General features: G+C 33.2%; 122 protein-coding genes, 1 tRNA gene, 1 other RNA gene and 1 other annotated feature (1 of these 125 running past the window's edge). Of the genes, 17 read left to right on the top strand and 107 right to left on the bottom strand.

Going from position 1 to position 115,343, the window contains the following annotated elements:
• From nifS to rfbD, 3 genes are all read right to left on the bottom strand, one after another.
• A protein-coding gene (gene nifS / locus F8154_RS03300; protein ID WP_151860163.1) for a cysteine desulfurase NifS crosses the window boundary here: on the bottom strand, positions 1-1,029 show its 5' portion. It extends 150 nt beyond the left edge of the window; only the first 1,029 of its 1,179 coding nucleotides appear in the window; its start codon is at positions 1,027-1,029; its stop codon lies beyond the left edge, outside the window.
• Positions 1,030-1,054: 25 nt separating this feature from the next.
• Entirely contained in the window at positions 1,055-1,504 is a 450-nt protein-coding gene (locus tag F8154_RS03295) for an RrF2 family transcriptional regulator (protein WP_151860162.1), read from the bottom strand.
• A 204-nt stretch (positions 1,505-1,708) separates the two neighbouring features.
• Positions 1,709-2,542 (bottom strand): dTDP-4-dehydrorhamnose reductase, encoded by an 834-nt coding sequence (gene rfbD, locus F8154_RS03290; RefSeq protein WP_151860161.1) that lies wholly within the window; start codon positions 2,540-2,542, stop codon positions 1,709-1,711.
• 248 nt (positions 2,543-2,790) lie between these two features.
• On the opposite strand from rfbD, the gene F8154_RS03285 reads away from it, so the two are divergent.
• Entirely contained in the window at positions 2,791-3,618 is an 828-nt protein-coding gene (locus tag F8154_RS03285) for a CAP domain-containing protein (protein WP_243141149.1), read from the top strand.
• Positions 3,619-3,779: 161 nt separating this feature from the next.
• Here the strand turns inward: F8154_RS03285 and F8154_RS03280 are convergent, their stop codons facing one another.
• From F8154_RS03280 to F8154_RS03250, 7 genes are all read right to left on the bottom strand, one after another.
• Positions 3,780-4,406 (bottom strand): hypothetical protein, encoded by a 627-nt coding sequence (locus tag F8154_RS03280; RefSeq protein WP_151860160.1) that lies wholly within the window; start codon positions 4,404-4,406, stop codon positions 3,780-3,782.
• A 209-nt stretch (positions 4,407-4,615) separates the two neighbouring features.
• Positions 4,616-4,900, bottom strand: a complete 285-nt coding sequence (locus F8154_RS03275) for a DUF3343 domain-containing protein (protein WP_192930138.1) — start codon at positions 4,898-4,900, stop codon at positions 4,616-4,618.
• A gap of 68 nt (positions 4,901-4,968) precedes the next feature.
• Positions 4,969-6,291, bottom strand: coding sequence for a replication-associated recombination protein A (locus tag F8154_RS03270; RefSeq protein WP_151860158.1), 1,323 nt, complete (start codon positions 6,289-6,291; stop codon positions 4,969-4,971).
• 170 nt (positions 6,292-6,461) lie between these two features.
• Positions 6,462-7,103 carry a hypothetical protein gene (locus F8154_RS03265; RefSeq protein ID WP_151860157.1) on the bottom strand — a complete coding sequence of 214 codons (642 nt, stop codon included), beginning with the start codon at positions 7,101-7,103 and terminating at the stop codon, positions 6,462-6,464.
• 159 nt (positions 7,104-7,262) lie between these two features.
• Positions 7,263-7,598: a hypothetical protein gene (locus tag F8154_RS03260; RefSeq protein WP_151860156.1), complete on the bottom strand. Its 336-nt coding sequence runs from the start codon at positions 7,596-7,598 to the stop codon at positions 7,263-7,265.
• 59 nt (positions 7,599-7,657) lie between these two features.
• A complete protein-coding gene (locus F8154_RS03255) occupies positions 7,658-7,954 on the bottom strand; it encodes a hypothetical protein (RefSeq protein WP_151860155.1) in 297 nt (98 codons plus the stop codon).
• 27 nt (positions 7,955-7,981) lie between these two features.
• Entirely contained in the window at positions 7,982-8,251 is a 270-nt protein-coding gene (locus F8154_RS03250; RefSeq protein ID WP_151860154.1) for a hypothetical protein, read from the bottom strand.
• A 218-nt stretch (positions 8,252-8,469) separates the two neighbouring features.
• Between F8154_RS03250 and F8154_RS03245 the strand changes: the two genes are divergently transcribed.
• The 7 genes from F8154_RS03245 (at position 8,470) to F8154_RS03215 (ending at position 15,732) form a co-directional block, all read left to right on the top strand.
• Positions 8,470-9,228: a CAP domain-containing protein gene (locus tag F8154_RS03245; protein WP_151860153.1), complete on the top strand. Its 759-nt coding sequence runs from the start codon at positions 8,470-8,472 to the stop codon at positions 9,226-9,228.
• A 125-nt stretch (positions 9,229-9,353) separates the two neighbouring features.
• Positions 9,354-10,625 (top strand): hypothetical protein, encoded by a 1,272-nt coding sequence (locus F8154_RS03240; RefSeq protein ID WP_151860152.1) that lies wholly within the window; start codon positions 9,354-9,356, stop codon positions 10,623-10,625.
• A 130-nt stretch (positions 10,626-10,755) separates the two neighbouring features.
• Entirely contained in the window at positions 10,756-11,157 is a 402-nt protein-coding gene (locus F8154_RS03235; protein ID WP_151860151.1) for a hypothetical protein, read from the top strand.
• A gap of 15 nt (positions 11,158-11,172) precedes the next feature.
• Positions 11,173-11,868 carry a YheC/YheD family protein gene (locus tag F8154_RS03230; protein WP_151860150.1) on the top strand — a complete coding sequence of 232 codons (696 nt, stop codon included), beginning with the start codon at positions 11,173-11,175 and terminating at the stop codon, positions 11,866-11,868.
• 106 nt (positions 11,869-11,974) lie between these two features.
• Entirely contained in the window at positions 11,975-13,096 is a 1,122-nt protein-coding gene (locus F8154_RS03225) for a YheC/YheD family endospore coat-associated protein (RefSeq protein ID WP_151860149.1), read from the top strand.
• Positions 13,097-13,238: 142 nt separating this feature from the next.
• Positions 13,239-14,390, top strand: a complete 1,152-nt coding sequence (locus F8154_RS03220) for a DegT/DnrJ/EryC1/StrS family aminotransferase (RefSeq protein WP_151860148.1) — start codon at positions 13,239-13,241, stop codon at positions 14,388-14,390.
• 34 nt (positions 14,391-14,424) lie between these two features.
• Positions 14,425-15,732 (top strand): nucleotide sugar dehydrogenase, encoded by a 1,308-nt coding sequence (locus F8154_RS03215; RefSeq protein ID WP_151860147.1) that lies wholly within the window; start codon positions 14,425-14,427, stop codon positions 15,730-15,732.
• A 39-nt stretch (positions 15,733-15,771) separates the two neighbouring features.
• On the opposite strand, the gene F8154_RS03210 is transcribed toward F8154_RS03215, so the two are convergent.
• The 7 genes from F8154_RS03210 to F8154_RS03180 form a co-directional block, all read right to left on the bottom strand.
• Positions 15,772-16,188, bottom strand: coding sequence for a hypothetical protein (locus tag F8154_RS03210; RefSeq protein ID WP_151860146.1), 417 nt, complete (start codon positions 16,186-16,188; stop codon positions 15,772-15,774).
• A gap of 16 nt (positions 16,189-16,204) precedes the next feature.
• Positions 16,205-17,191: a glycosyltransferase family 4 protein gene (locus tag F8154_RS03205; protein ID WP_151860145.1), complete on the bottom strand. Its 987-nt coding sequence runs from the start codon at positions 17,189-17,191 to the stop codon at positions 16,205-16,207.
• Between the two features lie 124 nt (positions 17,192-17,315).
• Positions 17,316-18,134: an NAD-dependent epimerase/dehydratase family protein gene (locus F8154_RS03200; RefSeq protein WP_207706815.1), complete on the bottom strand. Its 819-nt coding sequence runs from the start codon at positions 18,132-18,134 to the stop codon at positions 17,316-17,318.
• Between the two features lie 13 nt (positions 18,135-18,147).
• The gene (locus F8154_RS03195; RefSeq protein WP_456298070.1) at positions 18,148-19,137 is read right to left on the bottom strand and encodes a CgeB family protein; all 990 of its coding nucleotides are present in this window, start codon (positions 19,135-19,137) and stop codon (positions 18,148-18,150) included.
• Positions 19,138-19,176: 39 nt separating this feature from the next.
• Complete coding sequence (locus tag F8154_RS03190) at positions 19,177-20,190, bottom strand: Gfo/Idh/MocA family protein (protein ID WP_151860143.1); 1,014 nt, start codon at positions 20,188-20,190, stop codon at positions 19,177-19,179.
• Entirely contained in the window at positions 20,190-20,684 is a 495-nt protein-coding gene (locus F8154_RS03185) for an acyltransferase (protein WP_330577826.1), read from the bottom strand. Before F8154_RS03185 ends, F8154_RS03190 begins: the two co-directional genes overlap by 1 nt.
• A gap of 233 nt (positions 20,685-20,917) precedes the next feature.
• Positions 20,918-22,180: a YheC/YheD family endospore coat-associated protein gene (locus tag F8154_RS03180; RefSeq protein WP_151860142.1), complete on the bottom strand. Its 1,263-nt coding sequence runs from the start codon at positions 22,178-22,180 to the stop codon at positions 20,918-20,920.
• A gap of 178 nt (positions 22,181-22,358) precedes the next feature.
• Here F8154_RS03180 and F8154_RS03175 point away from each other — a divergent pair, with 178 nt between their 5' ends.
• The gene (locus F8154_RS03175; RefSeq protein ID WP_151860141.1) at positions 22,359-22,847 is read left to right on the top strand and encodes a metallophosphoesterase family protein; all 489 of its coding nucleotides are present in this window, start codon (positions 22,359-22,361) and stop codon (positions 22,845-22,847) included.
• Positions 22,848-22,974: 127 nt separating this feature from the next.
• Here F8154_RS03175 and ltaE read toward each other — a convergent pair whose 3' ends face one another.
• Together ltaE and F8154_RS03165 are read right to left on the bottom strand one after the other, a co-directional pair.
• Positions 22,975-24,006 carry a low-specificity L-threonine aldolase gene (ltaE, locus tag F8154_RS03170; protein WP_151860140.1) on the bottom strand — a complete coding sequence of 344 codons (1,032 nt, stop codon included), beginning with the start codon at positions 24,004-24,006 and terminating at the stop codon, positions 22,975-22,977.
• A 112-nt stretch (positions 24,007-24,118) separates the two neighbouring features.
• Complete coding sequence (locus F8154_RS03165) at positions 24,119-25,024, bottom strand: hypothetical protein (RefSeq protein WP_243141147.1); 906 nt, start codon at positions 25,022-25,024, stop codon at positions 24,119-24,121.
• Between the two features lie 132 nt (positions 25,025-25,156).
• On the opposite strand from F8154_RS03165, the gene F8154_RS03160 reads away from it, so the two are divergent.
• Together F8154_RS03160 and F8154_RS03155 are read left to right on the top strand one after the other, a co-directional pair.
• On the top strand, positions 25,157-26,197 hold the full coding sequence (locus tag F8154_RS03160; protein WP_151860139.1) for a hypothetical protein: 1,041 nt from the start codon (positions 25,157-25,159) through the stop codon (positions 26,195-26,197).
• Entirely contained in the window at positions 26,175-26,576 is a 402-nt protein-coding gene (locus tag F8154_RS03155; RefSeq protein ID WP_151860138.1) for a hypothetical protein, read from the top strand. Before F8154_RS03160 ends, F8154_RS03155 begins: the two co-directional genes overlap by 23 nt.
• Positions 26,577-26,655: 79 nt before the next feature.
• On the opposite strand, the gene orr is transcribed toward F8154_RS03155, so the two are convergent.
• The 22 genes from orr to F8154_RS03055 all read right to left on the bottom strand — a co-directional run bounded on the left by orr (position 26,656) and on the right by F8154_RS03055 (position 46,163).
• The gene (gene orr / locus F8154_RS03150; RefSeq protein WP_151860137.1) at positions 26,656-27,729 is read right to left on the bottom strand and encodes an ornithine racemase Orr; all 1,074 of its coding nucleotides are present in this window, start codon (positions 27,727-27,729) and stop codon (positions 26,656-26,658) included.
• Positions 27,730-27,733: 4 nt separating this feature from the next.
• A complete protein-coding gene (locus tag F8154_RS03145; RefSeq protein WP_151860136.1) occupies positions 27,734-29,098 on the bottom strand; it encodes a GlmL-related ornithine degradation protein in 1,365 nt (454 codons plus the stop codon).
• Positions 29,088-31,304: a D-ornithine 4,5-aminomutase subunit OraE gene (gene oraE / locus F8154_RS03140; RefSeq protein WP_151860135.1), complete on the bottom strand. Its 2,217-nt coding sequence runs from the start codon at positions 31,302-31,304 to the stop codon at positions 29,088-29,090. Before oraE ends, F8154_RS03145 begins: the two co-directional genes overlap by 11 nt.
• On the bottom strand, positions 31,304-31,681 hold the full coding sequence (locus F8154_RS03135; RefSeq protein WP_151860134.1) for an ornithine aminomutase subunit alpha: 378 nt from the start codon (positions 31,679-31,681) through the stop codon (positions 31,304-31,306). The genes oraE and F8154_RS03135 overlap by 1 nt, the downstream gene beginning before the upstream one ends.
• Positions 31,682-31,731: 50 nt before the next feature.
• Entirely contained in the window at positions 31,732-33,150 is a 1,419-nt protein-coding gene (gene ortB, locus F8154_RS03130) for a 2-amino-4-oxopentanoate thiolase subunit OrtB (RefSeq protein WP_151860133.1), read from the bottom strand.
• Positions 33,143-33,451 carry a 2-amino-4-oxopentanoate thiolase subunit OrtA gene (ortA, locus tag F8154_RS03125; protein ID WP_151860132.1) on the bottom strand — a complete coding sequence of 103 codons (309 nt, stop codon included), beginning with the start codon at positions 33,449-33,451 and terminating at the stop codon, positions 33,143-33,145. Before ortA ends, ortB begins: the two co-directional genes overlap by 8 nt.
• Positions 33,452-33,460: 9 nt before the next feature.
• Complete coding sequence (ord, locus tag F8154_RS03120) at positions 33,461-34,507, bottom strand: 2,4-diaminopentanoate dehydrogenase (RefSeq protein WP_151860131.1); 1,047 nt, start codon at positions 34,505-34,507, stop codon at positions 33,461-33,463.
• 334 nt (positions 34,508-34,841) lie between these two features.
• Positions 34,842-36,245 (bottom strand): sigma-54 interaction domain-containing protein, encoded by a 1,404-nt coding sequence (locus F8154_RS03115; RefSeq protein WP_151860130.1) that lies wholly within the window; start codon positions 36,243-36,245, stop codon positions 34,842-34,844.
• Between the two features lie 40 nt (positions 36,246-36,285).
• The gene (locus F8154_RS03110; protein ID WP_151860129.1) at positions 36,286-36,912 is read right to left on the bottom strand and encodes a histidine phosphatase family protein; all 627 of its coding nucleotides are present in this window, start codon (positions 36,910-36,912) and stop codon (positions 36,286-36,288) included.
• Between the two features lie 257 nt (positions 36,913-37,169).
• Positions 37,170-37,721, bottom strand: a complete 552-nt coding sequence (locus F8154_RS03105; RefSeq protein WP_151860128.1) for a GNAT family N-acetyltransferase — start codon at positions 37,719-37,721, stop codon at positions 37,170-37,172.
• 147 nt (positions 37,722-37,868) lie between these two features.
• Positions 37,869-38,633 (bottom strand): GNAT family N-acetyltransferase, encoded by a 765-nt coding sequence (locus F8154_RS03100; protein ID WP_151860127.1) that lies wholly within the window; start codon positions 38,631-38,633, stop codon positions 37,869-37,871.
• A 159-nt stretch (positions 38,634-38,792) separates the two neighbouring features.
• A complete protein-coding gene (locus F8154_RS03095) occupies positions 38,793-39,248 on the bottom strand; it encodes a VOC family protein (protein ID WP_151860126.1) in 456 nt (151 codons plus the stop codon).
• Positions 39,249-39,342: 94 nt separating this feature from the next.
• The gene (locus F8154_RS03090; protein WP_151860125.1) at positions 39,343-39,840 is read right to left on the bottom strand and encodes a hypothetical protein; all 498 of its coding nucleotides are present in this window, start codon (positions 39,838-39,840) and stop codon (positions 39,343-39,345) included.
• Between the two features lie 160 nt (positions 39,841-40,000).
• A complete protein-coding gene (locus F8154_RS03085) occupies positions 40,001-40,915 on the bottom strand; it encodes an alpha/beta hydrolase (protein ID WP_151860124.1) in 915 nt (304 codons plus the stop codon).
• A 70-nt stretch (positions 40,916-40,985) separates the two neighbouring features.
• Positions 40,986-41,138 carry a hypothetical protein gene (locus tag F8154_RS15005; protein WP_192930135.1) on the bottom strand — a complete coding sequence of 51 codons (153 nt, stop codon included), beginning with the start codon at positions 41,136-41,138 and terminating at the stop codon, positions 40,986-40,988.
• 119 nt (positions 41,139-41,257) lie between these two features.
• Positions 41,258-41,890, bottom strand: coding sequence for a hypothetical protein (locus F8154_RS03080; protein ID WP_243141146.1), 633 nt, complete (start codon positions 41,888-41,890; stop codon positions 41,258-41,260).
• A 312-nt stretch (positions 41,891-42,202) separates the two neighbouring features.
• Positions 42,203-42,553: a GNAT family N-acetyltransferase gene (locus F8154_RS03075; protein WP_330577824.1), complete on the bottom strand. Its 351-nt coding sequence runs from the start codon at positions 42,551-42,553 to the stop codon at positions 42,203-42,205.
• Entirely contained in the window at positions 42,550-42,726 is a 177-nt protein-coding gene (locus F8154_RS15590) for a hypothetical protein (RefSeq protein WP_330577823.1), read from the bottom strand. The genes F8154_RS03075 and F8154_RS15590 overlap by 4 nt, the downstream gene beginning before the upstream one ends.
• A 27-nt stretch (positions 42,727-42,753) precedes the next feature.
• Entirely contained in the window at positions 42,754-43,230 is a 477-nt protein-coding gene (locus F8154_RS03070) for a CPBP family intramembrane glutamic endopeptidase (RefSeq protein ID WP_192930134.1), read from the bottom strand.
• Positions 43,231-43,489: 259 nt separating this feature from the next.
• Entirely contained in the window at positions 43,490-44,056 is a 567-nt protein-coding gene (locus F8154_RS03065) for a GNAT family N-acetyltransferase (RefSeq protein ID WP_151860122.1), read from the bottom strand.
• 151 nt (positions 44,057-44,207) lie between these two features.
• Entirely contained in the window at positions 44,208-44,633 is a 426-nt protein-coding gene (locus F8154_RS03060) for a DinB family protein (protein WP_151860121.1), read from the bottom strand.
• A gap of 297 nt (positions 44,634-44,930) precedes the next feature.
• Positions 44,931-46,163 carry a serine hydroxymethyltransferase gene (locus tag F8154_RS03055; RefSeq protein ID WP_151860120.1) on the bottom strand — a complete coding sequence of 411 codons (1,233 nt, stop codon included), beginning with the start codon at positions 46,161-46,163 and terminating at the stop codon, positions 44,931-44,933.
• Positions 46,164-46,354: 191 nt separating this feature from the next.
• Here F8154_RS03055 and F8154_RS03050 point away from each other — a divergent pair, with 191 nt between their 5' ends.
• On the top strand, positions 46,355-47,149 hold the full coding sequence (locus tag F8154_RS03050) for a threonine/serine exporter family protein (protein ID WP_151860119.1): 795 nt from the start codon (positions 46,355-46,357) through the stop codon (positions 47,147-47,149).
• Complete coding sequence (locus F8154_RS03045; RefSeq protein ID WP_151860118.1) at positions 47,143-47,589, top strand: threonine/serine exporter family protein; 447 nt, start codon at positions 47,143-47,145, stop codon at positions 47,587-47,589. Before F8154_RS03050 ends, F8154_RS03045 begins: the two co-directional genes overlap by 7 nt.
• A 7-nt stretch (positions 47,590-47,596) precedes the next feature.
• Here F8154_RS03045 and F8154_RS03040 read toward each other — a convergent pair whose 3' ends face one another.
• From F8154_RS03040 to F8154_RS02910, 28 genes are all read right to left on the bottom strand, one after another.
• Positions 47,597-48,031 carry a SoxR reducing system RseC family protein gene (locus tag F8154_RS03040; protein WP_151860117.1) on the bottom strand — a complete coding sequence of 145 codons (435 nt, stop codon included), beginning with the start codon at positions 48,029-48,031 and terminating at the stop codon, positions 47,597-47,599.
• Positions 48,032-48,448: 417 nt separating this feature from the next.
• On the bottom strand, positions 48,449-49,213 hold the full coding sequence (locus F8154_RS03035; RefSeq protein WP_151860116.1) for a tRNA threonylcarbamoyladenosine dehydratase: 765 nt from the start codon (positions 49,211-49,213) through the stop codon (positions 48,449-48,451).
• Positions 49,214-49,543: 330 nt separating this feature from the next.
• Positions 49,544-49,723, bottom strand: a non-coding RNA gene (gene ssrS / locus F8154_RS03030) — 6S RNA.
• Between the two features lie 62 nt (positions 49,724-49,785).
• Positions 49,786-51,555 carry an aspartate--tRNA ligase gene (aspS, locus tag F8154_RS03025; RefSeq protein WP_151860115.1) on the bottom strand — a complete coding sequence of 590 codons (1,770 nt, stop codon included), beginning with the start codon at positions 51,553-51,555 and terminating at the stop codon, positions 49,786-49,788.
• A gap of 31 nt (positions 51,556-51,586) precedes the next feature.
• Positions 51,587-52,846 carry a histidine--tRNA ligase gene (hisS, locus tag F8154_RS03020; RefSeq protein WP_151860114.1) on the bottom strand — a complete coding sequence of 420 codons (1,260 nt, stop codon included), beginning with the start codon at positions 52,844-52,846 and terminating at the stop codon, positions 51,587-51,589.
• A 57-nt stretch (positions 52,847-52,903) separates the two neighbouring features.
• Positions 52,904-53,112, bottom strand: a binding site (T-box leader).
• A gap of 74 nt (positions 53,113-53,186) precedes the next feature.
• Complete coding sequence (gene hemZ, locus F8154_RS03015; protein WP_151860113.1) at positions 53,187-54,668, bottom strand: coproporphyrinogen dehydrogenase HemZ; 1,482 nt, start codon at positions 54,666-54,668, stop codon at positions 53,187-53,189.
• 13 nt (positions 54,669-54,681) lie between these two features.
• On the bottom strand, positions 54,682-54,864 hold the full coding sequence (locus F8154_RS03010) for a hypothetical protein (RefSeq protein ID WP_151860112.1): 183 nt from the start codon (positions 54,862-54,864) through the stop codon (positions 54,682-54,684).
• 58 nt (positions 54,865-54,922) lie between these two features.
• Positions 54,923-55,543 (bottom strand): MBL fold metallo-hydrolase, encoded by a 621-nt coding sequence (locus F8154_RS03005; RefSeq protein WP_151860111.1) that lies wholly within the window; start codon positions 55,541-55,543, stop codon positions 54,923-54,925.
• A gap of 11 nt (positions 55,544-55,554) precedes the next feature.
• On the bottom strand, positions 55,555-56,004 hold the full coding sequence (dtd, locus tag F8154_RS03000; protein ID WP_151860110.1) for a D-aminoacyl-tRNA deacylase: 450 nt from the start codon (positions 56,002-56,004) through the stop codon (positions 55,555-55,557).
• A 31-nt stretch (positions 56,005-56,035) separates the two neighbouring features.
• A complete protein-coding gene (locus F8154_RS02995) occupies positions 56,036-58,216 on the bottom strand; it encodes a RelA/SpoT family protein (RefSeq protein WP_151860109.1) in 2,181 nt (726 codons plus the stop codon).
• 79 nt (positions 58,217-58,295) lie between these two features.
• Complete coding sequence (locus F8154_RS02990) at positions 58,296-58,817, bottom strand: adenine phosphoribosyltransferase (protein ID WP_151860108.1); 522 nt, start codon at positions 58,815-58,817, stop codon at positions 58,296-58,298.
• A 2-nt stretch (positions 58,818-58,819) separates the two neighbouring features.
• The gene (gene recJ / locus F8154_RS02985) at positions 58,820-61,336 is read right to left on the bottom strand and encodes a single-stranded-DNA-specific exonuclease RecJ (protein WP_151860107.1); all 2,517 of its coding nucleotides are present in this window, start codon (positions 61,334-61,336) and stop codon (positions 58,820-58,822) included.
• Positions 61,337-61,417: 81 nt separating this feature from the next.
• Entirely contained in the window at positions 61,418-62,314 is an 897-nt protein-coding gene (secF, locus tag F8154_RS15000; RefSeq protein WP_192930133.1) for a protein translocase subunit SecF, read from the bottom strand.
• A gap of 11 nt (positions 62,315-62,325) precedes the next feature.
• On the bottom strand, positions 62,326-63,582 hold the full coding sequence (secD, locus tag F8154_RS14995) for a protein translocase subunit SecD (RefSeq protein ID WP_192930132.1): 1,257 nt from the start codon (positions 63,580-63,582) through the stop codon (positions 62,326-62,328).
• A 76-nt stretch (positions 63,583-63,658) separates the two neighbouring features.
• Positions 63,659-64,165, bottom strand: a complete 507-nt coding sequence (locus F8154_RS02975) for a gamma carbonic anhydrase family protein (RefSeq protein WP_151860106.1) — start codon at positions 64,163-64,165, stop codon at positions 63,659-63,661.
• 1 nt (position 64,166) lies between these two features.
• Complete coding sequence (gene scfB, locus F8154_RS02970; RefSeq protein WP_151860105.1) at positions 64,167-65,522, bottom strand: thioether cross-link-forming SCIFF peptide maturase; 1,356 nt, start codon at positions 65,520-65,522, stop codon at positions 64,167-64,169.
• A gap of 280 nt (positions 65,523-65,802) precedes the next feature.
• Positions 65,803-65,943: a six-cysteine ranthipeptide SCIFF gene (gene scfA / locus F8154_RS02965; protein WP_151860104.1), complete on the bottom strand. Its 141-nt coding sequence runs from the start codon at positions 65,941-65,943 to the stop codon at positions 65,803-65,805.
• A gap of 68 nt (positions 65,944-66,011) precedes the next feature.
• Positions 66,012-66,422, bottom strand: a complete 411-nt coding sequence (locus tag F8154_RS02960; RefSeq protein ID WP_243141145.1) for a TIGR04086 family membrane protein — start codon at positions 66,420-66,422, stop codon at positions 66,012-66,014.
• Between the two features lie 155 nt (positions 66,423-66,577).
• On the bottom strand, positions 66,578-66,853 hold the full coding sequence (yajC, locus tag F8154_RS02955) for a preprotein translocase subunit YajC (protein ID WP_151860102.1): 276 nt from the start codon (positions 66,851-66,853) through the stop codon (positions 66,578-66,580).
• A gap of 100 nt (positions 66,854-66,953) precedes the next feature.
• A complete protein-coding gene (gene tgt, locus F8154_RS02950; RefSeq protein WP_151860101.1) occupies positions 66,954-68,069 on the bottom strand; it encodes a tRNA guanosine(34) transglycosylase Tgt in 1,116 nt (371 codons plus the stop codon).
• Between the two features lie 272 nt (positions 68,070-68,341).
• Positions 68,342-69,376, bottom strand: a complete 1,035-nt coding sequence (queA, locus tag F8154_RS02945) for a tRNA preQ1(34) S-adenosylmethionine ribosyltransferase-isomerase QueA (RefSeq protein ID WP_151860100.1) — start codon at positions 69,374-69,376, stop codon at positions 68,342-68,344.
• Between the two features lie 5 nt (positions 69,377-69,381).
• Complete coding sequence (locus F8154_RS02940; protein WP_243141144.1) at positions 69,382-71,016, bottom strand: SpoIID/LytB domain-containing protein; 1,635 nt, start codon at positions 71,014-71,016, stop codon at positions 69,382-69,384.
• Between the two features lie 116 nt (positions 71,017-71,132).
• The gene (locus F8154_RS02935; protein WP_151860098.1) at positions 71,133-71,348 is read right to left on the bottom strand and encodes a DUF2905 family protein; all 216 of its coding nucleotides are present in this window, start codon (positions 71,346-71,348) and stop codon (positions 71,133-71,135) included.
• A gap of 16 nt (positions 71,349-71,364) precedes the next feature.
• A complete protein-coding gene (gene ruvB, locus F8154_RS02930) occupies positions 71,365-72,378 on the bottom strand; it encodes a Holliday junction branch migration DNA helicase RuvB (protein ID WP_151860097.1) in 1,014 nt (337 codons plus the stop codon).
• 16 nt (positions 72,379-72,394) lie between these two features.
• Positions 72,395-72,979 (bottom strand): Holliday junction branch migration protein RuvA, encoded by a 585-nt coding sequence (ruvA, locus tag F8154_RS02925; RefSeq protein WP_151860096.1) that lies wholly within the window; start codon positions 72,977-72,979, stop codon positions 72,395-72,397.
• 16 nt (positions 72,980-72,995) lie between these two features.
• Positions 72,996-73,490 (bottom strand): crossover junction endodeoxyribonuclease RuvC, encoded by a 495-nt coding sequence (gene ruvC, locus F8154_RS02920; RefSeq protein ID WP_151860095.1) that lies wholly within the window; start codon positions 73,488-73,490, stop codon positions 72,996-72,998.
• A gap of 163 nt (positions 73,491-73,653) precedes the next feature.
• Positions 73,654-74,298 carry a BofC C-terminal domain-containing protein gene (locus F8154_RS02915; RefSeq protein ID WP_151860094.1) on the bottom strand — a complete coding sequence of 215 codons (645 nt, stop codon included), beginning with the start codon at positions 74,296-74,298 and terminating at the stop codon, positions 73,654-73,656.
• A gap of 64 nt (positions 74,299-74,362) precedes the next feature.
• Positions 74,363-75,547, bottom strand: coding sequence for a hypothetical protein (locus F8154_RS02910; protein ID WP_151860093.1), 1,185 nt, complete (start codon positions 75,545-75,547; stop codon positions 74,363-74,365).
• A gap of 155 nt (positions 75,548-75,702) precedes the next feature.
• On the opposite strand from F8154_RS02910, the gene F8154_RS02905 reads away from it, so the two are divergent.
• On the top strand, positions 75,703-75,906 hold the full coding sequence (locus tag F8154_RS02905) for a DUF378 domain-containing protein (RefSeq protein WP_207706813.1): 204 nt from the start codon (positions 75,703-75,705) through the stop codon (positions 75,904-75,906).
• A gap of 71 nt (positions 75,907-75,977) precedes the next feature.
• Here the strand turns inward: F8154_RS02905 and F8154_RS02900 are convergent, their stop codons facing one another.
• Entirely contained in the window at positions 75,978-76,235 is a 258-nt protein-coding gene (locus F8154_RS02900) for a putative signal transducing protein (protein WP_151860092.1), read from the bottom strand.
• 165 nt (positions 76,236-76,400) lie between these two features.
• Between F8154_RS02900 and F8154_RS02895 the strand changes: the two genes are divergently transcribed.
• Positions 76,401-77,036 carry a nitroreductase family protein gene (locus tag F8154_RS02895; RefSeq protein ID WP_151860091.1) on the top strand — a complete coding sequence of 212 codons (636 nt, stop codon included), beginning with the start codon at positions 76,401-76,403 and terminating at the stop codon, positions 77,034-77,036.
• Positions 77,037-77,059: 23 nt separating this feature from the next.
• Here the strand turns inward: F8154_RS02895 and F8154_RS02890 are convergent, their stop codons facing one another.
• The 9 genes from F8154_RS02890 to selA all read right to left on the bottom strand — a co-directional run bounded on the left by F8154_RS02890 (position 77,060) and on the right by selA (position 85,778).
• Positions 77,060-77,476: a Fur family transcriptional regulator gene (locus F8154_RS02890; RefSeq protein WP_151860090.1), complete on the bottom strand. Its 417-nt coding sequence runs from the start codon at positions 77,474-77,476 to the stop codon at positions 77,060-77,062.
• A 278-nt stretch (positions 77,477-77,754) separates the two neighbouring features.
• Positions 77,755-77,851, bottom strand: a tRNA-Sec gene (locus F8154_RS02885).
• Positions 77,852-78,007: 156 nt separating this feature from the next.
• Positions 78,008-78,391, bottom strand: coding sequence for a retropepsin-like aspartic protease (locus F8154_RS02880; RefSeq protein ID WP_151860089.1), 384 nt, complete (start codon positions 78,389-78,391; stop codon positions 78,008-78,010).
• The gene (locus tag F8154_RS02875) at positions 78,384-78,644 is read right to left on the bottom strand and encodes a hypothetical protein (RefSeq protein WP_151860088.1); all 261 of its coding nucleotides are present in this window, start codon (positions 78,642-78,644) and stop codon (positions 78,384-78,386) included. The genes F8154_RS02880 and F8154_RS02875 overlap by 8 nt, the downstream gene beginning before the upstream one ends.
• A gap of 652 nt (positions 78,645-79,296) precedes the next feature.
• Positions 79,297-80,187: a GerMN domain-containing protein gene (locus F8154_RS02870; RefSeq protein WP_151860087.1), complete on the bottom strand. Its 891-nt coding sequence runs from the start codon at positions 80,185-80,187 to the stop codon at positions 79,297-79,299.
• A gap of 26 nt (positions 80,188-80,213) precedes the next feature.
• Positions 80,214-81,506: a sensor histidine kinase gene (locus F8154_RS02865; RefSeq protein ID WP_243141143.1), complete on the bottom strand. Its 1,293-nt coding sequence runs from the start codon at positions 81,504-81,506 to the stop codon at positions 80,214-80,216.
• Positions 81,507-81,630: 124 nt separating this feature from the next.
• Positions 81,631-82,317, bottom strand: a complete 687-nt coding sequence (locus F8154_RS02860) for a response regulator transcription factor (protein ID WP_151860085.1) — start codon at positions 82,315-82,317, stop codon at positions 81,631-81,633.
• Positions 82,318-82,433: 116 nt separating this feature from the next.
• Positions 82,434-84,329, bottom strand: a complete 1,896-nt coding sequence (gene selB / locus F8154_RS02855) for a selenocysteine-specific translation elongation factor (protein WP_151860084.1) — start codon at positions 84,327-84,329, stop codon at positions 82,434-82,436.
• A 36-nt stretch (positions 84,330-84,365) separates the two neighbouring features.
• Entirely contained in the window at positions 84,366-85,778 is a 1,413-nt protein-coding gene (selA, locus tag F8154_RS02850) for an L-seryl-tRNA(Sec) selenium transferase (RefSeq protein ID WP_151860083.1), read from the bottom strand.
• Positions 85,779-86,228: 450 nt separating this feature from the next.
• Between selA and F8154_RS02845 the strand changes: the two genes are divergently transcribed.
• On the top strand, positions 86,229-87,590 hold the full coding sequence (locus F8154_RS02845; RefSeq protein WP_151860082.1) for an alanine/glycine:cation symporter family protein: 1,362 nt from the start codon (positions 86,229-86,231) through the stop codon (positions 87,588-87,590).
• 96 nt (positions 87,591-87,686) lie between these two features.
• On the opposite strand, the gene selD is transcribed toward F8154_RS02845, so the two are convergent.
• Positions 87,687-88,700, bottom strand: a complete 1,014-nt coding sequence (gene selD / locus F8154_RS02840) for a selenide, water dikinase SelD (RefSeq protein ID WP_151860240.1) — start codon at positions 88,698-88,700, stop codon at positions 87,687-87,689.
• A 127-nt stretch (positions 88,701-88,827) separates the two neighbouring features.
• Positions 88,828-89,445, bottom strand: a complete 618-nt coding sequence (locus F8154_RS02835; protein WP_151860081.1) for a helix-hairpin-helix domain-containing protein — start codon at positions 89,443-89,445, stop codon at positions 88,828-88,830.
• Positions 89,446-89,591: 146 nt separating this feature from the next.
• Here F8154_RS02835 and F8154_RS02830 point away from each other — a divergent pair, with 146 nt between their 5' ends.
• Positions 89,592-90,923, top strand: a complete 1,332-nt coding sequence (locus tag F8154_RS02830) for a D-alanyl-D-alanine carboxypeptidase family protein (RefSeq protein ID WP_151860080.1) — start codon at positions 89,592-89,594, stop codon at positions 90,921-90,923.
• A gap of 40 nt (positions 90,924-90,963) precedes the next feature.
• Here F8154_RS02830 and sdaAA read toward each other — a convergent pair whose 3' ends face one another.
• The 26 genes from sdaAA to ylqF form a co-directional block, all read right to left on the bottom strand.
• The gene (gene sdaAA, locus F8154_RS02825; protein ID WP_151860079.1) at positions 90,964-91,839 is read right to left on the bottom strand and encodes an L-serine ammonia-lyase, iron-sulfur-dependent, subunit alpha; all 876 of its coding nucleotides are present in this window, start codon (positions 91,837-91,839) and stop codon (positions 90,964-90,966) included.
• 14 nt (positions 91,840-91,853) lie between these two features.
• Positions 91,854-92,522: an L-serine ammonia-lyase, iron-sulfur-dependent subunit beta gene (gene sdaAB, locus F8154_RS02820; protein ID WP_151860078.1), complete on the bottom strand. Its 669-nt coding sequence runs from the start codon at positions 92,520-92,522 to the stop codon at positions 91,854-91,856.
• A gap of 191 nt (positions 92,523-92,713) precedes the next feature.
• On the bottom strand, positions 92,714-93,094 hold the full coding sequence (locus tag F8154_RS02815) for a RidA family protein (RefSeq protein WP_151860077.1): 381 nt from the start codon (positions 93,092-93,094) through the stop codon (positions 92,714-92,716).
• Positions 93,095-93,107: 13 nt separating this feature from the next.
• Positions 93,108-93,755: a helix-turn-helix transcriptional regulator gene (locus F8154_RS02810; protein WP_151860076.1), complete on the bottom strand. Its 648-nt coding sequence runs from the start codon at positions 93,753-93,755 to the stop codon at positions 93,108-93,110.
• Positions 93,756-93,767: 12 nt separating this feature from the next.
• Entirely contained in the window at positions 93,768-96,227 is a 2,460-nt protein-coding gene (gene leuS / locus F8154_RS02805) for a leucine--tRNA ligase (protein WP_151860075.1), read from the bottom strand.
• 322 nt (positions 96,228-96,549) lie between these two features.
• Positions 96,550-96,918 carry a ribosome silencing factor gene (gene rsfS / locus F8154_RS02800; protein ID WP_151860074.1) on the bottom strand — a complete coding sequence of 123 codons (369 nt, stop codon included), beginning with the start codon at positions 96,916-96,918 and terminating at the stop codon, positions 96,550-96,552.
• Positions 96,919-96,933: 15 nt separating this feature from the next.
• On the bottom strand, positions 96,934-97,932 hold the full coding sequence (locus tag F8154_RS02795) for a calcium/sodium antiporter (protein WP_151860073.1): 999 nt from the start codon (positions 97,930-97,932) through the stop codon (positions 96,934-96,936).
• A 70-nt stretch (positions 97,933-98,002) separates the two neighbouring features.
• Entirely contained in the window at positions 98,003-99,184 is a 1,182-nt protein-coding gene (locus F8154_RS02790) for an LCP family protein (protein ID WP_192930131.1), read from the bottom strand.
• 13 nt (positions 99,185-99,197) lie between these two features.
• On the bottom strand, positions 99,198-99,797 hold the full coding sequence (gene yqeK, locus F8154_RS02785) for a bis(5'-nucleosyl)-tetraphosphatase (symmetrical) YqeK (RefSeq protein ID WP_151860239.1): 600 nt from the start codon (positions 99,795-99,797) through the stop codon (positions 99,198-99,200).
• Positions 99,790-100,431: a nicotinate-nucleotide adenylyltransferase gene (gene nadD / locus F8154_RS02780; protein ID WP_151860071.1), complete on the bottom strand. Its 642-nt coding sequence runs from the start codon at positions 100,429-100,431 to the stop codon at positions 99,790-99,792. The genes yqeK and nadD overlap by 8 nt, the downstream gene beginning before the upstream one ends.
• A gap of 220 nt (positions 100,432-100,651) precedes the next feature.
• On the bottom strand, positions 100,652-101,116 hold the full coding sequence (locus F8154_RS02775; protein ID WP_151860070.1) for a hypothetical protein: 465 nt from the start codon (positions 101,114-101,116) through the stop codon (positions 100,652-100,654).
• 121 nt (positions 101,117-101,237) lie between these two features.
• Positions 101,238-101,996 (bottom strand): PP2C family protein-serine/threonine phosphatase, encoded by a 759-nt coding sequence (locus F8154_RS02770; RefSeq protein WP_151860069.1) that lies wholly within the window; start codon positions 101,994-101,996, stop codon positions 101,238-101,240.
• A 12-nt stretch (positions 101,997-102,008) separates the two neighbouring features.
• A complete protein-coding gene (locus F8154_RS02765; protein ID WP_151860068.1) occupies positions 102,009-103,463 on the bottom strand; it encodes a DUF6382 domain-containing protein in 1,455 nt (484 codons plus the stop codon).
• A gap of 16 nt (positions 103,464-103,479) precedes the next feature.
• Positions 103,480-103,980, bottom strand: coding sequence for a prepilin peptidase (locus F8154_RS02760; protein WP_151860067.1), 501 nt, complete (start codon positions 103,978-103,980; stop codon positions 103,480-103,482).
• A 13-nt stretch (positions 103,981-103,993) separates the two neighbouring features.
• Complete coding sequence (locus F8154_RS02755) at positions 103,994-105,244, bottom strand: endonuclease toxin domain-containing protein (RefSeq protein ID WP_151860066.1); 1,251 nt, start codon at positions 105,242-105,244, stop codon at positions 103,994-103,996.
• Positions 105,245-105,255: 11 nt separating this feature from the next.
• Positions 105,256-107,463 (bottom strand): DUF5702 domain-containing protein, encoded by a 2,208-nt coding sequence (locus F8154_RS02750; RefSeq protein WP_151860065.1) that lies wholly within the window; start codon positions 107,461-107,463, stop codon positions 105,256-105,258.
• Positions 107,453-108,136 carry a TadE family protein gene (locus F8154_RS02745; protein ID WP_151860064.1) on the bottom strand — a complete coding sequence of 228 codons (684 nt, stop codon included), beginning with the start codon at positions 108,134-108,136 and terminating at the stop codon, positions 107,453-107,455. The genes F8154_RS02750 and F8154_RS02745 overlap by 11 nt, the downstream gene beginning before the upstream one ends.
• Positions 108,137-108,208: 72 nt before the next feature.
• Entirely contained in the window at positions 108,209-108,397 is a 189-nt protein-coding gene (locus F8154_RS02740) for a Flp1 family type IVb pilin (protein WP_151860063.1), read from the bottom strand.
• 27 nt (positions 108,398-108,424) lie between these two features.
• Complete coding sequence (locus F8154_RS02735) at positions 108,425-109,288, bottom strand: type II secretion system F family protein (protein ID WP_151860062.1); 864 nt, start codon at positions 109,286-109,288, stop codon at positions 108,425-108,427.
• Between the two features lie 4 nt (positions 109,289-109,292).
• Positions 109,293-110,147 (bottom strand): type II secretion system F family protein, encoded by an 855-nt coding sequence (locus F8154_RS02730; protein ID WP_243141142.1) that lies wholly within the window; start codon positions 110,145-110,147, stop codon positions 109,293-109,295.
• Complete coding sequence (locus F8154_RS02725) at positions 110,148-111,392, bottom strand: CpaF family protein (protein WP_151860061.1); 1,245 nt, start codon at positions 111,390-111,392, stop codon at positions 110,148-110,150.
• 18 nt (positions 111,393-111,410) lie between these two features.
• On the bottom strand, positions 111,411-112,496 hold the full coding sequence (locus F8154_RS02720) for an AAA family ATPase (protein WP_151860060.1): 1,086 nt from the start codon (positions 112,494-112,496) through the stop codon (positions 111,411-111,413).
• Between the two features lie 21 nt (positions 112,497-112,517).
• On the bottom strand, positions 112,518-113,045 hold the full coding sequence (locus tag F8154_RS02715) for an A24 family peptidase (RefSeq protein ID WP_151860059.1): 528 nt from the start codon (positions 113,043-113,045) through the stop codon (positions 112,518-112,520).
• Between the two features lie 324 nt (positions 113,046-113,369).
• Positions 113,370-113,720, bottom strand: a complete 351-nt coding sequence (locus F8154_RS02710) for a YraN family protein (protein WP_151860058.1) — start codon at positions 113,718-113,720, stop codon at positions 113,370-113,372.
• On the bottom strand, positions 113,721-114,338 hold the full coding sequence (locus tag F8154_RS02705; protein ID WP_243141141.1) for a ribonuclease HII: 618 nt from the start codon (positions 114,336-114,338) through the stop codon (positions 113,721-113,723). It lies immediately after the preceding gene.
• Between the two features lie 24 nt (positions 114,339-114,362).
• The gene (ylqF, locus tag F8154_RS02700; protein ID WP_151860057.1) at positions 114,363-115,220 is read right to left on the bottom strand and encodes a ribosome biogenesis GTPase YlqF; all 858 of its coding nucleotides are present in this window, start codon (positions 115,218-115,220) and stop codon (positions 114,363-114,365) included.
• Between the last annotated feature and the right edge of the window lie 123 nt (positions 115,221-115,343).

Genomic DNA, 115,343 nt, shown 5'->3' with positions numbered 1-115,343 from the left:
GGTTAAACCAATGGACATTAGAACATGAGAAGGATCTAAAGAGCCAGATGTGCAGGCCGAGCCACTGGAGCAGGCAATACCTACCATATCTAGGCTAAGCAAAAGGGATTCCCCTTCTATAAACTCTATGCTGAAATTTACATTTCCTGGTAGCCTTTTGGTTGGATGGCCATTTAAATGAATATATTCGATTTTCTCCTTTAAGCCTGCAATAAGTTTATCCCTTAATGAAGTTAAATGCTTAATATGCTCGTCAAAATTTTCATGGGCTAACTCAGCAGCCTTAGCGAATCCAACAATACCTGGTACATTCTCTGTACCAGCTCTACGCTTTTTTTCTTGAGCACCACCGTGAATTAGCTGATGAAGCTTAACACCCTTCTTAATATATAATGCACCAGTACCCTTTGGTCCATATATTTTATGGGCTGATATTGACATAAGATCGATACCTAGCTCCTTTACATCAATTTTAATATTGCCAAAGGCTTGAACAGCATCTGTATGGAAGTATACTTGCTTTGAATTGGCTATTTCTGCAATTTCTTTAATTGGCTGTATTGTACCTATTTCATTATTGGCAAACATAATGGAAATAAGTATTGTATCTGAACGAATGGCTTCTTTAAGCTCCTGTAGATTGACTAAGCCATACTCATCAACCTTTAAATAGGTCACCTCAAAACCTTCTTTTTCAAGGTATTCACAGGTATGAAGAACAGCATGATGCTCAATTTTTGAGGTTATAATATGCTTACCTTTATGTTTATTTCCATAAGCAATCCCTTTTATTGCCCAGTTATCGGACTCAGAGCCCCCTCCAGTAAAAAATATTTCATCAGATTTTGCATTTATAGATTTAGCAATAATATCTCTAGCATTATCTATAGCGTTTTTGCTCTCTCTACCGTAGGTATATATACTTGAAGGGTTACCAAAGCTAGCATTAAAATGAGGTAACATTGCATCTAATACCTCCTGCTTCAGTGGGGTTGTTGCTGAATAATCTAAATAAACCCTTTTCTTCATTTCCTTCACTCCTCACTTATAAAGATTATATGTAATACATATAATGGTCTTTGTCTTTTAATTTATGGTAATCATTAACCATATCCTGTAGGGATATGGAGTCAATAACTTCGCTTATGCTTATTCTAATTTTTTCCCACACTACCCGAGTCACACAACATTCTGCATTATCACAGAAGCTTGGATCTCCTTCTAAAACACATTCAGAAGGACCAAGGGGACCCTCTAGAGTTCTAATGATTTCTCCGACAGTAATCTTATCAGGTGATGAAGCCAGCATATATCCACCATGGGCTCCTCTGACGCTTTTTACTAGGCCAGCCTTCCTCAATGTTGCTATTAGCTGCTCAAGATAGTGATCTGATATTCGCTGTCGCTCTGCAATGTTTTTTAATGTAATAGGACCCTCTCCATAATTAATAGCTAAATCATACATTGCTTTAAGACCGTATCTACCTTTTGTTGAAAGCTTCATTTTTTCACTCCTTTAATCCCTAGTAGATTGATTGGGATTATTTTAAGTATATTATACCCTACTAATCTTGTCAACATTACAATTATTTTAATTATTATTTAACTTTTTTACTTTCTTAACATAATCATATTTGAGTAATATAAAAAGGCCAGCTATAATTCAACTGACCCATCTATTATATCAACTTACTATTCAATATACTAATTACTTATTATTATTTATACTTACTAAAAACTGGTTTAGTGCCTCCTTCCAATGTCTTAGCTTAATTGAAGAGTTGTTTTTTAGGGACGAGTTTTTAGGTCTTGGAGCTTTACGTCTTAATTCATCAGTTTTAATAGGAATAATTCTAGCATTTATATTTCTTAGCTTACATATCTCCTCTGCAAACTCATACCAGGTACAGCTACCATCGTTAGTTAAATGATAAATGCCAAACTCTCCTTCACTATCAATTAATGCTTTTATTGCATTTGCTAGGTCTAAAGTAAAGGTTGGACAGCCTATTTGATCATCAACAGCATTAATTATAGTATTATGATTTGTTAGATTTAGAATAGTTTGAACATAATTATTTCCTTTATAGCCATATAACCATGAGGTTCTAACTATATAGTAGCTATTTAGATTGTTTATAACCTCAAGTTCTCCTAAATATTTAGATTTTCCATATATGTTTACTGGATTTTGTTGGTCTTTTTCATCGTAGGGTCTACCCTTATTACCATCAAATACATAATCTGAGCTGATGTATATTAAATTGCTCTTTATATTATTCACAGCCTTTACTACATTTTCTGTACCTATTGTATTTACTTGAAAGGCTATTTCTTGTCTTTCCTCACACTTATCGACATTTGTAAATGCGGCTGCATGTATTACCCATTGTGGGTTAATATCCTTTATAAGCTTTACAGTTTCAGCTTTATTTGTAATATCTAAATTCTTTTTTCCTATACTAATTATATCTTTATCTTTAAACACTTTATTTAATTCATAGCCAAGTTGACCAGTACCACCTATAATACAAATCTTCACTTTACTTCCCCCCATTGCTTATATTAAAAATAATATCAATAGAAATAATTGGCTAATACTATAGCTACAAGTTCTTATTAAACTATTATATGCCTAAATTTTTAGAAATAGAAATCCTGAATCCACTTCTGCTATCCAACCTTTTCCCCTCTTTCCGTTATCTATATCCTAAGCCATATATTGTGGATTGATTGCTTTGTTACAAACCTGTAACATAGTATACAAGTTTAAAAAAGGAGGATGATTTTATGTTAAAGAATATATTTTCTAAGAAACTATTAATCATGGCCCTAGTTATCGCCCTGTTCCTAACAGCAACACTACCTGTCAGTGGAGCTTCAGATTATAAGGAGTGTAATCAAGTAAGATTTATAAGTGTAGGTAACCTAAGAACTGTATTTAGTTTTAATATGAGAGGATTAAATATTAATACTAGATTTAATAATGTAATTAATAGGTGGGGAAAATTTCAACCAGTAACTCCAATGCCCCAACCAGAACCAACACCTACACCAGCACCTGCTCCAACGCCAGAGCCAACACCGGCTCCAGCACCAGAGCCAACACCAGCTCCAGCACCAGAGCCAACACCAGCTCCAACACCAGAGCCAGCACCAGCTCCAACACCAGAGCCAGCACCTGCTCCAACACCAGAGCCAGCACCTGCTCCAACACCAGAGGAGCCAGTGGAAAATGAAAGACATTCATTAACTGCTAATGAAATCAAGATGATAGAATTAGTTAATTCTGAAAGAGAAAAGGCAGGAGTAACGCCACTGAAAATAGATGTAGATTTGTCTTATGTTGCTAGAGTTAAGTCTAAAGACATGCACGATAACAAATATTTCTCCCATCAATCACCAACCTATGGTTCTCCATTTGATATGATGCGTGACTTTGGAATACAGTTTAGAGGAGCAGGAGAGAATATTGCAATGCATAGTAGTGTAGAATCAGCTCACAATGCATTAATGAACTCTGATGGTCATAGAAAAAATATTCTTAACCCAAGCTTTACTCATATTGGAATAGGTATTCATAATGGATACTACACACAAATGTTTATAACAAAGTAAATAAGTTGCTATAAAAAAAACTGCCAGTCGGCAGTTTTTTTTATCTCAGCGGCGTTACTAACACTCCCGCTTCTTAAGCGGGAGATAAGTGCCGCCAAGCTTCGAAATAAGTGCAACTAGAGTTCAGGTGGAGTTAAAACTCCATCTGAACTAAGTTTTCTTTATAATCTAAAATCTTCTAGTTGGCTTGGAAAAAGCTCTGGAAATGGTGCTGTATCAAACAAAAAGCTTGTTTCATCTTCTATAAACTCTTCACATTCAGATGGTTCAGGACAAAATTGAAACACTGGTATTAATAATTGTACCCTACCTACTACCTTAACAACTATGAAAACACCAATAGCACATACTAGGCTATTTCCTTCTTTAGTTACATCTGTTAAAAGCTGAGATGCTGTTTCTAATTTAATTTCAAACTTAAATTCGTCCCTGGCCTTAGGCATAAATAATACTAAATCTTTATGTATTTCGGGTAATTCATTGCTTAACACTATTATTTCATTAGTTTCAGTATTTCTAACTTTTACTACAAAGGGTATAAGGACTCTAAAGCTGACACGTCTAAAATTTGGTCTATTAACAATGGGAGAAATAAATAGTGTTCCTAATACTAATTCTCCAGGCATAAATCTTATTTCTATGAATTCAAATAAACCCTCCTTAGGTAGTTCAATTACAGCCTTTTCAAAGCACTCCCTCAATTGGCAATGGGCATATATTTTATCTGCAATAATACATTCTGATTTAAAATCTGGAAAAGCTATTTGTTCAACATCTATATCTGACATCTACTTCCCTCCCTTTTAATGATTGTACTCAAAAATGTATCAAAACTCATACTAATACCATAATATGCTGCCGAAAGGGATATGGTGACAAAAATAAAAAAAAACAAGTTCTTTCAAGTTAAATCCTCTACATTAATACTATTTACACATGTAAATATCAATTATATGGAGGCTACTCTTTAAGAGCTTGTTAACAATATGCAAATATCTTAAATAGCTAGTTTTTTTAGTATTCTTTTACCCTTAAGCTTCTCAACTGAATAAACAGATAAAATTTTACACTTAATTTTTTGAGCTTCCTCTTGAACTAACTTATAATCCTCTAGATTCTTAAACTTTAAGGAGTAGCTACAACCAGATTTTATTTGGCATGGTGTAGATACTAATTCATATTCATGTATTCCATTGCGTTTAATATGTTGATATAAGTATATTGCATGATTTCTTGATTCGAAAACTGCAATATAATACAGGGTATTTTTAATATTAACCACGGTCATTCCTCCTATTGATTTCTTAGTATAATATATGAAATTAAAATCAATAGGTTACGTTAGAAACACTACTCATTTTCCTCTTTAATATACTCCATATGCCTTATTATTTTTTCCTCATAGCCATTAGCAGATGGAATATAGTATACTTTTCCCAGTAGCTTGTCGGGTTGATATTGCTGATTTATATAGTTATTTGGATAGCTATGGGGATACTTATATCCATCACCATGTCCAAAGGCTTTAGCTCCCCTATAGCTAGAATCTCTTAAATGGATAGGTACGGTTGTTTGTGTTTTTTCTACATCCTGTAGTGCCATGTTAATTCCTAAATAAGCAGCATTACTTTTAGGAGCAGTTGCTAAATATGTAGTAGCTTGAGCTAGGGGTATTCTACCTTCAGGCATACCAATAATTTTAAAGGCCTCGTGGGCGGATATGGCAACCTGTAAAGCATTTGGGTCAGCATTGCCAATGTCTTCAGAGGCAGAAATTATAAGTCTTCTTGCTATGAACTCTGGATCTTCTCCTCCATAAAGCATCTTGGCTAAATAGTGGAGAGCTGCGTCGGGATCACTACCACGAATACTTTTAATAAAGGCCGATATAACATCGTAATGCTGATCACCGTCCTTATCATATAGAACAGCCCTTTTCTGAATTGATTCCTGTGCAGTATTTAAGTCAATATATATCTTCATATCCTTATCTAAGGGAGTGCTTAGTACAGATATTTCTAAGGCGTTTAAAGCTCTTCTTGCATCACCACCTGAAATTGTAGCTATATGCTCTATTGCCTCATCAGTAATCTCTACATTCAAATCTCCTAATCCAAATTCTTTGTCTTTAAGTGCCCTCCTCAATAGTAGTATTATATCTAGTGATTTTAGAAGCTCTAGCTTTAAAACTGTGGTACGGGATATTAATGCACTATTCACTTGGAAATATGGGTTTTCAGTGGTTGCGCCTATCAATATTATTAACCCGTTTTCAACATGGGGTAATAGTGCATCCTGTTGGTTTTTAGAAAAGCGATGTATTTCATCTATAAATAAAATACTTTTCTTGTTATACATTCCTATGTTATTATTTGCTTTCTCAATAACCTCCCTAATTTCCTTAACACCAGAGGTTACTGCATTAAGCTGATAAAAGGCAGCCTCAACTTCCTTTGCTATAACCCTAGCAATAGTAGTTTTCCCTGTTCCAGGAGGCCCCCATAGAATTATTGAGGGTAAACGCTTTGCAGTTAAACACCTATGTAAACATCTTCCCTTTTCCAGCAAATGCTCTTGTCCAATTATTTCACTCATTTTTTTAGGTCTCATTTTATCTGCTAAGGGTCCTTGAGCTTCCAGCGCTTTATCCTTTACTATATCAAATAGATCCATTATATTTCACTCCTCAAAAAGACGTTATTAAAGCATTTTTATTATGTTTTTATTATAAGTTATTATAGTAATTTATTAAAGTACAAAAGAAGCAGTTACAATAATGAAAATCATACCTGTAAAAAAGAAAAAGAGCCATACACTAGATGACTCTTAACTAAAAAGCTATGCTAGAAGCACTGATCTGGTGGTAATGGAGGGCAAACACCCGGAATTGTTACACAGGGTGCGGGTACACAGAAACCATAGCTAGGTACTAATAGTTGAACCCTAAGAATAGCTTTTACTACTATACAAACCTGAATATCGCATGTTATAAAGAACTCTATTTCTTCTTCATTATCATCGATGTCAGTTACTACACAGTTGCAGGATAATATTGTACTTTCACTACAGTCGATTTCAACACCTTCAGGGGCACATAAGGTTACGGTTTTACTAAATGTAAATATTCTGTCGATTCTCCCTTCTTCACCATTAGTAGCTTCTGGATTAATTAATGTAATAGGAACATTTACAGAAAGCACTATTGTAAAGAAGCCATCACCAATTGGCCTACGACTAATCTCTGTACACGATATTTCTTCTCCTCTTGTTAAAGAACAACGAATTGGTCTACCTAGCTCAAGTCCTACTCCAAATTCCTCTGAATCTGTAAATATTTCCCTTGTTCTGTCATCAATTTGGAAACAGCTATCATATACCTTATCCACAACTATACATTCAACTCTATCTGGTGGTGGACAAACTGGTACACCTTCAACAACAGGACATTGGCCTGGTTGTACTTGACTTTTACTTACTTCAGACATATAATATCCTCCTTTTCATTTTATAGAAATTCAAGCTTATGTTTTTACTTCTACTTCATTGTATTAATTGCCTTAGCTATGTGTTACAACAAACATATTAATCTTTAGATTTTGTTAAAAACTAAATTTTTGTAGCCATACTGGCCCTTAGCACTTTTTTCAGAATCTATTAATATACCTATAGCCAAGCTGAGTAATCTTAAATACAATATGCTCAAGGCTAGTTTCATTTTGATTATAGCTGACAGTTAGCTTTTTAGGTTGAAATTCCCCAATACCATCAATACCCTTTAACTCTTTAAGGCCAGATGTTATAGCAAAATGATCCTCCTCAGTTAATAAATCTGTTATCATAATATTCATAGTAACAGTACTGTGGCTACTTTCTTTAATGTATTTATCTAGTAACTCCTTATACCTGGGTGGCACATATGACTTACTGTATTCATCTATTTTAGCTGACACCCTATTAATTCTTTTTTCATATAAGCTCATTTCATCACTCCTATTACTGATTATTCAGACAGCCTGTCTGATTATTTTCTTTTTACACATCAGCCACCCTTTACGTTATTATTATTTATGTTTAGCTTAGCTTTAGGAGCATCTATTCTATATCCAAGTATTCCTATTGTATAATATATGTTTTCAAAAATTAATCTTGATGGCCAATATGAAATACTTAGAATCTTGCTATTGTTATATGGAGCTATTTCTTTTATTCCTGTTACTTTTTTTAGCTCCTTTACAATAATATTATAGTCATTGTGTGATAACATATTTTTTATAGTAAGTCTTAGATTAATTGCTTGTTTTTTATCATACAATCTATTTACATTATAAATTGACATGTAGTGTTCCTCCAATTATTGTTAATTCTACTCTACTCTCTTAAAGGTAAGTCCTTTATGATTAAACTTGTATTCCATGTATGAGGGACTAATATAGTTTTCATTATAGGTTATAATTACCTTTTCTGTTTTTGGAATTATTTCTATCTTTATGGAATGTAGTCCAACAGAGTCAAAAATTTTTTGCTTAATCTCATCACCATCGGCACCGTTAATCTTATAGGCTATTTGCTTAGTTTCATTCATATGAATTTTTTCGTTTCTTGCATCAATATACATTTTAGTTTTTGGCTTCAAATTATTCCCTCCCAATAAAAAAACATTTATACTCCAGTATATTATTTCTAAATAAATAGGTTACAGTAGTTCTATAAAAAAACAGCTTTCTTTATGTAAACTTTGTTTCTCTTTATGTGTTGATATAACCATATTTAACCTTTTGCTTTGCTATATTATGTATAGTATAATAAATTTATGTAATTAAAAATTCCATTCATTCAGGGGAGGAAACTGACTTGAAAAAGACACTTAAGAAAACCATTAGTTTAGCCATCATTTCGACTATTGTTATTCAGTCTAGCTGTATGGTATATGCCTCGTGGGGACTCCAAAAATACTTAAATAACAGAGGTGAAGCTAATCCAGTAAATACCACTTCGCCTAAAGACACCACTCCACCTAATAGCTCTACTTATAATCCTTCTACCACAGTAAAAACGCCTTCAAATTCTAAGGGATTTTCATCAACTGCCGATTTAATTCGTAGCTTAAGGAGCAATTATGTAGAAAACAAACAGGGAGATCAATCTACTGATACACCTATAGACACAAAACCAATAGAAAAGGAAGCAGAGGAACCAGCTAATAATGAGAATAGCTCTTCTACTATAGAAAACTATAGCTCTTCAGTTGAATTAATGCTAGAGCTAGTAAATCAAGAAAGAGTGAAAAATGGATTAAATGAGTTAGAATTACACCAAGAGCTTACAAATGTAGCCCATAAAAAAAGTGTAGATATAGTAGAAAACAATTATTTTTCCCACACCTCACCTACATATGGATCCTTTTATCAAATGGTTTATGATGCAGGTATATCCTTTACTCAAGTTGGTGAAAACCTCGCTAAGGCTAGAGATGTGAAAAAGGCCCATGTCCTTCTAATGGCAAGCACAGGTCATAGGGCTAACATATTAAATCCTAACTTCACACACATTGGTCTTGGAATAGTGAAGGACAAGTATGGGGTTGTTGTAACTCAGCTTTTTATTAGATGATATATATTACAATAGATGATATAAAGAATTAATTATGATATTTTCTATAATTAATTCTTTTTTTTTACACATTTTTTTAACTGCTGCATAATATGGTATAAAAATCTTTTTAAGGTGGGGAAGTCATGGGCAGTTTAATATGGAACAATAGGACAATTATAGATTTCGATAATAGTATAAGAGATAGTATTATAGCTTCCTGTATTTCTATGTCAATTAATTACCAGTTGGTTTTTGAAAATATAATAATATCACCTGCTCTATACAACAAAACCATTATTCTAAAAACTCTAGTTCCTCAAGCAGATATTATTTCTTTAATGAAAACTATTAAAGCTTCCCTCGAAAAGGAAGGGGCTATTATAGTTATTGATGAAGGTTCTGCCGATAAAGCATCACTAGAGTACCTTGCTGCTGATATTATTATAGGGTTTAACTTCTGTGAGAAGCCAACAGATATAACAATATACCTACCATTTGATATTGAGGAAAGCAGTACATTTATTACCAGAAACATAATTAAGCAGTTTGCATTTTGGGAAAAGCAGCTTTCTTATAGGATTGCTGATAGTTGGAAAAAGCTGAAGGCCACAAAATATTGGTCATACTTATTTGGTAATACTACTCCTTCAATTATATTAGAGCTTTCTTCTAATATTTTAATAGAGGATTACTTAACCAACCTAGGTGAGATTTTAGTTAAAAGCATAATTGACGAACTTGGTATAAAACATTCTATAGAGGATAAGAAAAAAATCAATGATTTTATAAGCTCTTATAAGGAGAAGCTGTACACCAGTAATAACATAGAGCTAGAAGCCTTAATGAGTAAAATGATAGGCTATGAGGAAGAGCTTGAAAAACTAAAGCTATCATTAAATGAAGGTGATAAGCATAGCTCCCAACAATGTAACGAAGAGATAACAACTTCCTCAACCCTTGTAGAATCAGAAAATGATGCAGGTGAGAGAATTGAGATTGACAACAATAAAGCTGATGATGAAAGCAATAAAAGTTATTTAAAGGAAAATAAACCAAAACACAAAAAGCACAAAAAAAGAAAGGTTTATCTTCATATGAAACAAAATAATGAAGCAGGAAGTAAAAAAGCACCACAAGGACTACAATATCCCTTAAGGGTGCCAGGTAATGGTCCTTTCCATCAATTTCAGCCTCCATCAGCAAAGAGTAGTGTAGCTTTGCCTCCAAACCCTGTATCATATAGTAATAGCAAGTCTAAGAATACTAAATATTATAAAATGAAAGAACCTTTGGCTAAAGAACTACCTCCTATACCAAATGAACTTCAAAAATCAAATGACAGTAATATACCATCTAATATATGCGAAAAGACTAATAACAAAATAGATAATATCTACCAGCTAATGTACCCTTAATAGTTACCAATTTTTAATTTAGTAGTGTTACTAACCCTCACGCTTCTTAAGCGGAAAATAAGTGAGCCAAACTTTAGGTAAGTCCTTTATGGTCTTGCCTTTATTAATGTTAATTAGGAGGTGTTTTAATATGCAGATTAGCAATAAGGCTTTCTTTAAAAGACCTATTATTGGTTTATTAATTAAAGAAAACCATAAAAGTAGATTAATTAAAAAGCAAAAACCACTTCATAAGCATATACCTTTAATAAAGGCTAATGAAAGCTTTAATCTGTTAATGTATTTTTTTGCCATGACGGATATAACAATAGATAAGGGTTACGTATTAGGTATTTATTATGATGATGATTCAAAAACCTGGTTAGAAAAAGATTTCCCACTACCTGATATTATATACAAGCTTTTTCCCTCTAAAAAATCATACAAAACAGATGTGTTCTTAAAAGTGATTAAAAAGCTCGGTATAAAATCATTAAATTATATAAATAGCTTTGATAAATGGCAGTTATATAATGATTTGATTAAGTACTAGGATTTAAGAACCCATATTCCTTTTACTGTTTTATATGATAATCCCGATACTATTAAAAGGATACTTCATAAGCATAAAAAAATATACCTAAAGAAATGTCAAAGTGGAGGTGGTAGAGGTGTTGTAGCTGTTGAAAGGCTTGATTTTTCTTACCAATATAAATATTTTGCAAATAGGCTCTTCATTAATAGAGTCGATGATTTTGACACCCTAATATATAAGCTTTTAGCTTTTTTCAACAATGAGGCTTTTATTATTCAAAATTCTATTAACCTAATAGGTGTAAAGGATAGTGTTATTGATGTTAGAGGAGAGCTACAAAGAGATGGCAATGGTGAAATCATAATTAATGGTATGATGGCTCGTGTTAGTAATAAAAACTCTCCTATTACTACCCATGCATACTGCTATAGCATTGATTATGCTTTTGGTAGGCTTTTAGGATATAGTAATAATAAAATTATAGAAATTAAAGCTAATATAGCTGACCTACTTAAGAAGCTATACAGCTCTGTAGAATTAAGCTATGGAACAACAGGTGAACTAGCTATAGATATTGGGATAGATAATAGTGGTAAGCTTTGGTTTATTGAGTGTAACGCCTTTTCTGCTAAGGTATCCTTTGATAGGGTTTACGGTGCTGCTTATATTTATAAGTTTTATTATAACTTAATTAAGTATGCAATTTATCTGTATGAATCTAGTACATAGTATATAGAAAAATCTTATTGTAACAAAATGTAAAATTCTTTAACATAATATCATTGAAAAGTATACATCGTTGTTTGCTTCCAAAAACTAATTAGGAGGAGAAAAGTTGGCTAAGGAAAATGTATGCCTAAGCTTTAAATCTAGGCCAATTGTAGGTGTATTAGTTGGTAATAGTATTATTAAAAATCTAACAAGACAAAAGGAAACATCTGATATAGAGGAATTAAAGAAAGCCAATAGTACAATAGACTTAACACTGTATTTTTTTTCAATAAATGGGATAAATCTTGTAAATAAGAATATAAATGGTATTTTTTTTAATCAAGAAAAAGAAATCTGGCAAGAAAGAATTTTTCCATTTCCAGATATATTCTACAAAAGAACTAGCCCTCCTAAAGATGAAAAAACTTCAAGTATGTTCGAGGAGCAGCTAAAGAATAGTCACATTAAACCTTTAAACTATCTTAATAAATTTAATAAGTGGGAGGTTTATACTCATTTATCAAAGGAGGAGGCTTTTGCCGAATACCTACCAAAAACCATTATTTACAAATCTCCTGCTGATTTACAAAACATCCTTAAGCTCAAAAATAAGGTATATTTAAAGGCCTGTTCTAGCGGAAGAGGCAAGCTGGTAATGCGTGTTGTAAAGCTACCTAATAATAGGTATCAATGTAGTCACTATAAGAATAATCTCTCTATATATAATGCAGACAATTTTAAGCAATTAATTAGTATTGTATTAAAATTTTTTAAAAACAAGATGTTTATAGTTCAAGAGTCCATAGATTTAATTACTATAGACAATAGGATTGTAGACCTAAGAGCCGAGGTTCAAAAAAATGGAGATGGAGAAATCACCGTTGCTGCAATTCCAGTACGTATAGGTAGATTTAACGCTCTAATTACCACCCATTCGAAGTCCTTGACCTTTGAGGATTTTTTCAAAAATAAAATGAATTACTCAAGTGATTATACTATACTATTGAAAAATAGAATCGAAGCCTTTTTAAAATTGACATACCAGTATTTAGAAAAGTATTATGGGCCTAGTGGAGAGATTGGTATAGATATAGGTATAGATAAGGATGGTAAGCTTTGGTTTATTGAGTGTAATTCCCGATCATTAAAGGTGTCTTTTCATAAGGCATACGATGAAAAAACAGTTAATCAGTCCTATATTAATTTATTAGATTATGCACAGTATTTATACAATAAAAAGACGTAAAACAAGGTAAATTCCTTGTTTTTTTCTTTAATCGCTAATGTATTTCATATAGTTACAATATTCTTCATTGTTTCTATGGCTTCTTCATTCTGTATCAATTTTTTTACGCACTCATATAATGTTATGAGATTAGTAGAGAGGAATGAGGAATTTGAATAAAGATATAACAAACAAGTTTATCCCAAGCTTCGATCTCACTGGTCAAATTAGATTATTGCAAAATCAATTAACTGATTGCTATTGTAAGGTATTAAGTAATGGTTCATTTATTTTAGATAAAAATGTTAAAGAGTTTGAGTGCAGTATTAGTAAGCTATGCCAAGTTGACTATGGTATAGGTGTCGCCAGTGGCAGTGATGCTTTATATTTGTCTTTAATAGGCTGTGGTATAGCTCCAGGTGATGAGGTAATTACAACCCCCTTTACCTTTATTGCTACTGCTAACTCTATTACTAGAGCTGGAGCTAAGCCAGTTTTTGTTGATATAGACACTAAAACATGGAATATAAACCCTGAATTAATTGAAGAAAAAATCACGTCAAAAACTAAGGCTATAATGCCTGTTCATTTGTATGGATGTCCCTGTAAAATGGATTCAATTGTTTCTATAGCTAAAAAGTATAAGCTTAAAATTATTGAAGACTCGGCACAAGCTATCGGTAGTAAATATCAAGATAAAAGCATAGGTTCCTTCGGAGATACTGGTTGCTTTAGCTTTTACCCAACAAAAAACCTAGGGGCCTTTGGTGACGGTGGAATGATTGTTACTAATGACAGTAAAATAGCCGAAAAATTACTCCTACTAAGATCAAATGGTGCTAAAATTAAGTATTATCATGATATATTAGGCTTTAATAGTAGGTTAGACGAGCTTCAAGCTTCTATTCTAAATGTGAAATTGAAATATCTTAATCAGTGGACAGTTAAAAGAAGAAATATTGCCAAACTATACAATGAGTTGCTATACCCAAGAATAATTGATGGGAAGCTTCCAATTCAACTTCCCATAGAGCCAGAGAATGCATATCATGTTTATCATCAGTATACAATTCAAGCTATGGATAGAAATAAGCTAAAAAGCTATTTGGAGCAGGCTGGTATTGGGTCAACAATTTATTATCCAAAGCCAGTTCATTTACAAAGGGCTTATATTCAGCTTAATTATAAATTGTGTGATTTTCCAGTAACAGAAAGGGCTTGTAATGAAGTTCTTTCATTGCCCATGTTTCCTGAATTAACTGAGGATGAGGCTATTAGAGTTGCTAATAGTATTATAAGCTTTTATGCCCAATGAAACATTATATAGACAAAAAATGAGGTGAAGTAAAATGAAAGATTTATTAAAGAATAAAATCCTTAATAGGGATGCATCTATCGCTATTATTGGTTTAGGATATGTTGGATTACCTCTAGCCTATGAGGCTGCTAAGGCTGGATTTAATGTTATAGGTATAGACCATAATGAAGACCGTCTAAGGGAGATTCATAGTGGTAACTGTATTATAATTGATGCTATAAAAGAAGAATTTAAGGAATTAGTAAAAACCGATAGAATTAAGGCAACAAAGGACTATAGGCTTTTGAAGACTGCTGATATTATCATCATATGTGTTCCTACAGGCTTAACCAAAAATTTGACTCCTGATCTTGTAAATGTGGAGGATGTAACTAAGGAAATTGCTAAAAATATTAGGGTTGGTCAGCTAATTAGTATTGAATCCACCATATACCCTGGTACAACTGAAGAGGTAGTGCTTCCATTGCTGGAAGCCTCTGGTTTAAAAGTAGAAGAAGATTTTCTTCTATGTCATTCACCAGAAAGAATTGACCCTGGAAATCTAAACTACTCCACTAAAAATATTAGCAAGGTAATAGGTGGTATAGGTGCTGCTTCTCTTGAAGTAGGTAAAATATTCTACAGCCAGATTATTAACAATATAGTAGGTGTCTCATCTGTAAAGGCAGCGGAGCTGTCAAAGGTACACGAAAATACCTTTAGGGCCATCAATATTGCTTTGGTGAATGAATTAGCTGTTTTATGTGATAAAATGATGATAAATGTATGGGAGGTATTGGAGGCTGCTTTTACAAAGCCATTTGGAATTATGGAGTTTTACCCAGGTCCAGGAGTAGGAGGTCACTGTATACCTATTGACCCCCATTATTTAGAATTTAAAGCAAGAGAATACAATTTTATGACAAAGTTTATTTCCTTAGCAGGAGAGGTAAATAGAAAAATGCCTGAGTTTGTTAGAGAAAAGGTGCTTAGGGCCTTAAACAAAATTGGTATAACTCCTACAGCCTCTAAGGTATTGATTATTGGAATGGCCTATAAGAAGGATACTGGTGACTATAGAGAATCACCTGCCATAAGTATAGCTGAACTGCTATTGAAGGATGGTATAAAATTAAGCTACTATGATCCTTATATTAATAAAATAGAGATAGGCTCCCATAGTTTTAGCTCCATATCCCTAAACGATGAGGCTATTAAGGCTGCCGATGTAGTTTTAATTACTACAGATCATTCAATAATTGATTATTCGTGGCTTATAAAAACAGCTAATTTAATTATTGATACACGAAATGCTACTAAAGGATTAGAGGATAAAGAAAACAAGGTAATTTTATTGTAGCAAAAAAAGCAACTCTATACTTGAGTTGCTTTTTTCTAATTAAATTGTATCTATAACTAAATATGGTGGATTATTAATTAAATAGCTTAGATTATCATTTGTTATCCTAACATATATACCATAATTATTTTTATTACTTAGTCTCCATTTATCTTTAAACAATGTAGTGTCTATAATCAATTCATTTTCCTTTAATTGTTGCTGAAGGCCTATTAACACTTTAGATTTATTTGGATTAATACCATCTCTTATTTTTTTAGGGCTCCAATCTGAGGTTAATTCCTTAATATAGGTTTTCTTAGGTTTCTTTTTATTATGAAATGGTATGTGTAGTTGAATTGATAAAACCTTCATATCCTTAGGTATAACCGATAGATTAAATGAAATGTATAACCTATCTTTTCTTACAGCCAAGTTTTTTGGTATGAAGAACATCTTTTTTTCTAGTGAAGTCAACTATACTCCCCCCCCTTTAAGAAAGCTTAGAATATATATTTAATAGTCTCTCTACAACAACATTACTTGAGTGATATTTTTTTGCAAACTCTCTTCCCTTTACCCCTAACTCATGGCGTCTTTCAGGGCTTTCTATCAAATCTTTAATTGCCTGTTTAATATTATCAGGGTTACCATTAACCACAGGTAGCCCTGAAGGAAAACTATCCTTTAAATCCTCCCTTATATATACAATTACTGGCTTACCTAATGCCATTGATTCAACACTTAATAATCCATAGGAACCACAGCATACTTGATCCACAATAATATCTGCCTCTTTGTACATTTCAACCACATGGGCATTGCTCATCTTTTCTATACGTTTATAGTCAAATAAATGGGTGTGTCGCAGCTCTTCAATGGCCTTTTCTATATAGGCTGTACCTTTAAAATCTGGATTAGTTGGAGCATGAAGTATAAGGGGTTTTTTAGTTTCCCTACTGGGATAATGTGGTTTAAATTTACGGATATCTATTGCTATAGGCATAATATGAACCTTTTTATAATAATTTGCTACATGGGGCAGAACCTCGTAGTCTTGGACTATTGCCTCATCAATATACTTTGTAATTGATAAAAGCTTTTGATGTATATCATTATTTGGTGGGGAGTCTCCAGTGTAAACATAAGGATTATTAAGCATGGCTAAATCATGGAATCTAATCTCATTTCCCCAATGATGCATTATAATTTTCTTCTTTTTATTTTTTATAATTTCCAGGTCTTCAAAATTAGGCATTATAGTTGCACCATAGTGAAAATGAAATATATCAAAAAAGTTTACAATTTGCTTAAGCATTTTTCTTATTTCAAATGCATCAGTATTTATCAAATGCTCCTTGTAATCTAAATATGATTGAAAGGTATTATATCCAACTGCTATATGTCCTTTTCTCTTTAATGCACCACATAAAATCCCCATTTGTCCTGCTATTTCAATTATCCCATGAAACACCCTCATTTACTTTTTTCCTCCTTAAACCATTGTAAAGTCTTAAACAAACCATCCCTTAAAGAGTTTTTAATATTCCATTGTAAATCCTTGATAATTTTAGATGAATTAATATTTCTTCTTTCCACCACATCTATTGGTCTTTACTCTTATAAATAATTGGAGCATCATTACTTTTTGTAACATCCATAATCTCCTTTGCCAGCTGATTAATTGATGTCTCTATTCCAGTACCCACATTGTATACATTCCCTATTGCTTCTTTTCTTATGGCTGCTATAACAAATGCCGATATTGCATCTTCTATAAATGTAAAATCTCTTGTTTGTCGTCCATCACCATAAATAATTAGTGGTTCATTGTTATAAATTGCTTCAAAAAATTTTGCCACCACTCCACAGTATGGATTTAAGGTTGTTTGACCTGGTCCATAAACATTTGATAGCCTTAAAATAGAAACAGGCATTTTATACATGTGATTATAAACCTTACAATAATGCTCAGCTGAAAATTTACTTGCTGAGTAAGGAAGACAAATATTATAGTAATCTTCTCCTGTAGGATAGTAATCTGCAGCTCCATATATAGAAGTCGATGAAGCGTATACAAATCTCTTTAGATTAGTACAATATTTGCTGGCAGCCTTTAATAGCTGAAATCCTCCATATAGATTAGTTTCAAAGTCTAAATCAAAGTCTGATATAGACTTCATTATATTGGAACAGGCTAAATGGAAGACATACTCCACCTTCGGCATAACCCTCTCAAGTACTACACTGTTGGTTATGGTATCCTCTATAAAGGTAATTTTGGGTGATTTAGGTATTGCCTCCCTTTTTCCTGTAGATAAATCATCAATTATATAAATATTACTACTGATGGGGATAATTCTTTTTAATAGCTGTGAACCAATAAAGCCTGCACCACCAGTAACTAATACATTTCCTACCATTAAATATCCCCCTTTAGCTTAATGCCATTAGTTTTTTCTCTATTAGTAGCTCTGTGTCTGGCCAAATCCTTTTTAAATTACTGAGGTAGGTATAATCCTCTAAAACCCTTTTACGTCCATTACAGCCTATTTCATATCTAATGTCTGGCCGATTAATATAATAATTCACTAATTCTACTGTTTCTGTCGGTGAGCTAGATAAAACAATTTCAACCTTATCCTTAAACATACTACTAAGGGCTTTTGTTCTGCTGGCAATCATAAATCCCCCTGATCCTAAAATTTCAAATGTTCGTTGGGTAACCTGTTCTTCAGAATTTTGAACCCCAAGCACAATTTTGGATTTTCTGTAAACAGAGGCTGTTTCGCCATATAATAAGTGTCCCCTAAGCCATTTTTTTGGTATGGTATGACCAAAGGTCTCTTTAATAAGCTTTGAATCCTTTTTCCACCCATAGCCCCATATATTCGTATCAATCCCAGCCTTCACCAAAGGAAATAGTAAATCCTGAAAGCTCTGAAATCTATAGGTCTCTTTAAATAAATGTGTAGCACAAACTAATGATATATCAAATGTTTCAGCTTCATTCTTTTTTTTTGCAGGAAAAATACGGGGATTCAGCCCAAAATTAAAGTATAAAGCAGGAATACCTAAAGCCTCATATTTTTTTATACAATCTTTATGAATAGTCCAAACTAAATCCGGTTTAGAGTCTTTTACATAAGGAAGGGACCAACTAAAATGGTTTATAATATCCTCAGTTGCCCAATATAGGTGAAATAATTTATACTTTGAACATAGTTCATGTACCTTCCTTGAAAATCTATTAAAAAGAGGTCTGTTGTAGCCTACAGTAATTAAAATGTTGGGCTTAAATATTCTAATACCCGCTTCAACCTCTTCTGGTGACCATGAGGATTGAAGGGCTAGGCTGTGTCCCAATTGCGACAGGGAATCCCCTAGACTATTAATACAATAGGTTCTGTGGTCTAAAAAGAAAATTCTATAGGATTTTATCTCTCATCCCTCCCAATATTTATATTACAATAACACCAAACGCTGCTGCTGGCTTGATATATAAATGGCTTCAATTATTTCTAATGACCTTCTACCCTCTATACCATCTACAGCTTGTGTTTTACCCTGTTTTATTGTGTTTATAAGATTTTTGTAATAATCCATATGCCCAAAGCCATATACAGACTTTGGGTTTGTAGCTACTGAATTAACCTCGTCGTCCATTGGATGGTATTGGCTAAACCTCCAGTATAAAATTTCATTAGCTGCTATTCCACCAACACGTACCGTGCCCCTTTCCCCAATAATTAATATTGATCCTTCTAGGTTTTGGGGATAGGTTAGCATTGTAACATTTAACGAAGCAATAGCCCCCGACTTGAATTTTAAAATTGCTATACCAGTATCCTCTGCTTCAATTCTACGGGCTAAGGTTTCTGTTTTAGCATATACAGCTTCAACTGGTCCACCTAACCATTGAATAAGGTCAACATAATGGGAGGCCTGATTACAAAAGGCTCCTCCATCATATTTCCAGGTACCTCTCCAGTCTGCAAGGTCATAATATTCTTGAGGCCGTGTCCAAAATACATTGGCAACAAGCATGTATATCTTACCAAAACGCCCTTCCTCTATTGCTTTTTTTACCAATTGAATCGTAGGATTTAAGCGGTTTTGAAAGACCACATAAAGCTTTACATTATTTTCATTACAAGCATTTATTAGTTTATCTGCATCTGATAATTTTACCGCCATTGGCTTTTCTGTTAAAACATTTTTGTCATAGCCAGCAGCCATAATACCATGACTTGGATGTAAGCCCGATGGGGTACATATTGTAACTAATTCAACCTCCTTTAATTTAAGAAGCTCTTCATATTTAGTGGTCCAGAATGGAATTGAATATTTTAATGAAGCATTTTTAGCTTTTTCCTCATCTATATCACAGCAGCCAATTATTGATATGTCAGATAATTTGTTAATTGCTTCAAAATGTGTTTTAGAGATTCTACCACAACCAACTACGCCAATCTTCATTATAAGCACCTCTGAATCTCTGTAACGATATTATCTTTAGTTTTTTTGTAGCTTGAACCGCATACGCCACAGATTGCAAATTCATTATTAAAATCCAATTTTTCAGTACACTTACATACCCAACCAGCTTGCTTTGCTGGAACTCCATATACAAGTCCAAAATCTGGTGCATCCTTTGTAACTACAGAGCCAGCACCAATAAAGGAATAACGTCCAATATTACAGCCACAAACTATTGTTGCATTTGCTCCTATTGATGCACCAAAGCCTACTAAGGTCTTTCTATACTCTTCTTTTCTTTCAATAAAGCTTCTAGGATTCACCACATTGGTAAAAACCATTGAGGGACCTAAAAACACATTGTCCTCACAGATTACTCCCGTATAAACCGATACATTATTCTGTATTTTAACGTTATTTCCGATTATTGCTCCAGATGCAATATTTACATTTTGACCAATATTGCAATTTTTACCTATTACAGCATTCCTCATAATATGAGTAAAGTGCAAATTTTTGTACCCTCACCAATACTACAAGGCTCATCTATATATGAAGAATCATGAACATAATAGCTATCCATAAAATAACCCCTTCCTTTAAAACTTTTCATCTCTTTCATCCATATATTATGTTAAGTAAATACCATAGGTGATTCGGCTCCACAGTTTTCCTTTACTAAATATATGCCATAATCAAGAGGTAGCCCAAATATTTGCTTAAGTGCCTAGGGGCTAGCATTTCTATAGGCAATGCTACTGGGTCTACTGTTGGCTTCAATTAGCCATAGCTTACCCTTCTTGTCTAATGCAATATCAAGACCAACTTCACCTAATGCTCCAAAGGAGCTTTCCATTTTATTTACTATGGCTAAGCACATATTCGACAGAATACTCCAATTGAGGTCCTCATGAGGTAAAGCTTCTCCTACCTCAGAAAAAATATCTCTAGCACCTGCTGCAAAATTAGTTATAATGGCCCCTGGCTTTGCAATTCTATAATTAACTCCAGTTATAACCCACATGTTATTACCATTTTTTTGAACTAACACCCTCATATCAAAGGGTGAATCCTCTATTTCTGCTAACAAAATACCCTGCTGTAATATTAAATCATCACCAACTGCTGTTTTTAAAAAACGACTTATTTCTGTTAAGCTGTTAAACCTCCATATCTTAACCTCACTGCCACCAGTTTTACAAAGATAACAGTCCTCTCTCTTTTCCACCCTATACACCCTCTTGCCTCTTCTTCCTATATTGTGCTTTATATAGCAATATTTATATTTTTGTAAATACTCACCTAACTTACATGTACTGAATAAAGCTGTTTCAGGCAAATAAATACTGGTTTCATTACTAATGCATAAGGCTTTATAGGTTTCCCACTTCCCAAAGGTTAATGTAGAATTAATCCAAGCAATGTTTTTTACTTTTCCTCTACTTCTATATCCCTTTGGGCCTTTGGCTTTTGGCAGTGAACCTCTATCATGTATAATCTGGGGAACTGGAATAACCCTCTTCATCCTTTTATAATCTAAAGGGCTTAAACAGTATGCTTCTACCCTGTTATTGCTCCAGTCTACACTTTTTAGGCTAAAGCAGGAGAATAGTATTCCCTTCTCTAATGCAAATTTAGCTCTCTTTTTTATTGATTCACTAGCATGGATGCTTTTCCATGATTTATTAGATATTGTTAAACCAATACTAGGACCTAATACTATTCCTTTACTTGTGTTTTTAACTAATCTTAATGCCTCCCCTTGATAGTAAGGCATTTCCTTTAAAATATCCTTTGATACTAATAATGTGTTGTTTGATTGATTAGAGGGTTCCTGTATTATTTCAACCCTCCATTTTTCTGAAGCAACCTGAATTATAATTTTACTACTGGCTTTTAAGCCTAGTAGTTCTAGTTGAAAAATATTTAAATAAAGCTTTCTTTTTTGATTACTGCCCTTAAAGGCCTTTAATTTATATAATTTTGACATTAATCTAACTCTCCCACCCTATATACTGTTGTTATTTATCTACTATATTAAATGTAAAATGTAAATATTTTGTGTATATTAGATATAATATTAAACAAATACAACTATATTTTAGAATGTAATAGAATAAAGATAGTAAATAGAGTTAAGTTCTCATTACAATAGGAGGAGTAGCAATATGGAGATAGGTATTATTTCCGACACACATATGCCAAAAAGGGCAAAAAAAATACCTCATGAGGTTTTAACAGCCTTTAAGGATGTCGATTTAATTATACATGCTGGTGATTTATGTAATGAAGCTGTTATTAAGGAGCTGGAGGCTTTAGCTCCAGTAAATGCAGTATGTGGTAATATTGATGATATAAGCTTGCAGCAAAAGCTGCCAAAAAAACTAAATATTAATGCTAATGGTTTTCTAATAGGGGTTATACATGGTGATGGTGGAAAAAGAGGTAAAACCTTAGATAGGGCTGTGGAAGCCTTTAAGGAGGATAATGTAGATTGTATAATATTTGGTCATAGCCACATCCCCCATATAAGCTTAAGGGGAGAGGTGCTATTGTTTAATCCTGGTTCTGCAACCGATAAAAGACGTAATAGGTATTTCTCCTATGGACTATTGACTATAAAGGATAAAATAGAGGCTAGAATTGTATACTTTTAAAAAGCCACTTTTTCTAAAGTGGCTAAAGATTGTAGACAAACCCTGAATATTTTCAAAACTACGTAAACCCGCTCAGAACCAAACGGGAATGAGCTTAAGATAATTCAGAAGAAGATATATTAATAGTTTAAGCAATAATATCTCCTGTTATTTCTACTGCTTTTAAAATATCCTTTCTTTTTACTCCAATATGAGTAACAAATCTAATGGCTCTTTCATTTCTTGGGTTCACTAAAAGACCCTTCTCTTTCATTTTGCTAACTAATTGATTAATGTCATATCCAGTTTCGTAAAAGTCTATATTAACAATATTAGTATGGATTTTATCAAGCTCAACTGAAACTCCTTGTAGTTTATTCATTTCTATGGCAAGGAGCATTGCGTTACTATGATCTTCCTCAAGTCTATCTGTCATTTTATCCAGTGCAACAATACCAGCTGCCGCTATTATACCTGCTTGCCTCATACCACCGCCAAGCATTTTTCTATATTTTCTAGCTCGTCCTATGAACTCCTTTGTTCCAGCTAATATACTTCCTACTGGTGCGCTTAATCCCTTTGAAAGACAAAACATAACAGAGTCAACATAGCAGGTAATATCAGCTACATCTATATTTAAGTAGTTAGCTGCATTAAAAACCCTTGCTCCATCTAAGTGCAATGGTAAGCCCTTCGCTCTTGAAAGGTCATATATTTCTTTTATTTTACTTGGTGGGATTGCAATACCACCAGCCATGTTATGGGTGTTCTCTATACATATTAAACCTGTTTCTGGAAAATGGATATTCTCTTGTCTTATTGACGACTCTATATCATTGATAGTAGGTAATCCATTCACACCCCGTAGGGTTTTAGCTTGTACTGCTGCAACTCTTGCAATACCCCCAACCTCATATAAATAAATATGGCAATTTTCTTCTAAAATTACTTCTTGCCCTGGTGTAGTATGGGCCATAACTGCTATTAAATTACCCATTGTGCCTGTAGGCACTAATAAAGCTGCCTCTTTCCCCATTTTTGCAGCAGCCTTAGACTCAAGATCATTTACGGTTACATCGTCTCCATAAACATCATCCCCTAATTTTGCATCTAATATAGCACTCATCATTTCAGGCACTGGCAGTGTCACCGTATCACTTCTCATATCTATGTATTCCATTGTCATTCTCCTTCCCTTTTCCTATGCTTCTATTATAAATTATTTTCTAAAAAATTAAAATGATGACATTAATTAAGGACTGATATCCCTATCAGTCCTTAATCAAAATATTCTAACAGTCTTGATTTACAAAAGGCTCATTAACCTGTGGCGGGAACAATGGTGGGAACTCATCTCCGCAAATAGGTCTAACCCTTGGCACCTGCTCACAGAAACCTGTGCTTAATACGCATAATTGTACAGGTACCTTAATTTTCTTTTCGCATGTTAGGCATAATGCTACTATTAAATTAACAAATACTTCCCCTGTCACTGGGTTAAACTGTATATCCCTTTGAATACTTTGAGTTGCCAATCTAGCTAGGAATAAAGCATTACAGAATTCTGTAAACTGTGGTAAGAATGCCCCTTCAAAAACTGATGGCATACATAATTCAAAGAAATTTGTAAGAACCTGATTCACTGGTACTTTACCCTTAAGGGTAGCTACATGAATGTGCCCTGATCCATCAATAAACTCTACATCTATTTCTACTAGTACAGCACCTCTTATTGTTATTTCTTGGGAGCCAAAAATTGGTGTTCCTTCCCCTATTTCATCACATTCACTGGTATCAGTGAATATTAAGTATTGCAATATCCCTGCAGGACCTGGAACAGTAACTGGGCAACCTTTTTCATCAGTTACAAATTGAGCTCCCGATAATGTTGTTTTAGGGGTAATAGATAAGTTCTTTGGATCATTTATATTTGATGGATTAAAGAATTTTCTAGCTCTAATATCTAATACCCTCACAATTCTTGACTTGGGCCCACATTTAGAAGCTGGTAATGTGCCAAATGGGACTTTAGATGCAGGCTGAAGACCTTGCAGATTAAAAGTAACTGAATCATAAACCTTATCAACAAAGATACATTCTCCCACAACATCATGTAAATTTCCATCAAATTTACAGCCAGTGTTGGCTATACAGCATCTATCTTCTATTGATTGGGCTTCAATAATATTGTTTGACATCCTATCATCTCCTTCTTTTATTATCATCCTTACTGTAAAATATGTATCACCTTGAATATAGGTGCTACTATTGAGTAATTTTTATTTAATTTCTGCATATATTTTACTAAAAAATGAATTGGATGTGATGGCTTGGCTTTTATAGGAAATATGGAATTTTTATTATGCTCTTCAAATAATGATTTATTTAACATTTATATGGATGACAAAAACCAAATAAGGTGTTTATCCTCAACTAAGAATAAATGGACCGACTCCCATTTAATTACTCAAGATACATCCCATAGCTTTGCTGCTACAATTGACCCTAAAGATAATATTCATCTTTTTAATACAGAGGATAAAAATAGGATAAATTACTATATCTATAAAAAGAAGAAATGGTTACAAAAGGCTTCCTTAAGCTTAAGTTTGAAGGAAGAAAAACTTCTATATCCCTATTGTATTTATCATGATAGCTATACTTACCTATTTTTTTATCAAAAAGAATTACAAAAAAATATATGTAGATTAAAGGTAATAAAATTCGAAAAAAATAAAGCAGTTGAAGCTACAGTACTATCTGTTGACTTTCAAGGTTTTGTTAATCCATTTAAGGTTTTTTCAATAGACAAAAGTATTTATGTCTTGTTTACTTCATTAGTAGAGAATAAGGAGGAAATATTCTTAGTAAAGCTTAATGAAGCTACTAAGGAGTGGGAAAAACCGTTTAAAATTACAGATACTTCTGTTAACAAGCTATATTTAGATGGTGTAATAGATAATACCAACAGCCTACATATAACATGGTGTAACTATGATAAAGACCAGCTTTCTGTGAATTATACTAAGCTGGACTTAAAGGAAAACAAAATATTAATTGAACCTAAACAGCTATCAGAGAATAAGCTTAATTGCTCCTATCCCCACATTCTTTTTTATAATGATGTAGCATTTGTTATATGGTATCAATATAATCATTTAGTGAAATGTACAAGTCAAGATTATGGAGAAAATTGGTCATCTGTTAAGATAATTGAAAAAAGTAAGCTAGTAAATTTTAAAAGATATAAGTTTGTAACTAATAATAATATGAATAGAATAATTGGTGATAGCTTTTATGGAACCCTTTATCCTACAATTCAATTTTTAGGGCTTGGAGGTGATATTGATGATGAAATATCAACAAGTTAGCTATAATTTTGTTCCAAAGGCTGAAGATTTAAAAAATAATTCTACACTTGCTTCAGTAAAGGATGATAATGCACAACTATTACATAACTCAAAATTACTAAATGAATTAGAGGAGCTTAAGGAAAAGCTGGATTTTGCTAAGCAGCAATTGGAATTAAAAGAATCTGAGCTTTTTTCAGCAACTACTAGGCTAGATGAATTAGAGTATCAAATTCAGAAATACAATGAGTTTAAGAATGATATTGATCACATAGATTCATTAAACATTAAGATAGAGAACTTGGTAAAGGAAAGAGACAGCTTGTCAATCGAAATTAAGCAGCAGCAGGAGCATATTCATACCCTTTATATGATTATGCTTGTACTTGCCTTTATTTAAGGTAAGAAAACATAGGCTAGAAGCTAAAGTAAGTCTCCAGCAACTAGCCTTTTAATTTTGTTGATTTTTAGTAACTCAACTACTCAATACTATTAATATAGTTTTTATGAACATATTCACTTGTCATTAGTGCCAGCATTGAACCATAGGTAAGATTAAAGATCATTTCATCTCCAACCCTATAGTCTTTTTTGCAATGGGTTAAATCCATTAATAAATGATCACTGCTGCCTCCAAGTACCTCTGCTTCTTTATCACAGGGAATAATGGTGTGGGTTGATATATCCTGCTTACCTACTGCTAGTATGGCTCTTTTCATTAAGCCCTTATCCTCAAAGGTAGGCACATTTCCAAATGCATCTCTTCCTATTTCACCTATTGGAACTGAGGGCTTTGTTTTAATTTCAATTATTTCTGCTACTAGTTTAAAGGTGTCTTGATATGCTTCTGGAATATCTCTTCCATAAGTACTTTCAGTACCTAAAAGTATAGCCTCACCAAACCTTAGATGATTTACTTCGGGAGGTATTTCAGAATTATTAATTAAATAAAAGCTACTGGAGTTACCACCACTTATAATATCTAGGGGTTTTCCCATAGTTTCTTCAACCCTTTTTGCACTGTTTATTAACTCCCCTAGGTTTTCTTTTGTTGGAATTACTCCACCAAAGCAGGTTAAATTAGTGCCAATGCCTACAAGGTCAATGTTGTTAAGCTTTAAAAGGTATTTAATAACTGCATCAAGCTCTTTTTCATCAAAAATACCTTCCCTTAAATCACCTAAATCTAGCATTAGTATTATTTTATGGGTTTTGTTTTGCTCTTTAGCTGCTTCATTTAAAGCAACTATAGTTTCAAGCTCTGAATTTAAGCTAATATCTGCATATTTTACTACTTCTTTTACTTGACTAAGCATTGGCAGCCTTAATAGTATTTTTTCAAGCTTAATGTGCTGCATTTTCAATAGGTTTTCAAGTCTTGAATCAGCTAAATATTTTACGCCACCCTCTGCTATAGCTTCTGCAATTACTGGGTTTCCACAGAAGCCCTTAGTAACAGCAGCAACATCTATGGAAAACCTATTGGCTTTTTCTACTATTAAATTACTATTATATTTTAGCTTAGCTAAGTTAATATCAATTCGTGGATTCATCCTTTCACTCCTCATCTATTCTCAGACTTTCCCTTAACAGATAAAGTGCAGCCTCTGGGTGTGGCTTTGACAATACCCCTAAAGAAGCCATAATATAGTTGTTGTCTATTAATACAGTGGCCTCATTATTTGGATAAAGCATATTTATTAGGCTTTTTTCTTTAATACTACTTAAAATAGCCTTGCCCTTTGGTAGTCTTGTTAAGGCACCACCTGTTCCAATAATATACTTTACGCTGGATAAATCTTTACCTTCTGCAACCTTAGTTTTTCCCCCTGCCCCATATAAAAATCTAAGCTTCCCTGCGTGTCGTTCTAAAGCTGTTAACACTGCCTCCTGTGTTAAAGCCTCTACAAACTCAATTTGCTGAGGGGTTTTAGGAATAGGTGTATGCTCCTTTATAAGAAGGTCTATGTCTTTAGAAAGCTTTTTACCTAATAGATCTTTTCCAATCCTATCAACTATATTCTCCATATTTACATAAACCCCTAGATCTCCTTCAACAGTCCTTTTTGCAACGGGCTCTGGACTTATTAGAATCCTATTTATCTCCTCACTACCTTCAGTTACCGAATGTAGATCTGTAGTTGCACCACCTACATCAAAGGTTATTAGACCCCCAATTTCCTCCATCAAAAGCTTAGAAGCCTCCATTACTGCTCCAGGTGTAGGAATTATAGGTCCATTAACCATTTCTCTAACCTTTAACATACCTGGTGCGTGAATAATATGCTCTTCAAAAACATCTTGAATAACTTTTCTTGTGGGTTCAATATTTAGCTGATCAATTTTAGGATACACGTTTTCTACACAATATAGCTTAACTGCTTTTTCTGCAAATATTTCCTTTATTTCTTCTTGATTTTCAATATTACCTGCATATATAACTGGAGCATTTAAATCTAATTCTGCAATTCTTTCAGCATTGTATATTGCAGTATCCCTCTCACCGTAATCTACTCCACCTGCTATTAAAATAATATTAGGTTGAATTTCCTTAAGCCTTTTTATGTCAGTTCTTTTTATCCTTCCAGCTGTTATTTGATGGATTATGGCCCCTGCACCAAGGGCAGCCTCCTTAGCAGCCCTTACAGTCATATCATGAACTAATCCATGAACAGTCATTTTTAGGCCACCGGCTGCACTGCTGGTTGCAAGCATTTCATCATACTTTATACTTGTAACCCCAAGCCTTTTAGTTAAATCATCTACAGCTGCCTTTAAGCCTATATTTACATCACCTTCAGCTACAGATGTAGGAGCTTGACCCTGCCCTATAAACTTAGGGCAGGAGGTAAAAATATCTTGAAAACCATTAACAACAGTTGTTGTACTGCCTATTTCAGCCACCAGTACATTAATTTTCATTTTCTAGTTCCCTTCTTTTCTTAACTAAAAATGTAGCAACGTGTACGCCCTTAGCTGTTTTTCCAAACCCTGCATCTATACCCTGTTGCACTGCAATTTCAGGTGTTACTTGAGTACCTCCGCAAGCAATAATAAGCTTTTCTCTTACACCCTTTTCTATAGCATATTCATGAATCTTTTTCATGTTTTTATAGTGTACGTCATCATGACTTATTATAGTAGATGCAAGTATAGCGTCTGCCTTCAATTCTATAGCAGCATCTACTAGCTTTTCTATTGGACAAGAGGTTCCTAGATATTCTACTTCTATACCCCATTTTTCAATTCCACCATGCTTTATGTCTATTACTTCACGAAGTCCAACAGAATGCTCATCTTCACCAACGGTTGCAGCCACCACCTTTAGAGGTTTTCTTTCTATTTCCTCCCAAAGCTCTTCATCCCCCATAACTTCAGGCTCTTCAGGAATACTTAGGGTTGAAATATCAAGATCAAATTCTACCTTGCCTTTAATCTGAACTCTTGTTCCCTCAGATGGATGCAATACTTCAGAGTGTATTACTTCAGGGTCTACTAAATTCATTTTCTTAGCAAATTCTATAGCTGCAAATTCAGCAACTCTTCTGCTTGTTGGTAGGAATAATTCTAGTTGAACAGTTCCATCGGCCAGCCATTCTACTTCAGGCTTAATAAGGTTTGTATTTCTATACTTTTCTGATTCAGCCATACGATTTTGGACATTATCGTTTTCGTCTAACTCATCTATATAAATTATCTTCTCTGGTTTTTCTAGTGTTGAGCCATCAATTAGCTTTGAAGGGTTATCCGCAGCAGACTCATCATATTGAGCAACATTATTATATCCGTAGTGGGCAGTTACTGGTGCCATATAATCTTCATCTCTTTCAAACACCTTTCCTGCTCCGATTCCAGCATCTATTTTTCTTACAATACCATCGCCATTTCTTTCTGGATACATTCCAGAGTCAACAAAAAATCCTTTTTCTACTGCCTCAAAATAACCTCCAACCTCAAGAAGCTCCTCAAGATATAGAACAGCCCTTTCCTTTAGCTCTCTAACCTTATCTGGTAAATAGCCTTCTTTTTTTAGCTCAACCATTTCCAATAGTCCATCTAAACCAACTAGAGTTTGCTTTGCAGTATCACATGCTTCAATGTTATAGATATGCCACGGTACATTTCTTCCTTCATCTGGAGTAATTGTAGATTGTATGTCAGCACTTGTAAGCTTAGAGATCATCATATTCATAACATGGGTTACTGTAGCTTCTCTTGAGGAGGATGTAATATATTTAGTATTTTGTTGGGCCCTCATCTTGTACTCAGAGAAAAGCTCTCTTAATGCTACTGCATAGGGTAAATCATACTTAGTACAGGGTACTGGAGCAGCTGATGGTGGTACAGTAGAAAGACAAATATCTTCTTTTTTCATACCAACCTTATGGGAAAAAATAGAGTTAATTCCGTGCTGAACCATAAGCTCAGGCATAACCTTCCAGGCATCTCTAGCTGTAGCATTTGCATTATGGGCCCCGTCAATTTGTGCCATATTTGCCCATGCCATTACCTTTTTAGACTCAGCTGCATCAACAAAGGATCTGACCATGTTAATATTTCTATACAAAACATTATATTGTGGATCTTGATGGGCACCATTGACCCCTTCTTCTGCAAACATAGCCGCAATATCAGGTCCCGCAACCCCTGAAACATAGGAATGATAATTTATTGGTCTACCAACTTCTTCTTCAATAAAGTCCAATGCTTTTCTCTGGGCCCTCACCTGCTTTCTCGTAACAGGGATACCTCCAATACCTTGAGGAGAGCCTTCAATAAGTCCATCATAATGGGATTGTCCAGCAGTTCTAATAACCATTACATGATCTGCACCATGCCACGCAGCCATACGCATACGACGAATATCATCTTCGAATCTACCTGAAGCTATTTCTGTAGTAATTGTTTCTTGTGGCTGTGGGTCTAGGTTTTCAAAATATCTAACAGCAGCAGGAATACCTATTGAATTTTTTAATGGCTCAGAGCAATCAGAATAGGTATGTGGACCTTCTGTAAGGTTATCTACCTTCTTTCTCCATGTCCAGCCTCTTCTTTTAGGTCTATAGTTCTCTAAATCACTTAGTATTTCCCTAATATCCATTTTTTCATTTATATCTACCTTTTTCATTACTGATTCCCTCCTCTAAAGATTGCTACAGCATCTTCCCAATGCTTACCTTCAAGCATTTCTAAGCCAGCTTGTCTAAGGGGGATATTCTTTTCTTTAGATATTCTATATACAACATGACCTACACCTTTGCTAATTAAGCCTCTATCTATAGCTCCTTCAACTAAAGGCTTAGCCTCTAAGCTTGAGAAACCCATTCTTAAAAGAATAGAACGCTCAACAGAGGGTGTTGTATGGGTTCTAGCTAACTCTAACAAAGGTTCTACAGCCTTTTCCGCCAAGTCCCAAAACCTTTGCTTTAACTCCTCATCAGAAAGATTAGCTAGATGCTTTCTTCTTTCATTATAATCGTCATCTCTTTTAAAGCTGCCCTTCATAATGTACCTCCTCCTATAACATTATTTAAATCACTATTTAAGTGCTATAACTATAGTTTTTTACATTTAATTTCGTCTATAGTCTTTTGTACATACTCTACATTAGTTTTAGTTTCTATAGCTAGAAACTCTATGTCCTCTTTGCTTAGCTCTTCTGCCTTAGTGACTGATAAGCAATTTTTTATATAGGATTTCCTAATATTATTTAAGTCTAAATCCTTTGCTTTAATTAGCTTAGGATGCTTAGGTAATATAATATTTTTACCTGGAATCTCATCCTTCGGATCACCAAGCTTAACCTCTATGCCGTTTTCCTTAGCAAAGGATAACTGTGGCTGAATATGCTTACCTGCTCCCGTATACTCAGTTTCTTGAGAAACAATGATTTTATCCTCCTCAAGCTCCTGTGCTATGCTAAAGGCAGCTGCTAGGGAAGTGTTACCAGCAGGACCTCTTTCTAAGCCTTCCAGCTGTGCTAAAGCTTCTGTCATGTAGAATACTTCTCCTTGATTAACCAAAAGGTATCTATCCATATACCTTAATGGTCTTGCTGCTGAACGGGGAACATCTGAACGATCTGGCCATGTTGTGAAGGGTATTCCAAACCCTGTGTGACCAGTTGTAAAGGATTTTTTATTAAATTGTTCATCGCTTGCCATATGTAAGCCATGAAGATTAACACTAGCCCCCACAACTTGAGCCTCTTCTGCACCTGCCTTTATTAAACCTCTAGCTGTTCCCGTTAAGTTACCGCCTCCTGCATTTGTACAAACAACTACGTCTGGGTCTTTACCAACATATTCTCTGAACTGAGTGGCTAGCTCATAACCCAACGTTTCAACTCCAGCTATTCCGAATGGAGTATACAACGAAGCGTTAAAATATCCAGTATCCTCAAGAAGCTTAAGGAATGTATAGAATAATTCTGGGCCAACTGTTAATTGTACTACCTCTGCACCGTAGGCTTCACATTTTCTAGCCTTTTCAATGATTTCTGGCTGACCCTTTAAGGAGCTGTCATAGCATTCTTGAACAATAATACACTTTAAACCATGTATTGCTGCTTGACTGGCTACTGCAGCACCATAGTTACCACTAGTAGCAGCAATTACACCCCTATAACCTAATTTTTTTGCATGGTATACAGCATTTGCTGCCCTTCGCGCCTTAAAGCTACCAGAAGGGTTGGAGGCCTCATCCTTAATAAAAATTCTGGCACCTTTACCTTTAGGAGCAAGCTTTCTTGCTAATGCAGTAAGGTTCTTTAACTCCAATAGGGGAGTGTTTCCGACTCCTGCCTCCCCTTGAATTTTTTGCATTTCAACTAACGAATAGCCTGTTTCCCTCATCATTCTTTCATAATCAAAGGAAATTTTACCATGTTCAAATTTACTAAAGTCAATTCCGACAGCCTTTTTCATTATTTCACTTTTCCTTGACATTACTGCTTCATAACTATTTTTACTCATTTTTATCACCTTCCCACAGTAAGGTCTTTAACTGGAGCCCTATTTCCAACAGCTCTGGCACGAATTCTCCGAAATTGTGGCTATAATATGGGTTAATTTCCACTAGCCTTCCTTTAACTTTTCTTCCTGTAATAGTTTTAACTTCAACAATATCTCCAATTGATGCATCTTGAAGAATAAAGCCCTTTGTCCACATTTCTAGGGGTACTTTCTTGGTATCATCAGGTATGTTAGGAGATCTTTCTTCTGCTGTTAAAACAATATCGTGGATTCGTACCCATGTTCCCTTCTTAGCATTCATTGTACATCCCTACCTTTGTATTAAATCTCTCATATCTCCCATTATTGCCCTTGGTACTGGCAAATCTAACATGGTTTTTAAACCAGGAGAGGCATTTATAACATGAGGAATCATATTAACACACATAGCTATAGTACCAAGTCCACCTTCAACCTCTGGCTTGTTTGCCATGTTGATAGAGGGAGTACCCTTTATTACAATATAATCACCAGTTTCTGTACCTTCCATTTCAGGCTCAATTTGCTGTGGATGTATCATATCTAGTTTAACTTCACCGTCAACCCAGCCTTGTGCTGTCATGTTAACTCCGGCTACATTCCCTGCAGCAGCAAATCCATAGGGGGATTTTCTGTCAACAGTTGTAACAATCGGCTTCATTTGCTGTTGAAACTTATCGACCTTCCAGCCAATTGCATCAGCAATCATTCCTATTGATTCAGCAAACCCTACGTGTCCAGCTAAGGTGCCTTCCTCTACACCCTTATTAAATTCATCTACAGTTATACCTACACCTTGCTCCTCCATAACTGCAGGTCCAAATGGTGATAAGCTGTTTACCCTTTTAGCTTCTATGTGTTCTACATCTACCATACACCCTGTTAGACAAACAACTAATAAATCCATTATTAATCCAGGGTTAATGCCTGTACCAAGAATTGAAACGCCATTCTCCTTTGCAATTCTATCTAATTCTGCTGCTAAATCAGGATTTTGAGCTTGAGGATATGCCATTTCTTCAGCAGTAGAAATTACATTAACCTTTTTCTCTAATGCCAGTTTAAGTCGTGGAAATGCACTTTTAGTAAAGGAGTCAGTTGCACAAAGACATACATCACAGCTTCCCTCTGTTAATACCTCTTCAATATTAGGATTAATTATTACCTCTGGTCTATCTTCTCTTTCTATTCCTAGTACTTCATACATGCTTTTTCCTACTCTAGCCTTGTTTCTATCACATACCCCTACTATTTCTACACCCTTTTTCTTCAATAGCATTTTAGCCATACCACTTCCCATAGCACCAAAGCCCCAGATTGAAACCTTTACATTTTTCATCTAATATTCCTCCAATACTTATTGATATTATTTCTTTTATTACTATTGCAAGTATCTTGCCAAAATAATATATATTTTGAATTATTATTCAGAGTTTTCTTTATAATTAGTTTTTTAAAAATAAATAGTATTAATAAAAATAGCTAAGTTTCACTTACTTTCTAGCTTGGCGGCACTTATCTATTGCTTAAGAAGCGGGAGTGTTAGTAACGCCGCTGGGATAAGTATTATTTTTCAATAGATATGATATGAATATACGCCTAATGTATAATAGATAAGCAAAATACAAGCAAAAACGCAAATATATTTGCTTTAATATGCAAATATATTTGCGTTATATCTGGTATTTTTTTAATTTATGCTGAAGTGTTTGCCTTTTTATATTTAAGCTATTGGCTGCTTTACTTATATTACCATTGAACTTTTTAAGATTAGCCTCAATAAGCTTTCGTTCTACAGCTTGTAATACATCATTAAGTCCCATTGCTTCTATATTAGTAAAATCGTTAGTTAAACCTTCACAAACATTAATTTCGTCAAAAATGTAATGGGGAAAATGCTCCTCCTTTAAAATATGCTCATCGTGGATTATGTTCATGGCACCTTCAATTAAATTCTCTAGCTCCCTTACATTACCTGGCCATTTATATTTTAGAAAGTGTTTTTGCATAGCCTCTGTAAGCATCCAAACATCCTTATCTAGTTTATTGTTAAATTTATTTATAAAAAATTCTGTTAAAAGAACTATATCTTCCCTTCTATCTCTTAAGGGTGGAATAAATATATTAACAACATTAATTCTATAATATAAATCCTTGCGTAACTTGCCTTTTTCGATTATTTCCATTGGCTCTTCATTTGTAGTAGCAATAATACGAACATCTATAGGTATTTCCTTTAAGCCACCTATTCTTCTTACATAGCCCTCTTGCAATACTCTTAATAGCTTGGCTTGAAGCAGTAAGCCCATTGAGTTAATCTCGTCTAAAAGTATTGTACCGCCATTTGCCTGTTCAAACAGGCCTGGTCTATCAATCGCACCTGTAAAACTTCCCTTTGTAGTACCAAATAGAATGCCCTCCAACAAGCTCTCTGGCAGAGCAGCACAGTTCTGGGCCACAAAGGGCTTATGCTTTCTAGTGCTTTGATAATGTATACTTTGGGCAAAAAGCTCCTTACCTGTTCCTGTTTCACCGTATAACAAAACTGAGGATGATGTGTTTGCAGCTCTTCTAGCAATTTTTACAGCATCGAGAAAAACCTGACTTCTACCCTTCAAATCTTCAAAGGTGTATTTTTGAATTTCTTTCCCCTTAGTACTTTTATTTGGAATTAACTGCTGTTGAAGTCTTATTATTTCCTCTGATAAGATCTGTATTTTGGTAATATTTTTTGCTATTTCTAAAGCCCCAATTTTTTCATTCATATAATAAAGAGGTATTGTCGTATTAATAGTAGTAATTTTTTTTCCTTGATTATTTAGGTATGTTTGACTTTGATTATATATTGGTTTCTCTGTTTTTAAAACCTTTAATAAAGTGCTCGTCTCCTGATTGAGGCTGGTAAAAACCTCCAATAGGCTTTTATCCATTACATCCTTCCTATCCATACCCTCGAGGTCTGCCATTGCATCATTATATAGTATGGTTTTTCCATCATTATCAAGAACATGAACTCCTTCATCTATTGACTGCAAAATTTTTTGCAGTATAGCCATTATCATTTTTTTAGATTTCATGGCATTCACCTCCCGATGCAATGTAGTAGTAAACTAAGTATTAGCTACAGCTAACTATATTCTCCCAATGGGATATATCTCCCTGCAAAATGAACCTTCTCTCATTATTATTAATTTCAATTATATTTAAACAGGTTGAGTTCATGTAGGTTCCATTCCATAGGTCTTTAATATCTTTGTTTTCAAAATAAGTGATTAGGGTCCTTAATACTACTCCATGGGTAACCACAAGAACTTTTTTCCCCTTATATATTTTGATAATCTTTTCTATTTCTTGCGTAACTCTTTCATAAAGCTGCCCAAATGTTTCACCACCACAGGGCTTAAATAAATCTGGTCTATTCCAGAAGCAATGGTACTCATCTGGTGAATGCTCTTCTATCTCCTTAATAATTTGACCCTCCCAATCGCCTATATTCATTTCCTTTAATTGATCATTAGCTAATATTTCTATGTTTTTTCTGCCCTTTATTAACTCAGCTGTCCTATAGGCTCTACCGCTTGAGCTAGAGATAATAATATCAAGTTCAACATCATCTAATCGCTCTCCAAGCAAAATCGCCTGTTGTTCTCCTAATTCTGTTAGCTTTGAATCCTTTTGTCCTTGAAATCTTCCTTCAAGGTTCCATTCTGTTTGTCCGTGTCTTGTTAAGTATAATACAGTCATAAAATCCCCCTATTCTCACTAATTATAAGTACAAATATGTAATGCTATAAGTAGTTGATGCCATACAATTTAGATATTGGTTAAAAGTCACCCATTCTACCCAATTATTTCATGCTGATTTACTGCTTATAAAGAAAACTTAGTTCAGATGGAGTTTTAACTCCACCTGAACTTTAGTTGCACTTATTTCGAAGCTTGGCGGCACTTATCTCCCTCTTAAGAAGCGGGAGTGTTAGTAACGCCGCTGAGATAATTAGTTAATTCATGTTTATCGCTTTATTTATTTCAAAATCTAACTGGAGATCTCTAGGATCACTTTCATACAGCTCTTTGTTGATTTCTTCTGCTTCTTTACAGCCTAATGCAAAGTAAAAGGCAATAGTTTCTTCAGCTGAACCTGCACATATATAAAGCTTATCTATCTTCCATTTTTTTGCTTCCTCTACTGAAAGCATAAAGAGCTTCTTTCCTATTCCTTTACCTCTGGAATCAAGAGACACAAATAGCTGGTCTAATAGTACATGCTTATACCTGCATCCAAACGTGGTTGAATTTAATGTAATAAAACTTATTAATTTATTATCATTAAAGGCTCCTATTGCTATACCACCCTCCATAATAGTTTGCTTCAAATCATTGTAATGATGTTCATAACCATTTGGCCAGTCAGTATCATGATAGTCTATTTCTACTAATTGGCGCTTCCCATCCACCTCTCTCCAAGCTCTATTAATATACTGATAAGGATTCATTTCTTTAATTCTAACACATTCCTCTATGGTAAGATTACGATATATTATATTTTCCATACTTATCCCCCTCAATAGAACAAATTAAAGTGTCAAATTAACACCTTTTAGTGTAATAGATTAACTGATGTTTTTCCTTAAAACCAACTCTCTTATATAGATTAAGCGCTTGTTCATTTTCTGAATTAACACATAGTGTAATTTCACTTACTGTATTAAAAGAAATATCCATTTTAATGCCATAGTTAATAGTTTAACTCCGATACCTTTACCTCTCTTTGATTTATCTACAGCAAAAAATTCTATGCTTCCTTCTCCAAATCTCGGATTAACTTCAACATAGACATAACCTGTTAAACTTGCTTTTTCAATATCTACAAATACTTTTCTATAACTGTTAAGTCTTTCAATTATTTTGCTACCGCTATAATATGCATTTGAAAATGTGTTATCATGTAAGATCTCCATTTGTTTATGATAGTCAGCAGAAAGCTCAATTATAGGTATATTTTCTAACTTATGAGTAAAACTACGTTCAAAAAATAATATTGTCTGATCACTTTCTCTTTTAAACTGCAAACTGTTTACTAGCTCTATACAGTTTTTATTCTCTTTATTAATGAACATGCTCATTATTTCTATTTCATTTGGAATTAATTCTAGCATCTTGCTCCATAAATCTAATACAGTATCCCATTTTGATTTCTCAATAAATGGACCCCATATTTCAACATTGTTGCTTTCTATATCTGCATCGAATCCTAACGCTCCAATAATTTTATCATCATTAATGGCAATTATAAAACTTTCTGTGAAAGGTATATCTGTTATATCTTCAACTAGTGAATTTTCTATCTCTTTACTGTCAGTTCCACAAAAACCTATATGATTTTCCTCATTTCTATTCATTCTTGATATGAAGATTGAAAGCTCTTTAATATCTTCTTTTCTTGCAAGTCTAGTTTCTATCATAATAGGTGTTTCTCCTTTTTCCTATTCTAACCACATTCCCCTAGTCTAGCAGCCTTAATTACATATAAATAATCCCTTAATGTATCTCTATCAACCTTCATTTGCTCAAGATATGAGTCTGCTAGTGATTTCTTTAGTCGTAAAATAGCTTCTTAATTACTACTTTTCTTCATCCTTAACTATTAACATATTTGAGTCATCGAATTCCCAGCATTCACCATAAGCAACTTCCCAATAATAGCCGTCAAGGTCTGTAAAATACCCACTATAACCACCCCAGTCAGTTTTTTGGGGTTTTTTAACGATTTTAGCACCTGCCGACTCTGCCATACTCATTATTTCATCAACTTCTTTATTGGATTTTCCGTTGTATGCCAAGGTAAATCCAGGAAAACTAAACCCGTTACTAATACTAGGGGGATTTTCCTTATTTACATCTTTAGCTAGTTCTTCTAATGGAAATAGGGCAATTTTTGTGCCTTCATTTTTAAAAAAGATAATATCAGGATTTGCTTCTTCCCCTCTTATAGAAGTATCAAAGCCTAGTTTTTTATAAAATTCATAGGCTTTAACTATGTCCTTTGTTCCTAAGGTTACAATATTTAATCTGTTCACTTTATAGCACCTCTCTTTAATTATAATAAAAAAATATACCACTTTTAGTTCTTTCTTAATTCTCTTTTAACAATCTCCCCATTTGGTTTTTACATCACATTAAGTATATGTTCTTTATGCTTAACCCATCTGGGTGAATAATATCTTCCTTATATCCAGGTACTTCAATAGAGAACTCTGTTACATCAGTGACTTGTGATAAAATTCTTTTAAGACCATTTATAAAATATACTGGGTGAGTATAACCCTCATTAAAATATAAAAACGATTCACTTAACACAATTATAAGTGTATTTCCTTTAAAATAAGCATCTCTTACCTCTAAATCCTTAAGTATGTTTTTACCCACTGGGTTATTGCCATAACTAACATTGTTTTTAACTAAATCTGATATCCAATCGTTAAGGATGATTTCCAGTGAAGAGGATTCCACTTTTTTAGTATAAGTATTTTCTTCTCCAGAAATCACTTCTACATAACTAAACTCATATGTTCCTGCTTCAATAATTATTTCTTCATTATTTGTTGATGTACATCCACCTAAAAAAAATAATGTAATTGAGAAGAAGATTAAGAAAAAGTAATACTTCATCTTACCACTCCCAGTAATTCATTTTACTCTACTTGTTTTTTCTATATTCTTTAATCAGCTTAACTCCTCAGTACTCTTCTTTATTATATTTGATGCAGTATGCAGTGTAAAGCTTCCTAATAATATGATTACCTTTAGTTTTTATTTCTCATATTTATTACTAAATGTATTTTCTTAAGAAATCTTTAATTGCATTTTCCATTTGTGTTAAACCAGGCTCTTCAATTGGAAAATGTCCTGCATTCTCTAAAATAACTTTGCTTTTGGGGGCAGCAATTTTATCAAAAAAAAGTTCACTTATTCTTATTGGTGTCCACAAATCATTTCCAGGATGAACCATTAGAACAGGTACCTTATTGAAATCTTCTGGCTCAACAATTGGGGTACTGTTCATCATTGACAATAGAAAATTTAAACTAACACTGCTTCCAGCTCCATGCTTGTCCTTCAATAGCAACTCTAACATCTCGTTATTGTTAACAATCGCCTCCATGTTTGTTACCATTTTAATTGGAACTTTAATTGTTCTCATAAACTGTGGCAGCATACTTAGAAGCCTCAATCCATGTGCAGCTTGAAACTTGTTTTTAGCAGAGTACAGTCTTACTTCCTCTTCACGATTATCTAATACATTAGTAAAAATTAATCCTTTAAGACTATCATGGTTACAAGCAACATTATAGGCTAACATTCCTCCAGCACTTAACCCAAAAATAAATACATTTTTTCCCTTTGACAGCTGATTTTCAACTATTTTATTTCCAACCTTTATCCAATCATCATATGTTATACCTCTTCTGTATTTAGTAAATCCATAGCCAGGTAAGTCAGGACAAATAACATTGTATCCAGCCTCTACTAATGGTACTGCACAAAAAGACATAAGGCGTCCATTTCCTCCTACTCCATGAAAAACAACAATGGTAGTTTGAGAGTTGCTATCATATTCATCAATGTGTATTTCTATTCCCTCAGCTTCTATGTACCTTTCTTTAGGCTTAATAGCCTCACTTATTCTGTTTTTTTCTGGTAATAGGCATTGTAGCTCTTTCCATAAGTTATTATTACTATACATTATTTCATCCTCCTACATAATAAAAGCAGTTAATAATAAGGAAAACCATTTTTTACAATACTTACATATTTTAACACTCTTTATTATTGCATTTTGTAGAAAACCATAATTTCTTTCCCCCACATTTGCAAATATGCTCTGCTTCTTGTTGAGAAAGCCATTTTTCCACTCCAATTTCTTTAATTTTAAGGGTGTTTTTAAATGTTAAATGATGATGCTTCATACCAGAATTGATTCAGTAATCTCTACAACATTTCCTGCAAATAGCTCAAAAACAAAAGCATTTAACACCTTGTTTGTAATTTGCTATATTTTTAAATCATATAGTAATTAAATATAATCTTATGATTCGTCTGCCTCTCTAATTTTAAGCTTAAGTAACAGCACGGTGCTGTCTTCTTCTATCATTTGTTTTAAAGACTCTGAGTCTTGATAGTTGTATGCCACCCTTATTGAATCTTTCCCTTGTCTGTATACTGCCAAAACTATTTCTTCACCATACTCTATTCCAACAGTTTCACTTCCAATTGCATAGTCCCAGGTATAAATACCTGAGTTATCCAAAAAGTAGTTATCTACAGTATGTGGCAGTACGCTAACACCTGTGGAGTATAAAAACAATAAAGGTTCATTACTATTAGAGTTTATTATTCCAAATCCCATTTTTCCTTCTTCTACTTGATTTGGGCTTAAGCCATAAGAAAGCTGTGTAATAGGTAACGGTGTAACAGCTTTTCCGTTACTATAGCCTTCTACCCATATGTTGACCCAGCTTTTATCGGCTACATTTAGCTTAAAATTAAAGTCAAATAATACACCTAGGTTTAAGTCTTTAAATGTGTTTTCATACTCAGAGCCTACATTTGAAGAAATGTAAGCGATTGTTTTGTTATCTACATCTTTATAGCTACAACCTACATTAGCAACAAAGCAAACAATAATAATTACCAAGTATTTATGTAATTTTATTTTCAATATAATCCTCCTCAAACACAGAATTAGTAGTAATTAAGCCATAGAAATAAACAAAACTTCTACAGAGAGCAATGCTATATATAGCGCAGTTCTTTAACATTTAGTGTAATAATACCAAGTATAACTAATAAGACTGTAACACAAATACTTAAAACCCTTTGATATATCTTCTTAATATGCTTATGCATAACTTCTTTATCCTGCCATTTAACATTTCCAGGTCTACTACTTCCCTAACTCTGAACCATTTACTCCCTGAGCTACACTAATGATGAAAAATGAAGTATTATGCAATATTTATTGAAAATATAATTAATCTAAAGTTATCCAATATCTTTGTGTAATATTATTTCCTTCAGTCACTTCATTTTCTAGCATAGCACCATTTTTTAGTATAGTTTTTGCAGATGCAATGTTGTTTTTATTACAAGTAATTAAAACTCTCTTTATACCTAGTTTTTTGCATTGCAATAATCCTAAAGCTAACATTTCAGTTGCATACCCTTGATTCCTTTCTGTTTTCCTAACACTATATCCTATATGCCCACCAAAATTAATTAAATAATCATTTAATCGATGTCTTATATCCAGCATGCCAACTAAACGGCTATCGTCAGTAGAAATAGCTAAATAAGTAGTTGCAGGAACCAGCCCTTCTCTCACAGTTTCTTCTTTCGAGTTATCTTTGAATGCACTATACCATTCTTCAAAAGTTTAGCATTTCTTAACCCAGCAGTCCCATCCATACTATCTCCACTATTAATAAATTCTCTTTTATAATCCATAAGTTTTTCTTTATACTCAATAGTTGGTAATACTAACTTTAATCTGTTCATTATCTTCCTCCAATCACATAAATAGTACTATTTATTGTTGTTGCTAATTATGTAATAGATGGCTGCTCCACTATTTGCAATAATATGAAACATCACCGCATATAATATTGATTCAGTTATCTCTACAACAATTCCTGCAAATAGCCCAAACACAAAAGCAAACAATACCTTTTTTATAATTGTGTTATCATATTTAAATCTAAAATATTGAAAATGAGTTATGCCAAAGCATATAGCAGATAAAAACACCTGCAAGGAAACCCCCTTAATTATGGGTATAGGTACATAGATACCACTACTCCCAACTAGGTAAGTAGCCAATGACAGAATGATTCCTCTAAAAAGCAACTCCTCTCCAATGGGAAAAACAAAACAAAAATTTATCATTTCCTTTAAATTTTTTTGTGGCTTGTATCCAGATTCAATCATAAATGGAATTAATGCTAAAAGTATAAAAAGCATTTCTAATAGAGTTAATGTTCGTTTTGGTGGCCTTATATTCAAGGAACTCAGGTTAATAATAGTAATTACTAAGATAATACCAAGCCATATATACGTATTGTACTTCTTTAATTTGTTACTAAATCCCTTGTTATACCTTGAAATAAAATGAAACACCTTATAATTAAGTATAAGCATAAAAGTTAAATAAGTAATAGCTAATATTGCTAAACCCTGCAATCAAATCTCTCCTTCTTTGAAGCTTTAAATAATTGTAAAAACAGTAGAATAATACTACTATTATTAATTAAAAGGTACTCCTTCACTTAACTATTTTATACTCTCTTTTAAGCATAGACATAATTATTCCATCCTCTAATTTTCCTTTCATCAAATCCCTCTCTCTAAGTAGTCCCTCTTTTACAAAGTTCAGCTTCTCTAATACTCTTACAGAAGCATCATTACCTGGTGTTATAGCAGCTTCAATTCTATTAATGTTCATAACGTTAAACCCATAGTCGATTATAGCTGCAACTGCTTCAGTAGCATAACCTTTTCCCCACTCTATTTGCTTAATTTGATAACCAATTACACATCTTCTTGCTCCTTCATTGAAATCTCCAATGCAACACATTCCAACTAGTTCATCAGTCTCTTTTACTATAGTTCCCCACGTAATCTCCTCTTTATCTTTTAATTCTGCTTTATATCTGGTTATGAACTTGTTAGCTTCCTCTTTTGTCTTTACTGGATAAAAATATTCGTATTCAGCTACTTTTGGATCACTTAGTATATTAAATACTTGATTTACATCTGTGCTTTCAACTTCTCTTAGTAATAATCTCTCAGTTTCTAGTTTTGGAAATGGTATAAAACATTTATTTATCATTGCAATCTCCCCTTATAAATCAAATATGTACTATATATCTTCATAGTTATTTTATTATAAACAAAGCTTCAACTATATGCCTATTAAGCAATAATAAGCAAAAAAGGTATACTGTTTTAATAATCCTTTTATTAAAATATTAAATTGTAGATTAAACAGTATATCTCTCAGTCCAACTTTTAGGAAAGGTAAGTTTATTCCCATAGAAATATCTAATAAGCTGTCCATGGTGCTGAATCTCATGCTCTAGTAAAGCTAGCAATAAATCTGTCTGTTTTTCATTTAATTCAGCATTGTTCAAATAAGCTAAGCTATCATCAGCACTATTTTTAAGGCATTTTAAAACTTCATTTTTAGATGTTGTATCATCAAGTGAACATGAAAAGCCCATCCAACCTTCGTTAATTATTGCTTTTAAGTAACTTTCTCTAGCTCCTATAATGCACCATAGTTGCTCTCCGATAGTGTTTGAAGGCAAATCCATAAGCTGTAATTTTAAATCATCTGTGGTAATAGCGTGCACTAAATCAATTGTTAGGTTAAAAGCATTATGTAAATGTTTAACTATAATTCTCATATAACTTCCCCTTTGAGTTTCTTTATTATATTTACTATTAAAAAAAGCTATAATTATACTGTTTTGTATAGTATAACTACAACTAGAAAATTTTTAATTATTAATACCATATTGATATTGTTAGAGAAACGTAAATTATATATATTTTTATTTCTACACATGATAAATATATCCTTCTATTGTTTACAAATGATAACATATTTTCTATATTTGTTTAATATTTAGATAAATAATAACCCTCAACTTAATAAAAGTTGAGGGTTATTATTAACAAAATATTTAAAAGCTTACTTAATTCTATTCATATAGTTTGAATTTACTGCAAAGCTCTTTAACCATTTCAGAGGCTTGCTTTTCTTTTTCTGGATTGTCTATAATGGTTGCCATAACCTCTGCAATTGTTGCCATATCAGCTTCCTTCATTCCTCTAGTTGTTACGGCAGGTGTACCTATTCTAATACCACTGGTTACAAATGGACTTTGTGGATCAAAAGGAATTGTGTTTTTATTTACAGTTACACCAACCTTATCAAGTAGCTTTTCTGCGTCTTTTCCAGTGATGTTTTTGTTTCTTAAATCAATTAATAAAAGATGATTATCTGTACCACCAGATACTAAATTAAAGCCTCTTTTAACAAGCTCTTCACCTAGTCTCTTAGCATTTTTTATAACCTGTTGCTGATACTCTTTAAATTCTGGACTTAGAGCTTCTTTAAAGGCAACTGCCTTAGCGGCAATTACATGCATTAATGGGCCTCCCTGTAGACCTGGGAAAATTGCCTTATCAATCATTTTAGCATACTTTTCTTTGCATAGAATTGCTCCACCCCTTGGCCCTCTTAATGTCTTATGGGTTGTTGTTGTAACAAAGTCAGCATCTTCACAAGGGTTTGGGTGTAGGTCAGCAGCTACTAGACCAGCTATATGAGCCATGTCAACCATTAGATATGCTCCAACCTCATCTGCTATTTCACGGAACTTCTTAAAATCTATAATTCTTGAATAAGCACTAGCTCCAGCTACAATTAGCTTAGGTTTGACTTCTTTTGCTATTCTTCGTACTTCTTCGTAATCAATAACCTGTGTTTCTTTATCAACTCCATAATCTACGAACTTGTAATATGTACCTGATATATTTACAGGGCTTCCATGGGTTAAGTGTCCTCCATGGGATAAGTTCATACCCAAAACGGTGTCACCGGGCTTTAATATTGCAAAATACACTCCTAAATTTGCATTAGCACCCGAATGGGGCTGTACATTAGCATGATCTGCATTGAAAAGCTTTTTTAAACGATCTCGTGCAAGGTCTTCTGCTACATCAACCTCTTCACAGCCACCGTAGTAACGTTTTCCTGGATAACCTTCAGCATACTTATTAGTTAATTGGCTTCCCATTGCCTCCATTACTTCCATTGTAACAAAGTTTTCGGAAGCAATTAGTTCAATATTTCCCTGCTGCCTTTTCGTTTCCTTCTGAATTACTTGGTAAATTTCAGGGTCAGCTTTTTTCAAATTTTCAAAGTTCATAACCACTTCTCCCTTCGGCTTATCTTTTTTAGGCATAACATTATTATAGATTTTTTCTTATAATATTACAAGTTATAAATTATTAATATATATTATTTGCTAATTTTCTACTTTTAACAAAGATTTTCAATAGCTGCTATTATAATATCTATATATTTGGTATAATATAAATATTTTAGAGGTGATATAAAATGAGCAAGGTAAATCAAAAAAAGCTATTAGTAATGGCAATATATGCTGCAGAAATCATGCTGAAAAATGGTGCTGAGACCTATAGGGTTGAAGATACAATTAATCGAATATGTAGATCAAGAGACTTCCCATACGTTGAGTCCTACGTAACCTTAACTGGAATTTTTATTTCAGTTGATACAGATGGAGAAGATCTTAATGATATGATTACATATGTAAAAAGAATAAATAAGCGTGTTATAAACTTAAATAAGGTTGCTGAGGTCAATGACTTTTCAAGAAGATTTGTTGAGTCAAGAATGCCTATAGATGAAGCTATGGCTGTACTAAAAGCTATAGATACTACCTTGCCCTATTCCATTACATTACAGGCTGTTTTTGGAGGGTTAGCTAGTGGCTGCTTCTCTCTTCTTTTAGGGGCAAATGTATTAGAGTTTTTTGCTGCTTTATTTACTAGCATATTGGTTACTTATTCAATTCACAAGCTAAAGCAAGCAGACTTTAACCTGTTTATAACTAACATAGCTGGCGGAGGTCTTGCAGCCTTTTCTGCAATAGTTTTAAGTAGCTTACATGCCAGTGTAAACTTAGACAAAGTAATTATTGGGGCAATAATGGTTATGGTACCTGGTGTAGCAATGACAAATGCCATTAGAGACTCTATTGCTGGTGATTTAGTTTCTGGCTTAGCAAGAGGTGCCGAGGCATTGTTAATAGCTATTTCAATAGCCTTTGGTGTAGGCTTTATATTACAAGGATGGATTTTCTTAAAGGGAGGTATTCTTCCATGGTAACCTATATTCAAAACTTTATATTTGCATATGTAGCTACTATAGGCTTTGCAATTCTATTTAATACACCTAAATCTGCTTTACTTAAGGCGGGCTTTGGTGGAGCTGTGGGCTGGTTACTTTATAGCTTTATAAATTTTAAATCAGATAATATAGTGTTAGCCACCTTCATAGCATCATTTTTTATAGCACTGATAGGTGAAATTTTTGCAATTACAAATAAAAAGCCTATAACTGTTTTTATAATTCCTGGCATAGTCCCTTTAGTTCCAGGCTTTGGGATATACTTTACTATGCTTTCAATATTAGAAAAAAACTATACTAAAGCTGCTCAGTATGGCAGTGAAGCCCTTTTAATCTCTATTTCTATTGCAGGAGCATTAACTATAGTTTTAACCTTAAATTCCTATAGAAAAAAAAAGCAACCTATTAAAATTAAATAGGTTTTCTTTATACATCTTGCCTCTCATCAAAGGCGGCTGTTATTACTGGCATGTATTTTCTACTACCTTTTATATTCTTTTCATTACCCTTAATCATTAAAAAGCTAATTGCCAAGAATAAAAATCCTACTGCTGCAGATGCAATATCCTTATACTGTAAACTGTCTGGAATAAGGAATGTACCAATAATGATGCCAGAAACTAATGCAATTAATGGAATAACATATACAATTAGTGCGGCAGTTAAAACGTCTTGATGCTCCATGTCTACCGATACCCATTGACCTTTTTGAGCATTGGCATCATTTATAGCCTCTATTTCTAGCTTCGATTCTTCACTTCCCATTCTGCATGCTGTACAATTTTCACAGCTGGCGTGCCTTTCCATTACAACCCTAGCCATATTACCATTAACCTCAGTAACCCTTCCACATTGTCTCATTGCATTCCCTCCTTAAAATCAACTTGTAGTGGTCTTTAGATTTTATCCTTTTACTCAATACTATTGTTTTGTCTTTTAACTATTAATTTTTCACTTTTAACTCTTAACTTTTAATTTTTAATTATGTCTTCTTGTTTTCAATTTTCCATTTTCCATTTTCCATTTTCAATTTTCCATTTTCTTTTATGGCTTTTAACTCTTAACTCTTATCTCTTATCTCTTAATTTTTCACTCTTAATTCTTAATTTTTATTGTTGATCTTGTTTTATGGTTTTGATCTTTACTTATTCCTTATTACCTATTCCTTATTACTTGCTTTTGTAGCTTTCCATTTTCAATTTTCAACTTGGTTTGTGTTTTTAATTTTTAATTTTTTTTGTCTTAATTTTTCACTTTTCACTTTTAATTTTTCATTTTTCATTTTATATATATACCCAATAAATCTCTAACCACAACAGAAGCAATAATTAAACCTACAGCTGAGGGTACAAAAGATACGCTACCGGGTATTTGGTGTCTTACTGTACAAGTTCTATCTTTGTTGGGGCATATACAATCTACTTTACAGTCACTATTTAGTTTGAGAGGTTTTATAGGCTCTTCCTTTGAATATACTACCTTTAACTCCTTAACCCCTCTCTTTTTTAATTCCTTTCTCATTACCTTAGCCAACGGACAAATACTGGTGCTATATATGTCTGTTACCTCGAAAAGTGATGGATCAAGCTTGTTTCCTGCCCCCATACTACTTATAATGGGGATATTTAATTGGTTTTTACATCTTTCTATTAGGTCAAGCTTTGCACTTACCATATCAATTGCATCAATAACATAGTCATAATCACTTGATAAAAGTGTATCTGCACTTTCACTATTGTATAGCTTTTTAAAGGTAATAACTTCAGCCTTAGGATTAATATCTAAAATTCTTTCCTTCATAGCTTCAACCTTGGGTTTTCCAATAGTTTTTATCGTAGCATGAATTTGTCTGTTTAAATTTGTTAAGCATATATCATCATCATCCACCAGTACAAAGCTACCCACCGCTGAACGAGCTAAGGCTTCTACTGCAAATGTACCTACACCACCAACTCCAAAAATAGCTACTTTGCTTTTGGCTAACTTATCTAATCCATCTGTTCCCAATAGAAGCTCACTTCTTGAAAACCCATGTAATGCCATAATAATCCTCCTTAACTGTTGACTAAAGCTAATATTACTTAATTTTAGCATAAAAGTACGCGAAACTAAAGTTCAGGTGGAGTAAAAACTCCGTCTAAACTAGGTTTTCTTTATAATATCTAAATTATAGACAAAGTCTTCATAATGGTAGACTACTCAAAAAGTTATATTTTCGTTGCACAAAAAAAAACTAGCGATTGCAGCGTATACTTGGGAGGCTAGAAGGTGCCTCTAAGTTACAAAAGAGTGCTAGGATTTTAAAGTAATAAGAAAATAGGGCTTTTAATCAATTATAGCTTCCTTATTAACAAGGAAGCTAAAACTTAATGCTAGTGTCCCGCCATGCCGTATATCGATTGTTTTGAAACCTGCCTCTAGCAGGTGGGTATCCTGTTACTGACTTTTGAAGTCCTCTCTATTGGAGGCTTTTCATCCACCAACAAACCCAGATTCCCAATGTCGAAATGTTGGCTCAAAACGAGATCGAATAAACGCACACAGCAGGATTTCTTATATTTATAATAACATAATCACTGTATATAATCAATTTAAATTATTGGAAATTGTGTGATTTACTCTACTTTGATATCTATGCTTAGTTCTTCCAATTGTTCAGCATCTGCCTCTGATGGTGCATTAGTCAATGGACAGGTGGCGTTTTGGGTTTTAGGAAAGGCAATTACTTGTCTTATGTTATCTTCCTTTACCAAAAGCATTACTAATCTATCTAATCCTAAAGCAATACCACCGTGGGGTGGGGTACCATATTTAAAGGCATCCAACAGGAACCCAAACTTATCCCATGCTTCTTCCTTACTGAAGCCAAGAACCTCAAACACTTTTTCCTGTAGCTGAGAGGAATGTATTCTTATGCTTCCACCACCAATCTCATAACCATTAATTACAACATCATATGCTTTTGCTCTTACCAGTTCTGGGTTAGTGTCTAGCAATGGTATATCTTGATCCATTGGTGAGGTAAATGGATGATGCTTGGCAAAATACCTGTTTTCCTCTTGGTCGTATTCAAGCAGTGGAAACTCAGTTACCCACAGAGCCTTGTATTCATCTTTATTAAGTATTTCAAGCCTTTTTGCTATTTCCACTCTTAAATGCCCTAGTGAATCAAACACTACGTTGTTTTCATCTGCAACAAATAGCAATAAATCTCCCTTTTTAGCCTTCCCAATCTTAAGAATTTCATTCAATTCTTCTTCACTTAAAAACTTAGCTATTGGCGATGTTACTCCCTCTTCAGTAACCTTTATCCAAGCCAATCCCTTAGCTCCATAGGTTTTTGCAAACTCCTCTAGGGAAGTAATGTCCTTACGGCTAAAGCTATCTCCGTAACCACTAGCATTAATACCCCTTACAGAACCACCTTTTTCTACAGTTGAGCTAAATACCTTAAACTGTGAGTCCTTAACAGCTGCAGAAACATCAAACAGCTCAAATCCAAATCTTAAATCTGGTTTATCTGATCCAAATCTCTCCATTGCTTCTTTATAGGTTATTTGCTGTAGTGGCAGCTGTAAATCGATATTTAAAACATCCTTAAACACCTTTTTTAATAATCTCTCATTAACCTCTATAACATCCTCTACATCGACAAAAGACATTTCACAGTCTATTTGTGTGAACTCTGGCTGTCTGTCAGCTCTTAAATCCTCATCTCTAAAGCACTTTACTATTTGGAAATATCTATCCATTCCTGATACCATAAGTAATTGCTTAAAAAGCTGTGGTGATTGAGGTAGAGCATAGAACTTACCTGGATTCACTCTACTTGGCACTAGATAGTCCCTGGCACCCTCAGGGGTGGTTTTAGATAAAACTGGAGTTTCCATTTCTATAAATCCCTCTTCTGCTAAAAAGCTTCTAACAGCGTTGGTTGTTTCATGGCGTATCATAAGGTTTTTTTGCATTGATGGTTTTCTTAAGTCAAGATACCTATACTTTAATCTAAGATTTTCTGAGACATCATCATCATCCTTAATATAAATAGGTGGAGTTTCAGACTTATTCAGTATCTCTAAGCACTCTGCAAAAACTTCTATTTCACCGGTTGGGATATTTGGGTTTATTGATTGTCTAACATATACTTTACCTCTTATAGCTATTACATACTCAGACCCAAGCTCCTCAGCCCTCTTAAAGGCTTCTTCAGATATGTCTTTATCAAAAACTATCTGCATAATACCTGTTCTATCCCTTAAGTCTACAAAGATAAGTCCTCCTAAATCTCTTCTTTTTTGAACCCATCCCATTAATGTAACTGTACTGTCAACATTTCCTCCAGTTAAAGTACCACACATGTGACTTCGTTTAAGCTTCTCTGTCATTTTAATACCTCCCTTTGATGGATAAAAGCTATTAATCTTCTAATAATTGTAGCTTTTCTTCTTCACCCTTGCTATAGACACCAAAATATTTGAAATCCTGCTTTTTAAGATTGCTTAGCTGTTTAGAAAACTTCTTATTCTTAGGAAATACACTTACAATATTACCTTCTTCCCTAAGTTTATTAGCCCAGTTAAATACTGAATTTACGTCTTCATTACAGCTATATATTAATGCAATTTTAGTACTGTTTGTTGGTATTTCAAAATTTCTTTCCTTAAGAATAGTAAAAATCCTTTCAAACCCAATTGAAAAGCCTACTGCAGGAACATCTTCCTTTTGAAATCTCCCAATCATTTTATCATATCTTCCACCACCAGCTATTGAGCTGCCAAACTCATTACTTACCACTTCAAAGATTTGTCCTGTATAGTAGCCCATCCCTCTTATTAAAGTAATATCAAATTCGATGCTGTACTCACCCCTTGACTGCTTATTAACTACATCTATAACCTGTTTTAGGGATTCTATTACCTCTTCATCGACATTAAGCTTTAACAAAGCTTCTTTATCTAGGGCTTTAAGCTCAACAAGTGCTTTTATCAGCTGATTCACCTTTGCCTCTTCATACCCTTTAGATAGTAGCTCTTTTTTGACACCATTTTCCCCTATCTTATCCATTTTATCTAGTGTAATACATATGGATTCTATTTCCTTTTCTTCAAAGCCCACAGACATTATTACTCCCTTTATTATCCTTCTATCATTTATTTTCACTGTAAAATCTTTGAAGGATAATGCCTTTAGTGCTTTAGCCGTTGTAGTTATAAGATCTATTTCTGCTATTTCAGTCTTTTCACCAATAATATCTATATCGCACTGGGTAAATTGTCTAAACCTGCCTTTTTGAGGTCTTTCTGCCCTCCAAACCCACCCTATTTGTATAGCCTTAAAGGGGTTAGGTAGCTCTCCTCGATTATTTGTATAAAAGCGACTTAATGGTAACGTCAAATCGAATCTTAAACCCAAATCACAGAGTTGATCTTCTGTTAAGTTGTCCTTACTTAAATCCAGCTTTTCTCCTCTTTTAAGTATCTTGAAGAGTAGATTTAGATTTTCGCCCCCTTCACTTTTAGTAAGTAATTCAAGATTTTCTATTGAAGGAGTTTCTATTTGCTGGAATCCTCCCTGCTTATAGATGTCAGTTACGGTATTTTTCATCCATTCCCTTAATGTCATATCATTTGGTAAAATATCAAAGGTGCCCTTAACTGTCAAAGTGCTAATTTTCATTATTACTACCTCCATTCAATTAAATAAATTGCAAAAAAGCAAAAAACCCCGTTCCCATAAAGGGACGAGAGTTATAATTTCCCGCGGTACCACCCTGATTGGATATAATCCCACTTTAACCTTTAACGCAGGTTCACGTAAACTCCTACTAGCTTCAGAGCTCTACTCAAAGGTGTCCTTCAAGCTGTATAACTGTGTCGAGCTTCCACCATTCTCGACTCGCTTTAACCTATAGCAGCTCTACTTTTCCTTATCATTGTGTTTAACCTTATTATAATTGGTAATATTATAATGCTTTTCTATATTTATGTCAACAGCTAAATTCTGTTTTCAAACATAATTAAATATATGGTTTTTTCCTTTCAATCATCTCATCAACTCTAGCAATATATTGCTGTAGATCCTTAACATTAGGTACTCGCTCAAGACGATTCTCTTTAGGGAAGGTTATTTTAGAAACTGCACCTGCCCCTAAGGCTATAATGGTCTGCTTTTCCTCCATTATTTGTACATTATATATACATTCATAGCCCTCTTTGCAATAGCCAATATTCTCTAAGTTTCCAAGCATATGCTTTTGCCTATATAGATAATATGGGGTCATACCCATATCCTCTGCATATTTTCCTGTAATCCTCAGCATATTTGATGTTTCCTTTTGTAGTAGAGTATAGCTAGAGGTATCTTCCCTAAGCTTAGAGCCACGTTTTATTGCTAAGGTGTGTACTGTTAAGCTACTTGGCTGTAATTTTTTAATCTCCTCCATAGTTTTTTCTACCATCTTTGCATCTTCACCTGGTAAACCAATAATTATATCCATATTTATATTATTAAAGCCCTCTTCCTTAGCCATATAGAAGGCCTTCTTTAATTCCTCAACTGTATGCTTTCTTCCAATTTTTATTAGGGTTGACTCATTCATAGTTTGTGGGTTAATGCTTATTCTAGTTACACCATTGCTTTTTAATAGCTTAAGCTTTTCTCGGGTAATTGTATCTGGTCTACCAGCTTCAAAGGTAAACTCCTGTAGCTTTGCCAATTGAAAGGAATCCTTTATCTGCTTAAATAATTGATTTATATCCTCTATTGTAACTGCTGATGGTGTTCCTCCGCCTATATATATGGTTTGAAGGTTTTTTCCCTTCTTTTCTAGTAATATGGCTATTTCCTTTATTTCTTTACAAAGTCCATCAATATAAGGCTTTTGTAGATGCTGCCACTTAGTTAAGGGGTTGGATGGAAATGAGCAATATACACATGTTGTAGGACAAAATGGAATACTTATATATAGGCTTACAAGGTTTTGTCTAATAGGATATATAATAGGGTGTTCTTTTTTGGCTACTGACAATAACAGCTTAGCTTTGTCTTCGTTTATATAGTATTTATCCTTTAAAATATTCAAAATTTCATAATCCTCTAAGGCCTTTTCCATTAGTTCATGGACTATTTTAGTTGGTCTTATTCCAGTAAGAATTCCCCATGGCAAATCTATTTTAATTAATTTGCTTAATGCTGTAAAAACAGTTCTTTTAACTATAAGCTTACTAGCTTTTTTTATTTGTGATTGGTTGTAATTAATAATTATATCTTCATCACAAAAAGCTATTTCATTGTTTTTGTCCCCTATAATTGCTTTAGCTTTAACCTTATTCTCTAAATGCTCAATGATTGAAAACAGTAGATGCTGATCATGATCATTATTATAGCTAATTTCCTCTGTTTCTAATAAAATTATTATTTCTTGGGATGGAAAAAAAAGCTTTAAAAGCTCATATAAATCATTTGTATAGTCATGACCTATGCAAACTACTTTAATCATATAATTACCCCTATCAATAATCCCTTGTTATTTCATTACTTATGTCAATTATGGTTCTTTTACTTATACCTAAATCAGATGCAATTTCTGTATCTGTTAGCCCTGCCTCCTTCATTTCAATGAGATCATGAAATGAGATATCTGTAAAAGCTTGATTTCTTTTTTCTTGAATTAATTCACCAATTTTTTTCCTCATAAAAAAACCTCCCAGAAGATATTTATATTATTCTTCCCCTATCAACTGGGAGTATACTTTATCTAATATAGGGATTTGTTAATTTTTCTATACCTACTCTTGAGGCTGGACCATGTCCAGGTAGAACAGTTATTTCATCATCTAAAGCCATCAGTTTTGTTTTTATAGACTTAATTAGTTGGTTATGGTTTCCACCCTCTAAATCTGATCTACCTATTGAGTTTGCAAATAAAGTATCTCCTGTAAATAATATGTTTTCCACTAGAATTGACACACCACCTGGTGTATGCCCTGGTGTATGGATTATTTTCAGCTTAAGCTCTCCCAGTTCAAGAGTATCATTATCCTTTATAAAGCTCTCTGTTGTTAATTCCACAGGATTAGCTCCCATACTAGATGAGTAATTCTTATTTTTATCCTTCAATATATATAAATCTGCCTCATGTATATAGAGTGGCACACCTGTTTTTTCTTGGATTTTTTCAACACCACCTATATGATCTCCATGACCGTGGGTTAGCAGAATATATTCTAGCTCTAAATCATTTTCTTCTATAACCTGTAAAATTTTGTCACTACTCCCACCTGGATCAATTACTGCTGCTTTGCTCGTTTTTTCATCTCCAATAATGTAACAATTAACGCCATAAATACCTGCAGCAACCTTTTCTAATATCATAATTTTCCTCCTTAGAAGTCTTTTTTACTGTCTATTAGTATTGTTACAGGGCCATCATTTATTGAGTTAACCATCATGTGGGCTTGAAAAACACCGGTTTCCACATTTATGCCCATTTCTAAGCATAATCTAATAAACTCTTTATATAATGAGTCTGCTATATCGGGCTTTGCTGCCTCTGTAAAATTTGGTCTTCTACCTTTCCTACAGTCACCTAACAGGGTAAACTGGGATACTACCAGCATTTCTCCCTTAACATCTAGTAAAGACAAATTCATTTTTTCATTTTCATCTTCAAATATTCTTAGGTTCGCAAGCTTGTCTGCCATGTATTTTACATCCTCTATTGTATCTCCTGCTGCAACTCCTAAGTAAATAAGTAAACCCTGTTTAATTTCTCCTGTTATAGCCTCGTTTACAACAACCTTACCTTCACTAACCCTCTGTACTACTGCCCTCATGTTTGCCTCCTTACACACTAATATATAATCATTATGTTATAACTCTATAAACATCCATAACTCCCTCAACAGCCCTAATCTTATTCATTAGTCTATCTAACTGCTCAATATCATCTATCTCTACTATCAGGTTTAATACAGCAACTTTATCTTTATTTGTTCTTGCATTTAAGGCACTTACTGTTATTTTATTGTCTGCAAGAATTCTAGTAAACTCAGATAATAGACCCTTTCTATCGTTAGCCTTAACTTGAATTTCAGCCTGAAAGGTAATTGGTTTACTTGTATCCCATTCTACTTCAATTAATCTATCAGCAGATTCTGTATTATCCATTAGGTTTGGACAGTCCTCCCTATGAATAGATACTCCTCTACCTCTGGTTATGTATCCTACAATTTCATCTCCAGGTACAGGGTTACAGCATCTTGAAAATCTAACCATTATATTATCTATTCCTTTAATAGTAACACCCTGATTTTGCTTTTTTGATTTTTTTCTTTCCTCAAGTGCCGATTGCTGTTGTATCTCTTTATCGAAATCCTCAGGAGTTATTTCTTTTTTTACGTCCTTTTTAATTACTTCTCTTATTTTGGGAACTATTTGATTAAGGGCAATTCCTCCATAGCCAATAGCTGCAAACAAATCATCCTCGTTATTTAAGCCAAAACGTTTAGCTATTTGAGTTAACAACTTTACATTTAATGCTTCCTGTTGATTGAAGCCTTGCCTTTTAACTTCTCTTTCGAGAATCTCTTGTCCCTTTTCTACATTTTCTTCTCTTCTTTCCTTCTTAAACCATTGCTTTATCTTATTTTTAGCCTGTGAGCTTTTTACTATTTTTAGCCAATCGCGGCTAGGTCCATTACTATTAGCTGAGGTTAAAATCTCAACTATATTTCCATTTTTAAGCTTGAAATCTATTGGTACTATCCTTCCATCTACCTTTGCACCTACACATCTGTTACCTACACCTGAATGTATTTTATAGGCAAAATCTATTGGAGTGGAGCCAGCTGGTAGGTTTATAACCTCTCCTTTAGGAGTAAACACAAATACTTCATTTGTAAATAGGTCAATTTTCAATGACTCCATAAACTCCCTAGGGTCATTGGCTTCCTTCTCCAGTTCAAGCAATTGACCTACCCATGTGAGCTTATCACTTAATCCACCTTTTTCATCTTTACCACCCTCTTTATACTTCCAGTGGGCGGCGATACCATATTCAGCGATTTGATGCATCTCATAGGTTCTTATTTGAATTTCAACAGGCTCTCCCTTGGGACCAATTATTGTAGTATGTAGTGATTGATACAAATTGGGCTTAGGCATTGCAATGTAGTCTTTAAATCTACCCGGAATAGGCTTCCATAAAGTATGAACTATTCCTAAAACACCATAGCAATCTTTAATAGTTTCTACAATTACCCTAACAGCTAAAAAATCGAAAATCTCGTCGAAGGACTTATCCTGATATACCATTTTCTTATAAATACTATAAAAATGCTTAGGTCTTCCGGAAATATCACCCTCTATATTAAATTCCAATAATCTTTTTCTTAGCTCCTTTATAACCTCATTTATATATGCCTCTCTATCCTGTCTTTTTATAGCAACCCTTTCTACTAAATCATAATAGCCTTCTGTGTCTATATATCTTAAACAAAGGTCCTCTAGCTCCCATTTAACCCTAGAAATACCTAATCGATGGGCTATTGGTGCATATATTTCTAAGGTTTCCAAAGCCTTTTCTCTTTTCTTTTCATCTGTTTGATATTTTAAGGTTCTCATATTATGCAGCCTATCCGCCAGCTTTATTAATATAACCCTAATATCCTTTGCCATTGCTATAAACATTTTTCTAAGGTTTTCAGCTTGTCTTTCCTCCTTTGATTCGAAGGATAGCCTAGTAAGCTTAGTTACACCTTCAACCAATTGGGCAATTTCTTCTCCAAACTCCTGCTTTATATTGTTGTAGGAATACTCTGTATCTTCAAGAACATCATGGAGAAGTGCGGCGGTAATGGTGCTACTATCCATTTTCAGCTCAATAAGAATTTTAGCCACCTCTACTGGATGAACAAAATATCTTTCCCCTGATCTCCTATATTGGCCTTGGTGTGCATTCTCAGAAAAGTTATATGCCCTAATGATCAATTCAACGTCACATTGAGGGTTATATTCTTCTATCATTGATATTAAGTTCTCAAGCATAATAATCACCCTCTCAGCAACAGTAAATTAAATACAAGTAAAATCAGCAGATAACTATAAATACTAGTTTATTTTAATTCTATTCTTCATTGTAGCTAACAAGCGTTTTAACTTGATAATCCTTCAAGGTTTCTCTACCTCTAAGGAAGGTTAGCTCTATTAAGAAGTTAAGAGATACTACTGTACCACCTAACTCTTCAATTAGCTTAGCTGTAGCTAAAACTGTTCCTCCAGTAGCAAGTAAATCATCAAGTATAGCAACTCTTTGACCTGGTTTTATGGCATCCTTATGAACTTCTAAAGCATCTGTTCCGTACTCCAATTCATACTCATACTTGACTGTTTCAGCTGGTAGTTTACCAGGTTTTCTGATGGGCACAAAGGCTTTTCCAAGCTTATATGCAACTGGTGTACCTACAATAAAGCCTCTAGCCTCTGGGCCCACAATTACATCAACCTCTAAATCCTCCAATTGTGCCGCCAACTTATCTATAACATATGTAAATGCTGCTCCATCCTTCAATATTGTGGTAATATCCTTAAAGTTGATACCTTCCTTTGGAAAATCTTGTATTTCTCTTATCATTCCTTTTAAATCCATTATTAACTCCTCCTCATATATAATTGTTTCAGTTTAGTATAATATGTATTAATACTATTTAAGCTATTTTGTAAGTTTCTATAGGTTTGCAAATCTTCAAGACAAAATTTTTCTTTTGGCTTATTGAAGCTTATTTCTACTTCATCATTGTTAAATGAATATTCTACTATACCTGCCTCTTTAAAAATCTTTAGAGCATTTTTTAATAATATATAGTTTGCATCTATTTTGCCCTGTTTATTAATGCCTTCTATTACTTCTTTATGGGTTAAGGTAGTTTTAGTCTCGAAGCCTTTAAAATAGTTGTAAAAAGCTATAAGCTTTTCTCTATCTGGTGTTGACCTGTTTAAAATATCGATATTATATTTTTCGTCACCTTTTTCATAAAAAATAACAAGATTTTTTGAATCTATTGCAGAAAAAAGGTTTTTTAGTTGATCTGGTAAAAAAAACTGATCATATAGAATAATCTTATTATAACTTCTAAAGCTAATTTTATCAATATTCGGATTAATGATTATGTGTACTTCTTCTTCCGTTGGTGTTTGTGTAGAATTTTGAAAATAAATACTAAAAGCCATTTTTCTATTTTTTTCTCTAACGTCAACAAGGCTAATTATTCTATGGGCCTTATTTATTGTATTTACTAGTATTACTACTGAAGATCCACTATAAATATGATCTATTATTGCTTCGTCCTTTTTATCCTCTGTAATAATATGGGTGCTCATTAGGTTAAAATCAATTTTGTCCATCATTGGATATGTAAAATCAAGGCTCTTAAAGTATTCCTCGTATAGTGGAGATTTTTTTCCTTCTACTAGCTTAATATCTTTAATATTAAGCTGTAGATTTGTATGTCCATTAAAGCTGTTGTACTCGGGTACAAAGATAACATCAACTATATCTCCTGGATAAATAGACTCGGTAAAATAACTTAAGCTAAAGCCAATTCCATTAAGTTTCCCATCAGCAGTGCTAAGCTCTGCTTTCAAATGCTTTCCTTCAGTACCTACCCCTTTTATGCTAAATACCTCTAAGTTTCTATATAAGAACTTAGGGCCTGGGTTCCCCATACCATGGGGCTCCAGTAGCTGCAATTGAGTCATTAGCTCTTCATTTATTTCATTATAGATTAAATGCTCATCAAAGCTTATCTCTCTAATAAAATCCTCCTCAGTGAGGGTTTCTGAGGCTTGTTTATTAATCCTTTCTTTAAACTCCTCAAGCATGGCTTGCTCCATAGAAAGTCCTGCTGCCTGCTCATGACCTCCAAATTTAATAAACATATCTTTATGACTACTTAATGCCTCAAATATATTGTAGCCTGATATGCTTCTGGCAGAACCCTTGGCAACTCCATCTTCTACTGATAATACAATGGTAGGTCTATAGTATTTTTCAACAATTCTTGAGGCCACTATGCCAATTACTCCCTGATGCCATCCCTCTTGGTATAGTACTAGAAATTTTCTATTATGTAATTGGTTATCCTCAAATAGCTGTTTTTCCGCCTGCTTAAATATTTCCATTTCAATATTTTGTCTTTCTCTATTCTCACTATCCAAAAACTTAGCTAGCTCTAAGGCTTCATCATAATTGCTGGAGGTTAACAAATCCACCCCAATTTTTGCATTGCCTATTCTTCCTGCTGCATTTATTCTAGGAGCCAGCATAAAACCAATATGCCCTCCAGTTATTTTCTTACCAGTAAGACCACATACCTCAACTAATGCTTTTATACCAGCATTTGCTGAATTCTCCATAGCCTTTATACCATTTTTAACAATAATTCGATTTTCATCTATCAATGGAACAATATCAGCAACGGTTGCAAGGGCTACAATATCTAAGTAAAAGCTAGCATTTTTTATAAAATCCTCCTTAGGCATCATGGCTTGGATAAGCTTTAAAGCTATACCACAGCCACATAGCTGCTTAAAGGGATAAGTGCAATCCTCTTGCTTTGGATTAATTATTCCATAGGCTGGAGGTAATTCTTCTTGACACTGATGATGATCGGTTATTACTATATCAATACCTAACCCATTACCATAAGCTACTTCATTTACTGATGTTATCCCACAGTCAACGGTTATTATAAGCTTACCACCTTTATCTACAATTTCCTTAATTGCTTCACTGTTTACTCCGTAGCCTTCTTCCATTCTATCGGGAATGTAATAGTTTACAGTATAGTTTATACTATTAAAATATCTAATTAGTAATGCAGTGCTAGATACCCCATCAACGTCATAATCACCATAAATCCAGATTGACTCTTTGTTTTTGATAGCTTCATTTATTCTATAGACAACCTTCTCCATATCCTTTAAGAGAAATGGATTGTATAAATCACTTAAAGATGCTTCTAAAAACCTTCTAGCTTCTTCTACTTCGTAAACTCCTCTGTTAAATAAAAGCTTAGCTGTGGTTTTAGATATATTTAACTCCTTCATCAGATTATTTACTATGTTTTTATCTGGTCTTTTAAAGGTCCAAATTCTCTTAACCTTCATAGTTTCACCACCTAAAAAAATCTCAATAAACTATAATGGCAGCATAAGCTGCCATATATAAACATTAATACTTTTATTTTATTACTTAGTTTCTGGCTTTGGATTATATGTTGTCTTTCTAAGTTGCATTTCCTTTAGCATTACCCATACTGGACTTGCAATGAATATTGAGGAATAGGTACCACTTATTATTCCTGCTATCAATGGTAAAGCAAACTCTCTAATTTGATCTACTCCAAATATATATAGGGTTACAATTGTAATTAGGGTTGTAACAGATGTGTTAATGGATCGTGTTATAGTTTGCTTAATACTATCATTTGCCACCTGCTCATAATTGTTTTTCTTCATGAATTTCAGGTTTTCCCTTATTCTATCAAAAACAACTATAGTATCATTTATAGAATAACCTAATATCGTTAGAATTGCAGCTACAAAGGGTGAGTTAACAGGAATTCTAACAATAGAATATACTGCTAAAACAACTAATATATCGTGAATTAGTGCAGCTATTGCTGCCAAACCAAAGCGTAGTTCAAATCTATAGGTTATATAAACTAGCATACCTATAGCTGAGATTAAAACAGAGATTAATGCTCTGGACTGTATCTCACGACCTACTGAAGGTCCAAATTGCTGTGTTCTTAGAAAATCCTTTTGAAGATCTAAATCATATTTTTCTTGAAATCTACTAAATATCTCTAATCTCTCTTTATTATTAAAGTCTATTGTACTTCTTATCTGAACTGTAGTTCTTTCGTTTCCTAACAGATTTATACTAGCATTGGGGTCAAATTCATCTACTATCTCTCTTATCTCTGCTATTGGTAACTCTTTGTGTACTTCAATTTCCATTAAGGCCCCACCAGTAAAATCAATACCAAAATTAACCCCGGAGAAAAGACCTATTATTAAGCCTAATACAATTATTGTACCCGATAAGCCAAACCAAATTTTTCGTTTCTCAACTATATTCATTATCTTCCCCCCTACGCTCCAAATAATTTACTGTTTTTAGTTAAGTTTAATCCTACACAGAGCTTTAATATAAACTTAGTAATAACTATTGCTGTAAACATACTTGCAACTATACCTACAATTAAGGTAACAGCAAAGCCTCTTATGAGACCTGTTCCAAATTGATATAAAACTAAGCCAGCAATAAGTGTAGTTATATTTGCATCTATTATAGTTCTAAAGGCCCTCTTAAAGCCTGAATCAATGGATGCTCTAATTGTTTTACCTGCCCTTAACTCTTCCTTTATTCTTTCAAAGATAATGACGTTTGCATCTACTGCCATACCAACCGATAGTATTAGAGCTGCAATTCCAGGTAGTGTTAAGGTTGCATTCAGGGTTATCAATATTCCTAATACTATAAGTATATAAATAACCAAAGCTAAGTTAGCAACTAATCCTGGTATTCTATAATAGAATAGCATGAAAAGCAGAACAAGTATAATCCCTATTTGTGCAGCCTGTACACTTCTCTTTAAGGCATTTACACCTAATGTAGCAGTTATTGTTGAGCTTTCTATTTCTTCTAGCTCTACTGGTAATGCACCACCTCTAATTAATGCTGCTAAATTAGTAGCATATTCCATAGAGAAGGTACCAGTTATATTTGCTCTACCATTTGGTATTACCTCGTTTACACTGGGATAGGAAATTACTTCATCATCTAATATAATATATATAATCCTTCCTGGGTCGTCACCTTCATACTCTTTAACTAATCGACTGGTAGCTTCAGCAAACTTTTTTGTACCTTCACTATTAAGCTCAAGGCTAACTGAAGGCCCGGATTCTACAAATTGCACTTCTGCTTTTTTTACATCTCCACCTGTTAATACTTCTTCTTCATCATAAGTTACAAATCTAAGCTGAGCTGTTTGTCCAATTAGATCTATTGCCTCTTGAGCGTTTTCAACTCCAGGTAGTTCAACCCTTATACGCTTGTCTCCTTCTCGAACAATTAAAGGCTCTGTTAATCCAAGGGCATTAACCCTTCGATTAAAAATACCTATTGTCTGCTCTATTGTTCTGTCTAATTCTGCACCAGTTAGGTTTGTTTTTGCTTCATATACTACATAAACCCCACCTCTAAGGTCTAGTCCTTGCTTCATTGCTTGGCTAATGGGTCTTAAGGATAAATCTCCTACTTCTAGACCATTATATGCTGTATACACTGATAAACCAACTATTGCAATTAGTACTATAAATATAATTGCATTTTTTACTCTCATTCAGTATTCCCCCTAACTTAATTTCATAACTTTAATTATATACGGTAAAAAACCTACAGTCAACCAGAGGAAGCAGTTAGCCCTCCTTATGGATATTGCCGTATGCTACATATTGCTTGGCGGATTCTTTAAGTGATTCTTTTTCTTCAATTGTTAATTCACGTGCCACTTTAGCAGGTGATCCAACAGCTAACACTCCTGAAGGGATTTTTTTTCCTGGTGGAACCAATGCTCCTGCAGCTATAATTGTTTCATTACCTATTTCTGCACCATCAAGGATAATTGCCCCCATACCAATTAAAGAATTATCTCCAATTGTACAGGCATGGATAACTCCACTATGTCCTACTGTTACATTATCCCCAATAATAGTTGGATATATATTACTTATATGAACAACTGTATTATCTTGAATATTTGTGTTTTTGCCAACTATTATAGAATTACCATCTCCTCTAAGTACTGCCTTATACCATACACTACTATTTTCCCCTATTTTAACATCTCCTATTATATCAGCAGTTTCTGCTATAAAACAGCTTTCATGTATGTATGGTTTCTTTTCCTTTAGAGCCTTAAACATTTTATCCCTCCTCTGATAATCTAGCTTGAATAGCTAATGCACATTCAATTCTCTTCTTCTCCATTTGGCAACCAATATCATAGGGCTCCATAATGTCTTTATTGAAGTTATATGCATTTGCGTGACATCCTCCACTACAATAAAACTTAGCCCAGCAGCTGTTACATTTTTCTTTATTATAAACGTGGGCTTCTGAGAAGCTGTCATACATTTCTTTGTTTAGGGTATTATCTAAAACACTTCCTATAATAAAATCTGTATTACCTACAAATTGGTGACAAGGGTATATATCACCCTCTGGGGTAACTGCTATATATTCTGAGCCTGCACCACAGCCAGAAATCCTTTTAATTACACAGGGTCCTTGATGTAAATCAATCATAAAGTGAAAGAAGCTAAAGCCTTTATTATCATAATGCCTTTTTACATACTCATCAGCAAGTGCTTCATAATGCTTGAATACCTTAGGTAAATCTTCTTCCCTTATGGCATAATCATGATGTGGTTCTGCTACAACAGGCTCTACCGAAATATTCTTAAAGCCTAAATCCGCCAAGTGTAATACATCCTCTGAAAAGTCAAGATTATGTCTGGTAAAGGTTCCTCTTACATAATAGTTTTGATGACCACGAGCCTCGGCCATCTTTAATAGCTTTGGCACTATTGTTTCATAGGTGCCTTTCCCATTAACTGTATATCTCATATAATCATTAATCTCTTCTCTACCATCTATACTAAGTACTACATTATCCATATTTTTATTTATAAAATCCATATTTTCATCATTCAGTAATACACCATTGGTGGTAGTAGTAAATCTTATGTTTTTTCCATACTCTTTTTCCTTTTCTCTACCATATTCTACTATAGCTTTAACAACTTCAAAATTCATTAAAGGCTCTCCACCAAAGAAATCTACCTCTAGGTTTCGTCGGTTGCCTGAATTATTCAGTAGAAAATCAATTGACCTCCTACCTACATCTATATCCATTAATAGCCTATTACCTTTAAAGTCTCCTTGAGAAGCAAAACAGTATCTACAGCGAATATTACAATCATGGGAAACATGTAGGCATAGTGCTTTAACAACTGGCCTTCTGTTTTTAAAGCTATCATGTTGAAAATAATTATCCTTACTGTTCAATAAGCCTTCTTTTTCTAGGAATTTTAATTCTTCAATAGCTTCATGTATATCTTTTTCTTTAAAGTCCTTAGAAAGAGCCTTAATAGTTTCTTCAACCCTAAGCTTTGGATAATAATCTAGAATCCTATAAACAAGCTGATCTACAACATGCACCGAGCCACTATTTACATCTATAACAATATATTTTCCTCCTTGGTTAAACTTATGTATCATTTTATACTTAACCTCCGTATATAAGAATGTGCTAAAACTTCTTATGTGTTTATTTCACTAATTAATAAACTAAACAATTATAATTATATCTTAATTATTATTATAAAGAAAACTTAGTTCAGATGGAGTTTTAACTCCACCTGAATTCTAGTTCCGCTTACTTTCTAGCTTGGCGGCACTTATCTCCCGCTAAAAAGCGGGAGTGTTAGTAATGACGCTGGGATAAATCAAGAAAAAACAGCAGTTGCTTACTGCTGCATTTTATGTACTACTTATAGTATTACTTATTTTCACACTCCTGATTTGCTACAGTACAGGATGTTTTACATGCAGATTGACAGGATGTTTGACATTCTCCACAGCCACCTTTTGCTGCACTATTTACAAGAGTTGCTCCACTTAATGTTTTAATATGCTTCATCCTTTGACTCCTCTCTCTCCTATTATTTCATTAAAATTATAACACAAAGTTTTTTTTAAGAAAAGTCATTATTTAATATTTATACCTATCATTCCACCTATAACTCCAGTAAATAGGCTTATAACGATTTTGTAGGTGACATATTTATCGAATTCAAAGCCTGATACAAATATTTTACTAAATATCAGTAAAATAAGTATATACAATAATCCTACAATGGCTCCGTGAAGCCAGCCCCTTTCTCCAATATTAACAGCAGAATATATGGCTGCATATGCTACGCTTAATATTAATATTATTGAGTTGACTATTGGTATAAGTCCTTCATTTAAGGCTGTATAAGTTATTAGTAAAGCAGTTATTAAAAATAAAAATAGAGAAAGAACATAACCTCTAACTAATCCTTTACCGTAAATCCATATATTAAAGGGACCTGGTGATCTAGGAACACTTTTTTTCTTTACTTTCAATTCTAACACCTCCATTGCCTTTTAATCAATAATTATGCAATTAATCATTAAATATACCTAGTAATTCGATGTTGATTTTATCTTAATAATAGTAACTTTATATATATTAGATAAAAGCAAAAAAGATACGAACTCATCGTATCTTTCATGGTATTTAGTATTAATTATTCTTCATCTGTTTTGCTAACAGTATTACCTATAGCCCATCTAGCAATAACTAGCTTAGTCTTATCGGCTCCTACTTCTATGGTAACTACATCTTCTTTAGCTTTAATTACTTTACCATATATTCCCCCAATTGTTATTATTTCGTCGCCTACCTTAATGTTGTTTCTCATTTCTTTTACTTTCTTTTCTTTTTTCTGTTGGGGTCTTATAATTAAAAAGTAAAAAATTGCAAGAAACCCCAAAGGGATTATTAATCCTCCAAATTGTGGCATATTCATAGCCCTCCTCGCTTCTTCTTTTTTTCCCAATATAACTATTCAACAGAAGATTTTGAATTCCTCCATCTAATTAGACTAATTCCTTAAAAAATTCTTAAGTATAGCCGTATTTCCTAAAGAATTGATTCTTATAATCAAGAAGTCTATCCTCTTTTATAGCCTGTCTTACTTCATCCATTAGCTTTAATAGAAAGTATAGGTTATGATAAGTTAATAGTCTTAAGCCTAAAACCTCGTTAGCCTTAAAAAGATGCCTTAAGTAGGACCTACTATAGTTTTTACAAGTATAGCAATCACACTGGGGGTCTAGTGGTTGAAAGGCCTCGGTGTGTACTGCATTCTTAATAACTATTTTCCCTTCACTTGTCATGGCAGTACCGTTCCTTCCAATTCTAGAGGGTAATACACAGTCAAACATATCTATACCCCTTATAACTCCTTCTATTAGGCAATCTGGACTGCCTACACCCATTAGGTATCGTGGTTTGTGTTTTGGCATAAATGGAGTTGTATATTCAAGCACTTCATACATCAAGGGCTTTGGTTCACCTACACTTAAGCCTCCTACTGCATAGCCAGGAAAATCTAACTCTATAAGCTCATTTAAGCTTTGTTTTCTTAAATCCCCATACATTCCACCTTGAATAATTCCAAATAGTGCTTGTCTATCAGTATTTTTGTGGGCCTCCTTACATCTTTTTGCCCATCTTGTTGTTCTTTCTAGTGAATTTTTTACATACTGTCTATCTGCTGGAAAAGGAGCACATTCGTCAAATACCATTAATATATCTGATCCTAATGAGTTTTGGATTTCTACTGCCTTTTCTGGACTAATAAAATGCTTAGAGCCATCTAGGTGAGAACGGAATTCTACTCCCTCTTCTGTTATTTTTCTTAATGCTCCTAGGCTAAACACTTGAAAGCCTCCACTATCAGTAAGTATAGGACCATCCCAGTTCATAAACCTATGTAGACCACCTGCCCTTTCAATTAACTTGTGGCCGGGTCTTAAATATAGGTGATATGTATTACTTAATATAATCTGTGATTTAATCTCTTTTAATTCTTCAGGTGTCATGGTTTTAACAGTTGCCTGAGTACCAACAGGCATGAATATAGGTGTTTCAATTATTCCATGAGGAGTATGAAGCTTACCTAGCCTTCCTCCACTTTGCTTACATTCTTTAATTAGCTCATATTTAATTGCCATTTATATTTTCACCCTTCTACGAAAAAAACTGCATAAATCAACTTTTATTATGTTTTAATGGTTTTTAACTTTTCATTTTTAATTTTTCATTTTTCACTTTTCACTTTTAATTTTCTTTTTATGGTTTTTGTTTTCGTCTTTTCATTCAACATTCAACATTCAACATTTCTTTCATGTTTTTAATTTTTCACTTTTCACTCTTAACTCTTAACTCTTAACTCTTACTCTTAACTCTTAACTTTTAACTTTTAACTTTTCACTTTTAATTATATCTATTCTTTCCCCTTAATAAACATTGCATCGCCAAAGCTAAAGAACCTATAGCCTTCTTTAACGGCAGTTTCATAAGCCTTCATAATGATTTCTTTACTTGCTAGGGCAGATACCATCATAATTAGTGTTGATTCTGGCAAATGAAAATTTGTAATTAAATTATCTACTATTTTAAATTGGTAGCCTGGATAGATGAATATATCTGTCCATCCATTGCCAGCTTTAAGCTGAGAATCATTTGTAGTAGCTGATTCAAGTGTTCTACAGCAGGTTGTCCCAACAGCAATTACCTTTTTACCCATTTTTCTTGCTAAATTTATGGTTTCAGCAGCTTCAGCTTCAATTGAATAGTATTCTTCATGCATTTTATGCTCCTTAACATTTTCTACCTTTACTGGTCGAAAGGTGCCTAAACCAACATGAAGTGTTATAAATACAATATTGGCTCCTTTTGCTTTAATCTTTTGTAGCAATTCCTCTGTTAAATGTAATCCAGCCGTTGGTGCAGCTGCAGAGCCTTTGTTTTTTGAGTAAACAGTTTGATATCGTTCATTATCCTCTAGGGTTTCAGTAATATATGGTGGTAGTGGCATATTACCTAGCTTGTCTAATATTTCTTCGAAAACACCCTCATAAGAAAAGGTAACTATTCTTGAACCATCTTCTCCCATAGCTTCAATCTTTGCCTTTAATATACCATTTCCGAACTCAAACCATGTACCTATCTTAGCTCGCTTACCTGGCTTAACTAAAACCTCCCACTTATCTAGCTCTATTTGCTTTAACAGTAAAAATTCTATTTTACCACCAGTATCTGTCTTTTCGCCTATTAGCCTAGCTGGTATAACCCTAGTATCGTTTAAAACTAGACAATCTCCTTCGTTTATATAATCTATTATATTATAAAAATGCCTATGACTTATTTCTCCTGTTTCCTTATTCAATACCATAAGTCGTGACTCATCTCGTTTTTCTAAGGGAGTTTGTGCAATTAGCTCCTCTGGTAAATAATAATTAAAATCTGTTGTTTTCATAAATATTATTCCACCTTTATGTTAGTATAATAAAAGGATAGTATATCTTCATAGGTATAGTTCATTTCTGCCATTCTTTTAGCTCCGTACTGACTCATACCTAGACCATGTCCAAAGCCTTGTCCATTGAAAATAAATATATCTTTATCAATCTTTTTACTATTATAGCTTTTCCCATTATATATATTGATATTTGTGGTTGAGTTCAATTTTTTTACACCTGTTGAGGTAATAACATTTATTCCCTGAAGATTAACACTTTGGGGCGTTGATGATGCCTGCATGGCTATAGCATCTGTTTCTCCACCATTCTGAATTGTAAAGCAAGAGCTTCTTAAACCAAAAACAAATCTACTTTTTTGCTTTTTTAATATCTCTTCACCTTTGGTGCCTTGTACCAGCATTTCTAGTACTCTTCCATTTGGAGATGCTTCAATTATTTTAATATCAATTAACTTACCTACATCTATCTGATTTTTGATAAGTATATTCTCTATTTCAGCCTTGTTCAATACAACCGACCAGCTTGAATTTGGTGCATCTAGTGAGTATTCATCCTCTTTTCCTCTAATATATTCAAGGCTAGAAGACCAAATATTTTCACTGTTTTCCGTTCGCCCTCCACTGTTTGAATGATAAAAGGGCGTAATAGGTACTCCATTATGGGTTATTATTTTCCCCTTTGTTTCATCCACAGCTCGACTAGTATTGGGATGCTCAATATCATAGCCTCCGTATACCTGAGAGTTCACTGTATTGCAAAGATTAAATCCCTTATCTTGAAACTTAGTCATTGATGTTATTGCAAAGCCTCTAGCAGCAACTGCCTGTGCCTTTAAGGCTTCCAATGGCCAGGAAGGTGACATTTCCTTAGGCACTACTCCATATAAGTACTCCTCCAATAGTAGCCTATTTACTATTGCCATATCATTTTCTACCATTCTTTTGGCAGTTATGGCTCCTCTAAAATTTCTCCCCTCTAGGTTAATTAGAGGCTCTTCACCTTTATCATGAAATGCTTGTATATATACTTCATCCTTTGAGTTAAAAACAAATATACCATTTCCATCCCCATCAAGCACCTGCACTCTATCCTTTGATGGTGTTATGACATAACTATTAATTCCTATGGTATTCTTTACCTGGTCGGCTTTCTCCTTAGCTGTTGCTTCATCAATATAAAAACCTGCAAAAACCTTCCACTCTCCTGCTTCATAGGCTAGGTATAAATCTTCAGGTATTTCAAGCGCTTCTAAAAAGGTTTGGGCTTCTATTGCAGATTCAAATGGATCTCCTACTTGAATATGGTAGGGACCCTGTATATTTAAGCTTCCTGTTTCTTTTATATTTCCAGTATACTCAACAAAATTTCCCTCTGATTCAATATAATATGAATCCTTTCTTAATATTATCTCTTCAAAGTCAATAAGGGTTAGCATATTTTGAAAAATGTCATCTTTATAGATTCCACCAATAAATCCTGCTGATGATTTCAAGTGTACTACTGATTTAGCAGAGGAACCAAAATATAAGCCTATCTCAATATATTTTGGAAGGATTGGCTTCTCATTAGCATAGGTTGTTACAATGGGTAAGCTTACAATACAAGTAATAATTAGTACTATAAGTAGCATCTTCATTCTCATCTTCATTAAATAACCACTCCATCTCTATCATCATCTGTAACTACTTCGACAAACATATGTTAATTCCTTTGATTTTTTTGCTGTAGTTATTTGGTACTATTGCTACCTTCTTAACGTCTTTTGAGAAATAGATTTAGTAATATTGATAAAACTATGCTTATAATTATACTTGTCACCAGTGGAAAATAAAAGGTAAAGTTTCCTTTTTTGATAAATATATCTCCTGGAAGCTTTCCCAGTCCTAGTCTGCCCCCAAGCATTATAAGGCAACCTATAGCAGCTAAGCTTAACCCTGCAAAAACAAGAATCTTACCTATATTACCCATAGTGAAATCTATCCTCCTAATCCTTTTTATTGTAAGCTATGTTAAAGTGCCTATATGCCTTTTCCATTACTACTCTACCTCTGGGTGTTCTATTAATGAAGCCCAGCTGTAATAGATATGGCTCATAGACATCTTCTATGGTATTTTTTTCTTCTCCTGTAGAGGCAGCTAGGGTATCTAGTCCTACTGGTCCACCGCAAAAATTATCTATAATTGTTGTTATCATCTTTTTATCTACATGATCTAGTCCTAAATAGTCAATTTCCATTAATTTTAGTGCATCTACTGCAACCTGCTTAGTTATTCTTCCATTGGCTCTTACTTCTGCAAAATCTCTAACTCTTTTAAGAAGTCTATTGGCTATTCTGGGGGTTCCTCTTGATCTTGATGCAATCTCCATTGCCCCCTCCTCATCTATAAAGACATTTAATAGGGATGCTGATCTTTTTACTATATATGTAAGTTCCTCTGTTGTGTATAATTCCAATTTGCTTATTACACCAAACCTATCCCTTAAGGGAGAGGTTAACAGTCCAGCCCGAGTTGTTGCTCCAATTAAAGTGAATCTAGGTAAATCTAATCTTATAGACCTAGCACTAGGCCCTTTGCCTATAATAATATCTAATGCGTAATCCTCCATTGCTGGGTATAAAATCTCTTCTACTGTTCTATTTAATCTATGTATCTCATCTACAAAGAAAACATCATTTTCCGACAGGTTTGTAAGTATTGCAGCTAAATCTCCAGGTCTTTCTATTGCAGGACCAGAGGTTATACGAATATTTCCATTCATTTCATTTGCAATAATATGTGCCAAGGTTGTTTTACCTAAGCCTGGAGGTCCATATAAAAGAACATGGTCTAAGGCTTCCTTCCTTTGCTTGGCTGCCTTTATATAAATATTTAGTCTTTCTTTGACACCCTCTTGCCCAATATAGTCATCAAGAGATTTTGGTCTTAAGCCACCTTCTATTTCTATATCCTCTTGTTTTATATTATTTGAAATAACCCTATGGTCATCATTAAACATAGACTCCACCCACCCTTTACTTACCTAATAATATTAATGTCCTTCTAATCATATCCTCAGTTGATAGTCCTTCTTGGAAGGCTGCCTTGTACGCCTTGTTAGCCTCGTAGCCACTGTAGCCTAGTGCTATTAATGCTTCTATAGCTTCATTGTTTTCTGAAGCACCTTGTTTTTTATCATTAATACTCTCTAAGGTTTCTGATACTTCAACCTTATCCTTTAACTCAAGTATAATTCTTTCAGCGGTTTTCTTTCCGACTCCTGGGGACTTTGATATTGCCGATACATTATTACTTTTAATATATCCGCTTAGCTTATCTGCTGTATATGTTGATAATATTCCAGAGGCGACCTTTGGACCCACCTTAGACACCGATATTAGCTTTCTAAACACATCCAGCTCCATCCTTGTAGTAAAGCCATATAAGCTCATTTCATCCTCTTTTACTACTAAATGGGTGAAAATTGTCGTATCTTCTCCTATATTAACATCTGTAACACTGTTCATACTACTATTAATTCTATATCCTATACCATTGGCTTCAATAACTATTTTATCAATAAATACTTCTGAAATCTTCCCCTTTATATATTCAAACAATCTAATCCCTCCGCATCTATTTTATTTTGAATAGATCACTAAAATTACCAGAATGACCGTGACATATTGCTACTGCTAAAGCGTCGGCTACATCATCTGGCTTTGGTACTGTTTTTAAGCAAAGTAGTGTTTTAATCATTTGCTGTACTTGTTTTTTGTCGGCTCTACCATAGCCAACCACCCCTTGCTTTACTTGTAGTGGTGTGTATTCATAAACTGGTATGTTTCGATTAGCAGCAGATAATATTGCCACTCCTCTAGCTTGTCCAACTATAAAGGCTGTCTTTGAGTTATTATTAAAGAATAGCTCCTCGATAGCAATAACGTTTGGCTTATATGTATCTAATAATTTGCTTAATTCTTCATATATAATGCGTAGACGTTGGTCTGTTGGTGTTTTACTGGAGGTTTTTATTGCATTATAGTAAATTGGTTTAAAGCTATTACCTTCATATTTTATGACTCCTATTCCCATAATTGCTATACCTGGGTCGATTCCGATAATTATCACTGATTATTCCCTCCAATAATATCCTTCTCAATATTTCTATTGTTTTAGTTTAACATATATTGATATAAAAAGTGAAGTAACAAGAGATGAAAATAGTTATTATAAAGATAAATCAAAAAGGGAAATTGATTTAATCAATTTCCCTTTTTTACTTACTATTTTTCTAACTACTATAATCCTCTAAAAGTCTATTTACTTCCTCTCGGCTTTTTAATAGTATACCTCTTTTTAATTTATCTTGATCAATGGTTGGAAGCACAGAAATAGGTATAGAGGTTTTTTCAGCTAGTATTTTTTCACCGGCTTCATTATATTGAAATATTGCTATAAATCCGTCCTCCTGTGAAACTAGAAAGTGATTAGGACATATTTGATTCTTCCTCCTAAATAGTATTACTTCATCATTAGAAAATTTTACAACTTGCCATTCTGACATATTTTCTTCTGTGAAGGTGCGAAAGGCCCCTTCCTTAAGTCCAACGATTTCATCCATCGGCTCAATTACTTCATCTATAATACTTTGACAGGATGTATATAGGCTTCTAAATACCATTCTAGTATCTGTATCAATACTATCTTCAAAGCTGGTCACTGGAGCGTCATTTTCCTCTAGCTCTCTTTCATAGTTATCCCTGTCTAAATGTAGGTAATCATCAGGAGAATTATCTTCTTTTTCTGCTATTTTCTGGGGTGGTTCTTTATTTAATAATGGATTCATATAGTAACCCACTAAAAAACCAATAATTACAAAGCATATCAAAGTTACAAAAAAAGCTAAAAAGTATGGGGTTCGTCTTCTCCTTCTCATTATTTAACCTCCTTATTCTTCTAGGAGGTTATTATAACCATATATTGTTAATACTATTCAATTATTAGTCAATATCTTTTATTACTCTATTAATGTATTGACAAAAGTCAGTTTCCTTTGCTTCGGCGTATTCATAAATAATTGATCCCTTTAGCTTTATTCCCCTCAGCTCCTTAAGGATTTTTCTTACTGGTATTGTCATTAGTGATTTTTCAATTATTGCATAATCCCCTTCATCATAGTAGCAAACAATAAACTGGTTAAAATGATTTAGAAAATAAATTGCTAATATATCCCCTCCTATGTAGAAGGTTTTTCTCTTTACGTGTTGATTGTTTTTTCTAAATTCTACATACATTTTTCCCTGTTTAAAATTATATTGTAATGCATTTTTATTTAGATGCTCTAATGAGGCTATTAGCTTTTCTGAGTGCTGTTGTAGCTCATATGTTTTAATGTACTCAGTATTTTTTATTTCATATGCTACCTCCTCTGGTGAAACAGTTATAATCTCAATTACTTCGGCATTTACTATTGATAGTTCTTCCTCATTTATTAATATCTTTGAATGAATTATTTTATAGTCTTCATTTCTATCTACAACTGATTTACATATATAAGTAGAGTTAATGCCATCACTTTCTAATATTCTTATTTCATTTTTTAAAAGAACTGCCGCCCCTTCTGTAGGCTTATAATCATAATTTATTGTATCTTTTGATAATAAATATTCTGCACCATCTATATCATTACCTACCTTTCGCATTATAAAATAATGTATCAATTCAATATAGGAGCTTATTTCTTCATAAATCTTTTTATTCAATATATCTAGTTTTTCTGAACTTAGTTGCACTTCTTTTTTTAGAGTAAAGCTATAGCTATAAAAGCTTGGTAAATCTTTCTTATGTATAAGGTTCTGATATCCATAATATTGTATTAGATACATTGCCTCTTCTTCGTTTATATTTACTATCTCTCCTCCCAAGTGCCCCATAAATCTTTGTGTAATTTCCGCTGACTTAATTACATTATTTGTAAGCATATCTTCATAGTCATATATTCCATGCTCTTCTGAATCAAACAAGAACCATTGGAAATAGTTTAGCTTGTCTTCCCTTACCCAATGGATTTTCAGTGCAATAACACCCATTAACCTTGTACGAGTTGCTACGGCACCTTCAAAGCTTTGTTTTATTGTATTTTCTTTTCCGCCCTTTATTATTTTAAGTGATTTTTTATTTAGCATATACTTCTCTCCTAATTTAAGGTGATGTTACATAGTATTTGTCTTTTAAAAATTTTAATAAGTATAATCAAAACTCAATTATTAATTAATGCATGATTTTTCTAAAAAGATACATACTATATATGATGTAAATATAAGATAGAAAAGGAGTTGACATGATGGATCGTTTAGCCCTTAGTCTTGTAATTATAGGTGCTTTAAATTGGGGTTTAATTGGCTTATTTCAATTTGACCTTGTAGCAGCATTATTTGGTGGGCAGCAATCTATACTAAGTCGAATAGTATATTCGTTAGTAGGTGTAGCAGGTGCATACTGTATTACTCTATTATTTAGGGAGAGAACTGCAAGTAAAGAATAGTTTTATTAAATTATACGATTTTTATTCTAAAAATAAAATAGAAATTACCGCAGGGTAATTTCTATTTTATTTTATATATTCTCTTCATCAATATTAACTTCATCTTTATATATTCTAATAACTTCTATTGCATTTAAGTATTCATTGTCTTCTACAAATATGTCAATTCCTTGTGTAGAAAATATATTACCTGTAATATGCTTCATATACTCTGCATTATCCTTAAGCCTTGACTTAGTTTCAATGCCTTCTGTTTTTAATATATCCTGTATTATAGCTGCTTCAACGGGGTCGTCAAGATTAATCAGTTTAACCCATTTTTTTTGCATTTTTTCACCCCTTCTATTAACGATTATCTAATTATTAGACTATTACTAATATTGACTTTTACTTATATATTTATTATACCATAATTAATTATAAAGACTCTTAGTTAAATAGCCTTTGAAATACATAAAAATATAATATATTATAAAATAAAGGAGGTAGTTTAAATGAGTAAACTAAGTTTTGTATATAACAGACACAGTGTACGAAAGTTTAAAAAATTTGCAGTAGCAGAGGAGGATATTCGTGAAATAATAAAAGCTGCTACCTACGCCCCATCAGGTAAAAACGCTCAAAACTGGCATTTTGTTGTGATAAAAAACGAAGGTAAAATTAATAAGATAGCAGAAATAATAGAAGACAAAACCCATGAATTGGCAAAGCTAGCTGATAAGGAAGATCTGAAAAAAAACTTGTTAAAGTATCTTCATTACCACACCTTTTTTAAGTATGCACCAGTATTAATACTTGTTTTTGCAGGTCCATATCCAATTCCAGCCTGTGATATTCTCATGGCTGCAAATAAAACTGAAGAAGCCAACAGAATTCTAAAAGCAGCACCTGGTATTCAAAATATTGGAGCTGCAATGGAAAATTTATTGTTAGCAGCAGCCAGCTTAGGCTATGGTACCTGTTGGATGACGGGACCAAATTATGCAACCAGTGAAATTGAGCAATATATAGGTTTTAAAAAGGAAGGATATTCTTTAGTTGCAATGACCCCCTTAGGTGTACCGGAGGAGTCAGAGCTTAAAAGTCCTACAAGAAAAGAGTTAGATGAAGTTTTAACAATTATTGATTAACTAGGTTTATATTATATATAAACCTAACCTTTATTGCATTTTTTGCAATATCCATAAATCTCTAATTTGTGATCAACCGGTGTGAAGTCATCATGTATCATCAAAAACTTTGGTTCTTTTAATGGGCAATAATTGGTTATTTTTGTTTGCCCACATTCTAAGCATATTAAATGATGATGATGTACACCCTCATTTAACTCATAATAGTTAACGCCATTGTCTAAATTAAAGCGTTTAACAACGTTTGCTTTTGTCATAGCTTCAAGGTTTCTATATACCGTAGAAAAATTGATATTATTATACTCACTAATGATTCTATTATATATTTCAGCGGCTGTAAGTAAATGCTCTTCACTCTCTAAAAAAATGTTTAAAATTGCTCTTCTATGCTTTGTTATTTTATATCCGTTTCTTTTTAGTTTCTCCTCTAAAAACTCCATATAATCTCCCACTTTTTTTGTTTACTTAATAATACCTTTTTGATATAACAATTGTCAATTATCAGGTATATATTACTACAAAACTATGACAGGGTGAAGAGTAGGAATCCTTAGCATTTTTATTACATCTAAGCTCGAACTAATCCTTCATTTTCATCCTTCTCTTTCCCTGTCATTTATATTATTTGATATATTATTATAAATATTCTAATGTTTTTATTTAATAATACTGTAAAACAAAAAAAACTATAACCTGTTGTTATAGCTTAATTTTAATATGGCGGGAGTACGTGGGAATCGAACCCACCCAAGAGGCTCTTAACCCCTCGCGCTGGTTTTGAAGACCAGAGGCAACACCAGCCACCATCTACTCCCATGATGTCTGAATTTATTGCGACTAGTATAGTATAGCACATTTGAGAGTTGTGTCAAGGGATAATTTTTCTTTTATAGTTAACTTTGATTCCTATCCTTATATACATTAGGCTATTTCAAAATATACTAATTAAAATGATTTCTTTCTTCTGTATTCTAAGCTTCTCCCACTACCATCTTTTTTAGGTCAATGACTACTCCAACTGCCTTTAACAAATCCATTCCTACTATTCCATTTATATCAAATCCATAATCCATTACCCATATTTCTACCTTGAAATTCTCCTTACTCAAATCTCCTAAGTTTATTAAATCTACCTTTTTCTTATACACAAATTCTGACCCACCTACACCTGAGATGGTTTCAATTGTATCATTAGGTTCTATAGTGATTCCTATTTCTTCTACCTTGTCCATCTTAAGAACAGTACCACCCGAACCTGTATCTATAAGTACATTGTCTAATGCTATTACTTTTTCCTGATAGGTTAGTTTTATACTACAAAATGGAAGTCCATATTTTAGTTTAAGTTTAACCATTTTTACGCACTCCCATCCACATTCTTTCTTCTATTATTAACTCGTCATTTTTAGTATGATACACATACATTTCTCTGCTTTTATCTTTCTTATGTTTTTCTCTATATTCTTTAAGTGCTTCCTTCCCGTCATCATATGCGTTTATAACGGAAAGGTCTTTTACAATTCTTTTTCCATCTTCTGAGTAAGCTTCTATAGCTTCAAACAGTATCCACTTATTGACATAAAGATTTCTTGCTTCTTTCCATATCATGTGCAACACCCCCATTTAATAATATACTCATTCTAAAATCTTACATTTACTTATAACTCTATAATATCACAAACTTAATTTTAATACTGATTTATTGTATTAATAATATATATTTCTACATTATAATTTTTCACCGTCTCCACGACATCCACTCCGTCCTTTCGCCGCCAAAATAGAAGAAAGAGATGAACACTCTTCATGTTAACTGAAATTTGCTGATAATAATTCAGGTTTTGTATTCTTTTATCATGTGACACATCTCATGGCCTACTATATTGTCGGAGATTTTTCTACTCTAAAAAGGACCCCTAACAGATTGCTCTGTTAGGGGTTTGATTATACATTATTTGTGAGACAATATTGCTCTCATCCTGATGTGGTTGTTGTTTGGTGCCTGGCACTTTGCCCACTTTTTGCTTATAAACTCTCGTTGCTCATAAATGGGATAAAAGCATTGCAAAACAGTATACCTTACTGAATCACTACACAAGATTTGAAGACCAGAGGCAACACCAGCCACCATCTACTCCCATATTGCCTGAATTTATTGCAACTAGTATATTATAGCTAATTGCTATGGATTGTTAAGGGATATTTGGGGTAGCTTGTGGTGAGAAGTATTATTTTAATAACATCTTAAACCAAGCCTATATTATATTTGGTCTTCAACAATAGTTTCATATATAATTTTCCACTCACCCAAATCATTCCTTAGTCTAAACATAACATCCTTGTATATGTTTACTGTTCCATCCTCCAATGTTTTTTCATAATCCATAACAATGGTTGTAACTCCAGTCTCTTTAAAAATACTGTAGGAGTTAACTACATAGTCTTGAACACCAACCTCTAGCTCTCTCATTTGGTGGAAAAATATAGAATAATCTAAATTAATATCTAAGGGTCTATATATTTGATCATATGCATACCTATACTGTTCATTAATTATATTTCCAAAATATAGTCTAATTACTTCAATTGGTGAAGGAAATGGAGCTTCTATTATTCTTTCATTTCTATTGTAGGCATCCTTTAAAGACATATGATGCTGATATATCTCTAGGCCTTCTCCCTCCACCTGTATTTTCACCTTGTCAACATGCTGTAGCTCTGTTAATGAGTTTACAATTGAATATATTGTTGTTACTTCAGAGGATTCTCCACCTTTAAAGTTAGATACAAACTCCTTAGAGAAATTTATATATGTTGTGTCTTCCACTGTAGTTATTGAATATAGCTTCACTTGGGTAGGAACTGTTGGCTGTAGCTGCCCATCTACTGGTCCCTTCATTAGTTCCCTCATAATTATTTCTTCTCTTGATTCATTCATCCGTTCTACTGCTCTAGTTTCTTTTACTAGGTGCTGATTGTTAAAGTCAGCAAAGTACAAAGTCATAAGCTCCACAATTCTTTCAGGATATGGTGCAATTTTGAGTTCATTATCTAATACTGAATTGTCAATAAAATGATTATTTGCACATCTAACCAATAAAAAAAACAATAATACTATTAAAATGAAAATTACTAAATAGTTCTTTTTCATGAAATCATCCCTACATCTACTATTTTCTAATGCTTATTAACATCCATAGGAAGCCTAACGATAAAGGTGCTTCCCTTTTTAACTTCACTTTCCACTTCAATTGTTCCTTGATGAAGGCTAATAATTTGATGAGAAATGGATAAACCCAAGCCAGTTCCACCTGTTTTACGGGATCTTGCACTATCTACCCTATAGAACCTATCAAATATATAAGGTAGGCTCTCCTTTGGAATTCCGTAACCTGTATCAGTTACCTTTATTACTGCATATCGGCCTTCTTTTTCGATATTTATAGTTATTTTTCCCCCGTCATCAGTATACTTTACAGCATTATAGATAATGTTCATTAATGCTTGATATATTTTTCCTTGATCAATAAATATTTGAATCTTTTCCCATTGACTAATAATTATTTTAATGTTCTTTTTTTCAGCTAAGGGTCTAATGTTATTAACTACTTTTTCTATTAGATAATTAACGTAAGTTAACTTATAATTTAAATTAAGCTTTTCTTCGTCTAAATCAACCATGCTTAATAGGCTTTCAATAATCTCGTTTAATCTATCTATCTCACTATCAATATCCTCAAGAAACTCATGATAAATAGAAATGTTATTTGATGGTTGCATTATAAGGGACTCTGCCAAAAGCTTCATTGAGCTTAGGGGAGTTTTTAACTCGTGGGATACATTTGCTACAAAATCCTTTCTTTGCTTTTCTATATGGCTGAGTTTTGTACTCATAAAGTTATACGCTCTAGATAATTGTCCTATTTCATCATTACCGTCAATATCTACCCTTTCATTTAGCTTGCCCTGGGCTGTTCTTTGCATTGCCTCTGTCAGCACTTTTATTGGCTGTGAAATTAAATTAGCAAAGACTAAGCTAATGCCTGTAATGAGTAAAAGGGTTAACAGAGATATAAAAAAAAGAAGATTCTTAACACTATTTATAGTATTATAGGCTTCTTGAAGTGAAATAGACATAAATACAACACCTAAAATCCTATCGTAATATATAACTGGGACACTTATATACATAGTCTCTCCATATCTATCAAGCTTATATAAACTGACTACTCTCTCACCCTTTAATGCCCTTGATATTTCTTCGCTGCTAATTTTAGTATCCCTTATATCATTAAAGGAATCATATATGGCATTATTATTTCTGTCTATAATCAAAATTCTTCCTTCAACTAGGTGTCCTATTTCATCCATCATTTGATTAAGATACAATTGATTAAACTCTATAGTAGATTCATCGACTGATAACCTAACGCGATTTGATAATATATTGGCCTGTGTAAGATAGTTCATTTCTTTTTCATCCAAATAGTTTTTTTTAATTGTTTCGTATACAAAAACGTTTATTATCAACAAAGCTATAATAAGTAAGAATAGGTAGGTAAATAAAATTTTCCACCTAATACTTATGAACTGGTTACTTGCCCCTAAAATAATAGCCTACCCCCCATTTTGTTAGTATGTATTCTGGATGGCTAGAATTTGATTCGATTTTTTCTCTCAACCTTCTAATATGTACATCAACAGTACGCAAATCTCCAAAATACTCATAACCCCAAATTATTTCTAAAAGCTCTTCCCTACTATAAACCTTTCCTGGATTAGAGGCTAGCAGCAGGAGCAGATCAAACTCCTTTGCAGTTAAATTAAGCTCCTCTCCTCTTACAGTAACCTTTCTTCCTAATGTATTCATAGTAAAGTCATCAATTTTTATTACTCTATCTAAGGAGGTTTCTACATTTTGATAACGTCTTAAAACTGCCTTGATTCTAGCCTTTAACTCTAATATATTAAATGGCTTAGTTAAGTAATCATCAGCCCCATATTCTAGTCCTAATATCTTACTAATATCCTCTCCCTTTGCAGTTAACATAATTATAGGGGTTTGATATTTTTGTCTTATTCTTTGACATACCTCTAATCCATCTACTTTGGGCAGCATTAAATCCAGTAATATTAAATCAAACCTGTCTTTTTCCACCTTATCTAATGCCTCTTGACCATCTGTAGCAACTGTTACTTCATAGCCATCTTGTTCTAAACTATATTTTAAGCCCTTCACCAACAACGGTTCATCATCAATTATTAGAAATTTATACGCCACAATATCACCTCTTCAATTTTTTGACTGCTTGTACAATTAAGATTTAAAAAAATATATACTAATATTATATATAAAATTTAACATCTTTAAAAGATAAAAACTGGAGATACCCCCAGCTAATATAATATTCTTTCATCATTAATTCTTTTTGTAACTTTATGATTATCAAAATACTCCAATAAGGCAACTGCATACTTTCTACTGGTCCCTAATAAATCTCTAAAATCAGCCAGTGAAACACTTCCCTTTTCATTTATTAAGTCTTTTAGCTTAGTTTTTGCCTCATCAATTGCATTTATGTGTAAAATAATCTCTTGATTTAGCTTAATTAGCTCTTTACCAACCATAGCCTCCATTACTTGGTCAATATCATTTCTATTGAAGCCTACAGAATCATACACCTCTTCTATTTTTGGTGTTGCAAACATGTTATTTAAATACATGTCTTCTAGTTTTTCCTTAATTTTTCTTTGATTATCGTTTAATACCACCTCAAAATCTATAATAGCCACATACTTACCTATTACCTTTATAAGCATATCCTTGCTTAAGGCTGCTATTATAGAATCAAAGGCTTTATTTTTGATTTTGGGAAGTAGTTTGCTTTTTAGTTCCTCCTTTAACATCCCATGTCTTAGGGGATTATTATTGTGATACTCCCTTAGTAGTGAAATGGTGTTGTTTTTAATGGTTTCATAAAAGCTTTTGTGAATAATACTATTACAATCTAATTTTATTATTGCATTTTTCTTTATAAGCTTAATAACTAACTCATCTATATAATTTGCTTGATGGCTAGTTGTCTTAGCCATAAAGGATATATCGGGAAACTCACTGCTATATCTTTCTATTTGCTTTTCTAAAATCTCTTCTGGAGTGCCTGTTTCCTTGAGCTTAAGCTCTCGAATAACATTCTCATCAAACCTTTTATGCTTTTTAGGATTAGGGTCAATGACAGTTAAGCCACCAACTGTCTCCATGGGTGAGTAGAATCTTATAATGTTTAGGTCCCCCTTTTTAACGGCTGTTATTTCCTCTAGCCTAAGCTGTACTAAGCCTGACTCTCCAGGTAAAAGCTCTTCTTTATCTAAAAGCACTATTCTTGCCAGCACCTCAGTTGATCCGTGGTATAGCCTAATTCTATCTCGATTTTCTAGCTTTCTTGTGTAGCTCTTTAGTACTGTTAGCCTACCATCTATCATTAAGGTTGTTTCCATTGAGTCTAGCTGCGAAAGAATTTGTCCTCTTTCGATTTCTTCTTTTTTTACATTAGCTACATTTATTGCAACCCGCTGTCCTCCATAGGCAGCCTCCACAGCTTTACCGTGGACCTGTAAACTTCTGACCCTAACTCTAATTTTATCTGGCAGTATTTCCAGTGTATCTTCAAGCTTAATGGTACCTTCCATAAGGGTGCCAGTAATTACTGTACCAAAGCCTGTTATCGTAAAAACTCTATCTATTGGCATTCTAACTGGCGAATGAATATCTCTGCTTTCAGCAAGGTCTGCTAAGTTATCAATTGTATTTACTAAGCTATCTATTCCTTTTCCTTCTACTGAATCTACTACAAGCATTTCAGCACCTTCTAAAAATGTTCCCTTTACCTTTTCCCTTATATCCTCTTGAATCAAGTTAAGCCAATCATTATCCACAAGTCCTGCTTTGGTAATTACTATTACTCCATTTTTAATATTAAGTAGATTAATAATGTCAAGATGCTCTTGTGTTTGGGGCATTACCCCTTCGTCGGCTGCCACCACTAGCATTACTATATCCATGCCACCAACACCCGCCAGCATATTTCTAATAAATTTTTCATGTCCTGGAACATCTATAATACCAGCCCGTTTCCCGCTAGGTAAATCAAAATATGTAAATCCTAGATCAATTGATATTCCTCTCTTTTTCTCTTCCTTTAATCGGTCTGTTTCTCTACCTGTTATAGCCCGTATCAATGTGGTTTTTCCGTGGTCTATGTGACCTGCTGTTCCAATAATTATGTTCTTCATAAGAAACTCCTCCTGTTTCAAAAAGACAGATTCAATTTAACTATTTAACTCTATCCCCTTTTTAAGTCCATCACAAATAGCATAGAAATCCCTTTCTTTTATAGTACGTAAATCTATTATAATAATATCTTCATGAATACGTGTAAAAATGGGTTTTTCATAGTAGCGTAGGCTTTCCTCAAGCTGGGCAGTAGAAATAGTTAAGGCTTTAATTTTTAATACCTTTGTAGGTAGCTTTTCTAATGGTAAAGCTCCTCCTCCTATTTGTGAAAAGTCATCTTCTATATCTAACTCTATAGGTAGCTTCATTTTTTCAATCATAGCCTTCAGCTTTTCAGCCCTATCCATTATAGTATTAGTTCCCTCTGTTATCATCTTTAAGGTTGGGATTGTTTTAATTGCATAGTCTTCCTTTAAATAGCATCTTAAGGTCGCCTCCAATGCAGCCATAGTAAGCTTGTCAACTCTGAAGGCCCTTGTTAATGGGTTTTTCTTCATCCTGTCAATATACTGTTTTTTACCAATTATTATGCCTGCTTGTGGTCCACCCAGTAATTTATCTCCACTAAAGGTTATTATATCAGCACCAGCCTCCACACTATCCTGTACTGTTGGTTCATATGTAATTCCATATTTTTTTAAGTCTACTAATACACCACTTCCTAAATCTTCTATTACGGGAATATTTTTTCGTTTGCCTAAGCTAACCATATCCTTTAGTGATATTTCCTCTGTAAAGCCTAAAATTTTATAATTACTAGTATGTACCTTCATTAGTGCTGCAGTATTTTCTCCAATTGCATTTTCATAGTCCCAAAGATGAGTTTTATTTGTTGTTCCAACATCCACCAGCTTAACACCGCTTTGCTCCATTACATCTGGAATTCTAAAGGCTCCACCTATTTCAACAAGCTCCCCTCTTGAAACAACAACCTCTTTGTCTTTTCCCATTGTACCAAGCACCAGCATAACTGCAGCTGCATTATTATTAACAACCATAGCATCCTCTGCACCAGTTACAAATCTTATTAACTCAACTACGTGACTATATCTACTTCCCCTTTTACCTGTTTCTACGTCTATTTCTAGGGTTGAATATCCAGAGGCAATAGACCATATTTTATCCTTCAACTCATCTGCCAATAGAGATCTTCCCAGATTTGTATGTAGCACTACCCCTGTCCCATTAATAACTTCAATTAAATTCATCTTCATAAATTCTTTACAGCCTATTAAAACTTCTTCAACAATAGCCTCTGTTTCAACTTTAATGTTCTTTAACTCATTATCCTTCATGGCTAGAATATTACGTCTATAGCTATCTATTGTATTACGGATTCTCTCAACAATTACCCTTCTGGGGATATTTTCTAATATATCAATAACTCTTTCATGGTTAATTACTTCATCAACCGATGGCAAATTACTTAACAAATATGATTTACTCAAATAAAACCACTCCTTATAGTTAAATCAAGAAATTGCATACTTAATTTAGGTTAATTAATAATTTTATCACCCCTGCATAAGAATTCAATAAAGTTTTAAAGAACATATAAATGTAATACTGCAATTTCCTCAAATATAAATTTACATAGATTATAACATATTTTTAAATTTTGTATACAAATTATCCTTTGTAAAAAATTTTAACATTTATTAAAAATATATAGAAAACGTATTTCAATAATTGGAATTTTGTGATAATATTTTATTAAATGTTACAGTCTATTAATATTTAAAAAGCATCTTATATATTTATATGTTTTTACTAAGGATATGTATTGTATTACCTTTATCTTATGAATATATTTTTTTTTAATATATAAAATATGAGGAGGTGAAAAAAAGAAGTATTTCAAACATTAATAAAAACATAATAAAAAGGGAGGTTCATTTATGTTAGGTTTCGTAAGTGCTATCGAAAATATCAACGGAATTATTAATGGTTTAGTTTGGGGACCCTATATGTTGCTCTTATTAGTAGGTACTGGTGTTTACTTTTCTTTTAGAACAAATTTCCTTCAAGTCCGTAAGTTCAGCTATACCATGAAGGAAACCCTAATGAAAATTTTTGAAAAGCCTGAAGAAAGTACAGAGGGAGATATAACACCCTTCCAGGCTTTATCAACTGCTTTAGCAGCAACAATTGGTACTGGTAATATTGCTGGTGTTGCTACAGCTATTGCTATTGGTGGACCAGGAGCTATTTTCTGGATGTGGATTTCAGCCTTCTTTGGAATGCTAACAAAGTTTGCAGAAGTTGTATTAGCAATTCAATACCGTGAAAAGAACGCTGAAGGTAGTTATGTTGGTGGACCTATGTATTACATAGAAAAGGGTCTTGGATTAAAGTGGCTTGCAGTAGTGTTCTCAATCTTTGGTGCAGTTGCTGCCTTTGGTATAGGTAATATGGTTCAATCAAACTCTGTAGCAGCAGCTTTAGAGGCTACCTTTAATATTCAACCAATTATTACTGGCTTCCTTTTAGCTATTGGTGCTGGCTTAGTAATACTTGGAGGACTAAAGCGTATAGCATCTGTAACTGAAAAAATAGTGCCTTTTATGGCTGTTTTCTATATAATAGGCGCACTAATTATTCTAATTATTAATATTGCAAACATTCCTGCTGCCTTCGGATTAATATTTAAGCATGCTTTTACTGCTACATCAGCAGTTGGTGGATTTGCAGGATCAGTTGTAATGATGTCCATTCGTTATGGGGTTGCCCGTGGAGTATTCTCAAACGAGGCAGGCTTAGGTAGTGCTCCTATAGCCCATGCTGCCGCTAGAACTGACCATCCAGTTAGACAGGGGCTTTGGGGAATCTTTGAAGTATTTGCAGATACAATTGTTATTTGTACATTAACAGCTTTAGCTATTATCTCTACAGGCGTTTGGAGTAGTGGTGAGTCTGGTGCAGCATTAACAACTGCAGCCTTTAATCAAGGGCTACCAGGTCCTGGTGGTATTATAGTAGCTATTGGTATTTTATTCTTTGCCTTCTCTACTATACTTAGCTGGGCCTACTACGGAGAAAAATGTGCTGAGCATTTATTTGGCTCAGGTGTAAATAAGATATACAGAATAATTTGGTTGCCACTTATAGTTGTTGGAGCTATTGGTGGATTAGAGCTTATATGGGCTATAGCCGACACCTTAAATGGTTTGATGGCAGTACCAAACTTAATTGGTCTATTAGGCTTAAGTGGAGTAGTAATTAAACTATCTAAAGAGTTCTTTGCCAATAAAGCAGAATAGAACTTTAAAGCAGGTGACTTAGTCACCTGCTTTTATCAATTAAAATAATCTAAAATTACCTTTAAACTGGGCAGCTTAAAATGTGGAGTTTTTTCTTTATTTAATATAGATTGAATATTTATCCTTTTCTATTATTTCTCCAACAACTGCATAGGGATTTAAGCTGTAGTTTGCTAAGCCCTTTAATGCATTATCTACATCTTGTGGGTCGACTGCCAACAACAATCCACCAGAGGTTTGTGGATCAAACATGATGTCGTCTATTACTGCCTCTATCTTATTACGATAACTTATTTTTCCTTCTAAGTATTTTCTATTACCATACATTCCAGCTGGAATGATTCCCATACTAGCAAATTCAATAGCACCTTCTAATATCGGAATTCTACTGCTGTCTATTTCAATTGATACATTACTAGCCTTTGCCATTTCATAGGCATGTCCTAAAAAACCAAAGCCAGTTATATCTGTACATGCCGATACTCTTAGTCCCTCTATGGCCTTCTTTGCATATTTATTTAAGGTTATCATGGTTTTTACTGCCTCTTCATATTGAAGCTTGGTAGTTAAATCTGCCTTTATAGCTGTGTTTAAAATTCCTAACCCAATTGGCTTTGTTAATATCAAAAGGTCACCTACCTTAGCACTACCATTTGCTAGGACATTATTTGGATGTACTACTCCAGTAACCGATAAACCATATTTAGGCTCATTGTCTTCAACAGAATGACCTCCTGCTAAAATAGCCCCTGCCTCCTTAACCTTGTCTGCTCCACCCTTTAGTATTGCCTGCATTGTTTCTATTGATAAACAGCTGGGAAAACATACAATATTCATAGCTGTTAATGGCTCTCCCCCCATAGCATATACATCACTAAGGGCATTGGCAGCAGCAATTTGTCCATATACATAAGGATCATCAACAACAGGTGTAAAGAAGTCTAAGGTTTGTATTAATGCAACTTCATCGTTCAGCTTATATACTGCTGCATCATCTGCTGTATCTAAGCCAATTAATAGGTTTTTATTTTCTTCCTTGGGTAAATGACACAGTACCTGTGCCAGGACATCTGGTCCTATTTTGGCTGCTCATCCTGCACTTTTAGTCATTTGTGTTAATCTAGTTTTATCCAAAGGTATACCTCCCTCCACTGATTTATGCTGCTTAATAACATAGTGTACTCATATTATACAACAAAACCAATGTTGAATACTATGGGTAAATGCTTTCTGTTAATTAAAATATAATGTCATTCTTTATTGCTTCAAATTTCTTGTCTCCTATACCTTTAACCCTCTTAATATCATCAATATTGCTAAAGGGACCATGTATATTTCTATAATCAATAATCCTCTGGGCTAGTGCCTCACCTATTCCATTTAGGCTAGCCAGCTCACTAAGATTAGCAGTATTTATATTTATTTTATCATAATTATTTAACTTATTAGATACTAAGGATTGATTATTGTTGCTGATTGCAACCTCTTCTCCTAATTTAGGTACATAAATAAAATCTTCATCCTTTATTTTTAAAGCTAAATTAATCTTAGATGTATCAGCTTCCTCCTTTAATCCTCCTGCTTTGTTTATAGCATCAATTACTCTTGCTACCCCAGTAAATTCATATACACCCGGCTTTTCAACAGCTCCATCTACATGAACTAAAATTTTAATCATTCCATTATTATTCAGTTGAGTATTTTGTTGATTTTCCTCTATGCTTTCCGACTCACTTTTAGGACTTACAACATATTTTACCCTCTTCTTTCCTATAACATTAACAAATATAAGGGAAAGAATTAAGATACTAAGTATTACAATTAATAGCCTCTTTTGCTTTATTCTAAGAATCACAACATCACCCCTATAATTATTTTCTCCTCATTATTATTAATTTCCTGCTTTTCCCTTTAATTTATTCTTAAAGTATAAATCATTTTTTGATATACTATTATAGTATACTTAACTAATAATAAGAACAGAGATAAGGAGTATAAAAAATGATGCAAAAAACATTAAGTAGAAAGCGTAGGTTTTTAATCTTACCTTTGATATTTTTTCTTTTCTTTACAAGCTCTATATTTGCCTCAACACCACCCTCAATAACAGCTCCCCATGCTATTTTAATGGATTATGAAACTGGTGAAATTATATATCAAAATAATGGCTATGAAGAAGCTTACCCTGCCAGCACAGCAAAAGTACTTACTGCCATTTTAGTAGTTGAAAATCTTGATTTAGATGAAACTATAACCTTAGACTATGATTTGTTTGTAACTGGTTCTAGTATGTATCTTTTGAAGGGTGAGTCCTTTACTGTAAAAGAGCTACTGCAAGCCCTGTTGGTTAGATCTGCCAATGATGTAGCTGAATTATTTGCAAATCATATATCAGGCTCTGTAGAGGAATTTGCAAAGCTAATGAATGAAAGAGCAAGGGAGCTGGGTGCTAAAAACACTCATTTTACTAATCCCCATGGGCTACCTGATCCAAAGCATGTATCCACAGCCTATGATTTAGCCTTAATAGGAAAGCAGGCTATGGGCTATGAGGTTTTAAGAGAAATATTTAAAACAACAAGCTTGGTTTATGATGAAACTGAGCAAACGCCAGAAAAAAGATATTTTCGAAATAACAATCGCTTTTTATGGGGTACTGGTATAGGCAACCAAATATTATATAATGGAACCTATATAGATATAAAATATGATATAGTAGACGGTATTAAAACAGGCTGGACCTCTGCTTCTCAACAGACACTTATATCAACTGCCATTAAAAATAATCACAGATTAATTGCTGTAGTTTTGGGGGCTGAAGGAGTAAACATTTATTCAGATACCCGCACTTTACTTGATTATGGCTTTGATAAATTTACACTGACTGAATTAGTAGAAGATAACTATTTAGAAACAGAAATACCAGTTTCTAAGGGGAAGGTTGATAAAATACCCCTATACACAGACAATAGCCTTTCAGCTGTCATACCCTCTAATTTAGACATCAGCCAAGTTACTAGAAGGGTTGAACTATTAAAGGAAAACATAGAGGCCCCTTTAGAGGCGGGAGCAATTTTAGGTAAATTAGTTTTTTCAATTGATGATAATACTATAGGTGAGGTTAATCTAGTAAGTAAGGAAGCTATTGAAGTAAAGCCTACTTTCTTGGGAAATAAAAAACTATTATACTCTATATTGGGAGTTATAAGCTTTATTATTTTATGGCAAATATTAATTGCATTTCTTAGATTTAAAAAGAGAAAAAGAAGAGCCCTTTATTATTCTGGTGGTCATTCCTATAATTTTAGTAAAAATATAATGAAAAAAAGATAGGTATTTATCCTATCTTTTTGTATTTTAATAAACTATTATATTACTTACCTAAAATCTCTTTTGAAATCCTTATTCCAGTTGGTGTTGCTGCTAATCCCCCTAATGCACTTTCTCTTAACTGGAAGGGTAGTGAACGTCCAACCTTCAGCATAGCATCAACAACCTCATCAAATGGTATTATGCTCTCTACCCCTGCCAAAGCCATTTCAGCTGATATTAATGCGTTTGAAACTCCAATTGCATTTCTTTTTTCACAGGGTGCTTCAACTAAACCTGCAATTGGATCACATACTAAGCCCAATACATTCTTCATAGAAATAGAAGCTGCATGTAATGCTGCTTGAGGGCTACCACCCATTAATTCTACTATGGCAGCAGCAGCCATTGCTGCAGCCGATCCTGTTTCTGCTTGACAGCCTCCTTCAGCCCCTGCTACTGTAGCATTCCTTGAAATAATCATACCTATACCACTGGCGGTAAGTATACCATCAATTAGTTGATTATCTGTTAATGAATACTCTTCTGCCAAAACAAATAGTGCTGCAGGTAATATTCCACTTGAACCCGCCGTTGGTGCAGCTACAATTTTACCCATTGCTGCATTTACTTCTAAAACAGCCATTGAATAGCTGATAGCCTTACTCATTAAAAAACCACATACAGGCTTCTCTTTTTCTCTTCTAGCCTTTATTTTCTTAGCATCACCGCCTGTTAAACCACTTATGGATCTAACATCTTCTGTTAAGCCTTTTTCTATGGAGCTTTTCATTATTTCAAGGCTTATAGAAATTTTATTGAGGATTTCCTCCTCTGTTGAATTTGATAGATTTACTTCCCTTGCTAGCATTACCTCAGAGATCTTTAAATTTTTTTCCTTGCATATATTAATGAGTTCAGAACCCTTTGTAAAATTCATTAATTCTCACCATCCTATATAATTGTAACTAAATATACATTTATAACATTTTCAACTGCCTTTATATCATTAATAACCTCAGTATATATGGGATTATCTGTTTCAATTATCATAAAGGCATTATTACCTTTGTCATGTCTATAGACCCTCATAAAGGCAATATTTATTTTATGCTGAGATAGAATTGCAGTGGTTTTTGCAATGGCTCCTGGCATGTCTTTATGGGGAACAAGAAGTGTAGGATACTCACCTGTAAATTCTAATTGTACACCGTCTATTTCTATAATTTTAATATTACCGCCACCTATTGATGAGCCTGTAATTTCAGTTTTTGATTGATCATTTTTTGTTATTATTATTTTTACTGTATTAGGATGTACTTCTCCTAAGTCAACTTCATGAAATTCAGCTTTAATTCCCTTCTCCTCTGCAATTATAAATGAGTGTTTAATTCTTTCGTCATCTGCATCGAATCCTAGAATTCCCCCCACCAATGCTTTATCTGTTCCATGTCCACGATAGGTTTTAGCAAAGGATCCGTGTAGCATAAATGTTACACTTTTTATATCACCTCTTGCTAGCTTATATGCAATCTTCCCAATTTTGCAGGCACCAGCTGTATGGGAGCTAGAGGGTCCAATCATATTGGGTCCAACTACATCAAATATACTATAGTCCTTCATAAATAACTTCCTTTCCTATACAAATACTAATACATTATGATATTATTTCTTTCCATTATCTAATAGTAGCATTAATATAGGTTTTTACTAGTCTATACTATTAATATTCTATGCTAACTTCTTTATCATAATAAAAAAAGGGAGATATTCGATAGAAAATCGAAGCTCCCTTTTAAAACAATGCAGGTTATTTACTTTTTAATAGCTATAGCATCAATTTCAACCTTTACATCCTTTGGTAATCTGGCAACCTCTACACAAGCTCTTGCTGGCTTATTATCCTGAAAATATGTTGCATATACCTCATTGATTAAAGAGAATTCATTCATATCCTTTATAAAAACTGTAGTTTTAACTACATCCTTCAAAGAATATCCTGCCTCCTCCAATATTACTTTAAGATTTTCTAGTGATTGCTTAGTTTGTTCCTTAACGTCCTCTGAAACCAATTCCATTGTTTCTGCAACAAAGGGAATCTGTCCAGATACAAATAACATATTTCCCGACTCAATTCCTTGTGAATAGGGACCTATAGCTGCAGGTGCCTTTTGAGTATTAATAGTCTTATTCATTTTATTTCCTCCTTTAGCCATTGACTCTAATCTCATCTAAATAATTATAGATGGTATATCTGGATACACATAGTATTCTTGCCACATAATCAATGGCACCTTTTATTAAAAATGCACCCTGATCATCTAGCTTTTTTACTATGGTTACCTTTTCTTCCTTATTCATGTATGCTACTGGCTTGCCGTTAGCATCTAGTGTGTCTGCTACAATATTCATTAGGACATCATTAACATTGTTGCTGGCAAAGTCACCCATGTTAACATCACCCTTAACATCTGTTTTAATTAGCTCCTCAAGGGCTTTATGGGCTACTACAAACTCTGATATATCAATATTAATACATAAACATCCAATAATTTCATTCTTCTCGTCCCTAACAAACATAGTGGTTGATTTAAGTACCTTACCATCGGAGCTCTTATTGCTGTAATTTAGAATATTATCTGCATCATTACCCTTCCGAATTGCTTTTACTCCAGCCTCCAGCATAGGACTACCAACGGACCTGCCAGTAACATGACCATTAGAAATAGCAATAATAGACCTCTTGTGGTTACTTATTTCATTTAAAACAACTTCACAATTTTTGCCAAATGTTTTAGCAAGTCCTTCTACCAATGGAATCATACTGGTTAGTATTGGATGTGTACTCTTTGTCATATTATCCCTCCGTTACTTTACAACAATATTTACCAGCTTATTTGGAACAGTAATAACTTTAATTATTTTCTTACCTTCAATAAAGCCCTTAATTTTATCACTGCTTAAGGCAATAGCTTCTAGTTCTTCTTTTGATATTCCTGTTGGAATTATAATTTTATCCTTTAGCTTGCCATTTACTTGAATTACCACCTCAGCCTCATCTTTGACAATGGCTTGCTTTTGGTACTTTGGCCAGCTTACTTGGTGTACACTGCCACCTTCTAAACTATAGCTCCATAATTCTTCAACGATGTGGGGTGCAAAAGGAGCTAATAAAACTATTACTGTATTTATTCCCTCCCTTAGGAGTTCTCCGTCTATTTCATCATTTTCTTTATACTTATATAGCTCATTAACTAATTCCATTATAGCACTAATTGCTGTATTAAAGTTAAATCTTTCTTCAATATCTTCTGTTACTCTTTTAATAGTATAATGGATGTTATATTTTAAATCCTTATGATTTTTAGATTCTACAGAGGCCTTTTTATTGTAAAGATTATTCTCTTTTGCCTCGATTACAATTCTCCATACCCTATTAAGGAAACGGAAACACCCTTCAACACCTTGGTCACTCCACTCTAAGTCCCTTTCTGGAGGAGCAGCAAACAGTACAAATAACCTTGCAGTATCGGCACCATATTTTTCAATTATCTCTTCAGGGCTGACAACATTACCCTTCGATTTTGACATCTTAGCCCCATCCTTAAGAAGCATACCTTGAGTTAAAAGATTTTCAAATGGCTCATTAACAGTTGTTAAGCCTAAGTCATTAATTACTTTTGTAAAGAACCTAGCATATAAAAGGTGTAATATAGCATGCTCTACACCGCCAATATACTGATCCACCTTCATCCAATAGTCTGCATTAGCTTTATCAAAGGGCTTGTTACTATTCTTTGAATCAGTATATCTTAGAAAATACCAGGATGAATCAACAAATGTATCCATAGTGTCTGTTTCTCTTCTGCCTTCTTTACCACATTTGGGACATTTAGCATGTAGAAAGGACTCACTGGTGGTTAAAGGTGACAAGCCTGTGCCTGTAAATTTAATGTCTGTTGGTAATGTAACTGGTAAATCCTTTTCATCAACTGGTACTGAACCACAATCGTCACAATAGATTATTGGAATAGGTGTACCCCAATACCTTTGTCTTGATAAGAGCCAATCCCTTAAACGATAGCTGGTGGTTTTTTTACCTACCTGCTTTTCTTCTAAAAGCTTACATATTTCCCCATAGGCAGCATCATTTTTTAAGCCATTAAACTTACCTGAATTAATCATTATTCCATCCTTAGCAAAGGCTTCATTTTTAATTTCAAACTCTTCTTCTGCTTCTGGTTTGATAACAGGAATTACTTCGATATTGTACTTTCTTGCAAACTCAAGATCTCTTTGATCATGACCTGGAACAGCCATAATTGCTCCAGTACCATAATCAATTAAAACATAGTTAGCTATATAGATTGGAATTTTTTTGCCAGAAATAGGATTAATACAATATTGCCCAATAAAAGCCCCTTCTTTTTCCATATCAGTTGATGTTCTCTCAATATCTGACATGTGTTGAAGCTTTGCAATTATCTCATTTACCCTCTCCTCATATTCTGTTCCCTTAACCATTTCTTCAACATAGGGATGTTCAGGGGCTAAAACCATATAGGTAGCACCAAATATTGTGTCGGGTCTTGTCGTGAAAACCTTTAGCACCTTATCACTATTGTCAATAGGAAAATCTATCTCTGCACCTGTACTTTTTCCGATCCAGTTGCTTTGCATTATTTTTACCTTTTCTGGCCAACCATCCAGATCCTCAATATCCTTTAGAAGCTCCTCTGCATAATCAGTTATTTTAAAGAACCATTGATTTAGCATCTTTTTAATAACCTTGCTGTCGCATCTTTCACATAAACCTCCTATAACCTGTTCATTGGCAAGAACAGTTTCACATGAAGTACACCAGTTTACCCTTGATTCTTTTTTGTAGGCTAATCCTTTTTTGTAGAACTCTATAAATAGCCATTGGGTCCATTTATAATAATCTTCACTACAGGTAGAAACCTCACGCTCCCAGTCATAGCTAAGACCTAATGTATTTAACTGCTGCTTCATTTCTTCTATATTCTTTTTAGTCCAAATATCTGGGTGTATACCATGCTTTATTGCAGCATTTTCAGCAGGTAATCCAAAAGCATCCCACCCCATTGGATGTAGCACATTAAAGCCCTGCATTTTTTTGAATCGGGCTACAACATCACCAATTGAGTAGTTTCTTACATGACCCATATGAATTTTACCTGATGGATATGGGAACATTTCTAACATATAATATTTAGGCTTATTACTTTCCGATACTTTGTATGCATCGTTATCTGCCCAATATTTCTGCCATTTAGTTTCAACTTCTTTAAAAGGATAATTTGCCATTTTCATCTCCTCCTGTTATAAAATATAATTAAAGTAAAACTTATTATGGTTATATAGATACACTAGTAGTTAGTTCCTTAACATGTTTTTATGATAATAAAAAAAAACTTCTTGCCTTTTAGGGACGAGCAAAGCCCGCGGTACCACCCTAATTGACAGAAAGTCCACTTCACGGTTTATATAGGAGACCATCCTATTAGTGTTTACAAACAGGTAAGTTCAACAATTTGCACTACTGGTTCGCAGCCACCACCAGTTCTCTGAAATGCAGATATTGCCTACTACTCCTAACACTTAAATCTTAAAAATATGTTATTTTAGATTATATATTATCCTTCACAGCTTTGTCAATATTAACTATTTCAGCATCTTTCCAAATTCTTTCTAGGCTATAGAAGCCTCTATCTTCTTCATGGAATATATGAATCACAATATCTCCGTAATCTAATAAAATCCATTTGCCATTATGATAGCCTTCTTTATGTCTAGGTATAACATCTATTTTTGCTAACTGATCCTCAATTTCATCACAAATTGACTTTACTTGTCTAATGGATGCACCTGTAGTAATAATGAAATAGTCACAAATGGAAGAAACCTTTGATATATCTAAAGCTAAAATATCCTCACCATGTTTATCATCAATTACTTGAACTATTTTTTCCACAAGCTCCATTAATTTATTATCCATTTACTTCCTCCTTAATTATAAAAATAGTCTAAACAAGGCAAATAAGTATACACAATAAATGCTTAAAACTGCAAATCCAGTCCATCTGCTGATTTTTCCAAATATTAATCCACTTAATAATAGCACAATCATCATAGATATAGCAACAGGCAAGTCTAAATATAAGGTTTGTGGTATATTATGGATTGATGCACCAAGCATAACATTTTGATAGCTTATTACTAAGCCTTTGTCTGCAATTTTAGTTGATGCTCCAACAACCATAACCATATTTAAAATATTTGCCCCAATAATGTTACCTATAGAAATACCGTGGTGTCCTTTGATAATTGATGCAATAGCAGTTATAAGCTCTGGCATCGATGTACCTAAGGCAATTAGTGTTAAGCTTACCACTTGCTCGGGTATTCCTAATATGTTGGCTATTTTCACACCGTTAGTAACCAACAATCTGGCACCAATTATTATAAATACTGCTCCCATTATAAATTTTATTGTGTTTTTTCCAGCATGGGTTTTATCATATTTAATCTTTTCGTATTCATTGGTGCTTTGTTTTCCTTTAGTAAACTCTAGTATATTTATTATAATATATACTACAAACAATACAAGTAAAATGTTACCCTCTTGTGAAGTAATAATTGTATCCATTGAAATATAAAACAGTATTAAAGCTGTTAACAGCATAAAGCCGCTTTTAATTGTGAAATTTTTTCTATTAATCCTTAAGGGTGATAGTATTGCTGTTAATCCTAATATTAGTCCAATATTACATGCCATTGATCCTACAACATTACCTAAGGCAACATCATAAAATTGTTGATAGGTGGCAATAGTAGACACCAACAGCTCTGGTAAAGTGGTGGCTATACTAACTATTGTAGCACCAATTAATACACTAGGTATTCCCGTTACCTTAGCTATCCAAACAGCAGATTCCACAAACCAATCTCCACCCTTAATAATTATTATTAGGCCTAGTAAAAACAGCATAATAGTGATTATTGTATCCATGTTTACCCCCTATTAATAAAGTATGTCTCATTAACTATATGATTAAGTTGATTATTAATTACAATAAGTATTATGCATCTAAATCTTTTCCAATGATAACCTTAATGTCTATACTGTCTTCCACCCATTCATCCCTCTCCCTTATATCCTTTATTCCTAATATATTAGAAATTTTTTGGGCTTGCTTTTTAAAGGGCTTTTTATACTCGATAAATGAGTCTGATATATCGAAATTTTCATAGTTACCAATTTTTTCAACCTTTATATTGTTTCCCTCAAGCTTGTTTGCATTTTCAGTAGCTATGCTTTTTATTCCACAGCCATTTAACACAGTTATTTTGGCTAAAATCTCGTTATTATCCGATAGCTGATTCTTAAGAATACTTAATGCCTCATTATCTACATAGTAGCCTGCTACTCCATTAACCTTTTTTGCATTACCTTGTAGCGTTAATCGGTTTAGTTCTTTAATCTCTCCTTTAATAAAATAGGAGCTCAGCTTTAGCATTGTACCTTGGCTTATATTAGTATCTACATGTTCATGAAAGATATTAATTAATTTAGGTATTTTAGGTATAATTTTAGGTGACAGAGCTTTATCCTTTAGTGAATTAACAAAGTTTTGTTGAGCTTCAATACGGCCTAAATCTTGATTAGAGTATCCTTTTCTAAAGCGTAGAAAGTGTACAGCATTCTTACCATCTAATACTTGTAGACCTTTAGGAATATTTATATGAAGTGGTGGATTATCATAGGGATCACTGTACTTCATATCCATAGGTACATCAATTTCAATTCCTCCTATAGCATCTATCATTTCCTCTACAGCTCTGTAGTTAACACGAACATACTGGTTGACTTTAATACCAAAGAGATTCTCTACTGTTTCCACCAAAAGCTGGGCATCTCCATATGCATGGGCATGATTTATTTTTTCTGGGTTCCTTCTTCCTGGAATATCTACTATAGTATCTCTTGGTATTGAGATTAAAGTAGGGTTCTCTCCGGATGAATCCATACTAAACAGCATAATTGAATCAGAACGAGTTTTTTTTGCCTTTTCTTTGCTTAAAGCATCAACTCCGAATATTAGTATATTTGTCTTGCCGTTTTCTTCTGAAAAGTAACTGAAAATACTATTGTCCTCTTGAAAATCCTTTGCAAAAATTCTATTAACTATTGCACCTAATGGAAAAGCACCTATAATAATAAGCACAATTACAAAAGTGATTAGTTTTTTTCCCTTAGTCATCAATAACACCTCTTTATTTATCATTGCCAATCAATATTTGGTTTCTTGCATCAATTGTGTTTGGATGCAATATTTGGTTAATGTCTAAAACATATATTATAGTATTGTTTAATGCTTTTAGAACCGCTTTATCTAAATCTTCCTCGGCAATTACCCTTAGTTCATCAACCCCAGGATAGCTGCGTCCCACCTCAATAAAGTCTGCTAAATATATTATTTTTTCAAGTCTAGTCATGCCCCTTCTTCCAGTTGTATGATATTCAACAGCATTTAATATATCTATATCTGTTACACCAAACCTTTTCTTTGCAATTGAAGCAGCAACCTTTCCATGTAGGAGCTGATATGCACAATTTAAAACATCATCAACAGGTATTTTATTCTTTTTTATATGCTTTCTTAGCTTAGCTTCTGAAAAATCCTTTGCATAATCATGAAGCAATGCAGCAATAGCAGCCTTATTACAATTTTCGCCATATTTATTAGCTAAATAAACAGCTACATCTACTACCCCTAAAGTATGCTTGTACCTCTTTTTTGATATAACCTGCTTCAATTTATGATCTATGGCTTTATATAAATCACTATCCTTATAATTTTCATTATCATCCATTTGACTTATATCCATATAGTTTGTTTTTTGCAATGTAGGTCTCAACTCCTTCAGGAACTAAGTATTTTATGGTTTTACCCTCATTGACCCTTTGGCGAATACTAGTGGCTGAAATTTCAAGGGTTGGTATGGTTAGTAGAATAATTTTAGTATTATACAGGCTTTTGTAGTGGTTAATTTTTTCTTTTATTTCAACATCCTTATTTCCAGCCCTTGACACCACAACAAGGTTAGTTGTTTCCAATAGTGTTTTATAGCTTTTCCATTCCTCTAATCCTATAAAGGAGTCACCACCTAATATTAAGTGTAATTTATTATTGTCATTATATATTTTTTTTAGTTCATTAATTGTCTCAATAGTAAAGGATATTCCTCTTCTTTTTATTTCAATATCCGACACTAGGAACCTTTTATTTGCATTTGTGGCTATATTTGTCATAATCAAGCGATGACTAACCTCTGTTATATTTGCTTGTAGCTTATGGGGTGAAATGCATGTAGGAATAAAAATAACCTTTTCTAAAGCTAACTCATCCATAGCTGCTTCAGCAATATATAGATGCCCTAGATGTATAGGATCAAAAGTTCCCCCTAATATTCCAATTCCTTTTCTATTCTTTTTCTCATTATCCATATTGACACCTCTTAAAAGTTTATACTAGTAGTCAACTGATACATTATACTATATTTTATCAGATATTAAAAATTTTAAAAAGGTAATTATTTCTGTAGGTCGGTATATAGGCAATAGAATTACAATAATATTTACCTAATATTAATAAAACCGCTATTATTTAGCGGTTCTTAGGTTAAATATTAAATTATCTATTTATTTAAAAACTGATAGTTGAGATTTACATTTCATTCCATTTTACAGTTAAGGAGCCTGAAGCTATATTTCCTTGTAACTTTAGTTTAAAGCTCTCTTCCGTTGCTTTTAGCTTAACCGTCCCTCCAATAATATGTAGATTAATATGTTTTTCTTCCTCTACTAGCAAATTCTTTTTAATTTCTTCATTTCCTATCTTAAAAAACAATATTTCGTCAACCTCATTAGTTATGAATATGTCAAACACTCCACGATCAAATCTGAGTTCATACTCAATAAGGTATTCTTTACCTGGCTCGACATCTAATACCTTTGTTTCCTCTCCATTAAGCATTTCAAAATAAATTGATATTTCTCCATCGCCTATTTCTTCCTGCCATATATCATATTGATTACTGAATGCTTTGGGGTTTGAACAGCCTAAAAGAACCAAAGTACAAAGCATAAAAAGAATAAATAATTTATGATTATCTACATCTTTCCTGTCCATATAAGCACTCCCCCAAAACATATACTTTTTTATGCAAATACTTAAGAAATTCTTTACATTTAATAATATCATATTTAGAATTGTCTGTAAATTCTTGCACTTCTCCTTTGTTTATTTATTTTTAGAAGGAAATAATTATTGCAGATAAATTATCCTTTGCTCCTTTTAATAATACCTCTGCCTTCAGCTTTGACATGATAATTTCTATATCATCAATATTTTTTGAAAAAATATACTCTATTTCTTTTTCACTCAACATTTTGTATAGCCCATCACTGCAAACTAGTAACATCCCACTTGAAGTTAATTTGCATTTTTTTTGATAGGGCTCTATATTTCTATATACACCAATACATTGTGTTAAGACATTTCGTCTTTGATTTATTTTTCCTTCATTAATATTTAGTTCCCTTAGCGTATTATTATGCAGTAGCGTATGATCTTTTGTCATTTTATGCAGCTTACCATTGTTTAACAGGTACACTCTACTATCTCCTATATGGGTAATTAAAAAATCATCTTTGTATAGAAAAAGTGTCGTTAGTGTAGTACCCATTCTTATATTATTTTTTTGTGAGTAGCTTATTATATAATTATTTACTATATTAAACATCCTCAGTAATTCTTCACCAACAACATCACTGGAATATACCTTCAATAATTGTATTAAGTGTTTATCCCACCATTCCTTAAAAAAATCTACAGCTATTTGACTGGCCAGCTCTCCTTTTTTTAATCCTCCAATTCCATCAGCCACTAAAAAAAAGCCTAAATCTCCACTATTGTCTTCACCAATTTTAATCAGAATTTTATCCTGATTCTTTTCTTTTACGTATCCCTTCTCACAGCAGGCAGCCACCAGTAGTTTTCTTTTTTTCATTCCATCAAACCTCTAAACCTGTAACTCACATGCAGCCATAGTAAAAACAAATTCTCTATCTGCAAAGCTAATGGTATCATTATCCTTTATTTCATATGGCTGATTACTAATTATCTGCTGCCCATTAACAAATGTGCCGTTTTTAGAATTTAAATCCTTTACATAATATTGATTGTTATCAAGAAATATCTCTGCATGTATTCTGCTTACTCCTCTGCTGGAAATAACATAATCAACATGGTCTGCTAGCTTTCCAATGATAAAGCTTTCATTATTAATGGGTATTTTCTCAGCAATACCATTTCTTACAGAAGTAAGTAAGGCTTGTTTTTCATCAATGCCAATTATCATTGTGTCTATGCTGTCACAAAGGCTATCCCCTATTAAATTTTCATCTAATATATAACTTTCAGATGAAAAGGTTGATATTTCTTGCTTATTCATGTTTATTAAGTTAAGCTCCTTTATTCCCATTTTTCCTTTATCCTTATCAACTGTATTATTAACCACATCCTTTGCTTCATTTTCACCTTTAACCTTTTTTAATATTTTAGTAATTAAAAGGTAATCTAATGCTCCAATTACCAAAATAGTACCTATAAGAGCTGTAAAATCGAATAAGCCTTCTTCATTAATTAATATATTTGCTTCAATAAACATGAATGCCACTAAGCTTAGTAGAATTAACTGTATTAAAAAAAGGATTAAGGTGTTTCTTTTTATATGTAATTCCATTTCATTAGCTCCCTCATTATTAGCTGCAGCACTGGTATCCTCTGTTTTAGTTGTAATTATATCTTTCTTTATGGGTTTTGAATTACTAGCTTTTGAATTTTTATCAATAATTTCATCTGTTGACTTGTTATCTCTAACCTCTACTCTGTTGCCTTCAGTTAATCTTATCTCCTTTAAGAACTTTAAAAACCAACCTATATTAAAAGACTCTCTATCTAACTGAACAAGAATCCTTTGTATAAATCCATCATTTACACCGTCATTTGCATCAATATGAATTATTAGCTTGTTAACTAATCTTACAAAGCTAGTATTAAAGCTATTCTTCTCTAGCTTTACAGGTATGTAAAGTAATGAAATTTTTAAGCTTGATGGGTTTACATAAATGGCCTCTTCATCAATTATGAAATTATCTTCAAACAGTAGATAATTACTGCTTTGTATAACTGTTTTACATATATCCATTAAAATATTAGCAAATTCCAACCTTTTTAGCCTTCTTCGCTCAATTATTTGTGAGAGCTTTTGCTTTGAAGTAATGTTGTAGAATATATGTAGGTTGCCATCCCTTTTATGCACAATAATTGGTAACATATTTACATGGTTATTGTCCGTAAGTATTTCTAATTGATGTCTATAGATTTTTTGAGAAGTAGTTGGTTTTAACTCTAAATAGCTTCCACTAGCATTGGTTTCATAATTGATACAAAACTGATTACTTAATACATCCATATGATACTCCTTTCTCTTATTGGTAGAATACGGTTATTATTGTTGCTATTAAAATAAAGGGTGCAAAGGCTAAACTGCTTTTTCTACTTACTCTTTTTGTAGCTAGAAGAATCAAACCAAATAGTCCACAAAAAAATGTTGCAATTAATAGCATTAAAAAAGACCTCCATAATCCTAAAAATAAAGCTGTAGTTGCTATTAGCTTTACATCTCCAAAGCCAATATTTCCTTTAGTTAAAAAATATATCATTGTCATTATTCCCAAAACCACAAGGCCACTTAATAATCTATGACTTAAAAAAGTATCTATATTTAAAAGACCAAATAAAATACTACAGATAACGCTTACTATTATCAATGTATCTGGAATAATTTTGTACTTTAGGTCGTAATAGGATGCTATAGCTAGTAATATTAGTAGTAAGTATTCCTCTATTAATGGAGGAGTACCCTTCATAGATATTCTGCATACAACAATAAGTACAAGTGTTAGAGTAAAAAAATATGTATTCTTCATTAAATCCCCCCAATCACCTAACTATCACAAGCCTTATGATTATTTCACGATCTGCTCCATAGGTCATTGCATCCCTTATGCTTTTAATTTGCTCTTCGGTAACCTCTACATCAGGTACTACTATGGTTAGCTGCTTTTTACTATAATCTTCTGGTGTAATTGCTTTACCTTTATATTTCCTACCTGTAAACTCGTCTAATTCTCTAATGCTTGAGGTAAGCTGATAGTAAAAACCCCTGCCTTCGTTACTAATTAATCTAGTATCATGGCTTCTAATTGCCTCTACTGTTCTATCCCTATAGCTATCTATAATAGGAAAGTTTTCATCTAAATTGCTATTTAATAGTTTTTTAATTTCTCTTCCCCTTTTAAATACCGATAAGCTCCATATATCAAAGCCCGCCTCAATAACCTCATCAACTAAATCTTCAGGAATATTACTTCGAGCCTCCTGTGTGATTTCATCCTTCATATCTGAAATGGATAGTTTTCCGCCATCCATCCATGCTCTTAAGTTTACTTTTTGAATTATGGGTAAATCCCTTATAATTGCTATTGGAAAAGTATTAATCTTATATGTAACAATAATGGTTACCTCATCATTATCATTAAAGATTGATGATTTTTCAAAGCTTAAGCCATTCCAACCATCTACAACACCTAGTGCTAATAATCTTTTGTTTACATCCCTTTCTGTGGAGCTTACTAAGTGTTTTTTTATTAGCTGCTTTATGATTAGTCCTTCTAAGTATGTATTACCTTGACTCCAAGCTGTTTCTCCCACCAATGCCATAATACTGTACAATTCTTCTACTGGGTTTTCAAACGTGTATTTTGTATCTTCTACTACTTTTTTATACTTATATATTATGGCTTCAGTATCAGCATCTACATTGTCAGGAAAAACAGGATTATATTGTTGTGGCTGTGGATTGTCAGTAATATTAAGTATTAACTCTCTTATCTCTGAGGTTGTACTATATAAATCTTTGATATTATATATTTTGCCATCAGCAGAGGCTGAATAATCAGCTAAGCCATCTTCAACTGCTTCATGTAAATCCTTTATACCACTGACATGGTAAATGTAACTAACCGATGCTATTTCATTGGCAGTTTCTGTTATGCCATGCTGAATGATTTCATGAAGATAAAGTATTCTGGAAAAAAAACCAATAGTTAATATAATAGCAATAAATAAAGGAAGCGTTAAAGCAGCCTCAACTGTTATTGAGCCGCCTTTCTTAAAATCTCTATAGTTCATTATTATCCCCTTTAATATCCATACCAAAGTTGTATTTCATAATTATATCTATTGTCATTTGCAGCAACAAGCCTTTGAAACAAGGGTAAGTTAAAGAATAAGTATTTAATTGAATACTTGATATTTACATTCATATATGTAAACATTTCATCTACTACAAGGGCTTCTCCTGTCTTTTTATTAATGTTTAGCTGTATTAAATCTTTAACTCTATTAAGCTTAATTTTACCAATTCCAGGCTTTAACAGAAGTATTCGTAGGTAATCCTCGTAGTTAAGCTTTATGGTGTCGGTTTTTTTTATTAGGTTAACCTCTTCACCCTTTAGGAGATTTGAAACATCCTCAATAGAGTAGGACATTGCCCAACCACATAGTATTAAAGTTTTTAGTAATGGTAATGATGCACCCCCCAGAATAGATGATAGGCTAGCTGCAATAATTGTTGCATCATTTACCAGCTTTGGTGTTTGATACACATGTAGAACATTAAATACAAATCGCATTGCTAAAATATCCCTTTTAGCTTTATTAAAGTTTTCTGCTTGAGAATCTGATCCATATAAAATGTACTCTACTTCATAATCTAGAAATGTGCTTTTAGTAGGTTTTTCTATGTTTCTAAGATCTTTTATAAAGCTTTCCTTATCGGATACATAGCTTTTAAACATTCCTAATATATACTCATTTATATATATTTCATCTCTTATATTCACAAAATCTTCTTTAAAGCTATCAAACATTAAAGAATTGAGTAAATTATAGCTTTCAAAGGTATATCCACCTTTACCGCTGTTACCATCAAATTCTATTTCCTTATTTATATAGGTATTGTTTTCGCCCTTTGATGGCAAATTCTTAAATACATCTGCATCTATTGTTTTTTTGATAGTTTCCTTTTCCTCCAGCAAAAACTCCTTTGCCTTCGAAGCATTTCTTCTTCTATCATCAACTACTTTAACCCCTTCATTATCTATATATTCTACCTTAACCTTAGTAAACTCCAGTTTAATACAGGATTCAATGAGAAGTTGAATTTCTTTAGCTTTTTCCTTAATAAGAATCATATCTTTTTGACTTGATGGATTTCTATTACCTGTCAGCTTTTCTAAAGCTAGCTGTGCTCTCATTAAATTATTAATATTTATTAGGGAACTATCTTTAATTGACTGTACCTTAGCTTCTTGTATTATTTTTTTGAATTCTTTAATATCTTCCTTTAGTTCATCATTTAGTTGGTTCTCTCCACCTTTAATCTCATTCTCGAAGTTATCAATTAAAGTCTTTATAGCTTCATTTTTAGCAGTAATTAAATCAACAATGCTTACAGCCTCATTGTTTAATCCTTCGAAGCTAAGAATTTCCGCTTCTATTTGTCTTTCTATTTTAGATATATCTTTTTTTATATCCCTTATTTCATTGCTAACTCTTGATAGCCTTTGTAATAGGCTTTCCAGCTGATTATCTATTTCTATATCATTACTGTTTTTAGATTTTTTTAAAAGATCATCTATTCTTCTATTTAGGCTTTCTTTTTCTTTTTGGTATTCATATAAGTCTTCAGCTAATCTAACATAGTCCTTTGTAAATGCTACTATATATCCATCCATTATTTCATTACACTTGTCTGTAATGTCTTCTAAGGTATCATGAAGTATTGCTAATTGATATAATTCCTCTTCAATATCTAGCTTTTGGCTAAAGGATTTTATGGACTTTTTATGGTTATTAAACTCTAATAGCTTGTCCAAAAAAACCTCTACTACTTTCTCAGGTCCTCTAAGCTTCATGAACTCTAATATCTGCTGCCTTATAACCTCATCCTCCAACAGAGGGTACTCAGGTACTACAGATACAGTTTCTATTCTATAGTCAAAAATATCCCAATAGTTTGTGCTGCTGTTACTATCTATAAACTGATTTCCCATTATATTGGGTAAGCCTTCAATAACCTTGAAATTATTATTTATGTAATACTGTAAAGCTGTAGTAATTTCATCTTGATTTTGATAGTCTAAAGCAAAAAGACCATAATCCTCCTTTAAATCCTTATTATAACCTGCTAAAACTGAATTAGTTGCTAATCTAGTTATACGTTTTGCTTGAAACTCACTGACTCTAAGTCTTGCTGCCTCAACTATTACACCAGCAAGAATTATAAAAACTAATAAAACAATACTTAAAAATACAGTTATAGCTCCCCGTTGATTATTACCTTCCATCATTGTCCCCCTGCTTATTAAAGCTCCTTACCTTATCAGCCGCCTCATTTATAAAGCTATTGTACTTAGCCTTAATATTTGATGTGGTTTCAAATCTATCCATAAGCTCTAATATATAATCAGTATTTCGAATGTTTTCTTGAGGATCATTAATAATAGCTTCAGAATAGGAATTAATTATAATTTCATTACCTATGTTTAAGAAATCTACTGGTAAATTAATAGGTAGCTGGTAGGTACAATAAATGTCAATTCTAAGCTTTTTATAAACGATATAATCATCTAAATTTACATCCACTTTACTATCCTTTAAAGCTAGTAAATTAGACTTATTTAAAACCTTTATAGCGTAAGCCCTAATGATTTCTGTCTTTTCAGTATTTTTATTCAAAACTCCAAATCGCCAGTATAAATCATTCTTTAATTGAGATTTTTTTACATAACCCCTCTTTAAAATATCCTCTATAATAATTGGTGACTTTAGATTATAAGTGCTTAGTTTACCCCATGCAAATGAAGCATCGTAAATAACAGAGTTAATTGATGCTTTAACATAAGCATATTGATACAGTAATAGTAGCATAAAAATAATACATAAAAGAGAGTATAGTACTATAGGCATTATCAAAGCCAGCTCTACAGTCATACTTCCTCTTTCTTGTTGATTTTTCATAGATTACAATCCTTTACTTTTCATTAATTGAAAACATATTCCTAAGTATTATGCATTCCAATGGATTCAAAGCTATAATCCTGATTCTATGTTAGTGGGATCTATCTCATTTTTAGTAATGTTTGCTAGTATTTTTCCTACATATTCTACTATTGCTTTTCTAAACATTAAAGCTAAACCCACCAAAATAGCCAGTAATAAAACAAGCTCCACGGTTCCTAATCCATCCTCTTCATACATAAACCTTTTTAGTATATTCATGTAAACCTCACCTCCTTTAATTATTAATTACATACCACTAAGGGCTAGAACAGCTGGTGTGATTACAATAATTAGTATTGCACTTAAAATAATCATCATTGGAAATAGAAGCTTAGTTGAAGCTTCCTCCCCCAGTATCTTAGCAGTGTTTTTTCTCATAGACCAACATTCATTTGAAAGTAGCCTTAGCATAGATGCTGTTTGTGAATTTCCCTTTTTAATGGTTTGCAATATTATAGATACAAATTTAAAAATCTCTGGCACTTTACATCTATGGGCAAAATTTTCTAGGGCCTCTGTCTCTGTTTTCCCCCCCTGTATTTCCTTTATCATTTCATCTATCTCCTTATATAGGGGTCTATTGGACTGAAGGTTAATTTTTTCTAAAGCTGCTGAAATTGTAAGTCCTGCATCAATTAGTAAAGCAATTCTATTAATGAATTCTGTGAAGTCTAACTTTAGTAATAGCTGCCTTCTTCTAACTTTGTTTTTAACCTCGTTTGTTATACCATATATTGTAAGTGCAACCACCATAATGTATACAACAATAAACATTGGAGTAATAGTGCTACCATTCAACACCCCCAAATATAAACTAATTATTAATACCTCTAGCATTAAAACCACCACTAAATTAGCCCAATGGATTTTTAGATATAACCGTGAGTTTTTTATACCATATAACTCACTATAATAGCTATGTAGCCTTTTATCATAGGAGCTGTTATACCTATAGTTGAGTAGGTCTAATAAAACTAAGCCTATTGGAAGGATTTTTTTTAATGGATACTCCTTCGAATCAACCAGTTGCATCACTTCATAAGCTTTGTTTCTTGAGATAGTATATAAAGCTACAAAGACTATAAAGCCTATGAAAAAAACTAATTTCAAACCACTACACCTCTATCTCCATTATTTTTTTAGATATAATAACTGCAAGCATTATCATAAAAAATGCTATAGTCATAACAATTCTACCTACCACTGTTGTAAAGATTGGCTCCATATAATCCTGTGTAATATATGATAATAACACTATTAATATAAAGGGCATTATAGTAAGTATTTTTTGATCAAATTTTCTTTGTGCCAAAATTAGATTTAATTCTTGTGTAAAGGCTATTTTCTCTCCTATTATTTTTGAAGTGTTACTCATTACCTCAATAAGATTGCCTCCAGTTCTTTTGCAAATTATTATTACATCAGCAAAATTTCTAATATCCTCTAGTTTGGATCTTTCAGCTAAGTCTACAATGGCACTCTCTACCGTATCATTTAATTCTAGCCTTTTTACGATTATAGCCAGCTCCTTAAGGATTAAGGTTTCAGGATCATCATATATTGCCATCATATCTTTAAGTGCGTCCTTTATTGAGCCCTCCAATGATTTCCCAGCAGACAAGGAAGATGCTATTACATACATAGCCTCTTTAAACTGATTAAGTAACAATAGTCTTCTGTTTTTGATTATCTCTTTTCTTTTATATTGTGGGTATAAAAAAGCAAGGGGTGTTAGTAAAAATGACAAGAAAATACTTTGATATAGGATATAGCCTATTGAGAACAAAAAAATAAATGCAATTAGGGTGTAAAAAAAGTACTCTCTTTCCTTCATATTGTAAATATCATAATATATAATACCTTTATCTAATGGAGGTGAGTATATATTAACATTTAGCTTTTCTTTAAATAATATTATTAATAAAAATACAATTGAAGTAAATAAGACAACTAATATTATAATCTTCACTTAATCACTCCCCACAGTGAGCTTACCTGCTGCCTTTAGCTTACTATTATTTTTTAAGCTATTCCCAGTTGATAATAAAGCTCCTTTTACCCTATCGCTAGTAGTTCCATTAATCTCTTTAAAAACATACAATGGGTTAAGTGTTATATCTCCATTAGCAAAGCCAGCCACTTCACTAATTTCTAAAACCTTGCGGGTTTTATCCCTCATTCTGCTGATATAAATTATAATGTCTATAGCAGAGGCTATTTGTTTTCTGATTGCCTCTACAGGTAATTGAGCACCACATAATACCATTGTTTCTAATCTGCTTAACATGTCCCTATTGGAGTTACTATGTCCAGTAGAAAGTGACCCATCGTGTCCAGTGTTCATAGCCTGAAGCATGTCTATAGCTTCATCACCCCTTACTTCTCCTACTATAATCCTATCGGGACGCATTCTTAAAGATGCCTTTATTAAATCCCTAATTGAAATTAATCCCTTGCCTTCGGTATTTGCATTTCTTGTTTCTAGTCTAACTAAGTTATCGACATTATAAATCTGTAGCTCTGCAGAATCCTCAATGGTTATTATTCTCTCCTCTGAAGGTATGAAATTAGACAGAGCATTCAAAAACGTTGTTTTGCCTGATCCAGTTCCACCACAGATAAATATATTGTACTTACATTTAACTAAAAGCTCTAAGAACTCGATAGCCTCTTGATTAATAGTACCATACTCAATTAGCTGTTCCATTGTAATAGGCTTTTCTGGAAATTTTCTTATTGTTAGTATAGGTCCATTAAGAGCTATGGGGGGTAACACTATATTAACCCTCGACCCATCACTTAACCTTGCATCTACTATAGGTGATGCTTCATTAACTGATCTATTCACCTTAGATACAATAGTTTGAATTATATCTTCCAGTCTTTTATTACTAGAAAAGCTTATATCTAGTTTTTGATTTTTACCATCCTTTTCAATGAAAATATCTGTAGCGCCATTAACCATTATTTCAGTTACTGATGGATCCTCAAGAATTGGTTGAAGAACATCTAAACGTCTCATGTCGTTAAATACTCTTTGTATTACCTGGTGCTTTTCATTAATTCCTAAAAATGTATCCTTGGATTTTTCAAAAACTATTCTCTCTATAGCTTCTTCAATTTCATCATCTGAAAATGCCCGATTGAAATCAATTTCTTTTCTAACACACTCTTTAATTTCATCAATAAAGCTATTAATAATGTTTTCTTTCATTTATTCCTCCTATAGCAGTTAAAGCCTTCTAACCAGTTGAATTAAAGGTTGTAGAAATGCTTTATTATCTATTATTTTATTGTGGCTATTAATTTGGATATAGGGTAGATATACCTCTTCATTGTTATTTATTGTAAACTGTCTATTGCTAATATCTATTGGCGATTTTGCTTTATTTATTATCATATAAATATTTTCTAAGCTTATAGAATCTTCCTCCAACGAAAGTCTTTCAAGCTCCTTAATCAAAATGCTAGCTTTTACATTAGTAACAGTAGTCTGGTTTAGTACCAAAAGTAATTTATCACATACATTCATTTGATTTCTTTTATCCCTGTTATAAGTGCTGTCAAAATCAATTATTATATAGTCATACTGATTGCTATTTTTCAGCTCTTTAATTAAGTATATCAGCTCTTCAGATGTAACCTCCTCCAGGTCAGTAAGCTTTTCTATAGGAGGAAAATAATATACCCCTAAGCCTATATCTAATTGTCTTATGCCTTCTATTTTAAGTAATAGGTTTTTCTTTTTATTTCGCAGGTAATAAAAAAGGTTGGACATGTTGTGTGATGGTGTGCAATCAATAAAGCTACAAATAGAAGGTATATTTTCTAAATTTAAGTAAAAAACTCTTTTTCCCTCCTGAGCTAAGGCATAGGCAGTTAAAATTGCCACTGTGCTTTTACCAGACCCGCCTACAGGTGAATAGACTCCTATAACACTTGTATTTCCGTTTTTATTTGGTTTTAAAAACTGATTGGGGAAGGCATCTACATATATATTAATTAAATTTGCCATTAGTTGATTTCCAGGTTGATATTTTTTTACACAAGGTAGATTATCTAATGATGTAGTTAATAACTCCTCAATTAAAAGAATAACTATACCTATATTTTTTTTGCTTAAAGTATCACAATATAGTTGGGAGTTTATTAATAATATATCTATTTTGCTATCTTCCTTTTTTAACTCCTTTAGTAAATAGTCAGGTTGAGTGAAAAAGCTTACTTGAAATCTTTGTGAAAAGCTATTCATTAAATAATTCTCTAATGCATTTAAATAGTCTAGGTCGGTATCTACTATTGCAAGTTTCAGCTTCATATTAACACTCCCATAAATTAGTTAAATATTGCTAAATATAGAAATCAGCGAACCAAGTGATATTGCTATTGCAAAAGGAAATCTGGCATTATGAGAAGAGCTACCTTCTTCATAGGGTAAAAGAGTTAAGCTTGTTACACAAGCAATAATATAGTTGTATAATACCTTAAGCCTAGCCCTTGAGTTTTTTCTCAGTATCATAATAAAAAAACATAATACTCCTCCACTCAAAAAAGACCAAATTAAGCATTCTACTACAAAATCAGAACCCATAATAGCCCCTATAGCACTAAAAAGCTTAATATCTCCTGCCCCTAACATTCTTAAATAAAAAAGTAAAAACAGCACTATAATTGGAATTAAAATACCTGTTAATGCTTCGATAAGACCAAATAGGCTATCTTCACAAAGATTAATTAAAGCCCCCATTATTATTCCTGATACTATCAGCTTATTACTTATACGATATGTTTTAATATCAGCTATTGAAGCCATTAGAATTAATAGCAATAAAACTATTAACTTAATAGAATAAAAGTTTATATACATTTTGCATCTCCAATATTAACTTTTAAATATATTTTACAGTTACTTTTTTATTTTATTTATTCTACACTTGATCAGCATTTCCTTCATCGAAATATGTCTATTTTTGTCATATGTCTGTTTTTTATTAATTTTTTAAATAATTACAAGAAATATTTTAGCTAACACAGCTTAACTAATGTAACATTTTATATTCTAGTATATGTTATATTAGTTACATTCTATAAGGATGATAATGAAAGCCCAGTATTGAGGGTGTTTTTACTCTACCTAAATTACTGAGCATTAAAAAAACTGACTCTTAAAGGTCTAATTTTAAGAGTCAGCTTAGAAAGCATTTTTTATATGTTTTATTTGCTTTTTTTCATTTGTAATAATTACTTCTATTACATCAAACCTAAAGTCTTTGTTGTGTATCGATGGGTTACTTAAAATAAAATGGTCTGCTAATCTTCTATAGTTCATTTGCTTTTTATAGTTAATAGCCTCTCTAGGCATACCATAGGCTATAGTTTTTCGCGTTTTAACTTCTATAAATGCAACTATATTATCAATAGTAGCCACTATGTCTATTTCACCAAATTTTGTTCTATAGTTCTGGAACAGTATTTTATAGCCTTTATCTAACAGGAATTTCTTCGCTACAGCTTCACCAATATACCCAGTTTTCTTTTTCATTTATTGACCCTGCAATATCTTTTTAAGAAAGCTCATTCGATGCATTTTACTAGGCCCATATTTTAAAAGAGCTTCTCTATGTAGTTTAGTGCCATAACCCTTATGTTGATGAATGCCGTAATTAGGATATTCCTTTGACCATTTTAAGCACATTCTATCTCTTATCACCTTTGCAACGATAGAGGCTGCTGCAATTCCATGGGAAGTATCGTCCCCTTTAATAATAGATTTTTGTGGAATATCAATACTAATGGATTCTGCATCAATTAATAGATATTCGGGCAAAATCCTTTCTCCAGCTGAATCCTTTAAATTATTGACTGCTTTTTTCATAGCTAATACTGTAGCTTTTTTAATATTTATTTTATCAATAATTTCTGGAGACACTGTTCCAACTCCTATAGCAATTGCATTTGACTTCACAATTTCATATAGTGCTTCCCTCTTTTTTGCACTTAACTTTTTAGAGTCTCTTACTCCTTCAATATATAATTCTTTTGGTAGGATTACTGCTGCCGCTAAAACGCTGCCAAACAGACAACCTCTTCCCACCTCATCTATACATGCAATTTTTTCATAGCCAGCTTTCCAAAGATTCCTTTCAATCTCAAGCATCATTTTATATCATCCCCACTTTAAACTTCACTTTTTGATATCGCAAGGCTTCTCTAAAGAAATTCTACCAATTTTACCACTTCTATACTCATCTAGTATAATATTTGCTGTACGTGTATAGTCAATTTCTCCACCCTTTATGATACAACCTCGATTTTTAGCCACTAATTCCATAGTTTCAAGTGGACTTTCGCCAATATTTCCGAGGGAATATCTTTCCTCAATTAAATCTGAGTGTTGAAGGGATATGTGTTCAATCAGTTTAAGGGCTAAGGTTTCTATATCCATTATTTGATCCTTAATGGCCCCAGTAAAGGCAAGCTTTAATGCAACCTCTTGGTCTTCAAATTTGGGCCAAAGTATTCCCGGTGTATCTAATAGCTCTAAATTTCCCTTCAGCCTTATCCACTGTTTACCTTTTGTTACCCCTGGCTTGTCTCCTGTCTGTGCGCTCTTCTTACCAGCCAATCTATTTATCATAGATGATTTACCTACGTTTGGAATTCCTACCATCATTATTCTAACTGCTCTTTCTCTTCTACCCTTTCTTTTAAGGGCCTGCATTTTTTCCTTTACTACCTCTTCCCCGGTCTGTAGTACCTGTTTCAAGCCTTTACCTGTGATTGTATTCACTGGAATAGCACTAACACCATTGTTTTTGTAATAGTTAATCCAACTATTGGTTATATCATCATCGGCTAGATCCGCCTTATTTAAGATTACTACTCTAGGTTTATTAGCTATTATTTCATTAATCTCTGGATTCTTACTGCTAAAGGGTATTCTTGCATCTAATAGCTCAAATACAACATCTATAAGTTTTAATTGCTCCTTAAGCAGCTCTCTAGTTTTCTTCATATGACCCGGAAACCAATTAATATTCAAAGTCTCTCACCTCTGTTACAGCTCAGGGGGACGGTTCTTGTGTGTTCCTTTGTTAAGAACACACAAGAACCGTCACCCTGTGTACTTTATTTTTCTATGCTTTGTACTTTTTCTTTTCCTTAA

Origin of the sequence: Alkaliphilus pronyensis (assembly GCF_009017275.1) — a bacterium.
In the GTDB taxonomy this organism is placed as follows: Bacteria; Bacillota; Clostridia; order Peptostreptococcales; family Natronincolaceae; genus Alkaliphilus_C; species Alkaliphilus_C pronyensis.
The sequence above is the reverse complement of the archived record's forward strand: the minus strand, read 5'-3'. Positions and strand labels throughout refer to the sequence as shown.

Bases quoted from the DNA above. Each gene is read 5' to 3' on its own strand.
- F8154_RS03295 (WP_151860162.1), bottom strand. From the start codon at position 1,504: ATGAAGCTTTCAACAAAAGGTAGATACGGTCTTAAAGCAATGTATGAT.
- F8154_RS03285 (WP_243141149.1), top strand. From the start codon at position 2,791: ATGTTAAAGAATATATTTTCTAAGAAACTATTAATCATGGCCCTAGTT.
- F8154_RS03280 (WP_151860160.1), bottom strand. From the start codon at position 4,406: ATGTCAGATATAGATGTTGAACAAATAGCTTTTCCAGATTTTAAATCA.
- F8154_RS03270 (WP_151860158.1), bottom strand. From the start codon at position 6,291: ATGGATCTATTTGATATAGTAAAGGATAAAGCGCTGGAAGCTCAAGGA.
- F8154_RS03265 (WP_151860157.1), bottom strand. From the start codon at position 7,103: ATGTCTGAAGTAAGTAAAAGTCAAGTACAACCAGGCCAATGTCCTGTT.
- F8154_RS03260 (WP_151860156.1), bottom strand. From the start codon at position 7,598: ATGAGCTTATATGAAAAAAGAATTAATAGGGTGTCAGCTAAAATAGAT.
- F8154_RS03255 (WP_151860155.1), bottom strand. From the start codon at position 7,954: ATGTCAATTTATAATGTAAATAGATTGTATGATAAAAAACAAGCAATT.
- F8154_RS03240 (WP_151860152.1), top strand. From the start codon at position 9,354: ATGGGCAGTTTAATATGGAACAATAGGACAATTATAGATTTCGATAAT.
- F8154_RS03235 (WP_151860151.1), top strand. From the start codon at position 10,756: ATGCAGATTAGCAATAAGGCTTTCTTTAAAAGACCTATTATTGGTTTA.
- F8154_RS03220 (WP_151860148.1), top strand. From the start codon at position 13,239: ATGAGGAATTTGAATAAAGATATAACAAACAAGTTTATCCCAAGCTTC.
- F8154_RS03215 (WP_151860147.1), top strand. From the start codon at position 14,425: ATGAAAGATTTATTAAAGAATAAAATCCTTAATAGGGATGCATCTATC.
- F8154_RS03205 (WP_151860145.1), bottom strand. From the start codon at position 17,191: ATGAGGGTGTTTCATGGGATAATTGAAATAGCAGGACAAATGGGGATT.
- F8154_RS03200 (WP_207706815.1), bottom strand. From the start codon at position 18,134: ATGGTAGGAAATGTATTAGTTACTGGTGGTGCAGGCTTTATTGGTTCA.
- F8154_RS03190 (WP_151860143.1), bottom strand. From the start codon at position 20,190: ATGAAGATTGGCGTAGTTGGTTGTGGTAGAATCTCTAAAACACATTTT.
- F8154_RS03185 (WP_330577826.1), bottom strand. From the start codon at position 20,684: ATGAGGAATGCTGTAATAGGTAAAAATTGCAATATTGGTCAAAATGTA.
- F8154_RS03180 (WP_151860142.1), bottom strand. From the start codon at position 22,180: ATGTCAAAATTATATAAATTAAAGGCCTTTAAGGGCAGTAATCAAAAA.
- F8154_RS03175 (WP_151860141.1), top strand. From the start codon at position 22,359: ATGGAGATAGGTATTATTTCCGACACACATATGCCAAAAAGGGCAAAA.
- ltaE (WP_151860140.1), bottom strand. From the start codon at position 24,006: ATGGAATACATAGATATGAGAAGTGATACGGTGACACTGCCAGTGCCT.
- F8154_RS03165 (WP_243141147.1), bottom strand. From the start codon at position 25,024: ATGTCAAACAATATTATTGAAGCCCAATCAATAGAAGATAGATGCTGT.
- F8154_RS03155 (WP_151860138.1), top strand. From the start codon at position 26,175: ATGATGAAATATCAACAAGTTAGCTATAATTTTGTTCCAAAGGCTGAA.
- orr (WP_151860137.1), bottom strand. From the start codon at position 27,729: ATGAATCCACGAATTGATATTAACTTAGCTAAGCTAAAATATAATAGT.
- F8154_RS03145 (WP_151860136.1), bottom strand. From the start codon at position 29,098: ATGAAAATTAATGTACTGGTGGCTGAAATAGGCAGTACAACAACTGTT.
- oraE (WP_151860135.1), bottom strand. From the start codon at position 31,304: ATGAAAAAGGTAGATATAAATGAAAAAATGGATATTAGGGAAATACTA.
- F8154_RS03135 (WP_151860134.1), bottom strand. From the start codon at position 31,681: ATGAAGGGCAGCTTTAAAAGAGATGACGATTATAATGAAAGAAGAAAG.
- ortB (WP_151860133.1), bottom strand. From the start codon at position 33,150: ATGAGTAAAAATAGTTATGAAGCAGTAATGTCAAGGAAAAGTGAAATA.
- ortA (WP_151860132.1), bottom strand. From the start codon at position 33,451: ATGAATGCTAAGAAGGGAACATGGGTACGAATCCACGATATTGTTTTA.
- ord (WP_151860131.1), bottom strand. From the start codon at position 34,507: ATGAAAAATGTAAAGGTTTCAATCTGGGGCTTTGGTGCTATGGGAAGT.
- F8154_RS03115 (WP_151860130.1), bottom strand. From the start codon at position 36,245: ATGAAATCTAAAAAAATGATAATGGCTATACTGCAAAAAATTTTGCAG.
- F8154_RS03110 (WP_151860129.1), bottom strand. From the start codon at position 36,912: ATGACTGTATTATACTTAACAAGACACGGACAAACAGAATGGAACCTT.
- F8154_RS03105 (WP_151860128.1), bottom strand. From the start codon at position 37,721: ATGGAAAATATAATATATCGTAATCTTACCATAGAGGAATGTGTTAGA.
- F8154_RS03100 (WP_151860127.1), bottom strand. From the start codon at position 38,633: ATGATAGAAACTAGACTTGCAAGAAAAGAAGATATTAAAGAGCTTTCA.
- F8154_RS03090 (WP_151860125.1), bottom strand. From the start codon at position 39,840: ATGAAGTATTACTTTTTCTTAATCTTCTTCTCAATTACATTATTTTTT.
- F8154_RS03085 (WP_151860124.1), bottom strand. From the start codon at position 40,915: ATGTATAGTAATAATAACTTATGGAAAGAGCTACAATGCCTATTACCA.
- F8154_RS15005 (WP_192930135.1), bottom strand. From the start codon at position 41,138: ATGAAGCATCATCATTTAACATTTAAAAACACCCTTAAAATTAAAGAA.
- F8154_RS15590 (WP_330577823.1), bottom strand. From the start codon at position 42,726: ATGAACAGATTAAAGTTAGTATTACCAACTATTGAGTATAAAGAAAAA.
- F8154_RS03065 (WP_151860122.1), bottom strand. From the start codon at position 44,056: ATGATAAATAAATGTTTTATACCATTTCCAAAACTAGAAACTGAGAGA.
- F8154_RS03060 (WP_151860121.1), bottom strand. From the start codon at position 44,633: ATGAGAATTATAGTTAAACATTTACATAATGCTTTTAACCTAACAATT.
- F8154_RS03055 (WP_151860120.1), bottom strand. From the start codon at position 46,163: ATGAACTTTGAAAATTTGAAAAAAGCTGACCCTGAAATTTACCAAGTA.
- F8154_RS03050 (WP_151860119.1), top strand. From the start codon at position 46,355: ATGAGCAAGGTAAATCAAAAAAAGCTATTAGTAATGGCAATATATGCT.
- F8154_RS03045 (WP_151860118.1), top strand. From the start codon at position 47,143: ATGGTAACCTATATTCAAAACTTTATATTTGCATATGTAGCTACTATA.
- F8154_RS03040 (WP_151860117.1), bottom strand. From the start codon at position 48,031: ATGAGACAATGTGGAAGGGTTACTGAGGTTAATGGTAATATGGCTAGG.
- F8154_RS03035 (WP_151860116.1), bottom strand. From the start codon at position 49,213: ATGGCATTACATGGGTTTTCAAGAAGTGAGCTTCTATTGGGAACAGAT.
- aspS (WP_151860115.1), bottom strand. From the start codon at position 51,555: ATGACAGAGAAGCTTAAACGAAGTCACATGTGTGGTACTTTAACTGGA.
- hisS (WP_151860114.1), bottom strand. From the start codon at position 52,846: ATGAAAATTAGCACTTTGACAGTTAAGGGCACCTTTGATATTTTACCA.
- hemZ (WP_151860113.1), bottom strand. From the start codon at position 54,668: ATGATTAAAGTAGTTTGCATAGGTCATGACTATACAAATGATTTATAT.
- F8154_RS03010 (WP_151860112.1), bottom strand. From the start codon at position 54,864: ATGAGGAAAAAAATTGGTGAATTAATTCAAGAAAAAAGAAATCAAGCT.
- F8154_RS03005 (WP_151860111.1), bottom strand. From the start codon at position 55,543: ATGATATTAGAAAAGGTTGCTGCAGGTATTTATGGCGTTAATTGTTAC.
- dtd (WP_151860110.1), bottom strand. From the start codon at position 56,004: ATGAGGGCAGTAGTACAGAGGGTTAGTGAAGGTAAGGTTGTTGTAAAC.
- F8154_RS02995 (WP_151860109.1), bottom strand. From the start codon at position 58,216: ATGCTTGAGAACTTAATATCAATGATAGAAGAATATAACCCTCAATGT.
- F8154_RS02990 (WP_151860108.1), bottom strand. From the start codon at position 58,817: ATGGATTTAAAAGGAATGATAAGAGAAATACAAGATTTTCCAAAGGAA.
- recJ (WP_151860107.1), bottom strand. From the start codon at position 61,336: ATGAAGGTTAAGAGAATTTGGACCTTTAAAAGACCAGATAAAAACATA.
- secF (WP_192930133.1), bottom strand. From the start codon at position 62,314: ATGAATATAGTTGAGAAACGAAAAATTTGGTTTGGCTTATCGGGTACA.
- secD (WP_192930132.1), bottom strand. From the start codon at position 63,582: ATGAGAGTAAAAAATGCAATTATATTTATAGTACTAATTGCAATAGTT.
- F8154_RS02975 (WP_151860106.1), bottom strand. From the start codon at position 64,165: ATGTTTAAGGCTCTAAAGGAAAAGAAACCATACATACATGAAAGCTGT.
- scfB (WP_151860105.1), bottom strand. From the start codon at position 65,522: ATGATACATAAGTTTAACCAAGGAGGAAAATATATTGTTATAGATGTA.
- scfA (WP_151860104.1), bottom strand. From the start codon at position 65,943: ATGAAGCATATTAAAACATTAAGTGGAGCAACTCTTGTAAATAGTGCA.
- yajC (WP_151860102.1), bottom strand. From the start codon at position 66,853: ATGCCACAATTTGGAGGATTAATAATCCCTTTGGGGTTTCTTGCAATT.
- tgt (WP_151860101.1), bottom strand. From the start codon at position 68,069: ATGGCAATTAAATATGAGCTAATTAAAGAATGTAAGCAAAGTGGAGGA.
- queA (WP_151860100.1), bottom strand. From the start codon at position 69,376: ATGAAAACAACAGATTTTAATTATTATTTACCAGAGGAGCTAATTGCA.
- F8154_RS02940 (WP_243141144.1), bottom strand. From the start codon at position 71,016: ATGAAGATGCTACTTATAGTACTAATTATTACTTGTATTGTAAGCTTA.
- F8154_RS02935 (WP_151860098.1), bottom strand. From the start codon at position 71,348: ATGGGTAATATAGGTAAGATTCTTGTTTTTGCAGGGTTAAGCTTAGCT.
- ruvB (WP_151860097.1), bottom strand. From the start codon at position 72,378: ATGTTTAATGATGACCATAGGGTTATTTCAAATAATATAAAACAAGAG.
- F8154_RS02915 (WP_151860094.1), bottom strand. From the start codon at position 74,298: ATGAGAAGGAGAAGACGAACCCCATACTTTTTAGCTTTTTTTGTAACT.
- F8154_RS02910 (WP_151860093.1), bottom strand. From the start codon at position 75,547: ATGCTAAATAAAAAATCACTTAAAATAATAAAGGGCGGAAAAGAAAAT.
- F8154_RS02905 (WP_207706813.1), top strand. From the start codon at position 75,703: ATGATGGATCGTTTAGCCCTTAGTCTTGTAATTATAGGTGCTTTAAAT.
- F8154_RS02900 (WP_151860092.1), bottom strand. From the start codon at position 76,235: ATGCAAAAAAAATGGGTTAAACTGATTAATCTTGACGACCCCGTTGAA.
- F8154_RS02895 (WP_151860091.1), top strand. From the start codon at position 76,401: ATGAGTAAACTAAGTTTTGTATATAACAGACACAGTGTACGAAAGTTT.
- F8154_RS02890 (WP_151860090.1), bottom strand. From the start codon at position 77,476: ATGGAGTTTTTAGAGGAGAAACTAAAAAGAAACGGATATAAAATAACA.
- F8154_RS02880 (WP_151860089.1), bottom strand. From the start codon at position 78,391: ATGGTTAAACTTAAACTAAAATATGGACTTCCATTTTGTAGTATAAAA.
- F8154_RS02875 (WP_151860088.1), bottom strand. From the start codon at position 78,644: ATGATATGGAAAGAAGCAAGAAATCTTTATGTCAATAAGTGGATACTG.
- F8154_RS02870 (WP_151860087.1), bottom strand. From the start codon at position 80,187: ATGAAAAAGAACTATTTAGTAATTTTCATTTTAATAGTATTATTGTTT.
- F8154_RS02865 (WP_243141143.1), bottom strand. From the start codon at position 81,506: ATGAACTATCTTACACAGGCCAATATATTATCAAATCGCGTTAGGTTA.
- selB (WP_151860084.1), bottom strand. From the start codon at position 84,329: ATGAAGAACATAATTATTGGAACAGCAGGTCACATAGACCACGGAAAA.
- F8154_RS02845 (WP_151860082.1), top strand. From the start codon at position 86,229: ATGTTAGGTTTCGTAAGTGCTATCGAAAATATCAACGGAATTATTAAT.
- F8154_RS02830 (WP_151860080.1), top strand. From the start codon at position 89,592: ATGATGCAAAAAACATTAAGTAGAAAGCGTAGGTTTTTAATCTTACCT.
- sdaAA (WP_151860079.1), bottom strand. From the start codon at position 91,839: ATGAATTTTACAAAGGGTTCTGAACTCATTAATATATGCAAGGAAAAA.
- sdaAB (WP_151860078.1), bottom strand. From the start codon at position 92,522: ATGAAGGACTATAGTATATTTGATGTAGTTGGACCCAATATGATTGGA.
- F8154_RS02815 (WP_151860077.1), bottom strand. From the start codon at position 93,094: ATGAATAAGACTATTAATACTCAAAAGGCACCTGCAGCTATAGGTCCC.
- F8154_RS02810 (WP_151860076.1), bottom strand. From the start codon at position 93,755: ATGACAAAGAGTACACATCCAATACTAACCAGTATGATTCCATTGGTA.
- leuS (WP_151860075.1), bottom strand. From the start codon at position 96,227: ATGGCAAATTATCCTTTTAAAGAAGTTGAAACTAAATGGCAGAAATAT.
- rsfS (WP_151860074.1), bottom strand. From the start codon at position 96,918: ATGGATAATAAATTAATGGAGCTTGTGGAAAAAATAGTTCAAGTAATT.
- F8154_RS02795 (WP_151860073.1), bottom strand. From the start codon at position 97,932: ATGGATACAATAATCACTATTATGCTGTTTTTACTAGGCCTAATAATA.
- F8154_RS02790 (WP_192930131.1), bottom strand. From the start codon at position 99,184: ATGACTAAGGGAAAAAAACTAATCACTTTTGTAATTGTGCTTATTATT.
- yqeK (WP_151860239.1), bottom strand. From the start codon at position 99,797: ATGGATGATAATGAAAATTATAAGGATAGTGATTTATATAAAGCCATA.
- nadD (WP_151860071.1), bottom strand. From the start codon at position 100,431: ATGGATAATGAGAAAAAGAATAGAAAAGGAATTGGAATATTAGGGGGA.
- F8154_RS02775 (WP_151860070.1), bottom strand. From the start codon at position 101,116: ATGGACAGGAAAGATGTAGATAATCATAAATTATTTATTCTTTTTATG.
- F8154_RS02770 (WP_151860069.1), bottom strand. From the start codon at position 101,996: ATGAAAAAAAGAAAACTACTGGTGGCTGCCTGCTGTGAGAAGGGATAC.
- F8154_RS02765 (WP_151860068.1), bottom strand. From the start codon at position 103,463: ATGGATGTATTAAGTAATCAGTTTTGTATCAATTATGAAACCAATGCT.
- F8154_RS02760 (WP_151860067.1), bottom strand. From the start codon at position 103,980: ATGAAGAATACATATTTTTTTACTCTAACACTTGTACTTATTGTTGTA.
- F8154_RS02755 (WP_151860066.1), bottom strand. From the start codon at position 105,244: ATGAACTATAGAGATTTTAAGAAAGGCGGCTCAATAACAGTTGAGGCT.
- F8154_RS02750 (WP_151860065.1), bottom strand. From the start codon at position 107,463: ATGGAAGGTAATAATCAACGGGGAGCTATAACTGTATTTTTAAGTATT.
- F8154_RS02745 (WP_151860064.1), bottom strand. From the start codon at position 108,136: ATGAAAAATCAACAAGAAAGAGGAAGTATGACTGTAGAGCTGGCTTTG.
- F8154_RS02740 (WP_151860063.1), bottom strand. From the start codon at position 108,397: ATGAATATACTAAAAAGGTTTATGTATGAAGAGGATGGATTAGGAACC.
- F8154_RS02725 (WP_151860061.1), bottom strand. From the start codon at position 111,392: ATGAAAGAAAACATTATTAATAGCTTTATTGATGAAATTAAAGAGTGT.
- F8154_RS02720 (WP_151860060.1), bottom strand. From the start codon at position 112,496: ATGAAGCTGAAACTTGCAATAGTAGATACCGACCTAGACTATTTAAAT.
- F8154_RS02715 (WP_151860059.1), bottom strand. From the start codon at position 113,045: ATGTATATAAACTTTTATTCTATTAAGTTAATAGTTTTATTGCTATTA.
- F8154_RS02710 (WP_151860058.1), bottom strand. From the start codon at position 113,720: ATGAAAAAGAAAACTGGGTATATTGGTGAAGCTGTAGCGAAGAAATTC.
- F8154_RS02705 (WP_243141141.1), bottom strand. From the start codon at position 114,338: ATGATGCTTGAGATTGAAAGGAATCTTTGGAAAGCTGGCTATGAAAAA.